The 113046-nt window shown below is 67.7% G+C and carries 108 protein-coding genes (2 of these 108 only partly in view); 55 read left to right on the forward strand and 53 right to left on the reverse strand.

The features are described 5' to 3' along the window. From E7V67_015985 to flgJ, 8 genes are all read left to right on the forward strand, one after another. A protein-coding gene (locus E7V67_015985) for a flagellar hook-length control protein FliK (protein WUR11212.1) crosses the window boundary here: on the forward strand, positions 1–900 show its 3' portion. Its footprint begins 318 nt before the window's first position; 900 of the gene's 1218 nt are visible here — the last part of the coding sequence; its start codon lies off the left edge, out of view; it ends in the stop codon at positions 898–900. A 7-nt stretch (positions 901–907) separates the two neighbouring features. After that, the gene (locus E7V67_015990; protein ID WUR11213.1) at positions 908–1423 is read left to right on the forward strand and encodes a flagellar basal body-associated FliL family protein; all 516 of its coding nucleotides are present in this window, start codon (positions 908–910) and stop codon (positions 1421–1423) included. Between the two features lie 126 nt (positions 1424–1549). After that, the gene (locus E7V67_015995; GenBank protein WUR16298.1) at positions 1550–2221 is read left to right on the forward strand and encodes a FliA/WhiG family RNA polymerase sigma factor; all 672 of its coding nucleotides are present in this window, start codon (positions 1550–1552) and stop codon (positions 2219–2221) included. Positions 2222–2251: 30 nt separating this feature from the next. Beyond that, positions 2252–3160, forward strand: coding sequence for a flagellar motor stator protein MotA (motA, locus tag E7V67_016000; GenBank protein WUR11214.1), 909 nt, complete (start codon positions 2252–2254; stop codon positions 3158–3160). After that, entirely contained in the window at positions 3144–4118 is a 975-nt protein-coding gene (locus tag E7V67_016005; protein WUR11215.1) for a flagellar motor protein MotB, read from the forward strand. Before motA ends, E7V67_016005 begins: the two co-directional genes overlap by 17 nt. 5 nt (positions 4119–4123) lie before the next feature. Beyond that, the gene (gene flgM, locus E7V67_016010) at positions 4124–4426 is read left to right on the forward strand and encodes a flagellar biosynthesis anti-sigma factor FlgM (protein ID WUR11216.1); all 303 of its coding nucleotides are present in this window, start codon (positions 4124–4126) and stop codon (positions 4424–4426) included. After that, positions 4427–4870: a flagellar export chaperone FlgN gene (gene flgN / locus E7V67_016015; GenBank protein ID WUR11217.1), complete on the forward strand. Its 444-nt coding sequence runs from the start codon at positions 4427–4429 to the stop codon at positions 4868–4870. After that, a complete protein-coding gene (gene flgJ, locus E7V67_016020) occupies positions 4857–5654 on the forward strand; it encodes a flagellar assembly peptidoglycan hydrolase FlgJ (GenBank protein WUR11218.1) in 798 nt (265 codons plus the stop codon). The genes flgN and flgJ overlap by 14 nt, the downstream gene beginning before the upstream one ends. A 117-nt stretch (positions 5655–5771) precedes the next feature. Here flgJ and E7V67_016025 read toward each other — a convergent pair whose 3' ends face one another. The 3 genes from E7V67_016025 to flgA all read right to left on the reverse strand — a co-directional run bounded on the left by E7V67_016025 (position 5772) and on the right by flgA (position 7971). Beyond that, on the reverse strand, positions 5772–6398 hold the full coding sequence (locus tag E7V67_016025; protein ID WUR11219.1) for a PEP-CTERM sorting domain-containing protein: 627 nt from the start codon (positions 6396–6398) through the stop codon (positions 5772–5774). A gap of 71 nt (positions 6399–6469) precedes the next feature. Beyond that, positions 6470–7096 (reverse strand): PEP-CTERM sorting domain-containing protein, encoded by a 627-nt coding sequence (locus tag E7V67_016030; protein ID WUR11220.1) that lies wholly within the window; start codon positions 7094–7096, stop codon positions 6470–6472. A 164-nt stretch (positions 7097–7260) separates the two neighbouring features. Next, positions 7261–7971, reverse strand: a complete 711-nt coding sequence (gene flgA, locus E7V67_016035) for a flagellar basal body P-ring formation chaperone FlgA (protein ID WUR11221.1) — start codon at positions 7969–7971, stop codon at positions 7261–7263. A 135-nt stretch (positions 7972–8106) separates the two neighbouring features. On the opposite strand from flgA, the gene flgB reads away from it, so the two are divergent. The 12 genes from flgB to E7V67_016095 all read left to right on the forward strand — a co-directional run bounded on the left by flgB (position 8107) and on the right by E7V67_016095 (position 18106). Continuing rightward, positions 8107–8469: a flagellar basal body rod protein FlgB gene (gene flgB / locus E7V67_016040; GenBank protein WUR11222.1), complete on the forward strand. Its 363-nt coding sequence runs from the start codon at positions 8107–8109 to the stop codon at positions 8467–8469. Between the two features lie 23 nt (positions 8470–8492). Continuing rightward, entirely contained in the window at positions 8493–8909 is a 417-nt protein-coding gene (flgC, locus tag E7V67_016045) for a flagellar basal body rod protein FlgC (protein ID WUR11223.1), read from the forward strand. Continuing rightward, positions 8909–9613 (forward strand): flagellar hook capping FlgD N-terminal domain-containing protein, encoded by a 705-nt coding sequence (locus E7V67_016050; protein ID WUR11224.1) that lies wholly within the window; start codon positions 8909–8911, stop codon positions 9611–9613. The genes flgC and E7V67_016050 overlap by 1 nt, the downstream gene beginning before the upstream one ends. Before the next feature lie 11 nt (positions 9614–9624). Continuing rightward, complete coding sequence (locus E7V67_016055; GenBank protein ID WUR11225.1) at positions 9625–10815, forward strand: flagellar hook-basal body complex protein; 1191 nt, start codon at positions 9625–9627, stop codon at positions 10813–10815. A 15-nt stretch (positions 10816–10830) separates the two neighbouring features. Beyond that, positions 10831–11559, forward strand: coding sequence for a flagellar basal-body rod protein FlgF (flgF, locus tag E7V67_016060; protein WUR11226.1), 729 nt, complete (start codon positions 10831–10833; stop codon positions 11557–11559). Between the two features lie 78 nt (positions 11560–11637). After that, positions 11638–12429 (forward strand): flagellar basal-body rod protein FlgG, encoded by a 792-nt coding sequence (flgG, locus tag E7V67_016065; GenBank protein WUR11227.1) that lies wholly within the window; start codon positions 11638–11640, stop codon positions 12427–12429. Between the two features lie 2 nt (positions 12430–12431). Continuing rightward, complete coding sequence (gene flgH / locus E7V67_016070) at positions 12432–13094, forward strand: flagellar basal body L-ring protein FlgH (protein WUR16299.1); 663 nt, start codon at positions 12432–12434, stop codon at positions 13092–13094. A 7-nt stretch (positions 13095–13101) separates the two neighbouring features. Continuing rightward, complete coding sequence (locus E7V67_016075; protein ID WUR11228.1) at positions 13102–14223, forward strand: flagellar basal body P-ring protein FlgI; 1122 nt, start codon at positions 13102–13104, stop codon at positions 14221–14223. Beyond that, positions 14223–14639 carry a rod-binding protein gene (locus E7V67_016080; protein WUR11229.1) on the forward strand — a complete coding sequence of 139 codons (417 nt, stop codon included), beginning with the start codon at positions 14223–14225 and terminating at the stop codon, positions 14637–14639. The genes E7V67_016075 and E7V67_016080 overlap by 1 nt, the downstream gene beginning before the upstream one ends. A 94-nt stretch (positions 14640–14733) precedes the next feature. Continuing rightward, positions 14734–16107 carry a flagellar hook-associated protein FlgK gene (gene flgK / locus E7V67_016085; GenBank protein ID WUR11230.1) on the forward strand — a complete coding sequence of 458 codons (1374 nt, stop codon included), beginning with the start codon at positions 14734–14736 and terminating at the stop codon, positions 16105–16107. 10 nt (positions 16108–16117) lie between these two features. Further along, a complete protein-coding gene (gene flgL / locus E7V67_016090; protein ID WUR11231.1) occupies positions 16118–17014 on the forward strand; it encodes a flagellar hook-associated protein FlgL in 897 nt (298 codons plus the stop codon). A gap of 51 nt (positions 17015–17065) precedes the next feature. Then, on the forward strand, positions 17066–18106 hold the full coding sequence (locus E7V67_016095; GenBank protein WUR11232.1) for a hypothetical protein: 1041 nt from the start codon (positions 17066–17068) through the stop codon (positions 18104–18106). A gap of 170 nt (positions 18107–18276) precedes the next feature. Here E7V67_016095 and E7V67_016100 read toward each other — a convergent pair whose 3' ends face one another. Together E7V67_016100 and E7V67_016105 are read right to left on the reverse strand one after the other, a co-directional pair. Beyond that, complete coding sequence (locus E7V67_016100) at positions 18277–20577, reverse strand: EAL domain-containing protein (protein WUR11233.1); 2301 nt, start codon at positions 20575–20577, stop codon at positions 18277–18279. A gap of 213 nt (positions 20578–20790) precedes the next feature. After that, on the reverse strand, positions 20791–21198 hold the full coding sequence (locus E7V67_016105) for a hypothetical protein (GenBank protein WUR11234.1): 408 nt from the start codon (positions 21196–21198) through the stop codon (positions 20791–20793). A 62-nt stretch (positions 21199–21260) separates the two neighbouring features. On the opposite strand from E7V67_016105, the gene E7V67_016110 reads away from it, so the two are divergent. Then, positions 21261–21446 (forward strand): DUF3460 family protein, encoded by a 186-nt coding sequence (locus tag E7V67_016110; GenBank protein ID WUR11235.1) that lies wholly within the window; start codon positions 21261–21263, stop codon positions 21444–21446. A 95-nt stretch (positions 21447–21541) separates the two neighbouring features. On the opposite strand, the gene E7V67_016115 is transcribed toward E7V67_016110, so the two are convergent. Continuing rightward, positions 21542–22177, reverse strand: coding sequence for a DUF882 domain-containing protein (locus E7V67_016115; protein WUR11236.1), 636 nt, complete (start codon positions 22175–22177; stop codon positions 21542–21544). A gap of 127 nt (positions 22178–22304) precedes the next feature. Beyond that, positions 22305–23126, reverse strand: a complete 822-nt coding sequence (locus E7V67_016120; GenBank protein ID WUR11237.1) for an EAL domain-containing protein — start codon at positions 23124–23126, stop codon at positions 22305–22307. 238 nt (positions 23127–23364) lie between these two features. Here E7V67_016120 and E7V67_016125 point away from each other — a divergent pair, with 238 nt between their 5' ends. Then, positions 23365–24054, forward strand: a complete 690-nt coding sequence (locus tag E7V67_016125) for a class II glutamine amidotransferase (protein WUR11238.1) — start codon at positions 23365–23367, stop codon at positions 24052–24054. Positions 24055–24060: 6 nt separating this feature from the next. Here E7V67_016125 and E7V67_016130 read toward each other — a convergent pair whose 3' ends face one another. Together E7V67_016130 and E7V67_016135 are read right to left on the reverse strand one after the other, a co-directional pair. Further along, the gene (locus tag E7V67_016130; protein WUR11239.1) at positions 24061–24417 is read right to left on the reverse strand and encodes a hypothetical protein; all 357 of its coding nucleotides are present in this window, start codon (positions 24415–24417) and stop codon (positions 24061–24063) included. A 10-nt stretch (positions 24418–24427) separates the two neighbouring features. After that, entirely contained in the window at positions 24428–27691 is a 3264-nt protein-coding gene (locus tag E7V67_016135; GenBank protein WUR11240.1) for a winged helix-turn-helix domain-containing protein, read from the reverse strand. 138 nt (positions 27692–27829) lie between these two features. Here E7V67_016135 and E7V67_016140 point away from each other — a divergent pair, with 138 nt between their 5' ends. Next, positions 27830–28588, forward strand: coding sequence for a hypothetical protein (locus E7V67_016140; protein ID WUR11241.1), 759 nt, complete (start codon positions 27830–27832; stop codon positions 28586–28588). A gap of 6 nt (positions 28589–28594) precedes the next feature. Here E7V67_016140 and E7V67_016145 read toward each other — a convergent pair whose 3' ends face one another. Then, entirely contained in the window at positions 28595–29029 is a 435-nt protein-coding gene (locus E7V67_016145; protein WUR11242.1) for a hypothetical protein, read from the reverse strand. A 302-nt stretch (positions 29030–29331) separates the two neighbouring features. On the opposite strand from E7V67_016145, the gene rodA reads away from it, so the two are divergent. Beyond that, entirely contained in the window at positions 29332–30444 is a 1113-nt protein-coding gene (rodA, locus tag E7V67_016150; protein WUR11243.1) for a rod shape-determining protein RodA, read from the forward strand. A 3-nt stretch (positions 30445–30447) separates the two neighbouring features. Here rodA and E7V67_016155 read toward each other — a convergent pair whose 3' ends face one another. Beyond that, entirely contained in the window at positions 30448–30975 is a 528-nt protein-coding gene (locus E7V67_016155; GenBank protein ID WUR11244.1) for a GNAT family N-acetyltransferase, read from the reverse strand. Between the two features lie 181 nt (positions 30976–31156). On the opposite strand from E7V67_016155, the gene E7V67_016160 reads away from it, so the two are divergent. Further along, positions 31157–32182: a sulfate ABC transporter substrate-binding protein gene (locus E7V67_016160; GenBank protein WUR11245.1), complete on the forward strand. Its 1026-nt coding sequence runs from the start codon at positions 31157–31159 to the stop codon at positions 32180–32182. 211 nt (positions 32183–32393) lie between these two features. Next, complete coding sequence (locus tag E7V67_016165; protein WUR11246.1) at positions 32394–33347, forward strand: serine hydrolase; 954 nt, start codon at positions 32394–32396, stop codon at positions 33345–33347. A 3-nt stretch (positions 33348–33350) separates the two neighbouring features. Here the strand turns inward: E7V67_016165 and E7V67_016170 are convergent, their stop codons facing one another. The 12 genes from E7V67_016170 to E7V67_016225 form a co-directional block, all read right to left on the reverse strand. Continuing rightward, on the reverse strand, positions 33351–34208 hold the full coding sequence (locus tag E7V67_016170; protein ID WUR11247.1) for a hypothetical protein: 858 nt from the start codon (positions 34206–34208) through the stop codon (positions 33351–33353). A 1-nt stretch (position 34209) separates the two neighbouring features. Further along, positions 34210–34512, reverse strand: a complete 303-nt coding sequence (locus tag E7V67_016175) for a hypothetical protein (protein WUR11248.1) — start codon at positions 34510–34512, stop codon at positions 34210–34212. A gap of 140 nt (positions 34513–34652) precedes the next feature. Beyond that, complete coding sequence (locus tag E7V67_016180) at positions 34653–36116, reverse strand: hypothetical protein (GenBank protein WUR11249.1); 1464 nt, start codon at positions 36114–36116, stop codon at positions 34653–34655. A gap of 509 nt (positions 36117–36625) precedes the next feature. Then, entirely contained in the window at positions 36626–36823 is a 198-nt protein-coding gene (locus E7V67_016185) for a helix-turn-helix transcriptional regulator (GenBank protein ID WUR11250.1), read from the reverse strand. Next, positions 36811–37107, reverse strand: coding sequence for a LuxR C-terminal-related transcriptional regulator (locus E7V67_016190; protein WUR11251.1), 297 nt, complete (start codon positions 37105–37107; stop codon positions 36811–36813). Before E7V67_016190 ends, E7V67_016185 begins: the two co-directional genes overlap by 13 nt. A 58-nt stretch (positions 37108–37165) precedes the next feature. Continuing rightward, entirely contained in the window at positions 37166–39043 is a 1878-nt protein-coding gene (locus E7V67_016195) for a S8 family serine peptidase (GenBank protein ID WUR11252.1), read from the reverse strand. An 80-nt stretch (positions 39044–39123) separates the two neighbouring features. Further along, complete coding sequence (locus E7V67_016200) at positions 39124–39354, reverse strand: hypothetical protein (protein WUR11253.1); 231 nt, start codon at positions 39352–39354, stop codon at positions 39124–39126. Between the two features lie 53 nt (positions 39355–39407). Continuing rightward, entirely contained in the window at positions 39408–40019 is a 612-nt protein-coding gene (locus tag E7V67_016205) for a hypothetical protein (GenBank protein ID WUR11254.1), read from the reverse strand. Between the two features lie 252 nt (positions 40020–40271). Continuing rightward, positions 40272–42284 carry an exodeoxyribonuclease V subunit alpha gene (recD, locus tag E7V67_016210; protein WUR11255.1) on the reverse strand — a complete coding sequence of 671 codons (2013 nt, stop codon included), beginning with the start codon at positions 42282–42284 and terminating at the stop codon, positions 40272–40274. Further along, a complete protein-coding gene (gene recB, locus E7V67_016215; protein ID WUR11256.1) occupies positions 42281–45973 on the reverse strand; it encodes an exodeoxyribonuclease V subunit beta in 3693 nt (1230 codons plus the stop codon). Before recB ends, recD begins: the two co-directional genes overlap by 4 nt. Next, complete coding sequence (recC, locus tag E7V67_016220) at positions 45970–49395, reverse strand: exodeoxyribonuclease V subunit gamma (GenBank protein ID WUR11257.1); 3426 nt, start codon at positions 49393–49395, stop codon at positions 45970–45972. Before recC ends, recB begins: the two co-directional genes overlap by 4 nt. 59 nt (positions 49396–49454) lie before the next feature. Then, on the reverse strand, positions 49455–52544 hold the full coding sequence (locus E7V67_016225; protein ID WUR11258.1) for a CHASE domain-containing protein: 3090 nt from the start codon (positions 52542–52544) through the stop codon (positions 49455–49457). Positions 52545–53173: 629 nt separating this feature from the next. Between E7V67_016225 and E7V67_016230 the strand changes: the two genes are divergently transcribed. The 5 genes from E7V67_016230 (at position 53174) to E7V67_016250 (ending at position 57524) form a co-directional block, all read left to right on the forward strand. After that, the gene (locus tag E7V67_016230) at positions 53174–53992 is read left to right on the forward strand and encodes a hypothetical protein (protein WUR11259.1); all 819 of its coding nucleotides are present in this window, start codon (positions 53174–53176) and stop codon (positions 53990–53992) included. Between the two features lie 751 nt (positions 53993–54743). Beyond that, positions 54744–55136, forward strand: a complete 393-nt coding sequence (locus E7V67_016235; GenBank protein ID WUR11260.1) for a hypothetical protein — start codon at positions 54744–54746, stop codon at positions 55134–55136. 236 nt (positions 55137–55372) lie between these two features. Further along, positions 55373–56527 carry an alpha/beta hydrolase gene (locus tag E7V67_016240; protein ID WUR11261.1) on the forward strand — a complete coding sequence of 385 codons (1155 nt, stop codon included), beginning with the start codon at positions 55373–55375 and terminating at the stop codon, positions 56525–56527. 481 nt (positions 56528–57008) lie between these two features. After that, on the forward strand, positions 57009–57182 hold the full coding sequence (locus E7V67_016245; GenBank protein WUR11262.1) for a hypothetical protein: 174 nt from the start codon (positions 57009–57011) through the stop codon (positions 57180–57182). Between the two features lie 42 nt (positions 57183–57224). Next, on the forward strand, positions 57225–57524 hold the full coding sequence (locus E7V67_016250) for a hypothetical protein (protein WUR11263.1): 300 nt from the start codon (positions 57225–57227) through the stop codon (positions 57522–57524). 161 nt (positions 57525–57685) lie between these two features. Here the strand turns inward: E7V67_016250 and E7V67_016255 are convergent, their stop codons facing one another. The 3 genes from E7V67_016255 to E7V67_016265 all read right to left on the reverse strand — a co-directional run bounded on the left by E7V67_016255 (position 57686) and on the right by E7V67_016265 (position 59084). Next, entirely contained in the window at positions 57686–57808 is a 123-nt protein-coding gene (locus tag E7V67_016255) for a hypothetical protein (protein WUR11264.1), read from the reverse strand. 1 nt (position 57809) lies between these two features. Beyond that, positions 57810–58127 (reverse strand): hypothetical protein, encoded by a 318-nt coding sequence (locus E7V67_016260; GenBank protein WUR11265.1) that lies wholly within the window; start codon positions 58125–58127, stop codon positions 57810–57812. Positions 58128–58274: 147 nt separating this feature from the next. Further along, positions 58275–59084, reverse strand: a complete 810-nt coding sequence (locus E7V67_016265) for an AraC family transcriptional regulator (GenBank protein ID WUR11266.1) — start codon at positions 59082–59084, stop codon at positions 58275–58277. A 94-nt stretch (positions 59085–59178) separates the two neighbouring features. On the opposite strand from E7V67_016265, the gene E7V67_016270 reads away from it, so the two are divergent. Next, positions 59179–59820, forward strand: coding sequence for a pyridoxamine 5'-phosphate oxidase family protein (locus tag E7V67_016270; GenBank protein WUR11267.1), 642 nt, complete (start codon positions 59179–59181; stop codon positions 59818–59820). 19 nt (positions 59821–59839) lie between these two features. Here the strand turns inward: E7V67_016270 and xth are convergent, their stop codons facing one another. Next, entirely contained in the window at positions 59840–60775 is a 936-nt protein-coding gene (gene xth, locus E7V67_016275; GenBank protein WUR11268.1) for an exodeoxyribonuclease III, read from the reverse strand. 212 nt (positions 60776–60987) lie between these two features. Here xth and E7V67_016280 point away from each other — a divergent pair, with 212 nt between their 5' ends. The 4 genes from E7V67_016280 to E7V67_016295 all read left to right on the forward strand — a co-directional run bounded on the left by E7V67_016280 (position 60988) and on the right by E7V67_016295 (position 70055). Next, positions 60988–61725, forward strand: a complete 738-nt coding sequence (locus E7V67_016280; GenBank protein ID WUR11269.1) for a PEP-CTERM sorting domain-containing protein — start codon at positions 60988–60990, stop codon at positions 61723–61725. Between the two features lie 57 nt (positions 61726–61782). After that, complete coding sequence (locus tag E7V67_016285) at positions 61783–63876, forward strand: prolyl oligopeptidase family serine peptidase (GenBank protein ID WUR11270.1); 2094 nt, start codon at positions 61783–61785, stop codon at positions 63874–63876. Positions 63877–64284: 408 nt separating this feature from the next. Beyond that, entirely contained in the window at positions 64285–69180 is a 4896-nt protein-coding gene (locus E7V67_016290) for a response regulator (GenBank protein WUR11271.1), read from the forward strand. Positions 69181–69191: 11 nt separating this feature from the next. Then, the gene (locus tag E7V67_016295) at positions 69192–70055 is read left to right on the forward strand and encodes a CheR family methyltransferase (GenBank protein WUR11272.1); all 864 of its coding nucleotides are present in this window, start codon (positions 69192–69194) and stop codon (positions 70053–70055) included. A gap of 137 nt (positions 70056–70192) precedes the next feature. Here the strand turns inward: E7V67_016295 and E7V67_016300 are convergent, their stop codons facing one another. Further along, entirely contained in the window at positions 70193–70903 is a 711-nt protein-coding gene (locus tag E7V67_016300; protein WUR11273.1) for a glutathione binding-like protein, read from the reverse strand. Positions 70904–71350: 447 nt separating this feature from the next. Here E7V67_016300 and E7V67_016305 point away from each other — a divergent pair, with 447 nt between their 5' ends. The 4 genes from E7V67_016305 (at position 71351) to E7V67_016320 (ending at position 76044) form a co-directional block, all read left to right on the forward strand. Next, positions 71351–73417: a Cache 3/Cache 2 fusion domain-containing protein gene (locus E7V67_016305; protein WUR11274.1), complete on the forward strand. Its 2067-nt coding sequence runs from the start codon at positions 71351–71353 to the stop codon at positions 73415–73417. A 78-nt stretch (positions 73418–73495) separates the two neighbouring features. Continuing rightward, entirely contained in the window at positions 73496–74188 is a 693-nt protein-coding gene (locus E7V67_016310; protein WUR11275.1) for a YceI family protein, read from the forward strand. 42 nt (positions 74189–74230) lie between these two features. Continuing rightward, positions 74231–74815 (forward strand): hydrolase, encoded by a 585-nt coding sequence (locus tag E7V67_016315; GenBank protein ID WUR11276.1) that lies wholly within the window; start codon positions 74231–74233, stop codon positions 74813–74815. 503 nt (positions 74816–75318) lie between these two features. Then, a complete protein-coding gene (locus E7V67_016320; protein WUR11277.1) occupies positions 75319–76044 on the forward strand; it encodes a hypothetical protein in 726 nt (241 codons plus the stop codon). 331 nt (positions 76045–76375) lie between these two features. Here E7V67_016320 and E7V67_016325 read toward each other — a convergent pair whose 3' ends face one another. Further along, entirely contained in the window at positions 76376–76576 is a 201-nt protein-coding gene (locus tag E7V67_016325; GenBank protein WUR11278.1) for a hypothetical protein, read from the reverse strand. A 210-nt stretch (positions 76577–76786) separates the two neighbouring features. On the opposite strand from E7V67_016325, the gene E7V67_016330 reads away from it, so the two are divergent. From E7V67_016330 to E7V67_016340, 3 genes are read left to right on the forward strand one after another with little or no spacing between them, the layout of a single operon-like run. After that, the gene (locus E7V67_016330) at positions 76787–76960 is read left to right on the forward strand and encodes a hypothetical protein (protein WUR11279.1); all 174 of its coding nucleotides are present in this window, start codon (positions 76787–76789) and stop codon (positions 76958–76960) included. Between the two features lie 43 nt (positions 76961–77003). Then, positions 77004–77606, forward strand: a complete 603-nt coding sequence (locus E7V67_016335) for a chromate transporter (GenBank protein ID WUR11280.1) — start codon at positions 77004–77006, stop codon at positions 77604–77606. Next, the gene (locus tag E7V67_016340; GenBank protein WUR11281.1) at positions 77603–78187 is read left to right on the forward strand and encodes a chromate transporter; all 585 of its coding nucleotides are present in this window, start codon (positions 77603–77605) and stop codon (positions 78185–78187) included. The genes E7V67_016335 and E7V67_016340 overlap by 4 nt, the downstream gene beginning before the upstream one ends. Before the next feature lie 29 nt (positions 78188–78216). Here E7V67_016340 and E7V67_016345 read toward each other — a convergent pair whose 3' ends face one another. From E7V67_016345 to ssuE, 8 genes are all read right to left on the reverse strand, one after another. Further along, positions 78217–78636, reverse strand: a complete 420-nt coding sequence (locus E7V67_016345) for a DoxX family protein (protein ID WUR11282.1) — start codon at positions 78634–78636, stop codon at positions 78217–78219. A 7-nt stretch (positions 78637–78643) separates the two neighbouring features. Then, complete coding sequence (locus tag E7V67_016350; GenBank protein ID WUR11283.1) at positions 78644–80422, reverse strand: amidohydrolase; 1779 nt, start codon at positions 80420–80422, stop codon at positions 78644–78646. Positions 80423–80502: 80 nt separating this feature from the next. Continuing rightward, complete coding sequence (locus tag E7V67_016355; protein ID WUR11284.1) at positions 80503–81078, reverse strand: YceI family protein; 576 nt, start codon at positions 81076–81078, stop codon at positions 80503–80505. Between the two features lie 325 nt (positions 81079–81403). Beyond that, entirely contained in the window at positions 81404–82192 is a 789-nt protein-coding gene (locus E7V67_016360) for an ATP-binding cassette domain-containing protein (protein WUR11285.1), read from the reverse strand. 16 nt (positions 82193–82208) lie between these two features. Next, the gene (ssuC, locus tag E7V67_016365) at positions 82209–82970 is read right to left on the reverse strand and encodes an aliphatic sulfonate ABC transporter permease SsuC (protein WUR11286.1); all 762 of its coding nucleotides are present in this window, start codon (positions 82968–82970) and stop codon (positions 82209–82211) included. 32 nt (positions 82971–83002) lie between these two features. After that, complete coding sequence (gene ssuD / locus E7V67_016370) at positions 83003–84160, reverse strand: FMNH2-dependent alkanesulfonate monooxygenase (protein ID WUR11287.1); 1158 nt, start codon at positions 84158–84160, stop codon at positions 83003–83005. An 8-nt stretch (positions 84161–84168) separates the two neighbouring features. Then, positions 84169–85131, reverse strand: coding sequence for a sulfonate ABC transporter substrate-binding protein (locus E7V67_016375; protein ID WUR11288.1), 963 nt, complete (start codon positions 85129–85131; stop codon positions 84169–84171). A gap of 29 nt (positions 85132–85160) precedes the next feature. Continuing rightward, positions 85161–85706, reverse strand: a complete 546-nt coding sequence (gene ssuE / locus E7V67_016380; GenBank protein ID WUR11289.1) for an NADPH-dependent FMN reductase — start codon at positions 85704–85706, stop codon at positions 85161–85163. 236 nt (positions 85707–85942) lie between these two features. Here ssuE and E7V67_016385 point away from each other — a divergent pair, with 236 nt between their 5' ends. The 6 genes from E7V67_016385 to E7V67_016410 all read left to right on the forward strand — a co-directional run bounded on the left by E7V67_016385 (position 85943) and on the right by E7V67_016410 (position 91224). After that, a complete protein-coding gene (locus E7V67_016385; GenBank protein ID WUR11290.1) occupies positions 85943–87139 on the forward strand; it encodes an acyl-CoA dehydrogenase family protein in 1197 nt (398 codons plus the stop codon). Then, entirely contained in the window at positions 87136–87915 is a 780-nt protein-coding gene (locus tag E7V67_016390) for an ATP-binding cassette domain-containing protein (GenBank protein ID WUR11291.1), read from the forward strand. The genes E7V67_016385 and E7V67_016390 overlap by 4 nt, the downstream gene beginning before the upstream one ends. Next, positions 87908–88582 carry a methionine ABC transporter permease gene (locus E7V67_016395; GenBank protein ID WUR11292.1) on the forward strand — a complete coding sequence of 225 codons (675 nt, stop codon included), beginning with the start codon at positions 87908–87910 and terminating at the stop codon, positions 88580–88582. Before E7V67_016390 ends, E7V67_016395 begins: the two co-directional genes overlap by 8 nt. A gap of 8 nt (positions 88583–88590) precedes the next feature. Further along, positions 88591–89409, forward strand: coding sequence for a MetQ/NlpA family ABC transporter substrate-binding protein (locus E7V67_016400; protein WUR11293.1), 819 nt, complete (start codon positions 88591–88593; stop codon positions 89407–89409). Next, on the forward strand, positions 89406–90794 hold the full coding sequence (locus tag E7V67_016405) for an LLM class flavin-dependent oxidoreductase (protein ID WUR11294.1): 1389 nt from the start codon (positions 89406–89408) through the stop codon (positions 90792–90794). Before E7V67_016400 ends, E7V67_016405 begins: the two co-directional genes overlap by 4 nt. Positions 90795–90954: 160 nt before the next feature. After that, entirely contained in the window at positions 90955–91224 is a 270-nt protein-coding gene (locus tag E7V67_016410) for a DUF2007 domain-containing protein (GenBank protein ID WUR11295.1), read from the forward strand. A gap of 14 nt (positions 91225–91238) precedes the next feature. On the opposite strand, the gene epsC is transcribed toward E7V67_016410, so the two are convergent. Beyond that, positions 91239–92171, reverse strand: a complete 933-nt coding sequence (gene epsC, locus E7V67_016415) for a serine O-acetyltransferase EpsC (protein ID WUR11296.1) — start codon at positions 92169–92171, stop codon at positions 91239–91241. A gap of 179 nt (positions 92172–92350) precedes the next feature. On the opposite strand from epsC, the gene E7V67_016420 reads away from it, so the two are divergent. After that, positions 92351–93535: a multidrug effflux MFS transporter gene (locus tag E7V67_016420; protein ID WUR11297.1), complete on the forward strand. Its 1185-nt coding sequence runs from the start codon at positions 92351–92353 to the stop codon at positions 93533–93535. Positions 93536–93544: 9 nt separating this feature from the next. On the opposite strand, the gene E7V67_016425 is transcribed toward E7V67_016420, so the two are convergent. From E7V67_016425 to E7V67_016450, 6 genes are all read right to left on the reverse strand, one after another. After that, positions 93545–93805 (reverse strand): hypothetical protein, encoded by a 261-nt coding sequence (locus E7V67_016425; GenBank protein WUR11298.1) that lies wholly within the window; start codon positions 93803–93805, stop codon positions 93545–93547. A 63-nt stretch (positions 93806–93868) separates the two neighbouring features. After that, complete coding sequence (locus E7V67_016430; GenBank protein WUR11299.1) at positions 93869–94489, reverse strand: metalloregulator ArsR/SmtB family transcription factor; 621 nt, start codon at positions 94487–94489, stop codon at positions 93869–93871. Positions 94490–94497: 8 nt separating this feature from the next. Continuing rightward, positions 94498–95727 (reverse strand): MFS transporter, encoded by a 1230-nt coding sequence (locus E7V67_016435; protein WUR11300.1) that lies wholly within the window; start codon positions 95725–95727, stop codon positions 94498–94500. A gap of 148 nt (positions 95728–95875) precedes the next feature. Beyond that, a complete protein-coding gene (gene trxC / locus E7V67_016440; protein ID WUR11301.1) occupies positions 95876–96316 on the reverse strand; it encodes a thioredoxin TrxC in 441 nt (146 codons plus the stop codon). Further along, positions 96313–96561 carry a hypothetical protein gene (locus E7V67_016445; GenBank protein ID WUR11302.1) on the reverse strand — a complete coding sequence of 83 codons (249 nt, stop codon included), beginning with the start codon at positions 96559–96561 and terminating at the stop codon, positions 96313–96315. Before E7V67_016445 ends, trxC begins: the two co-directional genes overlap by 4 nt. Positions 96562–96859: 298 nt before the next feature. After that, positions 96860–97462, reverse strand: coding sequence for a phasin family protein (locus E7V67_016450; protein WUR11303.1), 603 nt, complete (start codon positions 97460–97462; stop codon positions 96860–96862). A 233-nt stretch (positions 97463–97695) separates the two neighbouring features. Between E7V67_016450 and E7V67_016455 the strand changes: the two genes are divergently transcribed. Next, a complete protein-coding gene (locus E7V67_016455) occupies positions 97696–98040 on the forward strand; it encodes a FlxA-like family protein (protein WUR11304.1) in 345 nt (114 codons plus the stop codon). A gap of 18 nt (positions 98041–98058) precedes the next feature. Then, positions 98059–98898: a hypothetical protein gene (locus E7V67_016460; GenBank protein ID WUR11305.1), complete on the forward strand. Its 840-nt coding sequence runs from the start codon at positions 98059–98061 to the stop codon at positions 98896–98898. A 3-nt stretch (positions 98899–98901) separates the two neighbouring features. Here the strand turns inward: E7V67_016460 and E7V67_016465 are convergent, their stop codons facing one another. Genes E7V67_016465 through E7V67_016490 form a run of 6 tightly spaced genes read right to left on the reverse strand, consistent with a single transcriptional unit; the run spans position 98902 to position 106402 of the window. Beyond that, complete coding sequence (locus tag E7V67_016465) at positions 98902–99702, reverse strand: substrate-binding domain-containing protein (protein WUR11306.1); 801 nt, start codon at positions 99700–99702, stop codon at positions 98902–98904. Positions 99703–99722: 20 nt separating this feature from the next. Next, positions 99723–100379 carry an energy-coupling factor ABC transporter ATP-binding protein gene (locus E7V67_016470; protein ID WUR11307.1) on the reverse strand — a complete coding sequence of 219 codons (657 nt, stop codon included), beginning with the start codon at positions 100377–100379 and terminating at the stop codon, positions 99723–99725. After that, a complete protein-coding gene (locus E7V67_016475) occupies positions 100376–101083 on the reverse strand; it encodes an ABC transporter permease (protein WUR11308.1) in 708 nt (235 codons plus the stop codon). Before E7V67_016475 ends, E7V67_016470 begins: the two co-directional genes overlap by 4 nt. After that, the gene (locus tag E7V67_016480) at positions 101083–101925 is read right to left on the reverse strand and encodes a formate dehydrogenase accessory sulfurtransferase FdhD (GenBank protein WUR11309.1); all 843 of its coding nucleotides are present in this window, start codon (positions 101923–101925) and stop codon (positions 101083–101085) included. Before E7V67_016480 ends, E7V67_016475 begins: the two co-directional genes overlap by 1 nt. After that, positions 101922–104708: a formate dehydrogenase subunit alpha gene (gene fdhF, locus E7V67_016485; protein ID WUR11310.1), complete on the reverse strand. Its 2787-nt coding sequence runs from the start codon at positions 104706–104708 to the stop codon at positions 101922–101924. The genes E7V67_016480 and fdhF overlap by 4 nt, the downstream gene beginning before the upstream one ends. Further along, positions 104705–106402 (reverse strand): NAD(P)H-dependent oxidoreductase subunit E, encoded by a 1698-nt coding sequence (locus E7V67_016490; protein ID WUR16300.1) that lies wholly within the window; start codon positions 106400–106402, stop codon positions 104705–104707. The genes fdhF and E7V67_016490 overlap by 4 nt, the downstream gene beginning before the upstream one ends. 146 nt (positions 106403–106548) lie before the next feature. Between E7V67_016490 and E7V67_016495 the strand changes: the two genes are divergently transcribed. Together E7V67_016495 and E7V67_016500 are read left to right on the forward strand one after the other, a co-directional pair. Continuing rightward, entirely contained in the window at positions 106549–107625 is a 1077-nt protein-coding gene (locus tag E7V67_016495; protein WUR16301.1) for a substrate-binding domain-containing protein, read from the forward strand. A 10-nt stretch (positions 107626–107635) separates the two neighbouring features. Next, entirely contained in the window at positions 107636–108049 is a 414-nt protein-coding gene (locus tag E7V67_016500; GenBank protein ID WUR11311.1) for a hypothetical protein, read from the forward strand. A gap of 134 nt (positions 108050–108183) precedes the next feature. Here the strand turns inward: E7V67_016500 and uvrA are convergent, their stop codons facing one another. The 3 genes from uvrA to E7V67_016515 form a co-directional block, all read right to left on the reverse strand. Further along, the gene (gene uvrA, locus E7V67_016505) at positions 108184–110712 is read right to left on the reverse strand and encodes an excinuclease ABC subunit UvrA (protein WUR11312.1); all 2529 of its coding nucleotides are present in this window, start codon (positions 110710–110712) and stop codon (positions 108184–108186) included. Beyond that, entirely contained in the window at positions 110709–111425 is a 717-nt protein-coding gene (locus E7V67_016510; protein ID WUR11313.1) for an SOS response-associated peptidase family protein, read from the reverse strand. Before E7V67_016510 ends, uvrA begins: the two co-directional genes overlap by 4 nt. A 64-nt stretch (positions 111426–111489) precedes the next feature. Further along, positions 111490–112674 carry a CocE/NonD family hydrolase gene (locus E7V67_016515; GenBank protein WUR11314.1) on the reverse strand — a complete coding sequence of 395 codons (1185 nt, stop codon included), beginning with the start codon at positions 112672–112674 and terminating at the stop codon, positions 111490–111492. Positions 112675–112895: 221 nt separating this feature from the next. Here E7V67_016515 and E7V67_016520 point away from each other — a divergent pair, with 221 nt between their 5' ends. Then, positions 112896–113046, forward strand: partial view of a hypothetical protein gene (locus tag E7V67_016520; GenBank protein WUR11315.1) — the 5' end (the start) only. 188 nt of this gene lie beyond the right edge of the window; only the first 151 of its 339 coding nucleotides appear in the window; it begins with the start codon at positions 112896–112898; its stop codon lies off the right edge, out of view.

A 113046-nucleotide genomic window follows, 5' to 3' on the forward strand; every position in this document is an offset into this window, starting at 1 on the left:
GCGCGCCCGGACACGGCCACGACGCCGGTGACCGGCGCGCCAGCCGCCGGCACGGCCACCGCTGCCGTCAACGGCAACGGCCTGGCGGCGCTGGACGGCGCCGCCGGCCAGGTGCGCAACCTGTCGCTGCTGGCCGCCACGTCGGACCAGGCGCGCCAGGCAGCCGCCAATGCCATCACGGCCGCGGCGCTGCCGGGCAACCTGCGCACGCCGGCAACCGCCGCCGCGCCGGTCCAGGGCGAGGAGGCACCGGCGGCCGGCAACGGCCGCACCGCCCTGCCCGCGACCACGCCGGCCGCAACCGGCACCGGCACCGCCGCGGCAGCGCCGCTGACGGCCGTGGCGCAGGATGCCGGCCTGGCGTCGGACAGCAACGCCCGCCGCGACGACAGCGGCCAGAACCCGTCGTTCCGCAGCGTGATGTCGGCGGCGGCTCCGGCCGCGCCGGAGAGCGCCAACGCGACCGCCACGGTGAAACTGGCCGGCAATCCGGAGCAGTGGCAGCAGCCGCTGCGCGCCGCCCTGGGCGACCGCCTGCAGCTGCAACTGCAGCGCAACAACGAACACGCGGTGATCCGCCTGGAACCGCCGAACCTGGGCAGCATCGAGATCTCGATCCGCCACACGGCCGGCGCGCTGCAGGTGAATCTGTCGGCCAGCAACAGCGATGTGCTGCGCCAGTTGAACAACGTCAGCGACAACATGCGCCAGGATCTGTCGCAACGCCAGTTCAGCGACGTGGCGGTGACGGTGTCCTCGTCCGCCAATCGCGGCCTGGCCGACGGCGGCGGCGGTGGCCGCCAGGGCGAGCGCGAGCAGCAGGAACGCGGCCCGGGCCGTGCCCTGTCGGACGACGACACGCCCTCCTCCACCTTTGCCATGCTGACCGAGCGGGAGTAACGAGTAAATGAACAAGAAGATGATCATCGCCTTCGCCGCCGTGGCGCTGTTGTGCGCCGGCGGCGCGGGCGGGGCGGTATGGTATTTCGCGGCGCCGAAGGCCGATGCCGAGCATGCCGAGGAAGAAGTAAAGGACGGCAAGCACGCCAAGGGCGACAAGGCCAAGAAAAAGAAGAAGGACGAGAAATCGGACGAGGAAGCCGAGCCGCTGAAGTACCTGACGGTGGAGAAGGTCATCGTCATGCTGCGTCGTGGCGAGGGCGAGAACGTGTCGCACTACCTGTCGGCCGACCTGGTCGTGGCCACGCCCGTCAAGCAGGAAAAGGAAGCCAAGGAACACCTGCCGCTGCTGCGCAGCGTGGCGGTGCGCCAGCTGTCCGACCTGTCGGTGGACAAGGCGCGGGGCATGACGATCGACCAGTTTGCCGAAGAGCTGAACAAGGCCTACGAAGAGACGTACGAGAAGGAAGGCCGGGAACAGCCGTTCAAGGAAGTCATGATCGGCAAGCTGATCATCGAGTGATGCGGCTGGAACGAGAGTGAGGCAAGCATGGCGTTGGTAGCAACCGAAAACTATTCCGAAAGCTATGGCGCGAGCTATGGCGAAAGCTACGGCGAAGCATTCGCCGCAACCACCGCGGCCGCGGCAATGACCCCGGCCGATGAACAAAAGCACCTGCTGGCGTACGCGCCGCTGGTCAAGAAGATCGTGCGCCAGCTCAATTCCCAGGTGGCCGGCGCCATCGACCGCGAGGACATGGAGCAGATCGGCCTGATGGGCTTGCTGGAAGCGCTGCGCCGCTACGGCGAGCCCGATGCGGGCTTCGGCAGCTATGCCAGCCTGCGCATCCGCGGCGCCATCCTGGACGAACTGCGCCGGCAGGACTGGCGTCCGCGCGCCGTGCGCCAGCAGAGCCACAAGCTGCGCGACGCCGTGCGCGCGCTGACGCGCAAGCTGGGCCGCGAGCCGAGCGAACAGGAAGCCATCGCCGGCCTGGGCATCACGGCCGACGAATACATGGCCTACCAGCTCGACGAGAACGCCGAGGTACTGGCCAGCTTCGACGACCTGCTGCAGGAGCAAGGGTCGGAAATGGGCGCGGGCCACTCGCCCAGCCCGGAAGAGCAATTGATGGTACGGCGCAGCCTGGAGCAGGCCCTGAACGGCCTGAACGAGCGCGAGCAGCGCGTCGTGCAGATGTATTACGAGTTCGAGCTGAGCTACAAGGAAATCGCGGCCGTGCTGGACCTGACGGATGCCCGCGTATGCCAGCTCAACAAGGCTGCGCTGAACAAGATGAAAGCGGTGCTGCAGGCGTAAAGCCCGGCCCGGTAAAAAAGGAACTTCACCATGCAGCAGATCATTGGTTTTGTCATCATTTTCGGTAGTGTCTTCGGCGGCTTCGTGCTGATGGGCGGCACGTTCGCCGCCATCTGGCACCCGATCGAGGTGCTCGTCATCGCCGGCGCCGGCGCCGGCGCGCTGGTACTGGGCAACCCGGGCCACGTGCTGCACGAGCTGACCCACCAGCTGAAGAAGATCGTCGTGCGCAAGAAGTACGACTCCGAGTTCCAGCGCCAGCTGCTGCTGCTGATGTACGAGCTGCTGCAACTGGCGGCTGGCGGCCTGAAGGCCCTGGACGCCCACGTCGAGGCGCCCAAGGACAGCGCCATCTTCCAGCGCTATCCGCTGGTGCTGGAGGAGCCCAAGCTGCTGGCGTTTATCGTCGATAACTTCCGCCTGATGGCGATGGGCAAGATCAACGCGCACGAGCTGGAAGGCGTGCTGGAGCAGGAACTGGAGCTGATCCACGAAGAACTGACGCAGCCGGCCAAGTCGCTCAACAAGATTGGCGAAGCAATGCCGGGCTTCGGTATTCTGGCTGCCGTGCTGGGCATCGTCATCACGATGGGCACGGTGGGCGAAGGCGCCTCCTCCGGCGAGATCGCCGAGAAGGTCGGCGCCGCCATGGTCGGCACGTTCATCGGTATCTTCCTGTGCTACGGCCTGATCGACCCGATATGCAATATGCTCAAGCAGCTGGTGGGCGAGGAAGCGTCGACGATGGAAATCGTCAAGGTCGTGCTGGTGACGCACGTGGCCGGCAAGCCCGCCCTGCTGGCGATCGACGCGGGCCGCCGCCTGGTGCAGCTGAACACCAAGCCGAGTTTCGCCCAACTGGAAAGCTGGATCACCGCGATGGAAGGCGGCGACGACGGCGGCAGCAGCCGAGGAGGTGGCCGTGCAAAAGCCGCATGATAAACACCATGAGATGACGATCGTCAAGCGCGGCGGCGGCAAGCACGCGCATGACGAACACGGCGGCGCATGGAAGGTCGCGTTCGCGGACTTCTGCCTGGCCCTGATGTGCCTGTTCCTCGTGCTGTGGCTGATGGCCTCGCGCAACACGGAAAGCCTGCAGCAGATCCTGACCCAGTCGGACGGCAACAAGACCGACCAGGGCAAGGGCGTGATGCCGGAGCAGATCGGCGGTCCGCGCGGCAGCCTGATCGAGCGTTTCCCGATGCCGCGCACGGGCAATTCGGACACCGACGGCAAGGCCGAGAAAAGCACGGAGAACAGCCCGGAGGCGGCGCCATCGAAGGTCAGCTACGACACGCCCGACGACCTGGCAGTACTTGCCAAAGCGCTCAAGGAAATGAGCCAGGACGCGGGCCTGGCCAGCAACCTGCAATCGGTGGTCACGCCCTACGGTTTGCGCGTGATGCTGCACGATACTGATAAACAAGGCATGTTTGTGCGTGGCAGCGCCATCCCGACGGGCAAATTTACGACACTTATGCGCCAGATGGGCCCCCTTTTTGCACGCATGGAGAACCAAATGCTGATCGTTGGCCACACGGATTCGCTACAATATGCGGATACCAGCCACTCCGCATTTTCTAACTGGAACCTGTCGTCGAACCGCGCCATGTCCGCGCGGGCCCAGCTGCTCGCGGGCAGCATGCCGGCCGACAGCGTCCTGCAAGTCGTCGGCATGGCCGACCGGGCCCCGCTCGATACGAAGAATGCCGCCGCCGGCGTCAACCGCCGCATCGAACTGCTGATCCTGACCCGCGGCCAGGCCAGCGCGATCGCCGCGATGTTCGGCATGCCGGGCGATAAAGAAAGATTGGCGCCGGGCGTCGACACCGAACTGCCGGATGTCAACGTACTGAAACAGCTGCGCGACAAGCTGCAGTCCGGCGGGAGGTAACGGACATGGCAATTGAAACGAAGTCAAGAGGTCAACGTATGCGTATTTCTAGTGGAGCTCCCGGTACCGTCGCCGTCCAGACGGTTACCGACAGCGCGCCGGCCGAATCGGTCCGCGCGCCGGCCCAGGTTGCCCGGGAAACCCTGCAGTCGGCGGTGATGCAGCCGGCCCTGCAGGCGATGAAGGACATGCCGGACATCGACCACGAGAAAGTGGCGATGCTGCGCGACGCGCTGGCGAAGGGCGAACTGCCCTTCAATGCGAACAAGCTCGCGGGCCTGATCCAGCGTTTCCACGGAGAGCATTGAGTGAACGGCAAGACCGTCCCGGCGCTGTCGCGCCAGGAAGCGATGCAGCAGCTGTTGCAGGGCGTGGCAGACGACAAGGCCGGCTACGCCCGGCTGCTGGAACTGCTGGACGAGCAGTTCGATGCCGCCATCCGGCACCAGCGCGAGCGCCTCGGCAGCATTGCCGCGGCGATCGGCACGCTGGTGGACACCCTGGAATCGCGCCGTGCGCGCCGTGTCGAGCTGGCCACCGTGCTGGCCGGCCCGGCGCCGACGATGGCGGCGATCTTTGCCCTGCTGCGCCCGGAATCGCGGGCGCGCGTGCAGGAAGACTGGGCCGCGCTGGAGCAGATGGTGGGTGCGGCCAAGGCCGGCGGCAAGCGCAACGGCGACTTGCTGGCCGAACAATACACGATCATGCAGCGCGTGCTGCACGGCGAAGATCAACTCTATGAACCGGTCTGATTTCACGTTTGCGACAAAGCCCACCCAGGCGACCGCGGCTACCGCCTCGAACATGACGGCGGCCCGCCCCGCCCTGCCCGCCGGCTTCTCTGGCGGCAGCGGCGGCGCCGGCTTCTCCAGCACGTTCCGCCAGGTGCAGTCCGACGTGGCCGCCTTCATCGGCAACGGCGGCGGCGGCTTCGTCAATGACTCGTCCACGCCGCTGTCGGCCGACGGGGCGGCCTTGCGCGCGCGCCTGACCGCCAATGCCTTGGGCGGTGCCGACAGCAACGGCGCCATCGACGGCGCGGCGGAGGTGAACGGCCAGCACGGCATCGACGGCGACCTGCAGCAGCAGTTCCTGGCGTCGATCCGGCCGCATGCCGAGGAAGCGGCGCGCAAGCTGGGCGTCTCGCCCGATATCGTTGCCGCGCATGCCGCGCTGGAATCGGGCTGGGGCCAGCGTCCCCTGCGCAACGGCACGGCGGATACGCACAACCTGTTCGGCATCAAGGCCGGCGGTTCGTGGCAGGGCGACGTGGCGGCCAACATGACGACCGAATACGAGCACGGCGCGGCGGTGAAGAAAGTGGAGAAGTTCCGCAGCTATCCGGACCAGGCCAGCGCGTTCCGCGACTATGCCGGCATGCTGGCATCCAATCCGCGCTACCAGAAGGCCCTGAACACGGGCAGCGACGCGCATGCGTTCGCCCAGGGGCTGCAGCAAGGCGGCTACGCCACCGATCCCGCGTACGCGCAGAAGCTGGCCAAGCTGGCGGCGCGTGTCGCGCGGACGGAGTATTGACACCTGCGGCGCCGCAGTCTGGGGTCTGTCCCCATGGGGACTGACCCCGAAGTTTTGCAAACTCCGCCGACACCCTGGCAAACTTCGGGGTCAGTCCCGAAGGGACAGACCCCAGCGTTAGTTCTCCTCCCGCCGTCGCAGGAACAACACCCCCAACCCCGCCAGCACCATCCCCACCGCCCCCGGCTCCGGCACCGGCGCCAGCACCACGTCGCGCCCGAACAGCGCCAGCGACGAGAAATCCGGCGGCACGCCGGCGCGGTTGGTCCACCTCACTTCCCACGTACCGTCCAGCGTCTGCCCGGGCAGGATCGCCTGGTCGTCGAACAGCCAGGCCGCGCCCGGGCTGCCGGCGTGGATGGCGAACGCGAGATCGAGCGTGACGCCCGTCGTGGCGCTGGTATTGGTGACCGACCACACACCCGTCGTGCTGCTGGTTTCGCTGAAGGTGAAACGCAGCGGGCCCAGGTTGCGGAAATCCGCGCGGTGGTCGTACTTGTCGAGCAAGGTCCAGGCGCCGCTGCCGTAGGGATCGAACGCCGGCGCCAGGCCGCTGCGGTTGCCATCCGGGCCGGCATGCGGGTTCCAGCCCGAAACGAACACGAAGGCGTCGGCCGGGCTGCCGGCCAGCGTCGCGTCGGCACTGCTGGCGTCGGCCACGGCCGCGTGGGCGGTAGCGCTGAAATTGAAGAGCAGTAAAGTGGCGGTCACACCGGCCGCCAGGTGTCGCATGAATGGTTTCATCGTCGTTTCCTGTAGGTCTGTCGGTCGAGATTGGTCGGCGCTGCGAAAACCCGAGGGTCAGCCGCCGGCAGTCAGCTCTTGCCGCGGCGCCGTAACGCCAATAAACCCAGGCCCGCCATCAACATCGCGTACGCGCCCGGCTCCGGAATCGGCGTCAGCACGATGTCGCGGCCGAACATCGTCACGTTGGAAAACGCCGGCACGCTGCCGCCGCCGTTCAGCCACTGGATCTGCCAGGTGCCGTCCAGCGTCTCGCCGGGCAGGATCGTCTGGTCATCGAACAGCCAGGCGCCGGCCGCGTTGCCGGCGCCGATGGCCATGACCAGGTCCAGCGTGATGATCGTCGTGCTGCTGGTATTGGTGACGGTCCACAGACCTGTCGTCGCGGACGTTTCCGTCAGCGCGAAGTTGAGCTGGCCCGTGTTGTCGAAACCGTCCCAATGGTCGGCGCGGTCGAGCAATTGCCAGGCGCCGCTGCCGTGGGCGTCGAAGGCATTGCCGAATCCGCTGGTGTCGCCGTTCGGGCCGGAGTGGGGATTCCAGTCGTCGGCAAAAGCAAAGGCGTCCGCCGGCTGGTCATCCAGCGTGGCATCGGCCGCATCCGCGCCGCCGATCGCGGCATGGGCGCTGGCGGCCAGGACCAGGGAAGCTAAAGTGGCGGCCAGACCGGCCGTAAAGCGTTGTACGAGCGTTTTCATCGGTCACTCCTGTGGGTTGCTGGTTGAGAAATATCACGGGGCCTGAGCTCCGCCATCTCAACTTAGCAGTCCACGCGACCGTTACACGGCCAACCCGCGCACCCGTTGACTATCTTCCAAGTGTCTGATTTTTCGACAGAATTTCCGATTATCAAGGCTTGCCGTCAGTCCACCGGCTCGACCTGGCCCAGTTCCGTCACGCGGGCGCGGATCGTCACCCCGCTGGCGTTCTTGACACGGATCGTGGCGCCGCGCGCGCCCGTGTCGAGCGCCTCGCCACCCATGCTGACTTCGATCTGGTCGCGCTTGGCGACGATGCGCACCGGCTCGCCCCGCTTCACCAGGGTCGGTGCCACGAGCATATTGGCCCGGATCACGTCGCCGGCGCGGATCGTCCGGCGCGTCGCCAGCTCCTGCACGGCCGCAATGTCCGAGAACGCATCCGGCGTGCCGGTGATATCGTGGCGCTCCAGCAACACATCTTCCGCCGATACGGTTTTACCACTTGACAAGTCATTTGCTGCAACGACAACACGAGCCGAGATCTTCGCGCGCGTGACGAAATCGTATCGCCAGCCGCCGGCATCTGGACAGATTGCCACGAAGCGCATCCGCGCCGGGCTGCGCACATCGGCCGCCTCCACTCTGGGGGCCGCGTTGCAGGGCCCGATCGGCCTGGTATTCCGGACAACCTCGACGTCGAACTGCGGTTCGCTCCAGTTGGACAGTTCGGCATGCCGCTTTAATTCTTGTTGCGCCGCCTGTTGCACCTGGGCGACAAGCTTGTCCGGGGCCACAGGGGCGGACCACGAAACTTTAGTCGTTCCGATGAGCAACAGAGTGAGAAACCGGGGTAAAATTCGTTTGTTGAACATGGGCAATACCTTTAAACTGAAGTCAGGACGGGCGAAACGTTTGATGCAACATAACATTCGCCGCGCGCCAAGGCCGTAGCCATTTTACATGGGCTGTTCCGCCATGTAGGCGGCTCATTGAAGGGGAGAAACAGTATGGGAATCAATTTCAAGGAAGCGACCGGCGTGCACGCCGACGCACTGCACCTGCGCTCGGAGCGCACGCGCATCCTGGCGTCCAACATCGCCAACGAGAACACCCCGGGCTACCAGGCCCAGGACATGGACTTCTCGGCGTCGATGGCGCAACTGCAGGCCGGCAAGGAAGGCGGCCTGTCCCTGATGTCCGACAGCGACCCGCTGTACCGCGTGCCGTTCCACCCGACCACCGACGGCAACACCGTCGAGATCGGCGTCGAGCAGGCGGCGTTCTCGCAGAACGCGACCGACTTCCAGACCAGTCTCACCTTCATCAATATGAAGCTGAAAGGTCTGGCCAAGGCCATCAACGGCCAGTGACCAACCTTTAGCGGAGTTATACGATGAGCTTCAAGGACATCTCCCAGATCGCCGGCTCGGCCATGGCGGCGCAGACCGTGCGCCTCAATACCGTGGCGTCGAACCTGGCCAATGCCGATTCCGTGTCCGGCAACGAGAACGACACCTACCGCGCCCGCAAGCCCGTGTTCGCGGCCGTGATGAACGAAGGCCCGAACGCGGCCGCTGGCGGCAAGGTCCAGGTGCTGGACGTCGTCGAGAGCGCCGAGCCGCTGCGCAAGGTGTACGAGCCGGACAATCCCCTGGCCAACGCCGAGGGCATGGTGTTCTACCCCAACGTCAACCAGGTGGCCGAGATGACGGACATGATGTCCGCCTCGCGCGCCTTTGAAACCAATGTCGAAGTGCTGGGCCGCATCCGGACCATGCAGCAATCCCTCCTGAAACTGGGTGAAATGTAATGGAAACGAATCTGTTCACGAACGCGGCCGGCATCGGTGCCGGCACCGGCGCCAGCACCGGCGCACCCGCGGCCAATGCCGCCAGCGACAGCAAGGAAATGTTCACCAAGCTGCTGGTGGCGCAGATCCAGAACCAGGATCCGCTGGAGCCGTCCGACCCGTCGCAATTCGTCCAGCAGCTGACCCAGCTGTCGCAGACGGAAGCGATGCAGAACCTGGCATCGCTGACCAGTGCCAACGCCAGCGTGCTGCAAAGCATGCAAGTGCTGGCGATGGGCGGCCAGGTCGGCTCGGAAGTGATGGCCAACGTCGACAGCGTCAAGCTGGACGGCCACAAGGTCAACGGCGCCGTGACGCTGTCCAACAACAGCAGCAAAACCACGCTGGTGCTGACGGACGCGGGTGGCCAGGACCACGAACTGGCACTCGGCCCGTTGTCGCAAGGCAGCGTGCCATTCTCGATCGATCCGACGGCAATGGGTCTGCCGGCCGGTTCCTACAAGATGAAGGTCGTCACCAGCTCGGGCGAGCAACCACCGGTCGATATCGCCGGTCGCCTGAACAGCGTGCGCCTGGGCTCGAACGGCAGCATTGTGCTGAACATCGCCAACGTCGGCGAAGTGGCACCGAGCAACGTTACCGCTTTCAACGGTAAACCCCAAACCGCTGTCGCCGCTGCCGGCGCTGCCAACACCACTCTGTAAGGACCTCCGTCATGAGTTTCAATATCGCACTGTCCGGCATCCAGGCCATCAACGAGCAGCTCAACAGCATTTCCAACAACATCGCCAACGCGGGCACCTACGGCTACAAGGCCCAGCGCGCCAACTTCTCGTCGATGTACGCCGGCAGCCAGCCGACCGGTACCCAGATCGGCTCGACCACGCAGAACATCAGCCTGACGGGCGGCATCCTGAACACGGGCCGCGCGATGGACGCTTCCATCGACGGCCGCGGCTTCTTCATCAGCAAGACCTCGACGGGCCAGGAAGTCTACAGCCGCGTCGGCATCTTCACCAAGGGCGGCGACGACTTCCTGGTCGACAGCGCCGGCCGCCGTGTGCAGGGCAACCAGCTGACCCCGGGCGAAGCCAGCGAAGGCAAGTTCGGCGACATCAAGGTGCCGGCCGGCGACCTGGCCGCCAAGGCCACGACGGAAATCGACTTCGCCGCCAATATGTCGGCCGACTGGAAGGCGCCGGCGCTGCCGTTCGACGCGGCCGACCCGGCCACCTACAACATGACCAAGGTCACCGTGGCGTTCGACAGCCTGGGCAAGGCCCACACGGTCAGCCAGTACTTCCGTCGTGCCGACGACGCCACCCGCGACATCTCGGTCGTGACGATGGTGGATGGCGTCGCCCCGACCGGCGGCACCACGACCCTGCAGTTCGACACCAGCGGCAAGCTGATCAACAGCCCGCCGACGATGGACGTCTCGTTCGCCGACGCCACCGCGGCCGACGTCGAGATCACCGTGGACTACACCGGCACCACGTTCCAGGCCGGCGAAGCGACCACGTCGACCAATATCGCCGACGGCTACGCCACCGGCAAGTACATCGGCGTCGAACTGGGTTCCGACGGCAAGGTGATCGCCAAGTACTCGAACGGCGAAGCGCAGGCCGTGGCCCAGATCAAGCTGGCCACGTTCTCCAACGACGACGCCCTGACCCCGGTCAACGACACCAGCTGGACGGCCGGCGGCGACGTGGGCACGAAGAGCCTGAGCGACCCGGGTTCGGGTCCGGCCGGCAGCCTGGCCATCGCCACGCTGGAAGGCTCGAACGTGGACATCACGTCGGAACTGGTCGGCTTGATGGGTTCGCAGCGCAACTACCAGGCGAACTCGAAGGTCATCACGACCGAGAACCAGATGCTGCAATCGCTGATGCAGGCCCTGTAAGCGGAGCGAGCGTAAATGGATGCACTGATCTACACCGCGATGAGCGGCGCCGAGCGGGCCCTGCGGGGCCAGCAGGTGCACGCCAACAACCTGGCGAACGCCGACACGGCGGGCTTTCGCGCCAACCTGGAACTGGCCACGGCGCAAGCCGCCCAGGGCTATGGCTACGACGACCGCCACATGTCGCAGATGCAGGCCAACGCCATCTCGACCAAGCAGGGCACGCTGCGCCCGACCGGCCGCGAACTGGACGTGGCGATCTCCGGCCAGGGCATGTTCGCCGTGCAGGGCCCGACGGGCGAAGCCTACACCCGCGCCGGCAACATCACGCTGGACGCGGACGGCACGATGACCGTCAACGGCATGCAGCTGCTGGGCGAAGGCGGCCCCATCACCCTGCCGCAGAACGCCCGCATCGAGATCGGCCAGGACGGTACCGTGTCGATCCAGAGCCCGGGTGGCAAGGGCGAGATGCAGGTGATCGACAAACTCAAGCTCGTCAAGGCCGAAGGCTCCGAGCTGACCAAGAACGAGGCAGGCCTGATCGTCGCACGCGACGGTGCCACCCTGCCCACGGATAACACGGTGCAGGTGCGCGCCGGTCATCTGGAAGGGAGCAACGTGTCCGCCGTCGAAGAGATGGTGGCCACGATGAGCCTGACTCGCACCTTCGAAGTCCAGATGAAACTGTTCAAGGCCGCGGACGACATGACCCAGGCCGGCAACCGCCTGATCGGCGGCTGATGGCACTTCCGGCAACATTAAAGTTGCCGGAGAGAATGCCGTAACAGTCCCAAGCGCAACACACTACAGGAGTATCCGATGAATCCAGCAATGTGGATCAGCAAGACCGGCGTGCAGGCACAAGATGCCAAGCTGCAGGCCATCGCCAACAACCTCGCCAACGCCAACACGGTCGGCTTCAAGAAGGACCGCGTGGTCTTCGAAGACCTGTTCTACTCGGTCGAAGGCCAGCCGGGCGCGCAGCGCGCCGACAACAACACGCTGGCGCCGACCGGCGTGCAGCTGGGTAACGGTACCCATATCGTCGGCACGCAGAAAGTGTTCTCGACGGGTAACGCGCAGATCACCAGCAACCAGTTCGACGTGATGATCAGCGGCAACGGCTTCCTGCAAGTGCAGCGCCCGAACGGCGAGGCGGGCTACACCCGCGCCGGCCAGCTGGGCCTGGACGCCAACGGCGTGCTGATCAACGCCCAGGGCCTGCCCCTGGTGCCGCAGATCACCGTGCCGGCCAATGCCACCTCCGTCACGATCGCCGAGAACGGCACCGTGTCGGTGACGATGCCGGGCAATGCCGCGCCGCAGCAGGTGGGCCAGCTGACCCTGACCTCGTTCATCAACCCGGCCGGCCTGCAGGCGCTGGGCGAGAACCTGTTCCAGGAAACCGCCGCCTCCGGCGCGCCGACCGAAGGCCGCCCCGGCGACGCCCAGTTCGGCAAGCTGAAACAGGGCGCGTTGGAAGCCTCCAACGTCCAGGTGGTCGAGGAGATGGTCGACATGATCGCCGCCCAGCGCACCTATGAAATGAATACGAAGGTTCTGTCCGCAGCAGACAATATGCTGCAATATCTCGCACAGGCAGCACGATAATGATGAAAGCGCAACTGAGCGCAATGGCCGCGTTGTTGCTGGCCGGTTGCGCCACCATCCAGCCGGCCGCCGTCCGCCCCGGCCCCTTCGACGAACCGCCCGCCGTGGCCCGCTCCAGCGCGCCACGCGGCGTGTCCGGCGGCGTGTTCTCGGCCGACGCCGGCCTGTCGCTGACCTCGGACAGCCGCGCCTTCCGCGTCGGCGACCTGGTCACCGTCATCCTGCAGGAAACCACGCAGGCGTCGAAATCGGCCGGCACCAAGCTGGGCAAGGATTCCGGCGTGGGCGTGGCCGCCCCTTCCCTGCTGGGCAAGACGTTCCCGAAAGCGGGTGTCGAGCTGAACTCGAACCACTCGTTCCAGGGCGACGCCACCGCCACGCAGCAGAATGCCCTGTCCGGCGCGATCACCGTGATCGTGCAGGAAGTGATGCCGAACGGCCTGTTGAAGGTCGCCGGCGAAAAAGGCCTGACCCTGAACCACGGCGAGGAATTCGTGCGCCTGCGCGGCTACCTGCGCGCCGCCGACATCGACGCCAACAACCAGGTGTCCTCGCAACGCATCGCCAATGCCCGCATCGCCTATTCGGCGCAAGGCACCCTGGCCGATACTCAGCAGCCGGGCTGGCTGTCCCGCTTCTTCCTCGGCCCATTGATGCCGTTCTGAGGTGCAGATGAACCACCGTGCTGTCAAACAACTCGTCGCCGCCACCCTGGTCGGCTCCTCGCTGCTGCTGTCCGCCCTGCCCGCCCAGGCCGCCCAGGTGCTGCGCAACCTCGTCTCGATCGAAGGCGTGCGGGAAAACCCGCTGGTCGGCTACGGCATCGTCGTCGGCCTGAACGGCTCGGGCGACTCGACCCAGGTGAAGTTCGCCAGCCAGTCCGTCGTCAACATGCTGAAGCAGTTCGGCGTCAAGATGCCGGACGGCGCCGACGCGAAAAGCAAGAACGTGGCGGCCGTGATGGTGTCGGCCGTGTTCCCGCCCGGCTACCGCCGCGGCCAGCCGATCGACGTCACCGTCTCCTCGCTGGGCGATGCGAAAAGCCTGCGCGGCGGTTCGCTGCTGCTGACGCCGCTGCGCGCGGCCGACAACGAAACCTATGCGCTGGCGCAGGGCAACGTGGTCGTCGGTGGCCTGGCGGCGGCCGGCAAGAGCGGCTCCTCCGTCACCGTCAACACCCCGACCACGGGCCGCATCCCGAACGGCGCCATGATCGAGCGCGAGATCGCCACCGATTTCTCGACCAATTCGACCGTGCGCCTGTCGCTGAAGCGCCCGTCGTTCGAGACGGCCACCAATATCGTCGACTCGATCAACAAGAAGTTCGGCAACGTGGCCAGCACGGACGATGCCACCAGCATCGCCGTGATCGCGCCGGAAAACCCGACCCAGCGCGTGGCCTTCATGGCCAAGCTGGAAAGCCTGACCATCGAGCAGGGCCAGGAAAACCCGAAGGTCGTGTTCAACTCGCGCACCGGCACCGTCGTCATCGCCGAAGGCCTGCGTGTCAAGGCCGCGGCCGTCACGCACGGCTCGCTCAAGGTGGTCATCTCGGAAAGCTCGAAGGTCAGCCAGCCGGGCCCGCTGTCGGGCGGCCGCACCGCCGTCACGCCGAACTCCAACGTCAGCGTGGACCAGGGCTCGGGCCAGATGTTCAAGTGGCCGGCCGGCGCCAAGCTGCAGGCCATCATCGACGTCGTCAACAGCCTGGGCGCGACCCCGGACGACATCATGGCGATCCTGCAGGCCCTCGACCAGGCCGGCGCCATCGAAGGCGAACTGGTGGTGATCTGATGGATACCCGCCTGCACGCAGCAAGCCTGCCCGCCGCGCATGCGGCGGAGGACACGTCCGCGCCGGCCATCGCGCCGGCGGACGACGCGGCCTACCGCAAGAAAGCGGAACAGGCCGCCGTCAAGTTCGAGAGCTTCTTCATCGGCCACATGCTGAAACAGATGCGCAACTCGACCAAGGAGCTGTCGGCCGAGGACAGCGTCTACAAGAACTCGATCAACAGCGACATGCTGGACATGGCGGACGGCCTGGTGGCCGACCAGCTGGCCGGCCAACGCGCGTTCGGCGTCGCCGACGCCATCCTGCGCCAGCTGATGCCGGCGCCGGCCGCGCCCCGCGGCCCTGCCCTGACCACCTCCGACGTTACCCTTAAGACAACGCAAATTGTCGACGCGAAAAATAAGCCGCAGGCTTAATGTAACGCAGGGCGCGGTCGCCTTTAACAAGTAACGGTGCTGGCGGGGAACGAACTCCCCGGCCCGCACGGCCGATACCAGGAACCTTTCCGCCATGACCATTCTTAACAACGCACTGTCCGGCGCGTCCGCTGCCCAGGCTTCACTGAATGCCTCCAGCCAGAACATCGCCAACCTGCAGACCAAAGGCTACACCCGCCAGGGCGTGCTGCTGACGGCCATCACGGCCGGCATCGGCACCCAGGGCGCCGGCTCCGGCGTCAAGCTGAGCGCGATGATCCGCTTCTCGGACTCGTACAAGAGCCAGCAGCTGTGGCGTGCCAACGCCGAGCTGGGCCAGCGCACCCAGGTCCAGCCTTACCTGACCCAGCTGGAACAGGTGATGGGCGACGACCAGTCCAGCCTGTCCAACGGCGTCGACAACTTCTTCAAGGCACTGAACGCGGTCGGCGAGGACCCGATGTCCGGCCCGCTGCGCGGCCAGGTCGTCACGGCCGCCAATGCCATGGCGGAGAGCTTCAACAGCATCTATGCCGTCACGCGCAACCAGCAGATCTCGGTGCAGCAGCAGCGCGACTCGGTGCTGCCGAAGTTCAACACGCTGACGAAGAACATCGCCTCGCTGAACGAGCGCATCATCGCCGCCGGCGCCCAGGGCACCAATACGTCCGGCCTGATCGACGAGCGCGACGTCGCCATCGACCAGCTGTCGCAGCTGGCCGCGATCGAGGTGCTGGAACAGCCGGACGGCTCGCGCACCGTGTCGCTGAAGACGGGCCAGCCGCTGGTGGTCGGCAAGCTGGCCGGTTCGCTGGTGATCGACTCGACCAGCGGCAGCCCCGTGCTGCAGGCCTCGTTTGCCGGCACCAACTATGCGGTGGACGACAGCCGCATGGGTGGCCAGCTGGGCGGCCTGGGCAACTTCGAACGCAACACGCTGCTGCCGCTGCAAACGTCCATCAAGGAGATGGCCGAGCAGCTGGCCACGGCCGTCAACACGACCCTGGCCGGCGGCAGCGATCCGGCCGGCAACCCTGGCCAGCCCCTGTTCGCGCTGGGCGGCGGCGGCGCCGGCGGCATCCTGTCGGTGCCGAGCGGTTTCGCCGCGACGGACCTGGCATTCGCCGGGGCCGGCTTGCCACCCGGCGACAGCACCAACCTGCAGGCCCTGGTCGCGATCAAGCAGCAGGCCATCACGCTGACCTCGGTCGGCAGCGTGACGATCGGCGACGCCGACACGCAGATGGTGGGCAAGCTGGCCATCGACAGCCAGCAGAACCAGTCGCTGCTGAACACCGCGACGACGATCCGCCGCCAGGCCGAGGACGACTGGGCCTCCACCAGCGGCGTCAACCGGGACGAGGAAGCCATGAACCTCGTCGAGTTCCAGAATATGTACCAGGCCAATATGAAGGTACTGGCGGTGGCGAACCAGCTGTTCGATTCCACGCTGTCCATGTTCGGCTAAGGAGCACACCATGCGTATCGCAACCACCCAATACCAGGCCACGCTGGGCCGCTCGCTGGAGCTGAACCAGACGATGGCGTCGCGCATCTCGCAGCAGATGTCCACCGGCCGCACCATCCTCGTGCCGTCGGACGATCCCGTGACGAACGTGCGCATCTCGCGCCTGACGCGCGAGGAATCGATCGTCGGCCAGTACCGCGAGAACATCGCGTCGGTCAAGATCCGCCTGACCAAGAACGAAAGCTACATGTCGGGCATGGTCGGCGACCTGCACGCCGCGCACGACCTGCTGGTCTGGGCCGCCGACGGCAGCAACACGCCGGACGACCTGAAGTCGATGGTCGGCAGCCTGGAAGCGCTGCGCGACTCGATCCTGTACAACGCCAACACGCGTGACCAGGAAGGCAAGTACATCTTCGCCGGCACGGCGGTGACGACCAAGCCGATCGAGTTCGACGGCACCGCCTACAGCTTCGCCGGCAATACCGGCGAGCAGAAGGTGGTGGTCGGCAACGGTATCACGCAGACCGTCAACGTCGACGTGTCCGGCGTGGAAACGGTGCTGAACGACCTGAATACCGCCATCGAGGCGCTGCGCAACACGACCACGGACTCGTCGCACGATCCGCTCAAGAGTGTGCTCAGCAACACGATGGCCAGCGTGGAATCGGCGCAGGAAGCCCTGGCCGCGAAGATCGCCAAGTTCGGCGGCGCACAGAACGTGCTGACCACGCTGGACGGCAACCACGCCAACGTCAGCCTGTCCAACAAGACGGCGATGAGGGACCTCGGACAGCTCGATTACGGTGTCGCATCGACCGAGCTGGCGGGCTACAATATGGCTCTACAGGCCAGCTATCAGTCGTACTCCAAGATCAGCAATCTGTCGCTGTTCAACGTACTCTGAACAATATGATCCGCTTTCTAACAATGTAGTTATTCTCGTACTGTATACGCTATGCAAATCATACAGCGCTCCAGTTCCTCCGGCATCGCCACGGACTCCGCCGGCTCAGCATCCGCGCTGGACCAGGCCGGTGTGGCGAACGCGGGCGCTGCCCGGGACGCGGCGCCGCTCAACGGCGCCCCTGCTCCGGCCCCGCTGCGGCGCGGCCTGAGCAACTGGGACCAGCCCCTTCAGAACGACATCTCCACGGCCCAGCAGGCGGTGGACTTCCTCGAGCAGAGCGCGGCCCAGCTGCGCGCGCTGAAGAGCGACCTGTCGGCCAAGCTGGCGGCGCGCCAGATGCGCGACGGCCAGGTCGAGCAGCAGGTGCGCCAGTTCAGCGACTCCTGGCGCTCGCGCCGCGAGGCGACCGGGGGCTCGCTGGACGGCCGGCTCAATTTCACGAAAGGCGAGCCGGCCAGCCAGCGCTTCTCGGTGCGCGGCATGAACCTGGCCAACCTGCGCAACGGCGCGCGCGAGACGCTGGCCGTCTCGCTGGGCGGCGGCACGCAGGGTCTGCGCTCGGTGCACCTGTCGCCGGGGCTGTCGGACAACGAGATCGTCGGCCGCTTCGACCAGGCGCTGGCGCCGGCCGGCGTGCGCGTCTCGATGGGCCAGAACGGCGAACTGGTGTTCTCCACCGACGAAGCCAACTTCCCGGCCGTGCGCGACGCCTTTGCCGTGCAGGGCAGCGGCATCCGCTTCCCCACCGGCCAGCTGAACCGGCTGAAGGTGGAGGAGGAAGCGCCGCTCGTGATGCCGGAAAACTGGGGCACGGGCGATATCGAGCAGATGCGCGAGACGCTGCACCAGGTCATGCAGGCGCTGTCGCACGTGGAGGCGGCGCTGTCCAAGGTGCGCCAGGAGCTGGCCACGGCGCAGGCCCGCGCCGAAAGCAGCATGCCGGAAATCGAGACGGCCGGCGTGGAGGACATCGCCGACAAGTTCGCCACGATTGCCAAGGAGCCGGGCTACCAGTCGCTGCAGGCGCTGACGTCCGCGCTGGTGGGCATCAATCGCGAGCGGGTGGTGTCGCTGCTGACGCTGCGCTGACGTATCAGGCTTGGGGTCTGTCCCCGCATGGGGACTGACCCCGGTTTCTATCGTAGGCGGATGCGTGTCCGGAGATCTCTTCTGGCAACTCGTCGGCTGCGGAAAAAAACCGGGGTCAGTCCCTTTCAGGGACAGACCCCAAGCCCGCAAACGCCGGCTTGACTCATCCGTCACGGCGCGGCGGCACTCGCCACCGCCCCCGCCCCGGCCCGCGCCCCCGCATTCATCCCCACCCCGCCATCGGCCGTCAACGCCGGCCGCACCCCCGAGCGGGCCAGCGCCAGCAGTTGCCCGGCCGGCGCCGGCCGCGCGATGCCGTAGCCCTGCGCATAGTCGCATCCCGCCGCGCGCAGCAGCGCCAGCTGGGCGTCGTTCTCCACCCCTTCCGCCACCACTTCCAGGCCCAGCTTGTGCGCCAGCACGATGATGGCCTCGCACAGCGCCAGGTCGCCCGAATCCCCCGTCAGGCCGGCGACGAAGCTGCGGTCGATCTTCAGGTAGTCGATGTCGAACTGCTTCAGTTGCGCCAGCGCCGAATGGCCGGTGCCGAAATCGTCCAGCGCCACCTGCAGGCCCATCGCGCGCAGCTGGCGCAGCTGCTCCAGCGCGGCGCCATCGGCCTCGCCCAGCAGGTCTTCCGGCACGTCGACGACGATGCTGCGCGGCGGCAGCTGCAGGCTGTCCAGGTAGGCGCGCCAGCCGTGGTTGTCGCCGCGCAGCTCGGCCGGCGAGCGGTTGATGCTGATCTGGAACGGCCGGCCCAGCTCGCGCTGCCAGGCCAACACCTGGTCGGCCGCCTGCCGGAAGGCCCAGGCGCCGATGTCCTGCAGCACGCCGGCCGACTCGGCGCCGGCGATGAAGTCGCCCGGGTTGAGCAGGCCGCGCTCCGGATGGTGCCAGCGCAGCAGTGCTTCGGCGCGCTCGATGCCGCCGCTTTGCAGGTTGATGATGGGCTGGTAGTACAGCTCGAACTCCTGCTGCGCGGCGGCGCGGCGCAGTTCGCTGGCCAGGCGCAGCCGTTGCTGCGCGGCCGCCTGCATGTCCGGGGTGAAGTAGCTGTAGCGGTTGCGCCCGCCGTTCTTGGCCGCATACATCGCCTGGTCGGCATGGCGCAGCAGTTCCTCGGCATCGGCCGCGTCGGACGGGTACAGCGCGATGCCCACGCTGCCGGAAATCAGGCCCTGCTGGCCGGACAGGTCGAACGGCCGGTTCAGCACGGCGATGACGTCCTGCGCCACCCGTTCCGCATCCTGCATGGCCGCCAGCCCCGGCAGGATGGCGACGAACTCGTCGCCGCCGATGCGCGCCAGCGTGTCCGACGCGCGCATGCAGCCGCCGATGCGCCGCGTCGCCTCGATCAGCAGCGCGTCGCCCTGGGCGTGGCCGAAGGTGTCGTTGATCTGCTTGAACTGGTCCAGGTCGATGAACAGCAGCGCCAGGTAGCTGCCATCGCGGCGCGCCTTGCGCATCTCGTGGCGCAGGCGCTCCTGGAACATATTGCGGTTGGGCAGCCCGGTCAGCGCATCGAAGTTGGCCTGGTGCCAGGCCAGGTCGGCCGCCTCCTTGTGTTGCGTGATGTCGGACACCAGGGCCAGGGCGCCCAGGTAGCCGCCCTGCGCGTCCAGCAACGGGCTGGTGGCCAGGTGCGCCCACAGCTCGCTGCCGTCGCGCCGGATGAACTTGAACTCGCGCCGCTCCGGCATGCCCTGCTGGCGCCGGGCGATGTTGCGCTCCAGGATCGAGCGCCCTTCCGCGTCCATGAAGCTGACCAGCGGGCGGTCCAGCATGTCCTCGATGCGGTAGCCCAGCATGTCCGCCAGGCGCGGGTTGACGAAGGTGGTGCGCGCCGCCGCATCCAGTTCCCAGATGCCTTCGCGTGCCGACTGCACGATGCGGCGGAAGCGCTCCTCGCTTTTCTCCAGCGCGGCCAGCCGCCCTTCGGCGCTCTCCAGCGTGACGCGCAGGTGGACTCCGTCGCCGCTGGCGACCAGGGTCACGGGCACGCCGGCCTCGCCGCGCGTCGGCTGCAGTTGCAGTTGCTGGCGCAGCGGCTGGGCGCTGGTGCGCGCGCGTTCGATGAAGGCGTCGAAATCGGCCAGGAAGCGTTGCGCGATGAAACCGCGCAGCCGGTATCGCTGGGCGCTGGCGCGGTCGATGCCCAGCTGGCCGGCGCCGACCAGGTTGACCTGGAGGATCGTCGTGCCGGCATCGAGCAGCAGGCAGCCCACCGGGGCCAGCAGGTGCAGTTCGCCGAACAGCGCCGCCTCGCGCTCGGCCGGCAGGCCCGGGGTGCCGGGCGCGCCCGGCAGCGGGTCGGCGCCGATCGCCAGCAGCAGCGCCTCGCGCGAATGTTGTCCGAGCAGGTGGTCGAAGCCGGCGATGACGGGCAGGCTAGCCCCGGGCAGGCCGGCCCCGGCTTCGTTAGAGACAGGAAGAACCTCGTTTGCCGCCGCGCGATCCCTGTTATCCATAATTCCCTGGAATGACTTCGCTGGAAAATTGTATGGGTATCCGATGCGCACGCCGCTGTCGGGCGTGCGACCGGCCTATCCTGCACGATTGGCGTCGTCGAGCCAATCCCTGGCGCCATTCTCGCGCCACGGCGCGCGCCGTGGCGCCACGCTGGCGCACGGCGATCGGGGTCTTGAAAGGCGCCGCGCGGCGCCCATGTGGACAGCGTGAAGTCAGCGCAGGCGCTGGCGGCCGAAGTTGTGGCCGACTACCAGCGTGGTGCTGGCGATCAGGCTGGACAGGCCCATGATCAGCTGGATCAGCTTGTCGTCCGGCAGGATCCACAACGAGCCCTTGGGCGGCTCGACGCGGGCGACGGCGACGATCAGCGGCGCCACCCACTCGGCGTCGGCGCTAACATCGAGCACGATGGCATTGTCCACCGTCTGCATGAAGATGTCGCCGCCCTCGGCCAGCGTGAACTGCACGCCGTAGCCCGTCTCATGGGGCCGGATGTGCTCCTGCAGCGCCAGGTTGTATTCGGCGATCCACAACTCGACGTCGGCCGGGGTTTCCAGCCCCGTCCAGGGAACGGGCCGGAAGCGCGGACGCTCGGCGTCCTGATCATTGATGTCCTGCATGGGTTTGCTTGGAAAGAAGTGATTGACGGCAGCCCGGCAGTGTAACCGAAGGAGGAGCAATCATGAAGCTGACGCAATATGTCTCGGAATTCGAGCAGTTCCTGAACGGCTACAAGCACGACCACCCGAACGTGGAAGAAGACCAGCGCCGCGGCTGGCGGATCTGGTGGGACCACCGGCTGGACCTGGATGCGGTGGACCGGCAGAAGCAGGATTCGGTGCCGCCCAATCCGTACTACTACAGCTGAACGCAGTGGGGTCTGTCCCCGCAGGGGACTGACCCCGAAGTTAACGGTCCGCCAGCAAACTTCGGGGTCAGTCCCTGAAGGGACTGACCCCGACCTCAACCCTTCCAGGTACGCTTCAATCCCGTATCCGCATGGATCCACCCGCCGCGCGGCCCGCCGCGGTAGTAGAACCCCACCCCGCCCTGCCGGAAGCTCTTCACCAGGCCGCCCAGCACTTCCTCGTTCAGGTTGGCGATGCGGATGTCGGCCGCCTTGCCTTCCATGTGCAGCGACTGGCGCGCGGCCGGGATGCCCTGCTCGCGCAGGCGCTGGTTGGAGGCCGGCGTGCGGTAGCCGGACAGGATTTCGACCGGGCTCTCGATGCCGTAGCGCGCCACGAACGCCTGCGCGCCCCACAGCGTTTCCAATAGTTTCGGATCGATCCGCGCCGTTTCCTTGCCGTTCACGTCGCGCAGCAGGTGGCACAGCTGCTCGTAGGCCGAGTCGATCATTTCGCCGTCGCGCCAGTACAGCACGGAGGCTTTCTCGCCGCTCTGCGGCCGCGTCACGGTCAGGGTGCGCGGCTTGACCCAGAACTCCAGGTCCAGGGCCTGGGCGTCGAAGATGTCGGGCGGTGGCTGCAGGCCGTCCTGCGCCGCCCGGGCCGGGGCCAGGCCGACCAGGGGCGCGCCGATGAAGCTGGCGGCCGTCAGGCCCAGCGTATTGCGTAAGAATGTTCTGCGTGTTGCCATGATGTCTCAAAAAACGGGTTCTGCGCGCTTTGCAGCGGAATCGACCGACACTATAGCCGATCGCCGCCCGAACTTGAGAAATCACTTTAACTGTGTGGCCGGCCCCGCAACAGAATTTAAGCGGACCTTAAGCCGCGGCCCGCGCCACCACGCCCGGCAGCACGGCACGCGGCAGGTCCAGCGCATGCCCCTGCACCAGCGGCACCCACGATGCCAGCGCGGCGATACCATGCAGCGCCGTCAGCGCCTCCGGCCGCTCGGCATGGTGGAACAGCACCCGGCCGCCGGCGTCGCCGGCGACGTCGATCAGCCGCGCCAGCGCCTCCCAGTCGCGCGCCAACCGGGCATCGACGCGGACGATGGCCGGCCGCACACGCTCGACCAGCGCGATGCCCTCCTGCGCGCTGGCCACCGTGACGGCGAAGCGGAACCCGTTGCGGCGGTAATTGTCGGCCACGTAGTTCAGCAGCCAGGTCTGCTGCGGCACCGTGGCCGGCAATTGCAGCACGATGCGCGCCAGCGGCAGTTCGAGCGCATCCAGGATGCGGCGGAACGCGAAGCCGTGGTTGCTGCTGACGGCGCTCAGCAGGCGGCCGTGCACGTTCAGGTGCAGGTCGACGTGCGCGCTGTCCGCCTGCCGGAAGAAATTGATGGCGTGCAGCATGCGGCACAGCCGGTCCAGTTCGACGGATTCGTCGTCGCTGGCCGCGTGCTCCAGCAGGCGCCACAGCGACAAGCCTTCGTCTTCGGCCGAAACGCCCCGGGCCAGCCCCTCGCAGGCCGCGAGCGAGCCGCTGTCGAGGATGCGCACGGGCTGGAACACACTCGTCATGGTGCAGTTGAAGAAACGGCCATGGGCCCGCCCCGACGCGTCCAGCCACAGCGAGGACGACGCATCGGCCCGTTGAACGAGCCCGGCCAGATATTGATTCAGGATCGGATAACGCATTGCTGCCTTTCGCCAGGAGATGGAGTGAGCACAGCGTACGCTCCGCGCAGCCTGCGCAAAACGAATCGTTTCAACGTTTGTTATGCGCCGGACGAATAAAACGGCCCAGCCAGTTGCCGCACAACAACACCCTTGCTGCGCTACATAAGCATATTGGAAAAGATTCGTTCCCTCGGCAGTCGCGCGGGCGTATTGTTACCCTAGCTCAACAAAATCCTTAACGTGATTCGGTGTCGCCATGTGCCAGCTTCTCGGATTGAACAGCAGTCTACCCGCCGGGCTCGGCCCGTTCTTCGACGTGTTCGCCGAACGGGGCGGCCGCACCGACGAGCACAAGGACGGCTGGGGCATCGCCTTTCACAGCGGCAAGCGCTGCCGCTTGTTTACCGATCACCGCGCCGCCATCGACTCGCCGCTGGCGGCACGCATCCGCCGCCGTCCGCTGCGCGCCCGCAATATCCTGGCGCACATCCGCAAGGCCACGCAAGGCCGCATCGCGCTGGAGAACAGCCATCCGTTCGCGCGCCGGCTGTGGGACCAGACCTGGAGCTTCGCGCATAACGGCGACTTGAAGGGATTCGCGCCGCCGGCCGGCCTGTACCGCCCGCAAGGCGACACCGACAGCGAGGCCGCCTTCTGCCACCTGCTGTCGCGGCTGGCGCAGCGCTTCCCGCACGGCGCGCCGGCGCCGCAGCTGCTGCGCGCGGCGATGGCCGAGCTGGCGGCGGAGATCGCCGCCCACGGCACCTTCAACTTCCTCCTGTCCAACGGCGACACGCTGTTCGCGCACTGCTCGACCAACCTGCACTACCGGCTGGCGGCCGGCAAGGCGATCGTGGCCACCCAGCCGGTGGACGACACGTCCGGCTGGACCGCGTTCGCCCCGGGCGAACTGAAGGCGTTCGGCCAGGGCCTGCTGCGCGGCTGAGCCGGCTCAGCGCCGGATCGGGCTGTTGATGATCTGCGGATCGATCTGCACCGATCCCGTCGGGGTCGTCAGCGTGATGGCCACCTGGTAGGTCTTTTCCGTCGTGCTCTGCGAATCCGTGTCGGCCAGGATGATCAGCCGGCCGCCCGCCGCGATGCTCGAGACGAACGGCGCGCCCGCCGGCGTCACCTCCACGCTGCCGAACGTCACCCCGGCCGGCGCCTCGGTCAGCTCGTAGACGATGACCGATTTCGGATAGGTGCTGTTTATCACCGGATAGTCGTAGTACGCCTTGTACGTCGGCGTGGTCAGTTCGAACACGCGCACGGGCACGTTGAAGAAATGGGTGTTCACGATGGTCATGTAAGGCCTTTCATGGTGAGGTGAGGGAAATCGGTGCGGCCTGCAGCGCGCGCAGGTACGGCGAAGCCCGGTAGCCCATCCGGACCAGGCTGGACGCGGCGGCGCTTGCCCTGGCCGGCGTGCCCAGGCAATGCTGGCTCAGGACCCAGGCCGACAGCACGCGGTAGTCGCCGCTATCCTGTGCCACCGGGGCAAGCAGCGCATGGGCGCGCTCGCAGGCCTGGCGGGCCGCGGCCGCGTCGCCTTCGTCACGCTGCAGCGCGGCCAGGGTCAGCCAGCCGTCCACCAGGGCGTCCAGCAGCTTTTCGGTCGCCGGGGCGGTCTGGTGCAGCTGGTCGAGCCGGGCCAGCGCCGGCGTCAGCGCCTGCCGCGCTTCGCGCAGGCGGCCGGCGCGCCGCTGCAATGCGGCCTCGGCCACCCGGGTGGCCGCCGCCAGTCCCGCCAGGTGGACTTTCTGCGGCTCCAGCGCCGCCAGCGTGTCGAACTCGTGCGCGGCCAGCCGCAGTTGCGCCAGCGCCGTGCGCGTATCCGTCGCGACCCGCGCTTGGCCCAGCAGCAGCGCGGCGCGTTCGGCCTGCCAGTCGCGGTTGCTGGCGTCCTGCTCCACCAGCCGCCCAAACAGCTCGGCGGCCTGTGCCAGCGCCGTTGCCGCGGCCGCATCCCGTCCCAGCGCCAGCAACAGCTCGCCCTTCTGCCACAGGGCGACGGCATAACGATGGGTCCACAGGCCGTCGCCCGGCTTGGCGCGGTGCAGCGCCAGCAGCAGGGCTTCCTGTCGCTCGTACAGCGCGGCCGCCTGGGCCAGCTCGCCAAGGCGCTCACGCGCGGTGGCCAGCCAGGACAGGCTGTCGGCCAGGTCGGCCCGCAGTTGCGCATCGGCGGGCCGCACCGCCAGGGCCCTGCCCTTCAGGTCCACCGACAACGCGAACTCGCGCGCCGCCGCCGCAGCACGCCCCTGCTGCAGCGCCAGCGTGCCCAGCGTATTGGCCGCGTACGACTGCTCGATCCAGGCGCCCGGGTCGTGCGGTGCCAGCGCGGCCACGGTGTCGCTGACGTCGCGGTATTCCAGGAAGTACGGTGCCGCCTGGTCCAGCTCGTTGGCATCGAAGTGCAGCTGCCCCAGCAGGAAGGCGTTGGCGCCGTAGTTGACCAGCACGTCGCGCGCGCGCGGCTGTTCGCGCCGCTGCTGTTGCAAAATCGCACGCGCGCGCCGCAACGCGACGCGCGCGGCGGCCGGGTCGGCCCGCGCCAGCTTGACCTCGGCGATCAGCTGCAATGCCTTGGCGCGCTGGGTCAGTTCGACGGAACTGGCGTGGCCGTGTCCGGTGTCGGACAGGTAGGTCAGTGCGCGCGTGCTGACGCTGTCGAGCAGGTCGAGCCGGCCCAGCGGGCGCAGCCGGTCGACGAATTCGCCCAGCATGTAGGTCATCAGCGTTTCGGCTTCGCCGCGGTGCAGCTCGGCACGCTGGCGCGCCACCTGGGCCGCGATGCCGAGCCCGATCGCCAGCAACGCCAACAGCACCAGCGCACCGCCCACCAGCAGGCGCAGCCGCTCGCCGCGGCGCGCCCGGCCGAGCGAGGCCAGGACGAAGTCACGCTCCAGCGCCGGCAAGGTGAACTCGGTCGATTCCAGCAGCGCGGCGGCCTGGCGCGCCTGCAAGCCGGCCGGCAGCAGCAGGTCGGCCGGCCGGCCCGCCCCATGCCAGCGCGCCGCCTGGGCGCCGGTGCGGGTCAGTTCCTGCAGCGCCTGCCGATGGCGCTCGATCCACTCGAGCGCACGCGGCCAGCGCCGCAGCAGCGCCTCGTGGGCGATGCCGTAGGTGGCCGTGTCCGCCGCCAGGTCGGTGACGAACAGGCGCGCATCGACCAGCGCCTGCACCAGTGCCTGTTCGGCCCCGGGGCGCAACGTCGACCACGGCACGGCGCGCGCCGTCACGGCCAGTTGGTTGTCGGCGATACTGACGAGCTGGGCCAGCACGCGCGGCAGCGCCGCCGCTTCGGCCGGGCCCAGCGCACCCACGACCTGTTCCGCGCGCGCGCCGATGGCGCCCTCGATGCCGCCCAGCTCGCGGTAAACGGCGAACGTCAGCATGCCGTCCTGGTCGCGCCGCCGGTACAGCTCGTGCAAGCAGTATTCCAGCAGCGGCAGCATGTCGCCGCTGCCGGCCGCGTCGGAGCACAGTACGTCGTCGAGCCGGGCGCCGCTGGCCGCGTCCGTCTCGAAGCGCAGCCCGGCCGCCTGCGCGGGCAGGCGGATGATCTGGGCGATCTCGGCCGGTCCGGGCGGCGCCAGGTCGAAGTGGCCGCCCCGTGCCTTCAGCGCGCACAGCGGGGCGGAGGTCATCAGCTCCGGATAGAAATCGTTGCGGCAGGCCAGCACGACCAGCATCCGGCCGCTGCGCGCCAGCGCTTCCAGCGCCGCGACGAAGGCGGTGCGCTGCCATTCCCCGACGTGGCGGAAGATCGCTTCCAGGTGATCGACGAACAGGCACACGCCGGCTGCTGGCAGGCGTGCCTGCAGTTGCGCCGCCACCCCGGCCATGTCGTCGCGCAGCCGCGCGCCCAGGCTGGCCGCGCTGTCATTGGCAAACAGCCCGGCGCCATCGACTTCGGCGTCGAGCAGCACGCTGCCCAGGGCGTCGAACGGACCGACCGCGCCGAGGTCGGCGCAATCGAGCGTCAGTGTGTCCGCCAGCAGGATGCCGGGCGGCGGCGCCGTGCGCAGCCGGGCGATCAGGCCGGCCTGCACCAGCGAGCTCTTGCCCGAACCGGATGGCCCGAGCACGGCCACCAGCGCACAGCCGGCCTCGATCTGGCGGCGCACCACCTGGACCAGCTGTTCCGTCGCCTGGCGGCGGCCATGGAAGATGGCCGCGTCGTCCGGACCGAACGCGTCCAGCCCGCGGAACGGCGCGCCCGTCCAGCGCTGCGGCTGTGGCTCGACCTGCACGGCCGCAATAGCGCGGTAGCCGCGCTTGCGGATGGTTTCGATATAGCGGGGCGTGGTCGCGGAGTCGCCCAGCGCCTGGCGCAGCTGGGTCAGGATCTTGTGCAGCGGATTGTCGCCGGTCGGGGTACCGCCCCAGCAGGTATCCAGGATGGTGTCGGCGGACAGCACCTCGCCGGCATGCCGGCACAGCAGGGCCAGCACCTCCATCGCACGCGGCTCCAGCTGGCGCCGCTGACCGTCGCGATACAGGGAATTGCTTCCCGGCTCGACCCGCCAGTCGCCGAAGTCGAACCCCCGGTCCAGGAACCGCTCGCCGTTTCCCATGGAAAAACCCAATGTATTCAAACGCTTGACGCGCCCGAAGGTTTTCAGAAGGCAGCATGCCCGGCCCGGGGCTACAGTCCGTTCACACCTGCCGGAGCCACCGGAACTGGTGTCATCTTAACATCGTTCGGAGGCGCTATGAACTTCCCGTCACTCACTTTTTGCAACCCGTTCGAGCCGAACGACATCGCCCCGGAAGCGGTCCGCGAGCAGCTCGGCCGCATCCTGTCCAGCGCCCTGTTCGGCCGTGCCCACCGCAGCGCGGAACTGCTGGATTACCTCGTCAGCCGGCATCTCGACCGGCCCGACGAACCCATCAAGGAGCTGATGGTCGGCATCGACGTCTACCGCCGCGATGCCCGCACTTACCGGCCCGACGTGGACCCGATCGTGCGCATCCAGGCCGGCCGCCTGCGCCGGCGCCTGGACGATTACTATGCAGGCCACGGCCGCGGCGATCCCGTCCGCATCCGCGTGCCCCGGCGCGGCTACGTGCCCGAGCTCACGCGCCAGCACGCGGAGGCGCCCGGCCACGCCAGGGTGTTGCTGCTGCCGGTCGTGGCCGGCGACCAGGGCGAGGCGAGCATCTTTGCCGCCGGCCTGGCGGCGGAGCTGCGCCACCGGCTGCACCGCGACCTGGGCAACCGCCTGATCGACGGCAAGCCCGGCTTCGTCCTGCCCGACCACGGCGTGGCGCCAGCCTACGTGGTGGAAGGCAGCGTGCGCGCCGACGGCGTCGTGATGCGCACCCAGCTGGCGATGACGGCCGTGCGCGAAGGCAACATCGTCTGGAGCGAACAGGCCGACGTGGGCGCCGGCCCCGCCATCGCACGGCAGGAGCAGCTGGCGCAGCTGTGCTGCTCGGCCGTGCTGGCCCGGCTGGGTGTGCCGGGCTGAGCGGGCTCAAGCGCTGCCGCCAGCCGCGACGGCGTGCAGGTGCCATTGCCGGGCGGCGGCGGGGTCCAGCGCGCGCACCCGCACCGGATTGCCTTCGGCGGGCCGGCCATCCGCGTTGTCCAGCACCAGCTTCGGGTACAGCTTGTTGACGATCGCCCCGCCGGCGCGACACCAGTGCTGCGCCAGCCGGCCCGGCATCACCGTGGCCAGGCAGGTCCGCCCCGTGCCGCCGCTGACGCCGCACACCTCCACGCACAGGCCGGCGTCGGCGAGCGGGCGGATCAGGCCGTCCGTGCCGCACACCCAGCGCACCGTCGCGTCCCGCTCGTCGTACCGCTTCAGCTCCAGCGGCATCGCGGGCGCGACAGCGCGCACGCCGAGGCAGAACCGTTCGTCACTGGCCAGCATGATGAGATACGCCTGCATGGGCTGTCGGGACATGTGCGCTCCTGGGCCTGTCGGAGATGGAATCCGGCGCGCGCGATGCGCGTCTCGCTGCAACAACCATAATCCCGCCAGGCGGCGGCGCCAAGTAACAACAGGTAACGCCGAGGTAACATGCCACGGCATGCAGTTATGGCAACAGGCGCCGTATAATGTCGTCCGCCCGAACTCCCGTTGCGACCGATGCCCCCCGATCCCGCCACCGCCCGCTTCAAGCGCCGCCTGCTCTCCCTGGCCATCATTGCCGCCGCCGGCATGGCCCTGCTCGCCGGGCGCCTCGTCTGGTTGCAGGCGCTGCAGTGAATCCGCCGGGCCCATGGGCGCGGCTGCGCCCGATCGTGGCGGTGGACCTGCCGCTGCTGCTGTGCATCGCCCTGCTGCTGGCGACGGGCCTGCTGACCGTGTATTCGGCCGCCGCCGACTTTCCCGGCCGCTTCGCGGCCCAGCTGCGCAATGTCGGCATTGCGCTGGGCATCCTGTGGCTGGCCGCCAACGTGCCGCCGCGCCAGCTGATGCGCTACGCGCTGGCCATCTACGGGATCGGCGTGCTGATGTTGCTGGCGGTGCAGTTCGCCGGGGTCAACAAGAAGGGGGCGACGCGCTGGCTGTACGTGGGCTTCGAGTTCCAGCCTTCCGAGATCATGAAGATCGCCATGCCGCTGATGCTGGCGTGGTTCTTCCACCACTACCGCGGCGCGCCGCGCACGCAGACCTTTGCCGCGGCGGCCGTGCTGCTGGCCATACCGGTCGGCCTGATCATGAAGCAGCCCGACCTGGGCACCGCCCTGCTGGTGCTGGCGGCAGGATTCTATGTGATCGTGCTGGCGGGATTGTCGTGGCGAGCTCTGCTGGGACTAGCCATTGCCGGCATCATGGCGATTCCGCTGTCGTGGCCGTTACTGCACGACTACCAGCGCCACCGCGTGATGACCCTGCTGAATCCGGAAGCCGATCCGCTCGGCAAGGGATTCCAGATCAAGCAGGCCGGCATCGCCATCGGCGCCGGCGGCGTTTCCGGCCAGGGCTGGCTGGCGGGCACCCAGGGTCACCTGGGCTTCGTGCCGGAACGCTCGACCGACTTCATCTTTTCCGTGTTCGCCGAGGAATTTGGCCTGGCCGGCAATTGCGTGCTGCTGGTGCTGTATTTCCTGCTGATCCTGCGTGGGCTGCAGATCACGGCAGGCGCCGCGACACCGTTCTCGCGCCTGCTGGCCGGCGCCGTGACGATGATCCTGTTTACCTATGCCTTCATCAATATCGGCATGGTCAGCGGCCTCTTCCCTGTCGTGGGCGTGCCGCTGCCTTTCATCAGCTATGGCGGCACGGCCCTGATGACCCTGGGATTGGGCTGCGGCATGCTGATGGCGATCCGGCGCGAGGCGCTGGCCTTGCAGCGCGGCCGGCTGGGGTAAGGTTCAGGCCGAGCTGCAATTGCAGAAGCGCTTGCGCTGCGAGTCGGGCGCGCTGGCGTCCGCCACCAGCGGTTTCCAGAACAGCACCGTGTCGATGCCGTACGGCGCGCGCAGCAGGCCGTCGCGCCGATAGCCGCGGCCGGCGAAGAAGCCCTCCGCCGTGACCGTACTGTGCAGGAACACCGTCTTCATGCCCAACGCCAGCGCCTGCTGTTCGATGCGCGCCAGCATGGCCTTGCCGGCTCCCTGGCGCAGGGCCTCCGGTTCCAGGTAGCACAGCGCCAGCTTGCCGGCAGCGGTCAGCAAGGCGACGCCGACGATGGTTTCGCCGCGCACGGCCACCAGCGGATAATTGGTGGGCGACTCGAACCACGTCGTGACCATCTTCGGTGTCTTGTTGCCCAGCCAGGCGGCCAGGATGGCGGGATCGCCATGATGGTCGAGGCCGCAACACTCCTCGATGGAGCGACGCAGCACCGCGCAGGCGGCGGCGGCATCTTGCGGTACGGCTGGTCGAATGTCGAAACTCATGTGCTGAAAAATCCGGATGACTGCTGGCAGCGGGCCTGTGACAGCCGGACTATACACGAGTCGGCCTGATGCCGTGCTGACGCCACGCTTGTCGCGGCATCTAAGCATATTACGAAAATTTAGTATCTTTTCGGCGGGGAATTGCCGACCATTGATATCTGTTTTCCACCACGAGCACACCATGCCAAATAAGAAAATCGCATTTAGCGCCGGGCGCCGCCTGGTCCTGGCCGCACTGGCCGCCGCATCGCTGGGCCTGCCCGGTGCCGCGTCCGCCGCCGACGTGACCCTGCTGAACGTTTCCTACGACGTGGCGCGCGAGCTGTACCAGGACATCAATCCGGCGTTCGAGGCGCAGTTCCAGAAGAGCACCGGCAAGACCATCCAGATCAAGCAGTCGCACGGCGGCTCGTCCAAGCAGGCGCGCGCCGTCGCCGACGGCCTGGAGGCCTCGGTCGTGACGATGAACCAGGCCAACGATATCGACATGCTGGCCGACAAGGGCCTGGTGGCCAAGGACTGGGCCAAGAAATTCCCGCACAACGCGGCGCCAAGCTATTCGACGATGGTGTTCCTGGTGCGCAAGGGTAATCCGAAAGCCATCAAGGACTGGGCCGACCTGGCCAAGCCAGGCACCGCGGTCGTGATCCCGAATCCGAAGACGGCCGGCAACGGCCGCTATACCTACCTGGCCGCCTGGGGCTCCGTGCTGCAGGCGGGCGGCAGCGACGCCCAGGCGCGCGAGCTGGTCACGAAGATCTTCAAGAACGTGCCGATCCTGGACACGGGCGGCCGCGCCGCCACGACCACCTTCACGCAGCGCCAGATCGGCGACGTGCTGGTGACGTTCGAGAATGAGGTGCAGCTGGTGCGCAAGGAGTTCGGCCAGAACTTCGACATCGTCTACCCTGCCACCTCGATCCTGGCGGAATCGCCGGTGGCGGTGGTGGACAAGGTGGTCGACAAGCGCGGCGTGCGCAAGGAAGCGACGGCCTACCTGAACTTCCTGTACACGGAACAAGGCCAGGAAATCATCGCCAAGCACTTCCTGCGCCCGCGCTCGGCCGCGGTGGCGAAGAAATACGAGGCCACGTTCAAGCCCGTCAAGCTGTTCACGGTGGACGACGTGTTCGGTGGCTGGCGCGCGGCGCAGAAGCGCCATTTCGACGACGGCGGCGAGTTCGACAAGATCTACGCCAGCAAGTAGACAAGTCTTATAGGACGCTTAAAAGGAGGCTTCGGCCTCCTTTTTCGTTGGCTGAGGGAAAAAATCCCCGTCGCGCACTGCTGACACCGTCTGGACTGGGCCGCGCATCGATGCTATCTTCTGTACTTCAAGTAAGTTGCCGCATGGATAGATGTCGTCTCGACGCTGTCCACGTGCCGCCCTGCGCCCCGACTTCCCATCTCATGCCAAAATGATCAGAAAACTTGCCGTTGCCCTGCTGCTGTCGTGTTCCGTGGCTGCCGTCTTTGCCGCCGATGCGCCTGATGTCCGGCTGGGTTCGCAATCCGTGCTGGTCGTCGAAGACGGCACCGGCAAGGTGCTGGTGGAAAAGAACTCCACCGCCATCGTCCCGATCGCCTCGCTGACCAAGCTGATGACCGCCATGGTCGTGCTGGACGCCAAACTGGACATGGAAGAACAGATCAGCATCGACCAGCAGGACGTGGACGTGCTCAAGCACAGCACGTCGCGCGTGCCGGTTGGCGCCACCCTGTCGCGCGGCGCAGTACTGCAGCTGGCGCTGATGTCTTCCGACAACCGCGCCGCCGCCTCGCTGGCCCGCACCTTCCCGGGCGGCCCCGCCGCGTTCAAGGCCGCCGTGGACCGCAAGATCCGGGCGCTGGGCATGACGCAGACTCGCATCGCCGAGCCGACCGGCCTGTCGCCGGCCAACACGTCGACGGCCGCCGACCTGGTCAAGATGGCCACGGCGGCCGCGGCGTATCCGGACATCACCCGCATCACGACGGACACCCGCGAGGTCATCAACGTCAAGGGCCGCAGCGTCGAGTACCACAACACCAACCGCCTGGTCGGCGCCAAGGGCTGGGACATCGGCCTGTCCAAGACCGGCTACACGGAAGAAGCGGGCCGCTGCCTGATCATGCGCATCAAGGCCGCCGGCAAGAACGCGACGGTGGTGCTGCTGAACGCCCGCGCCAACTCGGCCCGCATCATGGACGCGCTCAATATCCGCCGCTACATCACGGGCGACCAGGGGCGCGCCGCCACCCGCGTGGCACGCGCGGCGCCGGCGTCGCTGATCAAGGCTTCGGCCGGGCGCATGAAGGCGGCCAAGGTCACCAACAATGGCCGCAAGAAGGCGGCACCGAGCAAGAAGCCGCGCCGCCGCCGCGCCGAGTAAGCGTCAGAACTTCACACCCAGGTAGATACCGGTGCGGTTCTTGCGTACCGGCTGGCCTTCCAGCGGATCGGAGCCGACCCGGCGCTCCGCGATCAGCGAGAAGCGCGCCGCGCCCGGCGGCGGCGGCGCCTTGAAGTCATAGAACAGGTATTCGGCCGTCAGCACGTGCTTGCGGTAGGTTTCCTTGATCCGGTTGCCGGACACGCTGGCGTCGCGCGAGACCTTGCCACTGTACGTGACGCGGGTGCGGCTGCTGAACTTCGGGAAGAAGTCGAAGCCCAGCTCGAGCAGCGCCCCTTTGCCGGAACCCGTCGGCACCAGCACCGGATCGTCCGTCTCGTCCGTTTTTGCGTAATAGATGCCCACGCGGGGCCGGATGAACAGGCCCCACTCCCCCGGCGTGTAGCCGACCCCGAACTTGAGCTTCTTGCTGACCAGTTCCGCCGTCGCGCGCGCATAAGCCCCTTCCGTGCCGGCGCCACGGTCGCGGTTCTTGCCCAGGCCCGCATCGAGCAGCCAGCTGTTGGTCGACTCGAACTGGTCGCCGATGGTGGCGCGCACGCCCAGCTCGATCGCCTTGCGGTCGGTGCTGGTGGTGTCGTCGTCCTCGATGCCCAGCGCGATGTACGGCTCGGCGATGGTGTCGCGGCCCGGCTCCATCGGCTTGAACGTATAGGTCAGCGCCAGCGCGATGGCGGCGGCCTCCTCCCCGTTATTGCGCGAGTAGCCCAGCCGCGCCGGCTTGTTGCTGGTGCCTGGGTCCTCGAATTCCGCGCTCTGGCGCAGGGTCAGCTGGGCCTGCGCGGCGGCGCAGCACAGCAGCAGTACGGCGGCCAGCGTGGTCTTCACGGTGCGTGCCATGTCATTCCCCCGCAAATGGCTGGCCGGTGGCGGCAGCCGTGGTCAGGTCGATCGCGCCGCCCACCGTCTTCAACGCTACCGTCTCGACGTACGAGATGGGACGGCTGTTCTGGTCGCCATGCCGGCGCGCCACCTTGGTCAACGGCACGTTCAACGCACGCTTCATGGAGTCGTCGAATCCCGACGTGAAATCGATCCGCACCGCCTCGACGGCGGCGGCGTCGTACGACGCCAGGTCCAGCGGCGAGATGAAATCAAGGCCCTGGACCACGTCGGTCTTGATCCGGTCGCGCAGTGTTGTCATGACACCCCCGATGGTATGTTGTAGTTTCGCTATTGTTGCGACAATCTTGATCGGAAGTCAAAAATGAATGGCGCCTGACGGTTGGGTGGTGCGAGTTTGCAACAACGTGCATCCGGGCCCAGCGGGACGGGCGCCAGTGCTCAGGCTGCCTCGCCCAGCCTGGCGTCGCGCGCGGCTAGCTCGACCGTGCTGCCCGGCAGCAGCGTTTCCTGGCCCAGCGCCGCGAGGTACCGCTCGCGCCGCTCGTCGCGCTGTTCCTGCGACAGATCCTTGCCATCGGCCCGGTACGGCTGGAGGGTATCCACCAGGTCGCGCACCAACTGCCGCTGCAGCGGGGTGTCGTGAGCGGATTTGAGCTTGCCCAGCAAGTATTCCTCCACGTGCTCCGACTGGCTCACCGACTGGCGCAGGCTCGCCCCCAGCAGGCGCCCGTCCCGGTAGCGCAGTTCGACGTCGCTGCTGGCGCTGTCCTCGATCGTGCTGTACCGATAGTTCTGCGACTCGGCCGCGTAGTCGAACGCCAGCGGCGCGCCCGGCGTCAGCGGCTCGTGGAACTGCGCCGACAGGCGCGACTGCTGCGACTGGGCGATCGAACGCGCGTCGCGCGACGCGCCGCCCACGCGGGTCTGCTGCGACACCTCGTACTCGAAGCCGGCGACCTCGGTGCGCCGCACCGGATTGTCCCAGCGCGGCGTTTGCGCCACCGTCGCGCTGAAGTCGGACAAGCCGGTCAGCATGGCGCGGTCCTGCGGCGCCAGCCAGGCACGCGTGGGCGCCGGCGTGGCGGGAGCGTCGGCGGCGGTGCGGGACAGGCCGGCGAACGCATCCTTGAACATCGTCATCAGGCCGGCATCGCCATGGCCACGCGCGGCGGCCTGGTCGAACTGGCGCAGGTAGCTTTCGATGGCGCGCTCCTGCTGCTGGCGACCGCCGGGCGGCATCGGCGTGTCGGTCTTCACCGCCAGGTTGACCTGGCCGGCGGGGCCGTCCAGCGCGACGCTGCGCTGCGCGTCGTCCAGGTGGAAGGCCAGCGACTGCGTGGCCGCCGGCACGGTCGGCAAGGTCACCTGGGCGTCCAGGTCGACCGACGCCAGTAGCCCGCTGCCCGGTTGCGCCAGCTTGCCCAACGCGATCCGGGGCGGCTGCGCCGACAGCCCGTCGATGGCTGCCTGGTAGCCCTCGGCCAGCGCCGCCACGGCGTCGCGTTCCTCGGCGCTCAACGCCGCGTCGGCTTTTACTTGCACCAGCAGCTCGTCGCCGCGGCTGGCCAAGGTCAGGCCGACCTTGGTGCCGGCGGCCGTCACGATGTCGAGGGTGAAACGGTTGTCGAGGTCTTTGGGCAGCACGTCGGCGCCGATCGTCACCGGCGCCCCGCTCTTCAGCGCGGCAAACATGGGTGCCGCGAGGTCCTGGAAGCGCAGGCCCGGCGGCGTCGGCGCGGTACTGGCATCCGCCGCCTGCGCGGCCAGACCGGCGGCGCTGAGGTTGACGACGGTGGAGGGTGCCGCGGCGCCGGCCAGTGCCGGTGTGGCGGGCTGGCGGGAGGCCGGAACCGCTGTACGCAGGGCGGCGGGCAGGCTGGGCAGGAATGAAATCGCGGTCATGCTGAATTAACGGCATGTTTTCCGGGAAGTTTAGTGTTGGTTAGTTTTACCCCGCAATTGGTAGTATGCCTGTCAGCTGGGCCCGTCATTTTGGGATTAAGAGTCGACTGCTACCGATCCTGTTTGCACAGGGTTTTGTGGGAAAGGTCGGCGTCTAGGCCGGCTCTTGCGTGCCGCAGGCCGACATTCCTGCCTAGCGATCGAGGCCGTAAAAGCGCGCGTCGGTGGCGCGGCAGCGGGTATGGCGTCCTTGGCCTGCGCGGGGAGGCCGACGGCACTGAGCGTGATGACAGGTGATGGCGCCGCGTTGCCGGGCGCCGCTGGGCGGTGGATTGGCGCCGTGCCGGCATTGCCGCGCGCCTGGGGACGGCAGGTTCGGCAGAAACTAGATGGGACGTCATGCTGACTTGTCGGGCGAAGAATATGCCCTTGAAAACCGACGACGCATGATGCGCGCCCGTGTCCCTCGCAAGCCAACGCGGGCGGAACGTCGCGGCGCGCGCCGGGCATCAAGGCGTGCCGTCACCACCCCGCAGCAGAATCGCCAACTGCATCGTATCGCGGATGCCCAGCTTGCGCAGGATGTTCTCGCGATGCTTGCGAACTGTCAGCGGACTGATTCCCAATTCTCGCGCCACCATCTTGCTGGTCTTGCCCTGTACGATCTGGCACGCGATGGTCTGTTCCCTCCTGCTCAAGCTGTCCAACGCGTGGTCGGGTGCGGCGGTCCCCGCGCCTCCCGTCTGCCGCCCTTTGCCAGCGCGCATCTCGTGAGTTCGATGCCGTTGCGCAGCCCCAGCTTCGCCAGCAGACTGGCGCGATGCTTTTTTACGGTGTACTCGCTGATGCCAAGCCGTCTGGCGATCGTCTTGCAAGAATTGCCTTCGGCCACTTGTTGCAGGACTTCGCGTTCACGCGGGGTCAAAGTGATGGCACGGTTCAGCTGAATGGGCCTTCTTGTCGCGGGTGGGTAAGCCATGATGGTGCCCATTTATCGTTGCGGTTGACCGACGGCGTGCCGCCTTCCCGACACGCCGCGCGTCGCGCTACTACATTCGCCGAGCCCCCGCCGGTTGCAGCGCGGCCAACCCGCTCACCAGCGCTGCGCGCACCAGTTCCTCCAGCTGCGCCTGCGAAACATGGTCGTTCGCTCCGCCGTTCCAGCCCGACATCGCATCGAACGCTGCGGCCGTCGCGGGCGCGCCGGCCGTCACCCGCGGCAGCCCGGCGCCGGCCTGCTGTCGTGGGATCGGCAACGGTGCGGCCGCCGCGGCGATCAACTGGAAGGCGCGGTCCACCCGGGCCGTGCCGCGCAGTGCGTTCGGGCCCATAAACTCAGGGTGGCTGCCCATCACTAGCGCGACCAGCCCCGTCACCGCGGGCGTTGCCATCGAGGTGCCGTCCCAGGCCGCATAGCCACCGCCCGGCACGCTGCTGATAACGGCCACTCCGGGCGCGCACACCCCCACCTGTGGACCACGGCATGAGAACGTGGCCGCGAACAATCCATTTGGCCCGGCGCTGCCCTGGGCACAGGTCTGGGCGTGGTAGGTGGTATCGGGAAAAGCGCCTGTCGCGCCGATGGCCGCGACGCACATGACACCGGGGACGCTGGCCGGAAATTGCACGGGACCGCTGGAGTTCCCGGCCGCGACGACGACGGCCACGCCCGCCTGGCGTGCCTCGTCGACCAGTTGTGCGATCGCCTCGGAAGTCTGATCCCCGCCGAGACTGCAATTGACGACATCGATCTGGTTGTCGATGCAGTAATGCAGCGCCGCAGCCAGGTTATTGAAGGCACCGCCCGGGAACAGCTTGAGCACATGTACCTCTGCGTCAGGCACAAACCCGCGGATGTGGCCGTCACGGCCGTTGCCCGTGATGACGCCAGCGCAGTGCGTGCCGTGCGACATCGTATCCGTGACCCAGGAACTGCTGTCGGGACGCTGGTCGCCGTCGAGGTTCGTATAGTCCTGACCGATCGTAACGTGCGTCAGCGCCGGATGTGTATTGTCGCAACCGCTGTCGATAATGGCCACTTTGATGCCGCGTCCGCGCGCCGCGCCTCGCGCCGCTTCCGTCAAGCCCATGAGACGCGCGCCCCAACCGGCAAAGCCGTCACTGCCTGCCGTCGGCGCGGCAAAGCCCGCTCCACTGAATTCAGGCAATCGCTGCAACTGCACGGGGTTGATATCGTCGACGCTGAGTACCGGGCGGTAGCGGAACCACTCCCAGCAGTCGGCAAAAGGCTTGACGTATATGGCTGCGATGTCGTTGACGTATCCCACCGGCACGGCAATGCTGGCCCTGCCCTGGGCATCGGTCATGCCCTGTGCCTCGGCGCCGCCATTGGTGTACAGAACAACGGCACAGTTCTGTTGCGGCGCCTCCCTCGTATCGCGCACTTGGAAGCGCAGCGTCGTGCTGGCCGGGATAACGTTTAGCGGACGCAAGCCTATCGTTGGCGACAGGCGTGGTCCCGTATCGGCCAAGTGACCCAGCAAGTGATCGCGCTCGACGATCAGACCTGGGTGGGCCAATGCCGACAGGGCGCCCACTGCACCCGGGCTCGTCCGCACGACGATGATATCGTGGCTCCCCGATGCCGGTCCATTACCCATCAACGCCAACCGGTTCGACTGGACGCGGCGCACGACGGTGACGTTGCGCATCGTGCGCAGTAGGTTATGTACCCGGTCCATGTCCGGCTGGCCCAGTGCGGGCAAGCCGGACAGGCCGGTCAGGGCCAGCGCGGGTCGCCGCCTCAGCGTGACAAGATACTGCACATGGCGTTCGCCGGTTGTCCCCCGGCCGTCATCGCTTACGGGGACGGTGGCTTCGGAGCGGCCGGCGCTCGCATCGGCGGCGTCAGCGCTTGCGGCCTCGCTACGACGCGGTTTTTGCTGGTCTTTCGGATTGTCAGACATGACGCTTCCTTTCTGGACGAAATAGGGGATCTGCGGCGCGCCATGCGCGCCAGCCGGCAATACAGACAGGGAAAAGTGGTCTACAGGTGCAGCGGCGGATTGCTGTCGACCATGTAGAAGGGCTGCAGCAGCGCACGCACGCGCGCGAGATCGGCTTCGGGCACGCTGACGATCACGGCCTGGGCGCCACGATCATTGCAGCGCCACTGCAAACCGCTGATGCCAAGAAGCCGTACCTGGATGTCGGCCCAGGCAGCCTCGAGATCGTGGCGTGCGTTGCGCTCGCGGGGTGTGATGGCGATGTCGGACATGGCACGGCTCCTTTGGTCGTGACAGCAAGCGCCCTCGCGGGCGCCTGACGCGCTTACTGCGCGGTGCCCTGGTTGCCCAGGAAGTGTTGCAGAACGCCGTTGGCGATCGCAGGGATTTGCGGGGCGATGGCGCCGGCGACAGTTCGCGCAATGGCGCCAAAGTCGATGCCCTGTGCCTGCAGTTGCTGTACCTGTGGCTGGGCGCTCAGTAGTCCCGTCAGCAGCACCGGCAGCGCTTGTGCCGCGCCGTTGGCGATGGTCCCAAGGATGCTGCCAAAATCGATGCCTTGCGGCGCGAGACCGGCGCCATTGCTACCCAGCTGTGGCCGGTTTTCCGCAACCGAGAACCCGCCAATTGGCGTGTAAAAGCTGAAGCTTTGCGGCGCCACGCCTGCACCGTTGCCCGCAACGCCCAGCTGCGGTTTGCTGTCCGACACGGAGAAGCCGCCTAATAGCGTGTTTACACTAAAGCTCTGGGGCGTCACTCCTGGGCGCGCGCCCTGCAACTGCGGGTGGGCGGACAGCAGCCCCATCAACAGGCCTGGCAGCAGCTGCACGGCATGCTGCGCGACCGCGCCGACGATGCCACCAATATCTACACCCTGTGGCGCGACGTTCGGACCGGCGGCGTATGCTTGAAAATTCTGGAATTGAGCGGTAGACATGGAGTTTCCCTTCGATGAATTTGACGGTTGAACCCGGGCCGAGCTCTCGCTGGCTAGGGGCCTGCAGCGATTGCGGCGGGCACGACAGAGGATGCGCTCAGGGCGGCGCACCGGATATGGCTCCGGTGTCGTATTGACAATGCATTACCAAACTCATGCATGAAGTCGCCTACCCACGGCAGGCGATCGAAAGGAAACCGGACAGCGACCAGCATGGTACCGGCGGCGGCAGGCACCTGGCTGCCAAGACCTCTACCGCAACAAGGCCTCGCGCAAGCCACTGGCGCGCTGCGTGCGCTCGGCAATGGCCTGGCCCAGCACGGCCGCGTTCGGCGACACCAGCGTGAAGAACTCGCGCGCCCGCGTGATGCCGGTGTAGACCAGCTCGCGCGCCAGCACGGCGTTCATCTCGCGCGGCAGCACCATCGCCGTGTGGGTGAATTCCGAGCCCTGCGATTTGTGCACCGTCATCGCGAACGCCGTCTCCACGTCGCGCAGGCGCGTGGCCAGCACGCTGCGGATCGCATCGCCGTCGGCGAACCACACGCGCAGCGAGCCGGGCCGCTGCGGGTCCGGCAGGGTCAGGCCGATGTCGCCGTTGTACACGCCGGTGGCGTAGTCGTTGCGCGTGACCATGACCGGCCGGCCGACGTACCACTCGCCACGGCGGCGAATCAGCCGGGCCGCGTCCAGGCGCGCCTCGATCGCTTCGTTCAGGCCGGCCACGCCCCACTCGCCCGCGCGCACGGCGCACAGCAGGCGGAACTGCTCGAAGCGGCGCAGCACCGCGCGCACCCAGCCCGTGTAGTCGCTGCCCCAGGCCTCCGGTCCTTCCTGCACCAGCGTCAGGTAATCGCGGTAGCCCTGCGGCGCGCCGGCGCGCCCCTCGACCGCCAGCGCCAGCGCGTCCGGCGGGGTAGCGCCTTCGATCCAGTGCACGCGGCCGCCGTGTTCGTCCGGCCCGGCGCGCAGCACGGCGCGGGCGGCGTCGCCGTCGCCCCGGTTGACGGCCAGCGCCAGCGCGCCGATCGGACCGCCGAAGCGGCGGCTCTGGCGCAGCATGACGATGCTTTGCGCCAGCGCGCCGCCGTCGCGCAGCGCGTAGTCTGCCGGGATGGTCTCGCCGGTGGCGGCCTGCACGTAGGCGACCGTGTCCTCGGCGTAGTTGCCGCTTTCCGCCTCGGCGCACAGGTCGCCCAGCACGGCGCCCGCCTCCACCGATGCCAATTGATCCTTGTCGCCCAACAGGATCAGGCGCGCGTGCGCCGGCAGCGCCGCCAGCAGGGACGCCATCATTTCCAGGTGCACCATCGAGGCTTCGTCGACGATCAGCACGTCCACGTCGAGCGGATTGCCGGCGTGGTAGGCGAAGCTGCGCGTGTCCGGCCGTGCGCCCAGCAGCGAGTGCAGGGTGCGGGCGGCGCCCATGCGCGCGGCCAGTTCGCGCAGCGGCAGCGTGTCGCCCAGCTTGTCCGCCAGCTCGTCCAGGGCCTGGTCGATCGACTGCTTCAGGCGCGCGGCCGCCTTGCCGGTGGGCGCCGCCAGCGCGATGCGCAGGCCGTGCGCCTGACCTGCGCCGGCCATGGCGAACAGCAGGGCCAGCAAGCGTGCCACCGTGTAGGTCTTGCCGGTGCCCGGACCGCCCGTGATGATGGCCAGCTCGCTGCGCAGCGCGATGGCGCAGGCGATCTTCTGCCAGTCCGGGCCCGCCGCATCGGCACGCGCATCGTCACGCGGCTCGAACAGCCGGTCCAGCCAGCGCCGCACGGCGGCCGCATCGACCGGGCGTTCGGTGCCGGCGCGGCGCAGCACGGAGGCCGCCACCATGGTCTCGTCGCGCCAGTAGCGGCGCAGGTACAGCCGTTCGCCGTCGAGCACCAGCGGCTGGTTGAAATCCAGGTCGCCCACCGGCCACACCTGTTCGCAGGCCTGCAGCAGGTTGCGCCAGTCGGCCGCCTTCTTCGGCAGCGGGCCGGCCACCGCGCGCAGCGCCGCCCACTCGCCATCGAGCCAGCCCAGTTGCGCCGACGGGTCGTGCGCCAGGTCGGCCAGCACCAGGCAGCTGTGGCCGCGCCCTTCCAGCTCGGACAGCAGCGCGCCGGCCACCAGCAGCGGCGCCGGTGCCTGGCCCAGCGTCGCGACGAAGCGGGCGAACGCGCCGGCCAGGCGGCGCAGCTTGCCCGCCTCGGTCAGTGCATCCAGCTGCGCCAGCGTGGCGGCGGATCGTGCCATCTCGGCCTGGGGATCGGTGGCGTTCTTCTTCATTGCTCGTCCATCGTGGTGTCGGGCGCGCCGGCGTGCAGCAGCGCGTCCAGGCCGTCCAGCAACGCTTCGTCCGGGCCGATCAGGTGGCAGCCGCGCGTCGCCGTATTGCCGACGCCGCGCAGGAACCAGAACACGGCGCCGCCCAGGTGCCGCGCCGGCTGGTACGCCTCGCCCAGCCGGCTGCGCAGCAGCCGGTGCAGCGCCAGCAGGTAGATCGCGCCCTGCACGTCGTAGCGGTGCTCGGCCATGCCGTGCGCCAGCGCCGCCGCGTGGTAGGCGCTGTCGCGGTTGCCCAGCGCATTCGATTTGTAGTCCAGCACCCAGTAGCGCCCTGCGTGCTCGAACACCAGGTCGGAAAAGCCCTTCAGCATGCCGTGCAGCGCGCGCTGCGGCAGCGGTGGGCGGGCCATGCCATCCAGCAGGTGGCGCCGGCACAGCGCGTCCAGCGCGCCGGTGGCCAGGCGCTCGCTGGGGAACCAGAACTCCATCTCCGGCAGCAGCATGCCAACGTCCTGCAGTGCCGCGCCCAGCGGCGGCAAGTGCGTGACGACCAGTTCGCGCAGCCAGGCGATCGTGTCCTCCAGCCGGTGGCCCCAGCCGGCGCGCTCGATGCGGCGGCCGATGCGGGCGTCGAAGCCGGCATCATGAATGCTGTCGAAGCCTTCCTGCGCCAGCCATTCCAGCTGCTCGTGCAGGAAGTTGCCGGGCACGGAACCGCGCGGGAAACGGTGCCATGGTGCTTCCTGCACCGCCGCGCCGCTCGCGGCCGGGTCGCCGTCCTCGCCCTCCAGCAGCGTCGCCTCCAGCGCGTCGCGCGGCACCGGCACCGGTACCTCGACCTGGACGCCACGCGTCAGCGACGTGAAGCTGCCGACCGACCAGTCGCGCTCGAACTGGGCGTCGAACGGCGCCGCCTCCAGCAGCGGTGGTTTGTGCTCGACGCGGTTCAGCAAGGTGACCCGCTCGGGCGCGCCGGCACTGGCGATGCCGATGGCGGCGCAGTCGCCGCGCAAATGCTGCCAGCGTTCCTGCAGCGCATCGGCCGGCAGCGGCGCGCCGCCGGTCAGCAGGTAGCCCAGCGCCGATTCGTGCAGCACGTTGGCGCCTTTGGCCTTGGCCGGCAGCGCGGCCACGCCCAGCCACAGGAAGTGGCGCGCCCGCGTCAGCGCCACGTACAAGAGGCGCAGCTCCTCCTCGATGCGGGCCGCTTCCACCGCCGCATGGGCGTCGTCGGACAGCGCCATGTCGATGCGGCGCACGCCATCGCCGTCGGTGTACTCGAAGAAGCTGCGGTTGCGCCGCTCGACCTTGCGCGCGGTGACGGCGAACGGCAGGTACACCAACGGGTACTCCAGGCCTTTCGACTTGTGCACGGTGACGACCTTGACCAGCTCGGCGTCCGACTCCAGCCGCAGCACCTGCTCGTCGCTGTTGTCGCCTTCGCCCTCGACCTGCTCGGCCATCCAGCGGATCAGGGCCTGCTCGCCATCGAGCTGGCGGCTGGCCGACTGCAGCAGTTCGGCCAGGTGCAACAGGTTGGTCAGCCGGCGTTCCCCGCCCGGCTGCGCCAGCAAGGCGGCCGGCAGCCCCAGTTCGTGGATGAAGCGGCGCAGCATGGCCAACACGCCCTGGCGCTGCCACACGGTATGCAGGGCCTTGAGCTGCTCGGTGCGCGCTTCCCACGCCAGCTCGTCGGCCGAGAAGCGTGCCAGCTCGGCCAGTGGCAGGTTGGCCGTGCGCGTGGCGAAGGCGGCGCGCGCCAGATTGCCGTCCAGTGGATTGGCCAGCGCGGTCAGCCAGCGCAGCACATCGCGCGCCTCGTCGCTGTCCAGCACCGAATCCTTGTCGGACAGGTAGACGCTGGGCACGCGCCGCCGCCGCAACGCGTCGCGGATCGCTTTCGCTTCCTTGCGGTCGCGCACCAGGATGGCGATGTCGGCCGGCTGCAGGCGGCGCAAGCCGTCCGGACCCTCGAAGCCCGTGCCGGGATGGTTCAGCAGCTCGACGATGTGCTCGGCGCAGTGGTGCGCGAAAAAATCGCGGTAGGCGTCGGCGCGCAGGTCCGGCGCATCCGCGCAGGCCACCGTCAGCGCCTGCAACTGGCCGTCCACGCCGACCAGGCGTTCCGGCCGCCCCTTCGCGTCGACCGGATCGAACGGCAGCGGATTGACGGCGCCGGAGCGGAAGCGGAACGCGCCCTTGTCGAAGCCCTTGTCGCCGGCCAGCCGCTCGGCGTGCAGGAAGATGCGGTTGACCGCTTCCACCACCTCGCGGGTGGACCGGTAGTTGGTGCCCAGCTGGTAGTGGCGGCCGGCGGTGGCGCGCCGCGCGGCCAGGTAGCTGTGGATGTCCGCGCCGCGGAAGCCGTAGATCGACTGCTTCGGGTCGCCGATCAGGAACAGGCCCAGGTTCGGCTCGTTGTCCGCCACGCGGTACAGCAGGTCGAAGATGCGGTACTGGCTGGGCGCCGTGTCCTGGAACTCGTCCACCAGCGCCACTGGGTACTGCTGGGTGATGCGTTCGCGCAGCGCCGCGCCGTTCCCGCCCTCCAGCGCGTGCTGCAGCCGCAGCAGCATGTCGGCAAAGCCGAACTGACGGTTGCGCCGCTTCAGTTCCCCCATCCGTGCCGCGATCACGGCGGCGGCGTGGCGGTACAAGCGGTGCGCCAGCGGCTCGATGCCGGCCAGGTCGTCCTTGAGCTGGCGCAATTCGGCAAATTCGGCCGGCACGTCACTGCCCTCGTAGGCCTCGGCGATGCCCTCCGGCGACAGGCGGTGCCAGCCCGCCGCCGCCATCTCCGGATCGACGCGGGCGGGGTCCGCCACCCATCCGCGCAGGCTGCCGAACCAGCCGGCCAGCCATTTCATCTGGATCTTGCGCCCGTTCAGCAGGCCGGCGTCCTTCTTTTCCTCCAGCCAGATCTCCATCCGCTCGATGCGCTCGATCCAGCCCGCCTTCAGCGCGCCAAGGCGCTCCTGCAGCTCGTGCAGCGCGCTGCCGATCAGGGTGCCCAGTGCGACCGGCTGGCCGTCGCCGTCGCGGTGCCACGAGCCGTCGGCGCGCTTCACCAGGTCGCGCAGGCTGGCCTTCAGGCGGCCCACATCCGGCCAGCATGCCAGCAGCGCGCCCAGCGCCGGTTCGCGCAGCGGATAGACCTGCTGGCGCCAGTAGTCGTGCGCCGCGTCCTCGAACAGGGCCGCCTCGTCACTGACCAGTTCCTCGTCGAACAGGCTGCCGCTGTCGAAGGCGTGCTCGCGCAGCATGCGCTGGCACCACGAGTCGATCGTGAAGATGGCCGCTTCGTCCATCGTCTCGGCCGCCAGCATCAGGCGGTGCGCGGCCTGCTGGCGCGCGCCGTGGTCGGGGTACGCATCGAGCAGCGCGTCGAGGTAGGGATCGCCGCCGTCGGCCTGGCCGCGGAAGTAGGCGGCGGCCTCCACCAGCCGCTCGCGCACGCGGTTGGACAGCTCGCGCGTGGCGGCGCGGGTGAACGTCATCACCAGGATGTCGGCCGGCAGCAGTGGCCGCAGGTAGCCATGCTCGCCGCCATGGCCCAGCACCAGGCGCACGTACAGCGCGGCGATGGTCCACGTCTTGCCCGTGCCGGCGCTGGCCTCGATCAGGCGCGAGCCGTGCAGCGGAAACGTCAGCGCGTCCAGCAGCGGCGTGCCTTGGATGTCGTCGCTCACGCGCCCTCTCCTTCGATCGGCTGCACGCCGACGTGCTCCTTCAGCCACGCCGCCAGCGGGCCATACAGTTCCTGCGCCACGCGCGCGTGCTCCGGCTGCGCCGCCAGCGCGGCGTAGTCCGGCCACAGGCGCGCCAGGGATTCGTCGGCGCCCTCGCCGTCAAGGTCGAAGCCGCCGTCGTAGGCGGCGCGCGCGTCGCCGCCGGTGACCAGGGCCAGCGCCGTACGGCACGCGACCGGCAGCGGGCCGTCCATGCCGTGGCGCCACCACGTCACCAGGCCGGCCAGCACGGTGCGCGCGCTGTCCTGCGCCAGCGGCGGCATCGTCACCACCGCATCGCGCGCCACCAGCAAGCCCGTGTACGCCGCGCCCTGCGCGCTCGCGGCCAGCTGGCGCAGCCACATGCCGATCAACTTGTCGCCGCGCGGCTGGCCGGTCTTGTCGAGCGCTTTCGACGACATCTGCAGCAGCCACACGGTCTGCTCGCCGTCGCTGCGCAGCTGGTCGATCCAGTCCTCCAGCACCACGCCGTCCAGCACCAGGCCGACCGGCAGCTTGTTGGCCGGATGCGGGTAGCGGGCGCGCAGCCGCAGCCAGGCCTGGCGCACCGGCAGCAGCGCCTGCACCAGCGTGTCGCGCACTTTATCGCCAATCAGGCCGATGGGCAGCACGCCCTCGCGCTGCAGGCGTTCGGCGCGCGCCAGCAGACTGGCCAGGGCTTTTTCCCCATCCTCCACATCGTCTTCGCCGGCGTCGTGCAGCAGTGCGTCTTCCAGCTGGTAGCGCTGCAGGCCATCGAGCCCGAACGGCTCCTCGTCCTCGCCCACCAGCGCCGATTCGGCAAACACCACCCCCAGGCGCTGGCGGAAGAAGAAGCGCACCGGCTGGCGCAGGAAGGCGGCCAGCATCGACAGCTTCAGCCGGAAGCGCTCATCGATCTCGAATGGCGCCAGCGCCAGGCCCTCGTCCGGACCGGCCTCGTTCGCGTCCTCGCCGGTGTTGTGGGCCGCGCGCCATTCGCCGGCATACGTCAGCAGCCCGCCCTGCTCGAAATAGCGCCGCGAGAACGGCTGCAGCGCGTGCTCGGTGGTGCGCTCCTGCAGGTCGGGCAGTTGCCAGCCGGCCTTCAGGTAGTCCATCAGCTGGCTCACCAGCACCGAGGGCGGCTGCTCGCTGTTGTCGCGCACGTTGCGACCGCACCAGCTGACATATAGCGTGTCGCGCGCCGCCAGCACCGCTTCCAGCATCAGGTAGCGGTCGTCGTCGCGGCGCGAGCGGTCGCCCGGGCGGCCCATGCCGGGCAACGCCAGCAGGTCGAAGTCGAGCCGGCTGGCGCGGCGCGGAAAGTCGCCGTCGTTCATGCCCAGGAGGCACACCACACGGAACGGCACCGCGCGCATCGGCATCAAGGTGCAGAAGGTGACGCCGCCGGAGACGAACTGGTGCTCCAGCGACGGTTCGTCCAGCGCGCCCAGCCAGGCTTCGCGCAGCACGGACAGCGGCACCGGTTCGTCGAAACCGGCGCCTTCGCAGGTTTCCAGCCAGGCGTTCAGCGTGTCGTTCAGCTGGTTCAGGGTCAGGCGGTCGGCTTCCTCGCGCGCATCGAAGAACGCGGCCAGCAGCGCGCGCGCCTGCTCGCCCCATTCGAGCGGCGTGCGCGGCTGCGCCAGCGCCGCGCGCCAGCCCAGCAACTGCTCGACCAGTTGCGCCAGCGAGCCGGCCAGCGCCGCGTCCAGGCCGCCCACTTCGCCATACGGCTCGATGTCGCCAAACGCCGCGCCGCTGCCGCTGGCATAGCCCAGCAGCATGCGGCGGATGCCGAAGATCCAGGCGTTCTGCTCGCCGGCCGGGCCCAGGCCCAGGCCCTCGCGGTGGCGCCGGTCCAGACCCCAGCGTACGCCGGCGCCCTCGATCCACTGGCCCAGGATCGGTAGGTCCTGCGCGGCCAGCCCGAAGCGCGCCGCCACGGCCGGCACGTCCAGCAGGTCGCGCACCTCGCTCTGGCGGCAGCGCTGCTGCGGCAGGCGCAGCAGCCATTCCAGCGCCACCAGCAGCGGGTTGACGCTGCGGTCGTTGACGTCGCCGATCTCGAACGGGATGTGGCGCGCGTCCAGCGCCGTGCGGCCGCGCCGGTACTGGCCGAACACGGCGTGGATGGCGGCCGTGAAGACGTCGATGTCCGGTACCATCACCACCACGTCGCGCGGGCGCAGGGTGGGATCGGCGGCGAACATCGTCAGCAGCTGGTCGTGCAGCACCTCCACCTCGCGCTGCACGCTGTGGGCGACGTGGAAGACGATCGAGCGGTCGTCCGGCTCGGGCGGCGGGAACGCGTGTTCCGCCAGCGGCAGCAGGTCGCGCACCGCGCCCTGCAACTGGCGCAGCAAGGTGTCGCCGTCGCCCTCGCTGAACAGGTCCACGCGCAGATGCTCGCCAGCGCCCGCGCTGCTCGATGCTTCGTCGAATTCGTCCAGCATGCGGATGTAGTCGCGCCCCTGCCGGCCCCAGCTCGCCAGCAGCGGGTGGCTGTGCGCGTGCAGCTCCTCCAGCGGCACGGCCGCCAAGTCCAGGCCATTCCTGGGCTGCTGGCGCCGGCGCGCCGCGCGCAGCAGGTCGCGGCCGTCGATGATGTCGCCCCAGTAGTAGCGGCAGGGATTGGGCACGGCCACGATCACCTGGGTGAAACGGGCCAGCGCCGCCAGCGCCTGCAAGGTCTGGTACGGCAGCGCCGACACGCCGAACAGCACCACGCGGCGCGGCAGCGGCGCCACCGGCCGCCCGCCCTGCTCCACCGCGCGCACGAACTCCGTGTGCACGCTGGCGCGGCCCAGCGCGCGCTCTTCTTCCGGCACGCTGGCGACGACGGCGCGCCACAAGGCGGCCTGCCAGCGCTGGCCTTCCGGCAGCGGGTGGGCCACGCCGCGCGGGCAGCGCATCTGGTCGCGCCCGGCGGCCCAGTCGGCCAGCCAGTCGGCCCGGTACACCTGGTACTGGTCGAACAGGTCGGCCAGGCGCTCGGCCAGTTGCAGCCGGCGTTCCGGGTCGCCGTCCGCCAGGAAGTGGCGCAGCGGCGCGAACGTGGCATCGGCCAGCAGTGCCGGCAGCAGGCGCATCAGGCGCCACGTCAAGGGGCCCTTGTCGAAGGCGGAAATGCGCGGCACCCGCTCGCGCCCCAGCATGGCACGGTAGGCCTGCCACAGGAAGCGCGCCGGCAGCGCCACGCGGGTGGCGGCGCACACGCCCATTTCCTCGGCCATGGCGATCTTCAGCCACTCGGCCACGCCGTTCGACTGCACCAGCAGGATGTCGGTTTCCAGCGGGTCGAGCGGGTGGCCGCGCAGCCATTGGAACACGGCGGCGCGCAGCTGCTCGAGCTGGTTGCCGTGCAGGATCAGGAGGCCGGGGGCGATGGGAGAGGTCATGCGGCTAAGGACTGCGTTTCAAGCCGCTATTATCGCTCAGTTGGCGGCCGCGCGCGGTCCTACTCGGCCGTGCCCTGCAAATACGCTTCCAGTTCCTCGCCCACGTACAGTTCCAGCTGGTCCAGCAGCGGGCGCATGTGCACGACGATGGCGCGCGCCTCCTCGATGCGGCCGCCCTTGCGCAGCCGCTCCAGCGCCAGGCACAGCTCGGCGAAGCTCTGCGCGCCGACCGCGCGCGCGGACGACTTGATGCGGTGGCCCAGCTCGGCAAGCCGCGTCAGGTCGCCCTGCGCCAGCGCCGCGTCCACCTCGTCCATGCCCTCGCGCGCCGATTCCAGGAACATCAGCGCGTACTTGCGCATCTTTTCCGGCTTGTTGCCGAAGGTCTGGCCCAGCGCCGTGACGTCGAACAGCGGCGCGGCGGCCGCCGCCGACGGCAGCTCGCCGGCCGACAGCGCCGACGCGCCAGGCGGCGCCACCGGTGCCACCGGTGCCGTCATGCTGCGCACGGCCGGCGGCCGGGCGTGGGCGGCACGCTGGCTCAACCACTTCGACAGCACGCCGAACAGCAGCGCCGGCGCGATCGGCTTGGTGACGAATTCGTCCATGCCGGCCGCCAGGCACCGGGCCTCGTCCTCGCGGCCGGCATTGGCCGTCATCGCGATCACCAGCGTGCCGGACAGGCGCGGATGGGCACGGATCTGGCGGGTCGCCTCGTAGCCGTCCATCACGGGCATCTGCACGTCCATCAGCACGCAGTCGAAGTGGCCCTTCTGCAGCAGGTCGATGGCTTCGCGCCCGTTGTTGGCGACGACCACCGTGGCGCCGGCATCCTCCAGCAGCTCCTGGCCGACCTGCTGGCTGAACACGTTGTCCTCCACCAGCAGGATGCTGGCGCCGCGGATCGCGGCCATCGATTCGTCCCCCAGCGCGGCCGGCGCCGGCGCGGCCAGCGCCGCGCCGCGTTCGAGGCGCGCCGTGAACCAGAACGTGCTGCCGACGCCGGGCGCGCTCTCGACGCCGACCGTGCCGCCCATCAGCTCGGCCAACTGCTTGCTGATCACCAGCCCCAGCCCGGTGCCGCCGTATTTGCGGGTAGTCGACGCGTCGGCCTGGTGGAACGACTGGAACAGCTTGGCCACCTGCTCGGCCGTCATGCCGATGCCACGGTCCTGCACCTCGAAGCGCACCAGGATTTCGCTGTCGCGGCTTTCCTCGGCACGGGCGCGGATGAAGATGCGGCCGTGTTCGGAGAACTTGATGGCGTTGCTGGTGAAGTTCAGCAGCACCTGTTCCAGGCGCAGCGGATCGCCGCGCAGCTGCGCCGGCAGGCCCGGCCAGGTCTCGAACACCAGTTCCAGGCCACGCCGGCTGGCCTCTTCACCGAGCTGGCTGGCGACATTGGCCAGCAGCGCATCGAGGCTGAAATCGAGCACTTCCAGCTCCAGCCGGCCCGCCTCGATCTTGGAGAAGTCCAGGATGTGGTTGATGATGCCCAGGAGGTGCTGGCCGGAGTGATAGATCTTCTGCAAGTAGTCGCGCTGGCGCGGGTCGGTGACGGATTTCAGCGCCAGGTGGGCCATGCCGATCACGCTGTTCATCGGCGTGCGGATCTCGTGACTCATGTTGGACAGGAAGGCGCTCTTGGCCTCGCTGGCGGCCTGCGCCTCTTCCTTCAGCCGGTGCAACTGGGTCACGTCGGTGGACAGCGCGATGACGGCGCGGCCGCTGTCGAGCTCGACCGGCGCCTTGACGGTCCACAGGTGGCGCACGGTGCCGTCGGCATCGGCGTACTGGCCCTCGCTGGAGCGCTTCATGCCATCGGCCAGCACCAGCCGGTCCTCCTGCCACGTCGCGTCGGCCTGCGCGGCCGGCATCAGCTCGCGGTCGGTACGGCCGACGATGGAATCGGCCGGCCGGCCCATCACCTGGGCCTGGCGCGCGTTCACGTACACGTAGCGCCGCTCCGCGTCCTTCATGTAGACGTGGGCGTCGACGGTATCGAGCACGCTGTCGAGCAGGCGGCGCTGTTCCTGCGCCTTGCGCCGCTGCGAGGTCAGCATGAACACATAGCTGTAGATCAGCATCGTGCCGATGAAGCCGGTGGCCAGCGCGATGCGCGGCAGCGCGCGGTCGAAGCCGCTGATGATGTCCGTCTTGCGGGCGTTGAACTGGGCTTTCCACAGGCTGCCGTTGAAATCGATGGGCAACACGACGACGAAGTAGTCGTCCAGGTCGCCGCGCAGGGCCGGCGGCGCCTCCAGCGAGCCGTTGTCGTTGTACAGCAGGCGGTCGTCTTCCTCGATGATGAGGCGGCGCTGGTCCGGCGGCGTGTTGCCGTCCGAGTAGAGAATCATGTGGATCTTGCGGTCGGCCATCTCGTCGATCGCGCCCTGCACCAGCGCCGCCACGGAAAAGCCGATACCTACCGAGCCCTGGTAGGCGGCGCGCCGGCTGGCCACGTCGTCGACGACCGCACCGCGTCGGTACACCGGCAGGCGCATGCCCAGGCCGATGTGCGGCAGCGGGCCCTGCACCCTGATGGGCTGGCCGGATGCGCTGATCTGCCCCGTATCGCGCGACAGGGCCATGGCGCGCTCGATGGCCGGGTTGGCGATGATGTCGACGCCGAACTTGTCCTGCAGGGTGGCCATCGGTTCCAGCCAGGTCAGCGGCGCGTAGCTGGCGCGCCGGCCCGGCGGGCGAATGTCGAAGCGGGGATAGCCGGCCGGGTCGAGGCTGGTGTCGGCGCGCACGGCGGCAACGAAGGCGTCGCGCTGTGCATCCGTCACGTACGGCGCGTAAGTAATGGCCTCGATGGCGGGAAAGTGCTGGGCCAGGCCGAGGCTGTTAACGTATTGCTGGAATTGCAGGCGCGACAGGTTGTCCGAGGTCTGGAACAGCGCCACCAGGCCGCGCACCACGTCGGAATAGGATTTCACCCGGGCCGAGATGCTGTACTGGGTGGCGCGGGTGGCGTTGTCGAAGCGCTGGCGACCATCCTCCTCGACGCTGCGCAGCGCGCCGGCATAGAACGACAGGCCGACCGCCGTCGCCAGCACCAGCCCGATGCCCCACTGCAGCGCGCGGCCCAGCGTCGTCGTCGTTCTCAGTTTGCCCGATTTACCCATCACCGCCGATCTGAACAAGTTGCACTACAGCAGGATACTCCGAAAGACCCCGGCAACCAAGATTCACCGTCGCACCGGGCCAGGTGCGGAACTTTTGCGCCACTGTCGGGTCGAATAGCACGATAATAGTGTTGCGGGAGGCGGACATGGCACAGATGCGCGCAATGCCACTGTGCAAATGAGAAGACGGTCGCGCCGTGCCGCAGCCGCCTACCGGCCGCTGCCAGGGTGTGGCGCTGGCCCTGACGGCAGCGGGCGTGGCGGGCACGATGGCGCTGCTGGCCCTTTGCCTGGCCGCCGCCGGACTCGGCACCGCGGCGGCCATCGGCGCCGCCGGCTTGGCGGCGGTGCTTGTGGTCGTTCTGGTCATCGTCTCCCTGTCCGTACTGACCGCCGTTGTCGGCTTCATCTGGCGAGCCCGGCATGGCGCTGTCGCATCGGCTTCGCCTCACGGTCCAATCGATGGGGGCCGCGCGGGCGAGCTTCGTATCGTGGCTTTTACCAGTATCCTATCCGTAAGCGGACGGTATTGGCCGTTCGGAAGGGCGTCGCCGCGGCGCGGGCGGGCTTCCGTGGCTGACTGAGTCGCGCGACAGATGGTCCGGCCAGCGTCGAAAGACCTGCGGGGCCCGTACGGACGCCGCAGTGTGCGTCGCTGTTTTCACGATTTTGATAAACCATTTCGAGGAGAAGCCAGCATGGCACGGCACGATCCGGGCGCGGGCGCGCCCAACGCGGACACAGCTGACTTCCTTGCAGGCCCGACCATCGGCAATGTGCTGGCGCTGACCTTGCATTCGAGCGCCTCCACGGCATCCGGCCAGGTGCTGGCGGTACCGGCGGTACAGACGCTGGCCAGGTACGGATTGGAGGGAGACCGCCATGCCGATCCCTGCTCACCCCGCCAGGTGCTGCTGGCGGGTGCGCCGGCCTACGCGCGGCACGGCCTGGCGCGGCACACGCTGCGCGAGAACGTGCTGCTGGACGTCGACACGACGGATCTCCCTTCCGGCGCCCTGCTGCGGCTGGGCGACATGGCCGTCGTCGGGCTGACGTTCCACTGCGAAGCGTGCCGCTACCTGGATTCCCGCCATCCCGGCATCGCTGGCGTCATCGGCAGGGACCGCGGCGTGCTGGCGAGGGTAGTGCGCGGCGGCGTAGTGCGAGTAGGCGACCCGGTCGTCCGGCTGGCAGCACGCGCCCTCGCGTGGTCCGATGACTGGCGCGAACGAGTGGTGCAGGTCCTGGCGCAGGTGCCGCTCGGCATGGTGGTCGAGTATCGACAACTGGCGCGGCTGGCCGGGGTGCAGGCGGTTTATTGCCGCGCGCTGCCGGCGTTGGCGCGCAGGCTGGGCATGGCCGAGCGAGCCGTCGCGCAAGGTGCGTCCGCCGGACTGCTGCGCTGGATGGGCGACACGCTGTTCGATAGCGCCGCCGACGCGCCGTGCGCGGGCACGGCAAGCTGACTCTGATCGCCCGGCGCTTTGCCGTCCTGCCCCAGGTCGCGCCGCGCTTTCTTCAGCCGAATGGACTTCTCGGCACTTCGTCCCATCAAGTCCGATAGCGCGGCGCCACCCGCCCCGTCAGGCGCGGTCGCGACGAAGACATTTCCAAGCTCAGGTAATTGGACAGGCATCGACCAGCGCTGCCGTCGCAATCGCGCTGAGCCATTCACTGGCCGGTGGCACGCCGCCCAGATCCCCACCAAATCCATCTCCCCATTTCGGCCCTCCTTGCGCAGGGTATATCCAGCCGACCAACGCGCGCAAAATAGATTCAGTCTCGTGGCATATCCGCTCGACCGATTACCGCCGGCACTGGATTGACGGCAGTTCGAGCCTGACTGATGACATGTCGCGCAGGCCGGGCTGAATTTCTATCCAACGCCGGATTGCCGTCTCAGCATGATTCGTTATCGCAGTCGATCAGCGGACGGCTTCTCTTGTAGTCTACGATTGGAGGCATCATGAGCGCTAGCACCGAAAGTACCGTTTCAGCATCAAGCGGTCCGCTATTGGTACTGGACGGAACTAGGGTCCGAACGGGTGAATTTGAATGTGGCAACGGTTCACCTACACCCAGGACGATACGAGGCGCCCTGGGATTCTCGCGGCAATAGCGGCGAAAAGTTCGAGTTCGTGATCCTTGCTCATGACGGCTCAGTGCTACTGAACGTGAGGCGAACGGTACAGCCGGGCAAGACGAGCGGCTGGGGCAATGATTTATCCACGCTGCGGGCCTGATCGTGGCGGCGCGCCCCGGCCACCCACTGGCATCCTGGCAGGCGCGGTATTGCTTTCGCCCGCCTGCTTTGGCCAGCAATCCAATGCCAAGGACGTCGATCTCCCAGCGGTCGGTTACAAGGCGGAGGTCAGGTCCGCCGTTTCGGCACCTGGCGCCCAGCTTTCGGCGGCCGAGGAAAGCTCGAGTGTGTCGCTCAAGCTCTCCAGTAAGCCCTATACAAGTGTTGCGCCCAGGATCGACCAGCCGGGATACGCCAGCTGGTTGACCTGGAGCCTGACCGCCGACGCGCCGCTGAAAAAAACCGAGGAGCGGCACGACCTGCTGCACCTGTGGACAAACAATAAAGTCGGAGACAAAATAATATAGTTCGACACTCAACAATAAATTTTGACACAAAAGGCCAAGGTGAACATGCTTGTAGACTTTCGCTTTCGGGAGAGGCCGCGTTTCGACAGTCGCATGTAAGCTGCATTCCGCTCACTTGCATAGCAAAAAAAGGATGTTTCGATTCATAAATGGCGCATCAAATATAAGCACTCAGTTATCGCTATCGGCGCGGTGAGCCGTTTTTGATCAGTCGCACTATAAATCGAGGGCCAAAGATGAAAATCAAAAATATGACGGAGTTTGGTATCGAAATTTCCGGGGGCTGCAAATTGACAGCTGCGATGGCGTTGGCAGGAGCACTGTCGGCTTTGTCAGGATGCGCGGGCAAGCATGTCATCCCCGACAAGAACTATGTAACGAGCAGTGACGGTGCCATTAAGGTGGCGTTCGACCAGGACGGAAATATCTACCCAAGAACAATCGATGTTGAAGATTGGACTGCACGCACTCACCCTTTTTATGAACCGGTTTTTGGCAGCGCGTTTCAGCTTGCTAAGCCGTACGTTCCGGCCGAGGGAAAATACGTTGAGCGCGGTCTACGTGCGGCGACATATGAGAAATTGGAACGAATGCTCAACACGTCCCTAAAAGACGATGGAACATTAATCATTCTGATTCACGGTTTTAACAACGATAATGAGGAAGCGAATGCGAATTTCTCGCTGATGAAGAGCTTCCTGGCACCATCGGTTCGCCAACGATCCGCAGTTCTAGAAGTATTCTGGGACGGATTGGAGGAACGTCGCGATTTCTACATCGCATCTCCTTTTAATTTCTGGCCCGATGCTCTTACCTATTCTAATTTGGCCGGCACGCACGGATTAAGAGAGTTGCTACGACGCGTGAAGAAAAACGTCGATGTTCGTGTCGTAACTCATTCGCGCGGGGTAGCAGTCATCATGGCTGCGTTGGCACAGCCCGTGTTTGGGGAAAGAATCGTTGGTGGGGATGACCCGCCGCTCAAGAATCCGCATATCAAATCGATGAAGATCGCATCGTTCGCACCTGCAATTGGCCCCGGCCACCTAGTAAGGGACATTAATGAACAACTAATCCATCACCCAGTTGATTTGTTTCTGGGATTCAATCGCGGCGATATTATTACCGGAAAACTTTTTCTAGTGCCAGCAAGTTTTTGGGGCACCACAACGCTGGGAAGCGACCTACCCTATGTGAAGCGAGTGATCGCCACTCCTCGGGACAATTTGAAAGTGCGCGCGTTTCAATTTCGCCACGGCGGACGACATGACTTCCCCAGTTATGCAGGCGGCGTCAATGTTCCTGTCATCCGATGCATGTATTCGCTAATGGGAATCGGTGAGCCAGCACCCTGCGATAAGAACGATGAGATCACGGCTACCACTGAGTAGACGAAGCCTGGTTGTTTCGGAGAACTGGCAGATTCTGTCAAACTTTGTTGCCGCGAATCGAGGACTTGCGTGACTTCGAATGGCTTTTCTGTCAAATTTTGTTCGCAACCGCAGCGTGTCGAGACTGGCAAGCCCTATAGGTGGGGTTGTGTCACACTTTATTGTTAGTGCACAGCACCAGGATGGCTGGGGAAACGCCACCTCGGTCGGCCTCAATACCGTCGGCTTTTTCACAGCGCAGTCGGCCAGGCATCGATCGGCGTCGGAGAAATACTGCGCAATGGGTCAAGCGGCCCGATTCGAAACGGAAAAAGCCCGACTGCCGGCAGGGGCCAGCGAAGCGGAATTGAGGAAGACAATCGAGGCGGAAGGCTGCCTTGTCGATAACATCCGAAAATATGCTCCACATTTACTCGAGGCCGTTCGCGCGGCAAATGGCTACCCCCAGGCTGGCGGCTTCCTATCGGGAGTTTAGGGGGCAATGGAATTCCAGAACGCCAAATACTATACACCCGACACGCTGGCGAAACAGGAGGAAGATCACCGGCCCTGGTCGGTAGGGCTGACCGCCGGCTGGAATCCGCAACGCGCCGAAAAACTGTTCCTGCTGCTGCGCGCCGAGCACAAGCGCAGCTACGAGGACGCGGAGGAATAGACGCGCTGCCCGGTTGGCGGCACCGGTCCCACCGTCGTCTGCGTGACCGGATCGTTCGCGCCGCCTACTTTCTCGAAGAGTAACGTCGTTTCGTTCGAGACCCGCTACCTGTTCGACAAGGTCGCCATTGCCGCGCACCTGAAGCCGAAGGAGAAGGCCAAGGTGCCGTGGAGCGCGATCATCCGCGAAGCGGCGATCACGCAAGCCGCGCCGCTGCGTGTCGGTTGGGCTGGCAAGGCAGTGGCGTCACCAGCACGACGAATTATGCCGACGGCCACAGCCCGCAAATCGCGGTCAACAACACCCCGCACCTGCTCGGCGCAATCGGTGCGGTGGCGCTGATCGTCGCGTTCGCCCTGGCGGTCGGCGTGCATACCGACATCCTGCGCGATCGCTATCCGGAAGCTGCAAACGGTCGTCGCCAAGGCCCGCTTGCTGCGCCAGCAGCTGGGTCGCTTGTCGCTCGACGGCAAGCACAAGTTGCTCAGCGCGGCATATCCCGCCTATGCGCGTGGCCCGGATGGCGTCGATGACGCGTGCGGCAGCGCGGCCGATACCGCGCTGCGCGATCCGGCCAGCGCCAGGATGACGCCGGAACTGACGATCGGCTTGGCCGAGTCGGACATTTCATTCAGCCTGACGCGCATCCAGTTGTTCGCGTGGTTCCTGTTCGCTGTCTCCGCCGGCATCTATTTCTGGTTCCTGCTGGGCGAACTGCCCGCCATCGACAATTCCATACTCGGGCTGCTGGGCATCAGTGCGGGCGTCGCCGGCGTCTCGTGGGCTGTCGATGCCAGCGACAAGAACGCAGCGAAGCAGCCCAACGCCGGCTTGTCGAAGGGCTTGTTGTCGGACATGACCCGCAGCGCCGATGACAAGGAGGAAATCCATCGCTTCCAGGCGATCGTGGTCAACATCCTGCTGCTGGCGATCGGCGCCGTTCACGTCGTGCGCAGTATCTCCTATCCCACCTTCGACCCTACCTGGCTGATTTTCCTGACCATCAGCGGCGCAACGTTCGCTCTTGGCAAGCAGATCAACGAGAAGAAAGTAGGGGTGCCAGCAAGTGCGCCTGGCGTACCATCGCCTCGATCAGCGGATGGACACTTCCGGGCCGGGTTGGCCCTGGAAGCGCTCCCGATACAGCGCCGGCGTCACGCCAAAGGTGCGGCGGAACAAGCCGATGAATGTGCTGGGGGTCGAATAACCCAGCGCCAGCGCGATACCGGTGACCGGCACCTCCTCGGCCAGCATTTCCAGCGCCCGCATCAGCCGTGCGCGCTGGCGCCACACGGTGAACGTAAAACCCGTCTCGCTGACGAAGCGGCGGCTCAGCGACCGGTCGCTGATGGCCGCCCACTTCGCCCATTGTTCAAGGCTCCGATCGTCGGCCGGATCCGCCAGCAAGGCCTGCGCGATGCGCAACAACCGGATGTCGCGCGGCAGCGGCAGGCCCAGCGGATCGGTCGGCAGGGTACCGATCTCGTCCAGGATAACGCCGGCCAACCGCTCGGCGGGCGCATCGAGCGGACCCAGCGGCCAGCCAGCCGCGCGCAAGGTTGCCTCGCGCAGCAGGCCGGACATGCGAATGGCGCACGGCGCCGCCGGCAACGCCGCGCAAGCGGGTTCAGCCACGTAGACGGCAAAGCCATGGAACGGCCCGTGCGAGCGGGCCCAGTGCACGCGGTGCGGCGGCACCCAGATGGCGTGCGTCGTCGGTACCACCCACACCCCCTCGTCCACGCCGATCGTCAGCAGGCCGCGCATCGAGCCGAACAGCTGGCCGCGGCAGTGCTGGTGCCGGCCGCTGCTGCGCTCCGTCTCCTGTTTCGCCGCCGCCACGATGAGCACCGGGCCGTCGGAGGTATTGATCAGGGCGGGGTCGAGGGTTTCGTGGGCCATTGGCGTCAAATCGATATAGGTTGGCTCCGCAATTGTACAGCCGCCAATATCGATGACTCTACACTCGGGCTTCCCGACATCGCTGGAGCCTTCCATGAACGACCTCGCCACCCTTGCCCGCCCCGATCTCGACGCACTGTACGACCCGCCCGCCGAGCGCATCCAGAAAGCCGTGCTGGACCGGCTGATCGACTTTCACCGCGACTATCTGCGCGTGGCGACGTTCTTCTGCCTGGCCACCGGCAGCGCACGAGGCCTGGATGCGTCGCCGCGCGGCGGCCCGCCGGGCTTCGTCCACGCACTGGACGACCACCACGTGGCCTTTGCCGACTGGCCCGGCAACAACCGTATCGAATCGCTGCGCAACCTGGAGCACGACGACCGGGTCGGCATGCTGTTCCTGTTCCCTGGCCTGGAAATTTTCATGCGCATCAACGGCCGCGCCCGCGCGACGACGGACGAGGCCCTGTTGGCGCGGCTGGCCGAAGGCGGCAAACGGCCGAAGACGGCCATCGTCGTCGCCATCGATGAGGTGCTATTTCATTGCGGCAAGGCGATCAACCGTGCCGGGCTATGGCGCCCCGAGCGCCACCTCGACCGGGAGGCGTTGCCGACCCCGGGCCGCATGGTCGAAGCGCTCAACGCGGCCGCGCAGGGCCGTGCCGCCGATGCCACGGCCGCCGCCCAGCTCGACTCGCACTACAGCCACGCGGTGCGCCACGACCTGTACGGCTGACCCGGACCTGCCCCGAAAACTAGGCGGCCGGCTCGCTTTTCGTCTTGCGCCTGGCCGGCGCGGCGGTTGGAGAGTCCACGGCCGGCTTTGCCGCCGTCTTGCGCGCAGCCGTCTTGCGCGCAGCCGTTGCCTTGACGGGCACTGCGTCCGGGGCGGCTGCCGCCTTGCCCTGCCCTGCCGCCGCCAGATCGAGTTCGATCCAGGTCGGCGCATGGTCGCTGGGCTTTTCGCGCCCGCGCACGTCGCGGTCCACGCCGGCCGCCTGCAGCGCCGGTGCCAGGGCAGGACTGAGCAGCAAATGGTCGATGCGCAGGCCGGCATCGCGGCCATAGGCATTGCGGAAGTAATCCCAGAAGGTGTAGATCTTTTCGCCCGGATGCAGGGTCCGCAGCGCGTCGGTCCAGCCCTGCGCGACCAGGCGGTGAAAAGCCTCCCGCGTTTCCGGACGGAACAGCGCATCGTCCACCCAGCGCTCCGGCTTGTAGACGTCGAGCTCGGTCGGCATCACGTTGAAGTCGCCCGCCATCACCACCTTCGCGCCCGTGGCCAGCAGTTGCTCGCCACGCCGGATCAGGCGCTCGAACCATTTCAGCTTGTAGTCGAACTTCGGTCCCGGCGCCGGGTTACCGTTCGGCAGATACAGGCAGGCGATCACGACGTCGTGCACGACCGCCTCGATGTAGCGGCTCTGCTCGTCCTCCGGGTCGCCCGGCAGGCCACGGCCGATCTCCTGCGGCATGGTGCCCTTGGCCAGGATGGCGACACCGTTCCAGCTTTTCTGGCCGTGCCAGATCGCCTCGTAACCGGCCGCGCGGATGGCTTCCAGCGGGAACTTTTCCTGCGGCGCCTTCAGCTCCTGCAGGCAGGCGACGTCCGGCTGTTTCTCTTCCAGCCACTGCAACAGGGCCGGCAGGCGGCTGCCGATGCCGTTGACGTTGAATGTAGCGATGCGCATGTGTTCTCCATGATGTGGCAGGCTGTGCCGACCGCTATTGTCACCTCGGCAGCACTGGCACTGCCGCACGAATGATGTAGGGGTGCCGCGCGATGTCGAAATTCTTTACACATCGATCCAGCTCAACCTGCAAGCTATTGATTTGCAATGGCTTGCCGGAGCAGGCACGTACTTTGCTTTTTCTCAAGTACATTTCTCTGGGGGAAGGCGCAATGAAAACAAACATCGCAAACATGCTGGGCTTGGCGACGCTCGCGGCAACGTTGCTGACGACACCCCTGGCCCACGCCATTCCGTTCAGTCTGACGATGCAGACCACCGGCTTCGGCTATATGTTCGGCAACGATGCGACGCCGCTGCCCGGTCCGCTCAACGTCAGCAATTTCCTGTCGGTGCGCAATCCCCAGCTGGACGACCCGGCGGCCGACATCCAGTCCATCATCCGCTTCGACACCAGCGCGCTGACGCCGTTGCTGACGTCGGGCCAACCGCTGGTCGTCAATTCGGCCCGCCTGCAGCTCGATTTCCTCGGCCAGGGCGGCGAGCCGACGACCACGCGGCTCAATGCCGGGCTGGGCGGCACGGACAGCTGGACGCAGGCCAGCTCGTCCACCGAGCTGTGGAACAACTATACCCAGGTGCTGGGCAATACGTTGTTCGTGGCGGGCACGCCGGAGGGGCTGGTGGACATCGAGCTGCCCGGCCTGTCCATCGACGACTTCGGCAACGACGAGCTGCTGTCCCTGCTGTTGTTTGCCGACGAGAACCTCGGCCCGGCGTTCAACGAACTGTTCTTCGGCGCCGGCGATACCCCGAGCGGTACCACCGGTGCCGCGCCGCGGCTGATCCTGGACATTTCCGTCGGCAATCCGGTGCCAGAGCCGGGCTCCCTGCTGCTGGTGGGCCTGGGCCTGGGTGCGTTCGCTGTCGTGCGGCGGCGCCGCGCCTGAAGCGGCAAGGCGGGCGGCGCTGGTGTAGAGTACGCCATCGTCCAGACAGGAGTTCCGATGCGTTCCACCACGTCCCCGCGGCACCGGCTTGCCGCCGCCCTCGATTCGACCGCCTCCGCCGGGGGCGCTGCCGCCCACGACACCGATCCTTATTTGTGGCTGGAGGACGTCGACGGCGCCGCCCAGCTGGCCTGGGTTGGCGAACGCAACACGGCGGCACTCGACGAGCTGCAGGCCGATCCGGGCTACCCGGCCCTGCGCGAGCGCCTGCAGACCATCCTGGACAGCAAGGAACGCATCCCGTACGTGCGCAAGCACGGCCAGTTCTTCTACAACTTCTGGCGCGACGCCGAGCACGTGCGCGGCCTGTGGCGGCGTACCACCTTGGAGCAGTACCGGACCGGCACGCCGCAATGGGAAACGGTGCTCGACCTGGATACGCTGGCGCAACAGGAAAACGAGAACTGGGTCTGGCAAGGCGTCTCTTCGCTTTACCCCGACGGCAACAAGTGCCTGATTTCGCTGTCGCGCGGAGGCGGCGACGCAGCGGTCGTGCGCGAGTTCGACGTTGCCGCGCGCGCTTTCGTCACGGACGGCTTCCACCTGCCGGAAGCGAAAAGTGCGGTGGCGTGGATCGATGCCGACACCGTCTTCGTCTCGACCGATTTCGGCCCCGGTTCGATGACGTCCTCCGGCTATCCCCGCATCGTCAAGGAATGGCGCCGCGGCACGCCGCTGGCGGCCGCGCGCACCCTGTTCGAGGCCGGCCCGGACGACCTCGGCGTGGGCGCCTACAAGGACTTCACGCCCGGCCACAGCCACCAGTTCATCTCGCGCCAGATCGACTTCTACAGCAGCGAGCTGTTCCTGCGCGACGGCGCCGCGCTGACCAGGATCGACAAGCCGGCCGACGCCAACGCCTACACGGTGCGCGACCAGCTGATCGTCGAGCTGCGCTCGGCCTGGACCGTGGCCGGCACGACCTACCCACAGGGCGCGCTGTTGGCCGCCGCACTGTCCGATTTCCTCGCTGGCGGACGCCGCTTCGAGGTGCTGTTCCAGCCCACCGCCACGTCCTCGCTGGACGGTGTCGCGGCAACCCGCTCCACCCTGCTGCTGAACGAGCTGGACAATGTGCGCAACCGGCTGGTCGAACTGCGCCACGTGGACGGTGCCTGGCAGCGCCGCGTGGTGGACACGCCGGCCTTCGGCACCCTGGAAGTCGCCCCGCTGGACGATATCGATTCCGACCAGTACTTCCTGACCGTCAACGACTTCCTCCATCCGACCACTCTCTACCTGGCCGAAGCCGGCAGTGACGAGCGCGTCGCCCTGCGTTCCCTGCCGGGCTTCTTCGACGCCGCCAGCCTGGTGGTCGAGCAGCACCACGCGACCTCGGCGGATGGCACCGCCGTGCCCTACTTTGTCGTGCGCGACCGCGCCACCCGGCTGGACGGCCGCAATCCGACGGTGCTGTACGGCTACGGCGGCTTCGAGGTGGCGCTGAAGCCCTTCTACAGCGGCGTCACGGGCGCGGCCTGGCTGAGCCAGGGCGGCATCTACGTGCTGGCCAATATCCGCGGCGGCGGCGAGTTCGGGCCGCGCTGGCACCAGGCCGCGCTGAAGGAGCAACGCCAGCGCGCCTTTGACGACTTTATCGCCGTGGCCGAGGACGTCATCGCGCGCAAGCTGACCAGCCCGCCCCACCTGGGCATCATGGGCGGCAGCAACGGCGGCCTGCTGGTCGGCGCGGCCATGACACAGCGGCCCGAGCTGTTCGGTGCCGTCGTCTGCCAGGTGCCGCTGCTGGACATGCGCCGCTACAGCAAGTTGCTGGCGGGCGCCTCGTGGATGGGCGAGTACGGCGATCCGGACGATCCGGCCCAATGGGACTTCCTCCGCCGCTACTCGCCCTACCACAACGTGCAGGCCGGCCGGCGCTACCCGCGCGTATTGTTCACCACGTCGACGCGGGACGACCGCGTCCACCCCGGCCATGCCCGCAAGATGGTGGCGCGCATGCAGGAACAGGGGCATGACGTGCTGTACTGGGAAAACACGGAGGGCGGCCATGCCGGTGCGGCCAACAACGACCAGCAGGCGCGCATGTGGGCGTTGACATACACGTTCTTGCGTCGGCAGCTGGCTTAACCCAACGGTGACAGTCACCAGGGGTCTCACCACAGCGCACCCAATCGTGCGCACAGGAAATTCCACTCTGCCGTATGCTAGGAAATTGTTTCCTATTTTTATGGCATTGTTGCTAAACTGGGTGCTTGCCTGACGGCGTTTCGCTTGACTGGTGCCCGCACAGGCGTATTGTCTGTCGGACAGCAAGCGGAGCGATCTGGCGCAATAAAGCGGTGTGTCGTGCATACTCCTAACGTTCTTGTCCTGAACGGCCATCCGGCACCCGTGCCGGCGCCTCGGCACAGGCTGGCTGGCGCTGCCCGCCGGCCTGCGCACGTCCGTCCTACCCATTCATCACCCAACACCGTCACTACCGCCGGCCGCGCGCGCCGGCCATCACCACATCTGTATAAATAGAGGGAAGCGTCAATGAACGACATGACCGAACTGCCCGAGGAACTGGACCTGAAGCTGATCCTGTCCACCTTGATGGCATTGAAAAAGGGCGATTTCTCCGCGCGCATGCCGTCCGACTGGACGGGCGTGTCCGGCAAGATCGCCGACACGCTGAACGACATCATCGAGACCAACGAGCGCATCGTGCGCAACGTCACGGAGGTCAGCCGTGTCGTGGGCCGCGAGGGCCGCCTGACGCAGCGTGCGCCCGTCACCAACGTGTCGGGCGGCTGGGCCACCATCATCAGCGCCGTCAACACGCTGATCGACGACCTGGTGCGCCCCACCACCGAGATGGCACGGGTCATCGGCGCGGTGGCGAAAGGCGACCTGTCGCAGACGATGGCGCTGGAAGTGGACGGTCATCCGCTGAAGGGCCAGTACCTGCGCGCCGCCACCACCGCGAACACGATGGTGGAACAGCTGCTGTCGTTCTCCTCCGAAGTGACGCGGGTGGCGCGCGAGGTCGGTACCGAGGGCAAGCTGGGCGGCCAGGCGCAGGTGAAGGGCGTGGCCGGTACCTGGAAGGACTTGACCGACTCGGTCAACTCCATGGCGGGCAACCTGACCTCGCAGGTGCGTAACATCGCCGAAGTGACGACGGCCGTGGCCAACGGCGACCTGTCGAAGAAGATCACGGTGGACGTGCGCGGCGAGATCCTGCAGCTGAAGGACACCATCAACGTCATGGTGGACCAGCTGCGCTCCTTCGCTTCCGAGGTGACGCGCGTGGCGCGCGAGGTGGGTACCGAGGGCAAGCTGGGCGGCCAGGCCTACGTGCCGGGCGTCGGCGGCACCTGGAAGGACTTGACCGACAACGTCAACTTCATGGCATCGAACCTGACCGGCCAGGTGCGCAACATCGCCGCGGTGACGACCGCCGTGGCGAACGGCGACCTGTCGAAGAAGATCACGGTGGACGTGAAGGGCGAAATCCTCGAGCTGAAGAACACCATCAACGTGATGGTGGACCAGCTGTCCTCGTTCGCCTCCGAAGTGACGCGGGTGGCGCGCGAGGTCGGTACCGAGGGCAAGCTGGGCGGCCAGGCGCAGGTGAAGGGCGTGGCCGGTACCTGGAAGGACTTGACCGACTCGGTCAACTCGATGGCGGGTAACCTGACGGGCCAGGTGAGGAACATCGCGGACGTGACGACCGCCGTGGCGAACGGCGACCTCTCGAAGAAGATCACGGTGGACGTGAAAGGCGAGATTCTCGAACTGAAGAACACCATCAACGTCATGGTCGACCAGCTGAACTCCTTCGCTTCCGAGGTGACCCGGGTGGCGCGCGAGGTGGGTACCGAAGGCAAGCTGGGTGGCCAGGCCAACGTGCCGGGTGTCGCGGGCACGTGGAAGGACTTGACGGAAAACGTCAACCAGCTGGCCGGCAACCTGACGGGCCAGGTGCGCAACATCGCGGAAGTGACGACCGCCGTGGCGAACGGCGACCTGTCGAAGAAGATCACGGTGGACGTGAAGGGCGAGATCCTGGAACTGAAGAACACCATCAACGTGATGGTCGACCAGCTGTCCTCGTTCGCGTCCGAGGTGACGCGGGTGGCCCGTGAAGTGGGTACCGAAGGCAAGCTGGGCGGCCAGGCCTACGTGCCAGGCGTGGGCGGCACCTGGAAGGACTTGACCGACAACGTCAACTTCATGGCGTCGAACCTGACGGGCCAGGTGCGCAACATCGCGGCGGTGACCACCGCCGTGGCGCGCGGCGACCTGTCGAAGAAGATCACGGTGGACGTGAAGGGCGAGATCCTCGAGCTGAAGGACACCATCAACGTGATGGTGGACCAACTCTCCTCGTTCGCATCGGAAGTGACGCGGGTGGCGCGCGAGGTCGGTACCGAAGGCAAGCTGGGCGGCCAGGCCAACGTGCCAGGGGTGGCAGGCACGTGGAAGGACTTGACGGAAAACGTCAACCAGCTGGCTGCCAACCTGACCAACCAGATGCGCGCGATCGGCGAGGTGGCGACGGCGGTGACGCGCGGCGACTTGTCCCGTTCGATCCAGGTGGAGGCGCGCGGCGAGGTGTCCTACCTGAAGGACAACATCAACGAGATGATCCGCAACCTGAAGGAAACCACGCAGAAGAACGCGCAGCAGGACTGGCTGAAGACCAACCTGGCGCGCTTCACGCGCCTGCTGCAGGGCCAGCGCGACCTGCAGGCGGTGACGAAGCTGATCCTGTCCGAGCTGGCGCCGCTGGTGTCGGCGCACCACGGCGTGTTCTACATGATGGACTCGCAGCTGGACGACGCGCGCCTGCGCATGATCGCCAGCTACGGCTACCGCTCCAGCCGCAAGCTGCCGACTTCCTTCCTGCCGGGCGAAGGCCTGGTCGGCCAGTGCGCGCTGGAGAAGGTGCGCATCTGGCTGACCGACGTGCCGCGCGACTACATCGTCGTCTCGTCCGGCCTGGGCGCGGCGCCGCCGACCAATATCGTCGTGCTGCCGATCCTGTTCGAGCAGCAGGTCAAGGCCGTCATCGAGATCGCCTCGCTGGATCGCTTTACCGAGACCCACCTGTCCTTCCTGGACCAGCTGATGGAATCGATCGGCGTGGTGCTGAACACGATCGAGGCGAACAGCCGCACCGAGTCGCTGCTGACGCAGTCGCAGTCGCTGGCGCAGGAACTGCAGCAGACCAACCAGGAGCTGGCCGAGAAGGCGCGCCTGCTGTCCGAGCAGAACATCGAGGTGGAACGCAAGAACCGCGAGGTGGAGCAGGCCAAGCTGGCGCTGGAGGAAAAGGCCACGCAGCTGGCGCTGTCGTCGAAATACAAGTCCGAGTTCCTGGCCAATATGTCGCACGAGCTGCGTACCCCGCTGAACTCCCTCCTGATCCTGGCGCAGCAGCTGGGCGACAACCCGGAAGGCAACCTGTCGGCCAAGCAGGTCGAGTTCGCGAAAACCATCCACGGCTCCGGTTCCGACCTGCTGACGCTGATCAACGACATTCTGGACCTGTCGAAGATCGAGTCCGGTACCGTCACGCTGGACGTGTCGGAATACCGCTTCGCCAACCTGCGCAACTACGTCGACCGCACCTTCCGCCACATGGCCGAGGCCAAGCACCTGGGCTTCACCGTGTCGCTGGCGGACAACCTGCCGGCCTCGCTGATGACGGACACCACGCGCCTGCAGCAGGTGCTGAAGAATCTGCTGTCGAATGCGTTCAAGTTCACGTCGCACGGCCAGGTCTCGCTGGAGATCGGGGTGGTCGGCGGCGGCTGGAGCCCGGACAACCCGAACCTGGCCAATGCCGACGCGGTGCTGGCCTTCTCCGTCAGCGACACCGGCGTCGGCATCGCGGCCGACAAGCTGCAGCTGATCTTCGAGGCGTTCCAGCAGGCCGACGGCTCCACCGCCCGCAAGTACGGCGGCACGGGCCTGGGACTGTCGATTTCGCGCGAGCTGGCGCGCCTGCTGGGCGGCGAGATCCGTGTCGAGTCGGTGGTCGGCAGCGGCTCCACGTTCACGCTGTTCCTGCCGTATAACCGTGCCGGCTTCGTCAACTACGAGCAGCCCCGCCCCGCCCCGCAGCGCCTGGCACCGCAACCGCCGAAGGTGGTGTACAGCCAGCCGGTGACGGACGTGGAGATCATCGAGCGGCGCCCGCCCTCGGAGCTGGACGCCGAACCCGAGACCTACAGCTCGACGATCGACGATCGCGGCCTGACCGCGCCGGGCGACCCGTCGGTGCTGATCATCGAGGACGACGAGCGCTTCGCCAAGATCGTGCTCGACTTCGCGCGCGAGAAGAACTTCAAGGGCATCGTGATCCACCAGGGCGACTCGGCGCTGTCGCTGGCGCGCGACTACCTGCCGTCGGCGATCCTGTTGGACCTGGACCTGCCGGACATCGACGGCTTCACGGTGCTGGACCGCCTGAAACGCGACCCCAGCACGCGCCACATCCCGGTGCACGTGATGTCGGCCTCGCGCGAGCGCGAACGGGCGCTGCGCTCGGGCGCCATCTCCTTCATGTCCAAGCCGGTCGACAAGGAAGCGCTGCAGGAGCAGTTCACGCGCATCCAGAAGTTCCTGATGGGCGGCAAGCGCAGCCTGCTGGTGGTGGACGACGAGGCGAGCCAACGCGACGCCATCGTGGCGCTGATCGGCGCGACCGACGTCGACATCCGCGCCGTCGGCACCGGCGAGGAAGCGCTGGCGGCGCTGCGCACCAGCCACTTCGACTGCATGGTGCTGGACCTGACGCTGCCCGACATCTCGGGGTTCGAGCTGCTCGACATCATCGGCAAGGACATCAAGCTGCGCGACCTGCCTGTCGTGATCAACACGGCGAAAGAGCTGAACAAGAAGGAAGTGGCGAAGCTCAAGCGCTATGCCAAGACCATCGTCATCAAGGACGCCCGCTCGCCGGAACGTCTGCTGGACGAGACCGCGCTGTTCCTGCACCGCTCCCAGGCCAACCTGCCGGAAGCGCAGCGGCGCATGCTGGAACAGGTGCACGCGGCCGATTCCGGCCTGGCCGGCCGCAAGGTACTGATCGTCGACGACGACCTGCGCAACATCTTCGCGCTGTCCTCGCTGCTGGAGCGCCAGCAGATGCAGGTGTCGTTCGCCGAGAACGGCCGCGACGGCATCGAGGTGCTGGAACGCGATCCGAGCATCGAGATCGTCCTGATGGACATCATGATGCCGGAGATGGACGGCTACGACACGATGCGGGCGATCCGCCGCATTCCGAAGTTCCGCTCGCTGCCGATCATCACCCTGACGGCGAAGGCGATGAAGGGCGACCGCGACAAGTGCATCGCGGCGGGCGCCTCCGACTACATCACCAAACCGGTGGACGTGGCTCAGCTGCTGTCGCTGATGCGCGTCTGGCTGCATTGAGCGGTGCCGCGATGAGCGCCGCCGTGGAGAGCGCCGTGCAACTGTCCTGGTCCGATTACGCGCCGGAGGTCGAGGAACTGGAGCTGGAGCTGCTGCTGGAGGCGCTGGTGCAGCGCTTCGGCTTCGATTTCCGCTCGCACGACCGGGCCACGCTGAAGCGCAAGCTGTTCGCGCTGCTGCAGCGGCGTGGCCTGCGCACGCTGTCGCAGCTGCAGGACCGGGTGTTGCACGACACGGCAACGTCGGCCGCGCTGCTGCGCGCGCTGGCGGTGCCGCCCGCCAGCCTGTTCGACGACCCGCTGGAAGCGATGCAGCTGCTGGCGGTGGCGGAACAATGCCTGCCCGGTGCGCCGCTGCCGAAAGTCTGGCTGGCCGATTGCGCCGGCGCGGAACAGGCCTGGACGGTCGCGGTGCTGCTGGCCGAACGGCAGCTGCTGTGGCGCACCGAGATCCATGCCACGGTGCCCAGCGACGCCCTGCTGGAGGAAGCGCTGGCGGCGTCGATCGCACCGGAACGGATGGCGGCGTGCCAGCGCCGTTACGAGCAGGCCGGCGGCTGCGGCCAGCTGGCGGACTATTTTCACATGGAGAATGGCGCGCTGGTACCGCTGCCGCAGCTGAAGAGCCGCATCACGTGGGCCCAGTACAACCTCGTCACGGACGCGTCGTTCAACGAATTCCAGCTGATCGTCTGCCGCCGCGCGCTGCCCGATTTCGGTCCGCTGCTGCGGCACCGCGTGCTGCAGCTGTTCCACGACAGCCTGGCCCTGCTGGGCGTGCTCGGCATCGACCGCGAACTGGACGCCAAGGAGCGGTTGGCCGGGCATTACCAGCAGGCGGTAGCGCGCGAGCCCTGGTATAAACGGGTCGGCTGAGCCGCCGAGCCCCAGGTGACAGGCCTCATCCGCGGGTTGCCGACTCGCAGGTGCGGCCTGTCGCCTTCACTACCAGTATCTAAGGGCAATATTTATTGCTTTTCAGCTATACACATAACCGAAACTCGGCTACAATCTCACCCTTTCCCCTGCCGCGATTGCCCGGTTTCCAGCATGTTGCGTGCGGCTTGCGCGAACCTGGCGGCCTCGTCGTCGTTGTTGGCCCGGTCCAGCACATCGGACGGCGGCAGCGTAATGCCGCGCTGCACGGCGGGCCGGTCGCCGATGGTGTTCAGCCAGCGCTGCAGGTTCGGCAAATCGTCGACGTCGACACCGGACCATTTGTGCGTCCGCACCCAGGCCCAGTTGGCGATATCGGCGATCGAATACTCGCCCGCCAGGTATTCGTTGTCGCGCAGCTGACCGTCCAGCACGCGGAACAGGCGCTTCGTCTCGCCCTGGTAGCGGTCGATCGCGGGCTGCAGCTTTTCCGGGAAATAGCGGTAGAACACATTGGCCTGACCCATCATCGGACCGATGCCGCCCATCTGGAACATCAGCCATTGCAGCACGCGCGAGCGGCCTTCCGGATCGGCCGGCAGCAGGCGCCCCGTTTTCTCGGCCAGGTAGATCAGGATGGCGCCCGATTCGAACACGGCGAAGTTGTCGTTGGCCCGATCGACGATGGCCGGAATCCGGCCGTTCGGATTGAAATTCAGGAACCACGGTTCCTTCTGCTCATTGGCGGACAGGTCGAGCACGTGCAGGGTGTATTGCAGCTCGAGTTCCTCCAATGCGATGGATATCTTGTGCCCGTTCGGTGTGGCGGCAGTATATAAGTCGATCATATTGACTCCGAAGAATTATACGAACGACAAATGATAACGCCATTTACGGGCAAGTGTCATTTCGATGCAACAGGATAATAAAAAGCGCCGGGCAAAAAAAAGACCGGCCGCAATCTGAGGAGGGGACCGGTCAAAACGCTTTCTATCATGAGAGCGCGGGGATATCACAAGGGGCCGGCCCGAACCGTCGCTGAAAAATGACGGCACCGGCCAATGAAACCGTGCCGGATTTGAGGAATCCGGCAACCTGCCGCTCAACAATTATTGCGCGGTACGGGTTACACTTTGCCAGTTTTCATTCTCGAGAGGCTTAGGACTTCATTAAGGAAAGAAAGAAAACGTTTCAAGACTGGCATCAATATCGCAAGCAGACGGCACGCAGAATGGATGCGGCGGCGCGCCCGGATGCCAATTACGTTTTGACGCTTCCGCAACCGAGGAATAATCATGAACAAACAATCAATCCATCCTTCCACCTGGAGCGTGGGTACCCGTATCACCCTGCTCACTTTCGGCCTGATCAGCGTGGTCCTGACGTGCCTGATCGTCGTCATCAGCGTCGGCACCAGCCGTCTGCTGGAAGAGCGCGCCACCGACAGCGTGCGGCAAGAACTCGACGGCGTGAAGAACATGGTGGAGCTGTTCAACACGGCCGTGACCGGCGAGGCGAGCAGCTTTGCCAAGGTCCTGTCCGCCCAGTTCGAGAACAAGTTCAGCCTTGATAGCGATACCACCGTCGAAGTCGGCGGCAAGCCGGCGCCTGTCCTGAAGGATGGGGATCGCGTGCTGAACAACGATTTCTCGATCCCCGACCGCTTTACCGACCAGAGCCGCGCCACCGCGACGATCTTTGCCGTCACCGGCGAGGACTTCATCCGCGTGTCGACGTCCGTCAAGAAGGAGGATGGCAGCCGCGCCGTCGGCACCACGCTCGATCGGGCCCACCCCGGCTACGCGCTGCTGCGCGCCGGCCAGAGCTATACCGGCCTGGCGACGCTGTTCGGCAAGCAGTTCATCACCCGCTACGACCCGGTGCGCGACGCGGCCGGCAAGGTGGTCGGCGTGCTGTACGTGGGGGTCGACGTGTCGCACGAGATCGCCACGCTGAAGCAGCGCATCAAGTCGATCAAGGTCGGCAAGACCGGCTACTTCTACGTGCTCAACGCGACCCCGGGCGCCAACCTGGGCAAGCTGATCGTGCACCCGAAACGCGAGGGCGACAGCATCCTGGAGTCGAAGGATGCCAACGGCAATGCCTTCATCCGCGAAATGCTCGAGAAGAAGGAAGGCGTGATCCGTTACCCCTGGGCGAATCCGGACGAAACGGTGCCGCGCGAGAAGATCGCCGTGTACGGCTACTTCAAGGACTGGAACTGGGTGCTGGCAGGCGGCGCCTATACGGAGGAAATCACGGCCGAGGCCACCGCGCTGCGCAACCGCTATGTGCTGCTGGGCTTTGCCGCCCTGCTGGTGTTCTCCGTGCTGCTGTACCTGGCGGTGCGCCGCTATATCACGCGGCCGCTGGCCGAGGTCGAGCAGGCCGCCAGCCAGATCGCCGCCGGCGACCTGACGGTGCGCATGGACGTGCGCGGGCAGGATGAGATCGCCCGCCTGACGCAGGCGATGAACGGCATCAGCCACCACCTGTCGGCCGTGGTCGGCAAGGTGCGCACGGGCGCCGAGCACATCGCCTCCGCCTCCAGCGAGATCGCCAGCGGCAACCAGGACCTGTGCGCGCGCACCGAACAGCAGGCCGGTGACCTGGAGCAGACCGCCAGTTCGATGGAGGAGCTGACCGCCACGGTGCGCCAGAACGCCGACAACGCGCGCCAGGCCAACCAGCTGGCGCAGAGCGCGTCCGACGTGGCGGCCCGCGGCGGCGCCGTGGTGGCCCAGGTGGTCGAGACGATGGGCTCGATCAATGCGTCGTCGCAGAAGGTCGTCGACATCATCGGCGTCATCGACGGCATCGCCTTCCAGACCAATATCCTGGCGCTGAACGCCGCCGTGGAAGCGGCCCGCGCGGGCGAACAGGGCCGCGGCTTCGCGGTGGTGGCGGGCGAGGTGCGCACGCTGGCGCAGCGCAGCGCCGCTGCCGCGCGCGAGATCAAGGAACTGATCGGCAATTCGGTCGGCCAGGTCGAGGCCGGCAGCCGCCTGGTCGAACAGGCCGGCACCACGATGGCCGAAGTCGTCAACAGCGTGCGCCGCGTCACGGACATCATGGCCGAGATCCGCAGCGCCAGCGAGGAGCAGACGGCCGGCATCGAGCAGGTCAACACGGCCATCACGCACATGGACCAGGTGACGCAGCAGAACGCGGCCCTGGTCGAGGAAGCGGCCGCGGCGGCCAGCGCCATGCAGGACGAAGCCGCCAGCCTGGCCCAGATGGTGCGCCAGTTCCGCCTGGAAGACGACGTGCGGGCAAAAAAAACCCGCATCGGGGATGCGGGCGGAAAATATCAAATCGGGAGAGATTTGAAAGAGCAGGCGCATCTTCTCACGGCAAAATGACGGCCGTGTGACGCGGCGGCCCGGCATGGCCGGGCTGCCGTAGCCGCCCCCGCCGGCGCGCTGCGCTACACTGGCGCCATGCCGATCCACCTTTCCAACCGCAAGCGCGCGGCGCTGGCCGCCGCCACCGCCATTCTGGTCCTGGCCGCCTGTCGCGCGCCCTCCCCCATTCCTGCCACGCCAGCGCCTCCGCCCGCGCCCGCGCCGACGGCCGTATTGCCCGACCACGGCGGCACCCTGGCCATCGATCCCGCCGCCTCCCTGATCGCGATCACCGTGCGCCGCGGCGGCCCGCTGGCCCGGCTGGGTCACGATCACGTGGTAGCGGCCCGCACCGTCGGCGGCAGCGTCGATCCCGTCCAGGGGCGCGCCACGCTGCGCTTCCGGCTCGACGAGCTCACCGTCGATGAATCCGCCTTGCGCAGCCAGGCCGGCCTCGACACGCAGCCTTCCGCCGATGCCATTGCGGGGACCCGCCGCAACATGCTGACGCGGGTGCTGGACGCGGAACGTTATCCCTGGGTCGCCGTGGCCATCGAACGCACTGGCGCCGCGGCGGTCAGCGCCGCCGTCACGCTGCATGGCGTGACGCGCCGCTACGACGTGCCGGTGCGGGTGGATCAGAGCGCGGCCGGCCTGAATGCCAGTGGCACGCTGAGCTTGCGCCAGACCGACTTCGGGCTGGTGCCGTTTGCCGTGCTGGGCGGTGCGCTGGCCGTACAGGACGAACTGGCGCTGCGTTTCGACATCGTCGCGCGGCGCGCCCGATAGGGCTGTACATCCATACAGTATTGGGCGTATAATCGTTTCATCATGCGATGCGATCCGCTTCATGGCCCCGGCGGCCGCCCTGACGACAAGCCTGACGGCCGCACGGCCATCCTGCTGCCTTCCGGGTTCGTGCTGGATCTGCTGGCGCCGGACGCGACGGGCCTGCCGATCACGGATATCGCACTGTGCCTGGCCTCGCAGCCGCGCTGGGGCGGCGCGGCGCGGCCATGGTACTCGGTGGCCGAGCATTGCGTGATGGTATCGAAGCTGGTGCCGCAGCGGCTGGCGTACGCGGCGCTGCTGCACGACTGCGAGGAGTTCCTGGGCGACTGGCCTTCGCCCGTGAAAGTGATGCTGGGGCGTGCCTACGTGAAGGAGCGCCTGCTGCCCGTGAAGCAGGCGCTGCGGCGGCGCTTCGGCTTCGACGACGACGATCCGGCGATCAAGCACGCAGACCTCGTCGGCATGGCGACAGAACTGCGCGACCTGCTGCCGCCGGCGTGGATCGAATGGGGGCACCTGCCGCCACCGCATGCGGAGCGCATCGTCCCGGTCGGACCGGAGCGGGCCTACACCCTGTTCCTGGAGCGCTACGAGCAATTGCGCCACCTGGCAACCGCGCCATGACACCCGTGCGATGACACCTGTGCCATGCCGCCGGGCGACAGGGGCGGCATCGGCGCGAACGAGACGCCCCGGTGCGTTGTATTATCGGTACGCCAGGATCCCGGCAAGCGCACTACGCCGCGTTGGCGGAGGGCGGGGCGCCGTTTTGGACTGTCCAGCTGGATGAGGAAACCTTGCTAACAGGCAGTTTACAAAGCCGTTTTTGGACTTATCCACTCCCGTTGTGGATAACGATGTGGAAAAGCGGGGCTTGACAGGCCGGAAACGCAGTACTGGTGCGGGTTTCAACAAATTGCCTGTTCAGGAGGCAAAATTTTTGGTGCGTAAAATCAGGCACTTACGGATGGGCTCGGGTATGTCCAGCGCGGCGAACCGTTGTGCCAGCAAATATTTTCGTTGGCGCGGCCGACCTGGACGTGGCAAGGGAATGCTTTGACAAAAATGCCGAGGAGGAATAGTGTCATAGCGGGGACGATCATGGGTTTCTTGCCGCGAGTAAAACGATGGACTCACAAGCCAACGATGCCAGCGAAGGCTGGATGATTGAAGACGAGGTGCCGGCGGCCGACGACGCAGCCGTGGCCGCGCCCGCGCCCTGGAAAGTGCTGATCGTCGATGACGACGTCGATGTCCATGTCGTCACCAAGTTCTCGCTCAGCAATGCCGTCTTCATGGGCCGGCGCCTGTCCTTCCTGCATGCCTACAGCGGTCACGAAGCCTTGCAGATGTTGCGCCAGCACGAAGACGTGGCGCTGGTGCTGCTGGACGTGATCATGGAGACGACGGACGCGGGCCTGCGCGTGGCGACCCGCATTCGTGACGAGCTGCACAATGCCCTCGTGCGCATCGTGCTGCGCACCGGCCAGCCGGGCCAGGCGCTGGAGCATGGCATCATCCTGGACTACGACATCAACGATTTCTGGTGCAAGACCGACCTGACCACGCGCAAACTGTTCACGACGGTGATTGCCTCGCTGCGGGGCTATCACAGCCTGTCCGAGGCGCAGCGCAGGGTCGAAACCGCCCAGGCGGAGCTGACCGCATTGCACCGGACCGCCAGCGACGCCCTGCAGGCACTCCGCGGCGGCGCCAGCTGGGCCGGCACTGTCGCTCTCGGCACGCCGCCGGTCAAGGTGGCGCTGACGGTGCAGCCCGGCACGGTGCCGGGCGGTTTCACGGCAGAGGGCCACATCGAAGGCCAGGACAGCGGGACGCGGCCGCCTGGCTGACCCGCGCCCGGACCATCGTCGGCGCTCCCCGCCGGGACCGCGTTCCACCCCGTCATTTGCAGCTAAGTCACGGATAGTAAAGCGTTTTTTGGAATATCCACACGACCTGGGGATAACTTTGTTGATAAGGCCCTCTTGACAAGGCAAAGCGCCCGTAACGACGCCATTTTCCTTAAACTGCCCGTTCAACAGGCAGAATCTGCCGTCAATAAAATCAGGCACTTACAGCCTCAGCTGCAGCAATTCAGCATCTCGCGCAAAAATTCCGGCACGTTTTCGACTTGACAATTTTTGTGCATAACCGCCGCGCGCACACTTGACACCAGCCGCGTTACGACACCTTGCGACGGCGCTCGGGTCCCGTCAGCACGCGCTGGATCACGTCAATCCCGATGCCATGGCCCTTCAGATATTCCAGTGCGCACATCGTGCCGACCTGCCCTTGCAGCAGGACGCCCTTGTCGACAATATCGCTGTGCAGCCGGTCCTTGCGCACGTGCAGGTGCGCGGTACGCGTATCGATCGCTTCCATGGCAGTCCTTGTCGCGAAAAATTGCAGAATGTATGAGATGGCTCAATACGCCGAGGCCTGACAAGAGTATTGGACATGAACCCCGAAAGTCAACCTGTCGCTGCCATCGGCGCCGCGCTGGGCCGGCGCCACGCCCTGTGTTAGCTGCCGCGCAGTACGGCACCCGGCTTCGCGCTAAGCTGCGCTCACCCAATCAGACAGGAGGACCCCATGACCAGTTCCACCCCGCCCCTGAATCCTGGTGACGAAGCGCCCCCGGGCACGCCCGGCACCGGTGAGGATATCTGCCCGGCCTGTGCCGGCAGCGGCAAACAGGCCGACGGCAAGCCCTGCCCCAACTGCGGCGGCAGCGGCACGATTACCGAAGGCATCGGCGGCGGCTGAGCCGTGGCGTGACAGGGCGCGGCCGGGCGCGGATAATGGCAGCATGCCGCCCGACCTTCCCCACCCCGCTACCGCCCTGCCTCCCTCCGCCAGCCCTGCCCGGCCCCGCTCGCGCAGCGAGCTGTTTGTCGCTTTCACGCTGCTGGCCCTGCAAGGGTTCGGTGGCGTGCTGCCCATCGTGCAGCGCGAGATGGTGGAACGGCGGCGCTGGATGACCCAGGAGGAATTCGTCGAGGAGTGGGCCGTGGCGCAGACGATGCCGGGGCCGAACGTCGTCAACCTCTCGCTCGTCATCGGCAGCCGCTGCTTCGGCCTGTCGGGCGCACTGGCGGCCCTGGCCGGCATGTTGCTGGTCCCATCCCTCGTCGTGCTGGCGCTGGCCACGGTGTACGGCCTGTTCGCCAGCGATCCCCGCGTGGCCGGCGCCTTGCGCGGCATGGCTGCCGTCACGGCGGGCATGGTCGTCGCCACCGGCGTGAAGCTGGCGGCCAGCTTGCGTCGCCATCCGCTGCCACTGGGCGTCACCGTCACGCTGGCGCTGCTCGCTATCGCAGCCCTGGCCGTGCTGCGCCTGCCGATGTTGCCGGTGCTGCTGGTGCTGGGCGGCACCGGTTGCGTGCTGACCTACAGGAAGCTCAAGCCATGAGCGCGGGCGCGCACATCGTGCTGACGTGGCACGACTGGCTCGACCTGTTCGCGCACTACCTCGTCCTATCCCTGATGTCGGTGGGCGGCGCCATCTCCACCACGGGCGAAATGCACCGCTACCTGGTCGAACAACACGGCTGGATGACACAGCAGCAATTCGCCGATGCCATCGCGATCGCCCAGGCCGCGCCGGGCCCGAACGTCCTGTTTGTCGCGCTGCTGGGCTGGACTGTCGGCCTGAACGCGGGCAGCCACATGGCGGCAGCCCTGGGCGTGCTGGTGACGATGATCGGCATCATGCTGCCCAGCAGCGTGCTGATGCTGCTGGCGAACGACTGGGGCCAGCGCAACCGCGAACTGCGCGCCGTGCGCGCGTTCAAGCAGGGCATGGCTCCGCTGGTCATCGGCATGCTGATCTCGACGGGCATCGTGCTGGCCGGCGCCAACGGCGACAGCGCCACCGAATGGCCGCTGTACCTGGTCTCCGCGCTGGCCGCGCTGGTCTTGTGGCGCACCCGCATACACCTGCTGTGGCTGTTGGCTGCGGGGGCGGCCGCGGGCGCTTTCGGGCTGGTTTAAGACCGGCGGTGCCTGCCACCAGGGCCTCATCAGCGCGGCGCGCGCCGCCGCCACCAGCCATCGACCGAAAACCGCCCCGGACCCGCCAGCGCGATGGTGCCGAACACGATGATCAGCAGCCAGCCGAACTGGCCCTGCTCAAGGCTCCAGTCCGGATGCACGAGGACCATCGACACCGCCAGCAGGAACAGCACCGGCAGGCTGGCCAGCCGGGTGCACAGGCCAACGGCCACCAGCACCGGGCAGACGATCTCGGCGAACAGCGCGCAGGTCAGCGTGATACCCGGTCCCAGCCCCAGCGGATCGTCGATATGGGCCAGCTCGCTGCGCCAGTGCAGCAGCTTCGGCAGTCCATGCACGGCCAGCAGCAAGGCCGCGCCCGTCAGGCGCGCATACAGCAGTCCCAGGTCGGGCGTGGCGGTGGCACTCAACAATTTCGAGGTACGCATGGCCGCCTCACCGGTTCTGGAAGCCGCCGTACGCCTTGACGGGGCTCCATGCGGGTTCCACCGGCGGCGCCGCCGGCGCCAGCGGGGCGAACGGGCCGGCGCCATATACGACCTTGCCATTGACGATCGTCAGCAGGCTTTCCAGCCTGCGGATGCCGTCGGCCGGCATCGTGAAATAGTCGCGCGGCAGCACCACCAGGTCGGCGTACTGGCCCGGCGCGACCGTGCCCTTGACGTCTTCCTCGCCGCTCATCCAGGCGCTGCCGCGCGTCATCAGGCGCAGCGCGTCGAAACGGCTGAGCGCATCGTCCGGCTGCCACATCCGCAGGCCGCCGGCCGTCTTGCCGGTGACTGCCCAGTACAGCGACGGCCATGGCCCGTAGCTGCTGACGCGCGTACCGTCGGTGCCCAGGCCGACCGGAATACCCATCTTCAGCATGGTGCGGATCGGCGGCATCTGGCGCGTTTGCGCACCATAGCGCTGCCAGTAGGCCTCGCCTTGATAGTACATGCGATTCTGCACGGCGATGCCGCCACCGAGGGCCTTGACGCGGGCCAGTTGCGCGTCGGTGATCGTCTCGGCATGGTCGAAGAACCAGCGCAGCCCGTTCAGCGGCAGCTCGCGGTTGACCTTTTCGATGACGGCCAGGTCGCGTTCGATCGATTCGCCATACGTCGCGTGGATGCGGAACGGCCAGCGGTTCTTCACCAGCAGGCGCAGCACGCCTTCCAGCTCGCCCTCCATCTGCGGCGGCATGTCCGGCCGCGGTTCGAGGAAGTTCTCGAAGTCGGCCGCGCTCCACACCAGGTTCTCGCCGCCGCCCTCGGTGTTGTAGCCGTTGGCATAGAACAGGTGGTCGTTGCGATCCGGTTTAGTCTGCGCCAGCCAGCGTTCGTAGTCTGCCAGCTCCTTGCCGGGTTGCTGGGCGAACAGGTAATAGGACGTGCGCACCGTCAGCTTGCCGTCCTTGGCCAGCTCCAGGCTGACCGCATAGTCGTCCGGATAGGCCTGGCCGCCGCCGCCCGCGTCGATCGCGCTGGTCACGCCCAGGCGGTTCAGTTCGCGGTAGTACTGCAAAGTGGAATTGGCTTGCTGCGCGCGCGCCAACGTGCCGGTCCTGGCCAGGGTGCTGTACAGGATCAGTGCGTTCGGCTTGGCCACCAGCAGGCCGGTCGGCTTGCCCTGCCCGTCCAGCTCGACCACGCCGTCCTTGTAGCGGGTGTTGGCATCGTAGCCCAGCGTCTCGATGCCCTTGCGGTTGAGGAAGCCCAGGCCGTACAGATAGAGGATGAATACCGGCTTGTCCGGCACCGCCTCGTTGATCTCGGCCAGGGTGGGCAGGCGCCGCTCCGCGAACTGGTATTCGTTCCAGCCGCCCACGACCTTGATCCATTGCCCATCCGGCGTGCGCGCGGCCTGCTCCTTCAGCATGCGCAGCGCTGCCTGCAGCGACGTCACCCCGTCCCAGCGCAGTTCCGCGTTGTAGTTCAGGCCCTCGCGGATGATGTGCAGGTGCGAGTCGTTCAGGCCCGGAATGACGGTGCGGCCGCCGGCGTCGATGACGCGGGTATTCTTGCTCTTGTGCTTGAGGACCTGCGCCGCGCTGCCCACGGCCGTGATCTTGCCGCCGTCGATGGCGACGGCCTGGGCGAAGTCGCCTTCCTTCACCATGGTGGCGATTTTCGCGTTCGTCACGATCAGGTCGGCGGCGTGAGCCAGTGTGGCCGCGCCGGACGCGGCCAGTCCCGCCGCCAGCATGGCAGCGTGTTGCATCAGTCGTTTCATGTTTTCCTCGGCTTTACTACAAAAAAAACGGGCCGACCGATGCAACCGCGGCGTCGCGGGTGCGACGCCGCGTCAGGAGCTTACTCCTTGATCGCTTCGATCGCGAAGGTCAGCTGCACGTCGTCGCTGACGTTCGGCGCGTACTTGCCCGCGTTGAATTCGCTGCGCTTGATGGTGGCGGTCGCGTTGGCGCCGCAGGCATCCTTCTTCGCCATCGGGTGCGGCTGGCACTTGAACGACGTGACCTGCAGGGTGACCGGCTTGGTCACGCCCTTGACCGTCAGGTTGCCGTCCACGGACGCCAGCGTGTCGCCGTTGAAGTTGAACTTGGTCGACTTGTAGGTGATGGTCGGGTACTTGGCCGTGTCGAAGAAGTCGGCGCCCTGGATATGGCTGTTGAACAGGTCCGAGCCGGTGCTGACCGATTTCGCATCGATGGTCACGTCGACGGAACCCGTCTTGGCGGCGCGGTCCAGCGTGATCTTGCCCTTGGTCTTGTCGAAGCGGCTTTCCTGCGTCGAGAAGCCCAGGTGGCTGTACGAGAAGCGCGCGAAGGTGTGCGAGTCGTCGATGACATAGGTTTCCGGCGCGGCGTGGGCGGCCACGGAAGCCATCAGGGCGGCGGCGGCGGCGCTCAAGGCGATCAATTTTTTCATCTAAAAACTCTCCAGTCTGAGGTTAACGAACCCAGGCATTATGCGCGGGGCACGGCGGAGAGTAAAACGGAAAATTTACCGTTTTATTATCGAAAAACTCGATAGTAAAACCCGCTGGCGAACGAGATGATGGTAGCGGATAGGGCATTGGCTGCCCATCTGCCAAAGGGATGCGGGCGGGGCTACCCGGGTGGGGAAGTTGGGGTCTGTCCCTTCGGGACTGACCCCGAAGTTGGTCTCGATCCGCCGCATTGCCAAACAACTTCGGGGTCAGTCCCCTGCGGGGACAGACCCCAATGACAAGTGCGCCCGAGGAACCGACGCATCAAGCATCCAGCAGCCGCGCCAGCAGCCGGCTCTCGACGGCGGCGAACTCGCGCGAGCCGCGCGCGCGCGGGCGCGGCAGGTCCACCGCCACGTCCAGCGTGATGCGGCCATCTTCGATCAGCAGCACGCGGTCGGCCAGCGCCACCGCCTCCTGTACGTCGTGCGTCACCAGCACGGCGGTGAAGCCGCGCTTGCGCCACAGCGCCTCGATCAGGCGCTGCATCTCGATCCGGGTCAGCGCGTCCAGCGCGCCGAGCGGCTCGTCCAGCAGCAGCAGCGACGGCTCGTGCACCAGGGCGCGTGCCAGCGCGACCCGCTGGCGCTGGCCGCCGGACAGCTCGGCAGGCCAGGCGTCGGCCCGGTCGGCCAGGCCGACGGCGGCCAGTGCCTGCGCCGCCGCATGCGGCCCGGCACCCTGCAGGCCCAGCGCGACGTTGTCCAGCACGGTCTTCCACGGCAGCAGGCGCGGCTCCTGGAACATCATGCGCACCGTCGTGCCGGCGCCCACGTCGACCTGGCCGCCATCGAGCGCATCGAGGCCGGCGATCGTGCGCAGCAAGGTACTCTTGCCGCAGCCGCTGCGGCCGACCACGGCGACGAACTCGCCCGGCGCCAGACGCAGGCCGATGGCGTCCAGCACGGTGCGTTCGCCATAGGCCTTGGTCAGGCCCTGCAGCGTGACCGCGGCGCCCTGCCGCCGCAGGGGCGCGGGGTCGGCGCGGCGCCAGACCGGCGCCGGGGCGGTGGCAAACAATTCGGTATCGATCGGTATCGTGGCATGCAGCATGCTCATCCCCTGTAGGTTAGCGATAGGCCGGGTTCCAGCGCAGCAGGCGGCGTTCCAGGCCGCGGGCGAACAGGTCGGCCAGCTTGCCCAGCAAGGCGTACAGCAGCACGCCCACCAGCACCACGTCGGTCTGCAGGAACTCACGTGCGTTCATCGTCATGTAGCCGATGCCCGCCTGCGCGGAGATCGTCTCGGCCACGATCAGCAGCACCCACACGAGGCCGAGCGAAAAGCGCACGCCGACCAGGATCGACGGCAACGCGGCCGGCAGGATCACGTCGCGGTACAGCGGCCAGCCGCGCAGGCCATAGCTGCGGGCCATCTCGATCAACTGCGCGTCGGCGGCGCGAATGCCGTGGAAGGTGTTCAGGTAGACCGGGAAGAACACGCCGACGGCGAGCAGGAACAGCTTGGCGCTTTCGTCGATGCCGAACCACAGGATCACCAGCGGGATCAGCGCCAGCGCCGGGATATTGCGGATCATCTGCAGGGTGGTGTCCAGCAGTGTCTCGGCGCGGCGAAAGCTGCCTGTCAGGAGCCCCAGCAGGAGGCCGGCGCCGGCGCCGACGCCGAAGCCGGACAACGCCCGCCACAGGCTGGTGCGCAGGTGCGTCCACAATTCGCCCGACACGGCCAGCGCCCAGAAGGCCTGCGCGACGGCCCAGGGTTCGGGCAGGATGCGGCTGGACAGCCAGCCGGTACGGGCCGACAGCTCCCACGCCAGCAGCAGCGCGACCGGCAGCAGCCAGGACGCGATGCCGGCGCGCAGCGCTGCCATTGGGCGCGGCGGGGCAAGCACGGCGCCGCCCATCATGCCGCCTTGCGCGGGGCCGAGGGCACGATGTCGGTCGCCATCACTTCGCCGAACGGCCCGGTGATCGACTGTTCGCCCGTGGCCTTGCCCTTGCCCAGCAGCGGGAACACCAGCTCGGCGAAGCGGTACGACTCCTCCAGGTGCGGGTAGCCGGAGAAGATGAAGGTCTCGATGCCCAGCGCCTGGTACTCGCGGATGCGTTCGGCCACCGTTTCGGCGTCGCCCACCAGCGCGGTGCCGGCCCCGCCGCGCACCAGCCCGACACCGGCCCACAGATTGGGCGACACTTCCAGCTTGTCGCGCCGGCCGCCGTGCAGCGCGGCCATGCGACGCTGGCCTTCCGAGTCCATCCGCGCGAACGTGGCCTGGGCCCTGGCGATGACGTCATCGTCCAGGTGCGAGATCAGTTCCTCGGCTGCGCGCCAGGCCGCCTCATTGGTCTCGCGCACGATCACGTGCAGCCGGATGCCGAACCTGACAGTGCGGCCGTGCGCGGCGGCACGCTGGCGGATGTCGGCGATCTTTTCCGCCACGGCGGCCGGCGGCTCGCCCCAGGTCAGGTAGACATCCATCTGCTCGGCCGCCAGCTCGTGCGCCGCCGCCGACGAGCCGCCGAAGTACAGCGGCGGATAGGGCTTCTGTACCGGCGGATACAGCGTTTTCGCCCCCTTCACCTTCAGGTGCTTCCCCTCGAAGTCGAAGCCGGCGTCGCCGCCCTCGCCCGACAGCGCGCCGCGCCAGATGCGGATGAACTCATCGGAGATCTGGTAGCGCTCGGCGTGGTCGGCGAACAGGCCGTCCGCTTCCAGCTCGGCCGGGTCGCCGCCCGTCACCACGTTGATCAGCAGGCGTCCGTTCGACAGCCGGTCGAACGTCGAAGCCATGCGCACCGCCAGGCCGGGGCTGGACAGGCCGGGCCGCACGGCGACCAGGAACTTCAGCCGCCTGGTGGCGTGGATCAGGGACGATGCCACTACCCAAGCGTCCTCGCACGAACGGCCGGTCGGCAACAGCACGCCGTCGTAGCCCAGCGTGTCGGCGGCCACGGCGACCTGCTTCAGGTAGTCGGCATCGACGGCGCGCGCGCCCTTCGAGGTGCCCAGGTAACGGCTGTCGCCGTGGGTGGGAATGAACCAGAACAAATTGAGTGACATGGCTGCTCCTAGCGGGCCGCCAGCACGGCGTCCCTGATGGCGATCGGCTTCGGGATCAGTTTCAGGTTGGCGAAGGCGTCGGCGATCTTCTGCTGCTCGCGCAGCACGTCGCTTCCCACCGGCTTGACGCCGAAGCTGTAGCGCGTGGTGGCCAGTTCGACCACCGGCAGCGGCAGTCCGGTCTGCGTGGCCAGCAACGCCGCCACCTCCTTCGGATTGGCGCGGCCCCACTCGTCCACTTTCGCCACCTCGTCGATGACGAGTTTCAGCAACTCGGGGTTCTGCTGTGCCCAGCCGCGCGCGGCCAGATAGAACTGGTGGTTGGCCACCAGCCCGGCGCCATCGGCCAGGATGCGCGCGCCCAGCTGCTTCTCGGCGGCCGCGAAGAACGGGTCCCAGATCACCCAGGCATCGACGGCGCCCCGCTCGAAGGCGGCGCGCGCGTCCGACGGCGGCAGGAAGACCGGCTGGATGTCCGCATAGGCGATGCCGGCCTGCTCCAGCGCGCGCAGCAGCAGGTAATGCACGTTCGAGCCCTTGTTCAGCGCGACCCGCTTGCCCTTCAGCTGCGCCACGCTTTTCAACGGCGAGTCCTTCGGCACCACGATCGCCTCGCTGCGCGGCGAAGGCGGTTCATAGCCGACGTACACCAGGTTCGCACCCGCGGCCTGGGCGAAGATCGGCGGCGCCTCGCCAACGGTGCCGAAATCGACACTGCCCACGTTCAGGCCCTCCAGCAGTTGCGGACCGGCCGGGAATTCGGTCCACTGCACGGCGATGCCCTTGCCGGCCAGGCGCTGCTCCAGGGTGCCGCGCCCCTTCAGCAGGGTGAGGGTGCCGTATTTCTGGTAGCCGATGCGGATGGTCTTCGGCGCCTGCGCCCGGGCCTGCGGCAAGGCGCCGGCAACGGCGCCCGCGAACAACAGGCCCAGGGTGCGCCGCCGTACGGCGCGATTGTCATGCATGCTCATTACTGCTCCACTATCGTTGTGTTATTCGTTCACGCCGCCTGGCGCGCCGGCTGCGCCGGCAGCAGGTCGGCCAGCGCGGCGACGCCGGCCGTCACGCGCGTCGCGATCTCGGGTGCCAGCGCCACGCCCTGCTCGCTCCACTGCACCTGGTGCGACGTCGCGTAGATACTGGTCAGCACCAGCCGCGCTTCCAGCGCCTGCAGCACGGGGCGCAGCGCATAGTCCAGCGCCAGCAGGTGCGACTGGCTGCCGCCGGTGGCGATGGGCAGCACCACCTTGCCGGCCAGGCCGTCCTGCGGCAGCAGGTCGAGGAAAGTCTTCAGCGCGCCGGAGAACGACGCCTTGTAGACGGGCGTGCCGATGACGATGGCGTCGGCCACCGCCACCTGGGCCAGCGCGGCGCGCAGCGCCGGGTTGTTCGTGTCCGCCTGCAGCAGCGCCTGGGCCGGCAGGTCGCGCACGTCCAGGCGGCTGGTCGCATGGCCCAGGGCCGCCAGACGTTCACCCAGGTGCTGCAACAGGCGGCCGGTGGTCGAAGGAACGGCGGGGCTGCCGCCGAGAAGAAGGATGCTCATCGTGGTGTCCTCTGTGTGCTGTGCACTGATCGAAACGATTGACAGGCGCTAGGCTAAGCCAGCAACTGGCAAAGCAGAAGGAATGGTTTCGCCGTTCGATATGTGATTTTCTCAGCATGATTTTTCGGCATATCGAAGCGCGCAATTGTTCGTGGACGCCGCCCGCGCGCGACCGCGATACTGGTCCGGCGGCGCTGCGACCCGGCGCCATGACTTTGACGAACCTCTCGATACCCATGAGCGCACTACCAGCCATTCCCCTGCCGGCCGCAGCGCCGGATCCCCTCGACATCGCCGCCGACCTGGCCCGGCAACTGCAAGCCACCGCGATCGAACGCGACCGCCAGGGCGGCCATGCCGCCGCCGAGCGCGAACTGATCCGGGCATCGGGCCTGCTGGCCCTGTCGATCCCGACGCAGCACGGCGGCCTCGGTGCAAGCTGGGACGTCACACTGCGCGCCGTGCGCACGCTGGCCCGCGCCGACAGCGCGCTGGCCCACGTGTTCGGCTTCCATCACCTGCAATTGGCCGGCATTACCCTGTACGGCAACGCGGCCCAGCAGCGCGACCTGCTGCGGCGCAGCGCCACCGAGCATCTCTTCTGGGGCAACGCCCTGAACCCGTTGGACAAGCGCACCGTCGCCGTCGCCAGCGACGACGGCTTCGTGCTGAACGGCGTGAAAAGCTTCGCTTCCGGTTCGCTGGGCTCGGACTGGCTGACGCTATCGGCCTGGCACGAACCCACGGCCAGCGCCCTGATCGGCGTCCTGCCGACGGCCAGCGCCGGCATAGCGGTGCGGGGAGACTGGGATGCGTTCGGCCAGAAACAGACCGACAGCGGCACCGTCACCTTCGACAACGTCCACCTGCCGGCGCGCCAAGTGCTGCAGGCGCCCGGCGTGGCGCCCACCGCCCAGGCCACCTTGCGTTCGCAGGTGGCACAGCTGATCATGACCAACCTGTACCTGGGCATCGCCGAAGGCGCGTTCGCCGCCGCGCGCGACTACCTGGCGGGCGAGGCCCGGCCTTGGTTCTCGTCCGGCGTGGCCGCCGCCACCGACGATCCCTTCGTGCAGCATCGCTTCGGCGAGCTGTGGACGCTGCTGCGCCCGGCCGAGGTGCTGGCCGATGACGCCGGCCGCGCGCTGGAGAAGTTGTTTGCGCGCGGTGCGCTCGTCACCGCGCAGGAACGGGGCGAGCTTGCGGTGGCCGGCGCCACGGCCAAGGTGCTGGCGCACCGCGCCGCCATCGAGATCGGCAGCCAGCTGTTCGAGCTGACCGGCGCGCGCTCGACCTCGGCCAAATATGGCTTCGACCGTTACTGGCGCAACGCGCGCGTGCATACCCTGCACGACCCGGTCGACTACAAATACCGCGACCTGGGCCGCCACGCGCTGACCGGCGCGCTGCCCGAACCGACCGCGTATTCATGATGACGACGGCTCCCCTGATCCGCCTGGCCGGCCTGCGCAAGTCGTTCGCGCAGCCCGGCGCCGCGCCGCTCGATGCGGTGCGCGACGTGTCGCTGACGATCGGCGCCGGCGAAATCTACGGCATCGCCGGCCGCAGCGGCGCCGGCAAGTCCACGCTGCTGCGCCTCGTCAACCTGCTGGAGCGGCCCGATGCCGGCACCGTCACCGTCGATGGCCAGGAGCTGACCGCGCTGTCGCGCCGCGAGCTGCGCGCGGCGCGGCAGAACATCGGCATGATTTTCCAGCAGTTCAACCTGCTGCAAAACGCCACGGTGAACGACAACGTCGCCTTCCCGCTGCGCATCCACGGCGGCCGCACGCGCGACGCCATCGCCCGGCGCGTGGCCGACTGCCTGGAACTGGTCGGCCTGGCCGCCAAGGGCCACAGCTATCCGGCCCAGCTGTCCGGCGGCCAGAAGCAGCGCGTGGCCATTGCCCGCGCCCTGGCCAGCGGCCCCGCTGTGCTGTTGTGCGACGAGCCGACGTCCGCGCTGGACGCCGAGACGACACGCCAGATCCTGCAGACGCTGGCCGACGTGCGCACACGGCTGGGCGTGACGATCGTCATCGTCAGCCACGAGCTGGACGTGCTGGCGGCGCTGTGCGACCGCGTCGCCATCTTCGACGGCGGCGTCGTGGCCGAAGAGCTGCGTCCGGGCCAGGACATCGCCACCACCGCGCTGGGGCGCGAGCTGCTGGCCCTGCTTCCAGCGCCCAGGGAGCGCCGCCATGCCTGAACATATCCTCGACCAATGGCTGCAACTGCTGCCCGAACTGTGGACCGCGCTGGGCCAGACCCTGACGATGCTGGGCATCGGCCTGGCCGCCGCCGTGCTGCTGGGCGGCCCGCTGGGCGTGCTGCTGTTCCTGGTCTCGCCCGGCCAGTCGTTGGCCAACCGCTGGCTGGCCGCGCCGCTGGGCTGGTTCGTCAACACGGTGCGCTCGCTGCCGTTCATCGTGCTATTGGTCGCGCTGGTGCCGCTGACACGCCTGATCGCCGGCACCTCGATCGGCCCGCTGGCGGCGGCCGTGCCGCTGTCCTGCGCCGCCATTCCGTACTTCGCCCGCCTGGTCGAACAGAACCTGCGCGAAGTGCCGCGCGGCGTCATCGAGGCGGCCCATGCGATGGGCGCCAGCGAATGGCAGATCGTGCTGCGTGTGCTGCTGGTGGAAGCGCGCTCCGGCCTGGTGCTGGCGCTGACGGTGCTGGCGATCAGCTTCCTGTCCTATTCCGCCGTGGCCGGCGTGGTGGGCGGCGGCGGCATCGGCGACCTCGCCATCCGCTACGGCTACTACCGCTTCGAGACGGACGTCATGCTGGCGACCGTCGTGCTGCTGGTGGCCATCGTCCAGCTGATCCAACTGACGGGCAACCGCGTCGCCCGCCATCTCGACAAACGTTAAGGAACATCATGCACCGCATTCTCCGCACCCTGCCCGCCCTGTTCACCGTCGCCTTCGCGCTGGACGCGCAGGCGAAAGACCCGAAGGAACTGGTGATCGGCACCAGTGCCGGCCCGTACGCCGACCAGATCAAGCTGGGCATCAAGCCGATCCTGGAACGCCAGGGCTACAAGGTCAAGCTGGTCGAGTTCAACGACTACGTGCAACCGAACTTCGCACTGGCCGAGGGTTCGCTGGACGCCAACGTGTTCCAGCACATCACCTACCTGACCAGGTTCGCCACCGAGCACAAGCTGGCGCTGGCGCCGCTGGTGACGATTCCCACGGCACCGATTGCCATCTACAGCAGGAAGCACAAGACGCTGACGGAGGCGAAGCAAGGCACCACGGTGGCGCTGCCGAACGATCCCACCAACCAGGCGCGCGCGCTGGTGCTGCTCGACAAACTGGGCTGGATCAAGCTGCGTGCCGGTGTCGATCCGATCCGCGCGTCGGAAAAGGACGTGGCGCAGAACCTCAAGCAGATCCGCCTGTTGCCGCTGGAAGCGGCACTGCTGCCGCGCTCCCTGCAGGATGCCGACTATGCCTTCGTCAACGGCAACTACGCGCTGGCATCCGGCCTGAAGCTCGCGGACGCGCTGATCCGGGAGCAGATCTCGCCGGCCTACGTCAACCTGGTGGCCGTGCGCGCCGCCGACAAGGACAAGCAGTTCGCCAAGGACATCGCGGCGGCCTACCGCTCGCGCGAATTCCTGCAGGTGACGAACCAGCACTTCCGCGAGTACGCCAAGACCGATTACCAGCTGGCGCTGGAGAACACCAAATGACACGACGCATCCGCTTCAATGCGTTCCAGATGAACGCGGCGGGCCACCAGTCGCCGGGATTGTGGACGCATCCGCGCGACACCAGCCACCGCTACACCGAAGCGGCCTACTGGACCGAGCTGGCGCAGCTGCTGGAAGCGGCCCGCTTCGACGCCATCTTCCTGGCCGACGTGCTGGGCGTATACGACGTCTACCAGGGCAGCGTGGACGCGGCGCTGCGCGGCGGCGTGCAGGTGCCGCTGAACGATCCGCTGGCGCTGGTGCCGCTGATGGCGGGCGTCACGCGCCACCTGGGCTTCGGCGTGACGGCCGCGCTGACCTACGAGCATCCGTACACGTTCGCGCGCCGCATGTCCACGCTGGACCACCTGACGGCGGGGCGGGTCGGCTGGAACATCGTCACGGGCTACCTGGACAGTGCGGCGCGCAACCTGGGCTTCGAACGGCAGCTGGGCCACGACGAACGCTACGACCTGGCCGAGGAATACCTGGAAGTGGTCTACAAGCTGTGGGAGCACAGCTGGGAAGACGGCGCCGTGCTGCGCGACCGCGCGGCGCGCGTCCATACCGATCCGGCCCGGGTGCATCCGATCCGGCACGCCGGCAAGTACTACGACGTGCCCGGCATCCACTTGTCCGAACCGTCGCCCCAGCGCACGCCGCTGCTGTACCAGGCCGGCGCGTCGGCGCGCGGCGCGGCGTTCGCGGGCAAGCATGCCGAGTGCACCTTTGTCAGTGGCCCGAGCGAGGACGTGGTGCGCAAGACCGTGCGCCAGTTGCGCGGCGCCGCCACGGCGGCCGGGCGCCGGCCGGCCGACCTGCTGGTGTACGCGCAGGCGCTGATCGTCACCGCCGCCACCGAAGCCGAGGCACGGGCGAAATACGAGGAATACCGCGGCCATGTCGACATCGAGGCCGCGCTGGCCTTGCTGTCCGGCTGGACCGGCGTGGACTTCAGCCGCTACCCGCTCGATGCGACCATCTGCTACATCGATTCGGACGCCGGCCGTTCGGCCCTGGCCTCGTTCAGCGCGGCCGATCCTGCGCGCGTGTGGACGGTGCGCGCCGCCGCCGAGTTCATCGGCCTGGGCGGGCGCGGCCCGGTCTTCGTCGGCGCGCCGGAACAGGTGGCGGACCAGCTGATCGCCTGGCAAGAGGAGACCGACGTGGACGGCTTCAACCTGGCCTTCGCGCTGCCGCTGGAATCGATGCGCGACGTGGCCGAGTACATCGTGCCGGAGCTGCAGCGGCGCGGCCGCTACCGGCGCGAATACGAGGAAGGCACGCTGCGGCACAAGCTGTTCCGCCAGGGCGACCGGCTGCCGGAATCGCATCCGGGGCGGCTGGTACGGATCGATGGGGTGGCGTTGCAGTCGGCCGCTTGAGAAAAAGCCGCGATGGCCGGGGTCTGTCCCTGCAAGGGACTGACCCCGAAGTTCGTCCGCGTTTCGTGGAAGGTGATGACAAACTTCAGGGTCAGTCCCCGTGCGGGGACAGACCCTGGCAACTGGTAGCATGGTGCATCGCCTGAAACGGAGCGCCCTCATGACCACCGACTACCAGCTCGTCGCCCGCCGCCTCGTGCCCACCGAGGCGCACCTCTTGTGCGGCTGCCTGCGCGCGGCCGGCATTGCCGCCGTCGTCGCCGACGACCAACATGTGCAGGTCAACTTCCTGCTCGCGCCCGCGCTGGGAGGCACCCGGGTGCTGGTGCCCGCGCCGGACCTGGCGGCGGCACGCGAGGTGCTGGCCGCCTTCGAGCGCGGCGAGTTCACGCTGCCGGAATCGACCGACGTGGGGCCGCCCGCCGAGTAAGGACAAGCGCGCGGTCAGTCGCGCTTGCAGTCGTTCGTCATCTGCGCCTGCGTCACGCTGCTGTTGGGCGGCACGCTTTGCGTCAGCCACACATTGCCGCCGATGGTCGAGCCGGCGCCGATCGTGATGCGGCCCAGGATCGTGGCGCCCGCGTAGATGACCACGTCGTCTTCCACGATCGGGTGGCGCGGCGTGCCCTTGATCAGCATGCCCGAGGCGTCCGCCGGGAAGCGCTTGGCGCCCAGCGTGACGTGCTGGTACAGGCGCACGCGCTCGCCCAGGATGGCCGTCTCGCCGATGACGACACCGGTGCCGTGGTCGATGAAGAAGCTGGCGCCGATCGTGGCCGCCGGATGGATGTCGATGCCGGTCAGCGAATGGCTGATGTCGCAGATCATGCGCGCGATGAACGGGGAACCCAGCTTGTGCAGCTGGTGCGCCAGCCGGTAGTGCAGGATGCCGATCGTGCCGGGGTAGCACAGCATGATTTCGGCGATCGAGGTGGCGGCCGGGTCGCCCGCATAGGCGGCCTGCACGTCCGACACGATCAGGGCGCGGATGTCCGGCAGGCTGGCGGCGAACTGCCGCGTGATCTCGTGGGCGCGCCGTGTCAGCGCATCTTCCGTCGCTTCCGCACCGTCGGCGAATTGCAGGCCGCGGCGCACCTGCTCCGTCAACCGGTTCAGGGTCGTGTTCAGCGTATCGCCGACGAAGTAGTCGATGCTCTCGTCCGTCAGGTTGGGACGGCCGTAGTGGGTCGGGAACAGCACGGCGAACAGGCCGTTGACGATGGTCGTCAGCGCCTCGCGCGACGGCAGTTCGCGGATGCGGCGCTGGTGGCGGATATTGTGCGTGGCCTCGCGCGACACGCGCAGGGCCGCGACGACCGCATCCAGGTCCCAGTGGGCCGGCTTGACGCCGGTACCGTCGAAGGTGTCGATAGTCATGATCTGGTTCGTGATAAAAAGTCAGCTTACTGAAACGGGCCGTGCATTCTAAAGAATAATTTCGCTGGTGGTTATGCGCTCAGCGCATAACGATATGCATCCGGCTCCTGCAAGGATGGCCGGGCTCGCGTAAAATGTCCGCCCCGGATTGCAACAACGTCCACAACGATACTCCTTCCATGCAAATCCTGCTTACCGTGCTCCTGGCCGGGCTGACGATGGTCGGTCCGCTGGCGATCGACACCTACCTGCCCTCCTTCCCCGCCATCGGCACCGAATTCGGCGCGACGCCGCTGGCCGTGCAACAGACGCTGTCGCTGTTCCTGTTCTGCTTCGCGTTCATGATGCTGTTCTACGGCACGTTGTCCGACACGTTCGGCCGCCGTCCCGTCATCCTCGTCTCATTGGTGCTGTACATCGCGGCCTGCGTGGGCGGCGCCGTGGCCGGCTCGCTGGGCTTCCTGCTGGTGTGCCGGGTACTGCAGGGCCTGGCCTCGGGCGCGGGTTCCGTCGTCGGCCGCGCCATCGTGCAGGACCGTTTTTCCGGCGCCGAGGCGCAGAAGATCCTGGGTCACATCATGATGGTGTTCGGGCTGGCGCCGGCGCTCGCACCGATCCTGGGCGGCTGGCTGCAGGTGACCTATGGCTGGCGTTCGATCTTCTGGTTCCTGGCCCTGTTCGGCGCCGTGATGACGTTCGCCGTGTGGCGCTGGCTGCCCGAGAGCCTGGCGCCGCGCGACCGCCACCCACTGCACTTCGCGACCATCGCCGGCAACTACCTGAAGGTCCTGCGCCATCGCCAGTTCCTGCTGCTGGCGGTCGCGCTGGGGGTGGCGTTCGGCGGCTTCGCGCTGTACATCGGCTCGGCCGCCTACTTCGTCATGCACATCCTGCACCTGCCGGAGACGGCATTTGCCTGGCTGTTCATTCCGTTGGTGGCGGGCATGGTGGTGGGTTCGGCGATCTCGGGCAAGGTGGCGCACCGCTACTCGCAGCAGGCGTTGATCTGGCTAGCGTATGCAGGGATGGCCGTGGCGGCGCTCGTCAACGTGGGCTATACCTACCTGTTCGCGGCGACGATCCCATGGGCCGTGCTGCCGCTGTTCTTCTATTCGCTGGCGCTGGCCGTGGCGATGCCGCCGCTGTCGTTGATCGCGCTGAACCACTTCCCCAACCACAGCGGGCTGGCCGCGTCGATGCAGTCGTTCATCCAGATGACGCTGTTCGCGCTGATCTCCGGCGTGGTGGCGCCGCTGCTGTTCGACAGCGCCTTCAAACTGGCGTGCGGCGTGCTGGGCTGCCTGGTCGTCAGCCTGCTTGCGTGGGTGCTGGCGCAGGCCGGCACGCACGCCAAGCCGAACTGAGCCGACTGATCAGGGCCACGGGGCCGGCGTGACGTCCAGGTACTGCGGGCCGCCGTCCTCGGGTTCCGGCGCCGCCTGCGGCTCCTGCTTGAGCTTTTGCGCCGGCGGCAGGCCCAGCCCGAGGATTTCCTTGCGACCCTCGACGAAGTCGGACGTGGACAGCGGATGCTCGCTGTCCGGCCAGTTGGCGATCGCCCAGTTCTGCAGTTCCTCGAAGCGGTGCCAGACCTCGGCCACGAACTTGCGGCGCACTTCTTCTTCCATTGCCATGCTAACCTCCCTTGTGTTTTTGACTACTGTACACGAGCGGCGCGAAACATGGCGCCAGCCGCGTCAGGCCGGCACGATGCGGTAGGCGCAGCGGCGCGCGCCGGCCAGCTGGTGTTCGGTGCGCTGCACGCTGCAATCGGGACCCAGCACGCGCTGGAACACCTCCAGCTCGGAGCGGCAGAACTGCTGGCAGGCGCGCGCCGCGGCGCAGATGGGACAATGGTTCTCGACCAGCAGCAGCGCGCCGTCCGGCGCCGTCGCCACCTCGGCCATATAGCCTTCGGCGTCGCGCACGTGGGCCAGCGCCGCCACGCGCTCCGGCAGCGCCGCCTCGACATCCACGGCGGCGCGGTAGGCGGCCTCGCTGGCCGCTTCACGCGCGACGATCAGCTGTTCCATCGCCGGCTCGCCGAACAGCGCCTTGACCTGGTCGATCAGTTGCACCGTCAGGTCGGCGTGGCGGTCCGGGAAACGGGCGTGGCCGGCGGCCGTCAGCAGCCAGTGGCGCGATGGCCGGCCCACCTTCTCGGCCACGTCCTCGTAGCTCACCAGCCCCTTTTCCTGCGCCGCCTCCAGGTGCCGGCGCGTGCCCATCGACGTCAGGTCGAGGATCTCGGCCAGCCGCTGTGCGGTATTCGGCCCGCGGGTCTTCAGCAGGAACAGGATCTGGTCGGCGGTATTCATCGGCTTGTTCAGGTAATGGCGTTGACAGGATGGGCGGCGGACGATGCGGCATGCCAGCGCCGCAGGCGCCAGCCGGCCCACAACGACAGCGCGGCACCGCTGCCCAGCACGAGCCGCGTATCGACCAGCACCAGCAGCGATCCGGCCAGGGCCGTCACGATGCTGGCCAGGCAGAACGTCGTCGACAACAGGCCCATGACTGCGCCCTGACCGTAAGCAGCGAAGCGCTCCGCGGCCCAGGGTTGCATCGTCGCATTGTAGAACGCATTCGGAATGCCGAACAGTACGATCGCCGCGATGCCCACCCACAGGGTGCCCAGCGCGACAGCGCCGACCGCCGCCGCGATGGCGCAGGCATACCAGGCGGCCTGGCGCAGCGGGTCGGCGGCGACGATCCGGCCGGCGAGAACCGCCGCCCCCGTCATCACGCCGCACAGTGCCGTGTTGACGATGGCGATCCGGGCGGTGTCGTAGCCGCCCACCTCGACCAGCCAGAGCGGGAAGAAATCGTAGAACGCCGTGATGCCGCAGCTGCAAGCGAGCTGGATGGCGAACAGCGTGCGCAACGGCCGATGGCACAGCAGGTGCAGCACGTTGTCGCGCCGCGCCACCTGCCACAGCGAGGCTTGCGTCGGTGCGACGGGCGCGCCATGCCGGCCCGGCGGCACGGCCAGCATCACCAGCACGCCGGCCAGCACCAGCGCGGCGATGGCGACGATGAACGGCACCGTGATGCCGAAGCCGACCGTGACGCCGGCCAGCAGCGGCCCCACCAGCCAGCCCAAGTGGAAGGCGCCGTTCAGCAGCGACAGCGCGCGCACCCGTTCCTGGCCGGCCAGGCGCTCGGCCAGCAAGGCGCGGGCGACGGAGCTGTTGCCTTCCATCAGGCCCGTGACGAAGCGCGCGACAATGAACAGCGGGTAGGACTCCAGCAGCAGCGCCAGGGCCGTGACGGCGTGGCCGGCGGCGGCGCCGAAGGCGGTGGCCAGCAATATGGGACGGCGCCCGTAGCGGTCCGATACCGGTCCCAGCAAGGTCGCGCCGATCAGCAGGCCGACCGGGTTCACGGTCAGCGCGATACCGAACAGCAGCTTGGGCGGCAGCCCGAGGAAGCTGTTCAGGTCGTTGACGGCCCCCGATGCGAACAGAGGCGGCAGGATCGGATACGGCAGCGAGGTGCCGACGGTCGAGAGCAAGGCCAGCAGGCAAGCCGCGGCGATCAGGATGGGCGTTTTCATGCGGCCAGTGTACGGCTGGCGCGGCAATTAGTAAACGTTTTTATTTACTTATCTCGCGACGCTGAATCCGCCAGTGGGTTTCTTCCGGCGCCACGGAACGGCACCCAGACTGCGGGGTCAGTCCCTTGCAGGGACAGACCCCGGCGCGCTAGCCCATCTGGCGCGCCACCCACGCCACGATGCTGTTGGCATCCATCGCCCCGGCCTGCCGTGCCACTTCGCGGCCGTTGCGGAACAGTGCCAGCGTGGGGATGCTGCGGATCGCGTAGCGCGCGCCGATGTCCGGGTTGGCTTCCGTGTCCACCTTGACCACGCGCACGCGCGGCTCCAGCCGCTTGGCGGCCTGCTCGTAGAATGGCGCCATGGTGCGGCACGGGCCGCACCACGGGGCCCAGAAGTCGACCAGCACCGGCAGGTCGCTGCGTTCGATGTGCTTCAGGAAGCGGGCACTGGCCAGGTCGGCCGGCTTGCCGGCGAACAGCGCGTGCTGGCATTTGCCGCAGGTGGGTTGCTCGCCCAGGCGCTGCGCCGGTACGCGGTTGACGCCGTCGCAGTGCGGACAGACGACGTGCAGTGATTCGGTACTCATTCCTTGTCCTGTCCCTTCTCGTTCTTGACGATGCCGCGCAGATTGGTCGCGGCCAGGCAGCAGTTTAATACGATCAGGGCCCAGGCATCGTCATGCCAGCCCCAGATCACCCACATGACATTGCTGACAAGGAAAACGATAAAGCCCGACAGGCGCCGCCGCGCGCTGCGCGAGCCCACCAGCCAGGCGGCCAGCAGCGACGCCGCCATGGCGGGCCATTGCAACAGCTCGATCAAATCTCCCATGCACACGCTCCTCTGCTCATCCGGGAGTCGAGTGTAGCGTCAGGCAGGAACACATGGCGCCAGCCAGCGTGCATGCATGCCGGGACAAGGCAAGGTGGGAGAAAAAGAAGAGAACAACGTAGAAAGAACGCGGACACCGGCCGCGCGCCCACGCGGCCGGCAGGCGGCTGGCGCCGCCCCGCTACGGATGCCCGCACGACCGCCCGCCGCGCCAGCATCCGCTGCATGCGACGGCGCTCAGCCCAGCACCGCCGCACGCGGCCCGCCACACACGGCGGACCCGTTCAACCTGCCGCCGTCAGCCCGGCTGGCCTTCCTTGCGGCTCGGCTGGCGCGTGGCCGCCTGGGCCGCCTGGGCCGTGTGCGCCGCGGCCTGGCTCATGTGCTCGGCCGCGTCGTGGCCATTGCCCATCGCGGCGCGGGCCTGGCGGGTGGCCGTGTCCATCATGCTGTCCAGCGGGTTGGCCAGCTGGCGCATCGTGTCCTGCTGACGGCGAACGGTGCGCTCGGTTTCCTCCGACGTCACGCGCGTCACTTCGTCGGTCAGCTCACGCGCGGCACGCGCCGTTTCCTCCGCGTGTTCGCCGGCCACCCGCACCAGCTTGGTCTGGCTGTCCGCCGCGATGCGCGACAGCTGCTGCTGGTAGGCGCGCAGCCGCTCCGCCGCCGGCTGGGCACGGGATGCGGTGACGTTGAATACTTCGGTCGGTTTGCCGGCGGTGACGATGGCCTGGCCGGTGGCGGCGCTGTCTTCCAGCATCGTCTGTGCCATCTGCAGGGTCAGCTCGTTGACCTGCTGCGCGGTCTGGAACAGCGAGCGGGACAGGTCGTTGAAGAAGGCGATTTGCGCCTGCACGTGATTCTTCGCCGCAGGCGTGATGCTTTGCGAGAATGGGAACATGGTTGCCTCTTAAGAATAGTTTTGGAAGTCCGCTGGCCAGAACCGCCATGCGGCGTGACAAGGCTACGTGGACTGACCATGACGAGCATGATCTCGATCAAACGTGTGACGCGACAGTGGGCTTGCATTTTCGGCCATTTTCGGCACTACCTTTACCTGGCTTTACATCCGCAACCGTGTCGACCGTTGCCGCCACGGTCGATAATTTCCCTGTCGATTACAGGTGATGAGGGATGGCCATGGTTTCAGCGGTATCGGGCACGACGTCGGCCGCCACGGTGGCAGGGATGACGAGCGCGGGCGACAGCACGATCGCCAGCCTGCAAAAGCAGCTGGTGGCAAGGCAGGAGGCGTTGGCCAAGGCGCAGGAGGATACGAGCGAGGCCGGGCGGAAGGAAGCCGAGCAGATCCGTCAGCAGGTGCAGGCACTGCAGCAGCGCATCGCGCAGCTGCAGGCGCAGGCGGCCGCGAAGGCGGCCGAGTCGGCGGCGCAGCAGGAACAGCGGCAAACGTCGTCGCAGGGCGCGGCGCGCGACGCCGCTGGCACCGTCGGCAGCCTGGTCGATACGTACGCCTGATGCGGCAGCGGTAGAATCATGGTCGTGCCCATGGTGCCGCGCGCACGCAAGGAGACGATGATGGACAACGAACATGACAACGCCGGCGAGTCCGCCCGGCCCGACGATCGTGAGAGCGTGGAACGGCGCTTGCTGCGCCTGGAGTTCGAACTGGACCGCTTGAAGTCCCGGCAAGCCGAGAGCAGCGCCGAATCCGACTATCGAGACGCCCGGCGGCAGGACTGGCGCGAGCGCACCATCGCGCGGCTGGCCAACGGCTGTATCGCACTGCTGACCGGCGTGCTGCTGCTGGCCGCCCTGTCGCTGTATTGGCGCTACCACCTGGAAAAGCTGCGCATCGACGCCGTGCCGCCGTCCGCAGGGCAAGCCGCCGTGCCTGCCGCACCTGCCACCCCCGGCGCGCCTCCCGCACCGGGCCCGCCTGCCCCACCTGCCGCGCCGGCAGCGCAACCCGGCGCCGCCGCGATGCCGACGACGCCGCGCGACATCATCGAACGCTACGTCGAGCGCCAGGCGGAGCCGGCGGCACGTGGCGGCGCCCAGCTGTCGCTATCCGTCAGCGGCGTGGTCGACCTGGTCCAGTCGCTCGGCAAGGCCGGCGTCATCGGCGCCGAGGCGGCCAGGGACCTGACGACCGAGCTGACGAAGCAAGGCGCCGAGGTGGCCGCCCATACCGTCAAGGCCCTGGTCGACAAATACCTGGGCCCCGCACCAGCTCCCGCGAAGGCGCCCGCCAAGGACGGCGGCGGCCCCACCCAACAGGTGCTGGTCAACGTCTATCCGGCCACGCCAGGCCAGAAGGCGACGACGCCGTCACGGCTGCCCAAGCCGCTGCCTCGCTGCGCGCCGGCGGCCTGATGTCTACTTGGCGGACGGGTAGAACAACTGCTGCCCGGCCGGCTTGAACGCGGCGATCTTCGCCTGGCCTTCGGGCGACGTGATCCATTCGATCAACTGCTTGGCACCCTTGTAGTTGATGCCGGGATGCCGGGCCGGGTTGACGGCGATGATGCCGTACGGGTTGAACATCTTCGGGTCGCCCTCGACCATGATGGCCAGGCCCGTCTTGGCCTGGTAGACGCCGTAGGTGGCGCGGTCGGTCAGCGTGTACGCTTGCAGTTCGGCGGCCATCGTCAGCACCTCGCCCATGCCCAGCCCGGCCGACACGTAGCGCGCCCCCGCCGGCTGCGCGCCGACCTGCTTCCAGTAGGCCTTTTCCATGATGTCGGTGCCGGAGTTGTCGCCGCGCGAGATGAACCTGGCGGGACCGGCGGCCATCTTGCGGAACGCGGCCAGCACGTCCTTGCCGCCCTTGATGCGGTCCGGATCGGAAACAGGGCCGACCACGATGAAATCGTTGTACATCACGTCGCGCCGGTCCACGCCCCAGCCTTCGGCCACGAACTTGTCCTCGGCGGCGCGCGCGTGCACCAGCGTGACGTCGACGTCGCCGTTCTTGGCCAGCTCCAGCGCCTTGCCGGTACCGACCGAGATCACCTGCACCTTGGTGCCCGTCTTGGCTTCGTAGAACGGCAGCAGGTAGGCCAGCAGGCCGGAATTTTCCGTGCTGGTCGTGGTGGACATGCGCAGCGTCTGCTGGGCGGAGGCGCTGCCGGCCAACGCGATGGCGACGGCAAGCAGGAATAACGAACGGCGCTTCATGGGAACTCCTTTTGTAAGATCTAGCGGTACTCGAGTTGGCCGTCGCGCAGCTTCAGGCGGCGCACGTCGGCCAGGTTGATCAGGTCGCGGTCGTGGCAGGCCATGACGACGCTGGTGCCGGCCTTGGTGAGCGTGGGGATCAGCGCGATCACCTGCTCGCGCGCCTCGCCGTCCAGGTTGGCGGTCGGTTCGTCCAGCAGCAAGAGGCGCGGTCGCAGCACGCGCGCGCGGGCCAGGGCCACGCGCTGCTTTTCGCCGCCGGACAGCGTGGCGGGATCGCTGCCGCGCAGGTGCGTCACGCCGGCCCAGGCCATCGCCTCCTCCACCCGCTCGCGCACCAGCGCGCGCGGCGCCCCGCGCGCCTCCAGCCCGTAGGCGATATTGGCCGGCACGCTGGTCGAGAACATCACGGGGTGCTGGTGCACGTAGACGATCGCATCGCGCAGCACGCGCGGATAGGGCCGCAAGGTCACGGGCGCGCCGGCGAACCGCACGTCCTCGGCCTCCACCGGCACCAGTCCCGCCAGCACGCGCAGCAGGGTGCTCTTGCCGGCCCCGTTCACGCCCGTCAGCACATAGGCGCTGGCTTCCTCGAGCGTGAAGTCGCGCAGGTCGAACAAGGTGTGCGCGCCGTGGCGCTTGCGCAGCCGCGCGGCCGTCAGCAACGCCACCGTCACGTGCGCCCCCGCGCCGCGTGGGCGTCGCCCTGCAGCAGCATCAGCGCGCCGTTCATCGCCAGCGCGATCGTCACCAGCACGATGCCCAGCGCGATGCCCTGGGCAAAATCGCCCTTGCTGGTTTCCAGCGCGATGGCCGTCGTGATCGTGCGCGTCTCGCCGGCGATGTTCCCGCCCACCATCATGGCACAGCCCACTTCCGAGATCACGCGGCCGAAGCCGCTGATGACGGCCGCCATCACGCCGAAGCGCACCTCGTACAGCAGGGTCGTCATCACGCGCCAGCGCGAGGCGCCGTGCGCGATGGCCGTCTCCGCCAGGCGCGGATCGGCCGCCTGCACGGCGGTCAGCGTGAACGCCAGCAGTACGGGCAAGGCGATGATCACCTGGCCGGCCACGATGCCGGGCTGCGCGAACAGCCATTGCAGGGGGCCGAGCGGGCCGTGGCGGGACAGCAGCAGGTACAGCAGCAAACCGATCAGCACCGTCGGCAGCGACAGCGCGGCCTGCGCCAGCCAGATCACCAAACGGCGCCCGGGAAACTGGTGCATTGCGATGACATAGCCGGCGCCGACCGCCATGGGCGTGGCGATGACGAGCCCCAGCATGCTGGTGCTGACGGAAATCCAGATGATCCGCCACAGCACGGGATCGCCCGTCAGCAGCAGCAGGAACGCATCGTGCACGGCGGCGGTCAACGCCATCAGGGCTCCAGCAGTTCCGGCTCGAACACGATGCGCTGCGGCGCCGCCAGCACCATGAAGTGCTTGCCGGAGCAGCGCGCCAGCAAGGTCATGCCGGTACGCTGCGCCACCGCATGGCCCATCTCCGTGGTGCCGGAGCGCGACAGCAGGAACGGGATGCCCATCTGCGCGCCCTTGATCACCATCTCTGAGGTCAGCCTGCCGGTCGTGTAGAACACCTTGTCGCCGCCCGCTTCGCCCTTCAGCCACATCAGGCCGGCGATGGCATCGACCGCGTTGTGCCGCCCCACGTCCTCGACGAAGTGCAGCAGCCGCCCCGTGTTGTCGAACAGGCCGCAGCCATGCACCGAGCCGGCCTGCTTGTACACGGAAGGCTGGGTGCGGATCGTCTCGACGATGCGGTAGATCACGCCCTGGCGCAGGCGCGCCCCGGGCGGCAGCGCGATGCTGTCCACCTCGTCCATCACGGTGCCGAACACGGAGCCCTGGCCGCAGCCGGTGGTGACGACGCGGCGCGCCGTGCGTTCCTCCAGGTCGGCCACGCCGGCGCGCGTGGTGACGGCGGCCGTGCCGCTGGCCCCGGCCTCGTCCCACGTCACCTGCACCGCCTCGATGTCGCTCAGCGCCAGCAGGCGCTGGTTGCGCAGGTAGCCCAGCACCAGCGCCTCCGGCGCCGCGCCCAGGGTCATCAGGGTGATCAGCTCGCGGCCGTCCAGGTAGACGGTCAGCGGGCGCTCGGCCGGGATGTGCAGTGCCGTGGCGCGTTCCTTCTCGTCGCGCGCGGCGACGGGGTGGACCAGCGGCAGGCGCGCGTCCGACAGGCGTGGCAGCGGGCCGTTCATGCCGGTTGCTCCAGCCGCTGCAGCATCTGGCCGCCGCCGTAGCTGCCCTGCGCCTCCACCGTACCGCCGGCCGTCAGGCGCACCGCACAGTACTTGAACTCCGGGATCTTGCCGTACGGGTCCAGCGCGGCGTTGGTCAGCCGGTTGATCGCCGCCTCGTAATAGCAGAACGGCACGAACACGGCGCCGCGCGGCGACGCCTCGTCCGCCCGCGCATACAGCGCCACGCTGCCGCGGCGCGAGGCCAGCGTGACGACACCGCCGGGCGCCACCCCCAGTTCGGCCAGGTCGAGCGGATGAATCAGCGCCACCGGGTCCGGCTCCAGCGCATCCAGTACCGTCGCGCGGCGCGTCATGCTGCCGGTGTGCCAGTGCTCCAGCTGGCGGCCCGTGATCAGCACCATCGGATACTCGGCATCGGGGCGTTCGTTGGCCGGAATGATGTCCGCCGGGACGAAGCGCGCCTTGCCGTCCGGGCGCGGGAACGTGTCCGTGAACACGACCGGCGTGCCGGGGTGCGCTTCTTCCGGACATGGATGCACGACCGCGCCATCGCGCTCCAGTCGCTGCCAGGTGATGCCGGCCATGCTGGGCATCAGGCGGCGCATCTCGTCGAACACTTGCGCCACGTGATCGTAATGCCAGTCCAGGCCGAGGCGGCGCGCCAGCTCGCAGATGATCCACAGATCCTGCCTCGCCTCGCCCGGCGGCTCGATGGCCTGGCGGCCCAGCTGCACCAGCCGGTCGGTATTGGTGAAGGTGCCGGTCTTTTCCGGGAATGCGCTGGCCGGCAGGATCACGTCGGCCAGGTAGGCCGTTTCGGTCAGGAAGATGTCCTGCACCACCAGCAGGTCGAGCGCGGCCAGCGCCTCGCGCGCGTGGTTCGCGTCCGGATCGGACATGGCCGGATTCTCGCCCATGATGTACATGCCCTTGACCGTGCCGGCCAGGATCGCCTCCATCACCTCCACCACCGTCAGGCCGGGCTGGTCGTCCAGCAGCGCGGCCGGCACGTTCCAGGCCTGGGCGAAGCGCTCGCGCACGCTCGCTTCCGTCACGCGCTGGTAGTCCGGATACATCATCGGGATCAGGCCGGCGTCGGAGGCGCCCTGCACGTTGTTCTGGCCGCGCAGCGGATGCAGCCCGGTGCCGGGGCGGCCGATCTGGCCCGTCAGCAGCGCCAGCGCGATCAGGCAGCGCGCGTTGTCGGTGCCGTGCACGTGCTGCGATACCCCCATGCCCCACAGGATCATCGAGCCCTTCGAGGTGGCATACAGCCGCGCCACGTAGCGGATCGTCTCCGCGTCGATGCCGCACAGCGGCGCCATTGCCTCCGGGCTGTACTGCGCCACGTTGGCGGCCAGCGCCTCGTAGCCGCTGGTGCGGCTGGCGATGAAGGCCTGGTCGGCCAGGCCTTCGGCCACGATCACGTGCATCATCGCGTTCAGCAGCGCCACATCGGTATCGGGCTTGAACTGCAAGGTGCGGTGGGCATGGCGCGCCAGCTCGGAGCGGCGCGGGTCGCACAGGATCAGCTTCGTGCCGTTTCGCACCGCGTTCTTGATCCAGGTCGCCGCCACCGGATGATTGACGGTGGGGTTGGCGCCGATGACGAGCACCACCTCGGCCTGCAGCACGTCCATCACGGGATTCGACACCGCGCCCGAGCCGATCCCTTCCAGCAGGGCCGCCACCGAGGAGGCGTGGCACAGCCGCGTGCAGTGGTCGACGTTGTTGCTGCCGAAGCCCGTGCGCACCAGTTTCTGGAACAGGTAGGCTTCCTCGTTGCTGCCCTTGGCCGAGCCGAAGCCGGCCAGTGCCTTGCGGCCGGACTGGTCGCGGATGCGCGCCAGGCCGCCGCCGGCCAATGCCAGCGCCTCTTCCCAGCTCGCTTCGCGGAACACTTCCAGCACCCGGGTCGGGTCCATCGCCATCGTGGCCGACTTCGGCGCGTCGGCACGCCGGATCAGCGGCCTGGTCAGCCGCTGCGGATGGTGCGCGTAATCGAAGCCGTAGCGGCCCTTGACGCACAGGCGGCCGTGGTTGGCCGGACCATCGCGCCCCTCCACCGAGACGATGCGGTTGCCCTGCACGTTGTAGGTCAGCTGGCAGCCCACGCCGCAGAACGGGCAGACAGACGCCACCTGGCGGTCCGGCACGGCCATCGCGGCGCCGCGCGCCGGCGCCAGCGCCCCGGTGGGACAGGCCTGCACGCATTCGCCGCAGGCCACGCAGGTGGAGGCGCCCATCGGATCGTCCATGTCGAACACGATTTTGGCGGCGTCGCCGCGCAGCGCCAGGCCGATCACGTCGTTGGCCTGCTCGTCGCGGCAGGCGCGCACGCAGCGGGTGCACTGGATGCAGGCATCCAGGTTGACGGTGATGGCGGCGTGGCTGGCGTCGCGGGCCGGCTGGGCGCGCGGCGCGAAGCGCGGCTTGCCCACCTGCAGGCGGGCGGCCCACTCGTCCACCTCGTTGTGGCGCGTGTACGTCGCCTCGGCCAGGTCGGACTGCAGCAGCTCCAGCACCATCTTCTGCGCCGCCCGGGCGCGCGGGCTGGCCGTCTCCACCTTCATGCCGGGCAGCGGCGCGCGGCAGCACGACGGTGCCAAGGTGCGTTCGCCCTCGACCTCGACCACGCAGGCGCGGCAGTTGCCGGCCGGCGCCAGGCCATCCTTGTAGCACAGGTGTGGCACGGCTATGCCCTCGCGCCGCGCCACGTCCAGCAGCGTCTCGCCGGGGCGCGCCTGCACGTCGCAACCGTTCAGTTGAAAGCCGATCATGCCAGCTCCTGCGGGAAGTAGCGGATCACGCAGTCGACCGGATTCGGCGCCGCCTGGCCCAGGCCGCAGATCGACGCGTCGCGCATCACCTGCCCCAGTTCGCCCAGCAGGGCCGTATCCCAGCGCGGCGCCTCGATCAGCTGCAGCGCCTTGGCGGTACCGACCCGGCACGGCGTGCACTGGCCGCACGACTCGTCGCGGAAGAAGCGCATGGTGTTGCGCGCGGCCGCCACGGCGCTGTCCTGTTGCGACAGCACGATGACGGCGGCCGAGCCGATGAAGCAGCCGTACGGCTGCAGGGTGTCGAAATCGAGCGGCACGTCGCCCAGTGCGGCGGGCAGGATGCCGCCCGAGGCGCCGCCCGGCAGGTAACCGTAGAACGTGTGGCCTTCCGCCATGCCGCCGCAGTATTCGGCGATCAGTTCGCGCACCGTGATGCCGGCCGGCGCCAGCTTGACGCCGGGCTCGCGCACCCGCCCCGACACCGAATAGGAACGCAGGCCCTTGCGACCATGCCGGCCCTGCCCGGCGAACCAGTCCGGCCCGCGCTGGACGATGTCGCGCACCCAGTACAGCGTCTCGAAATTGTGCTCCAGCGTGGGCCGGCCGAACAGGCCGACCTGGGCCACGTAGGGCGGGCGCAGGCGCGGCATGCCGCGCTTGCCCTCGATCGATTCGATCATCGCCGATTCCTCGCCGCAGATGTAGGCCCCGGCGCCGCGGCGCAGGTGGATCGCCGGCAGCTCGGGCACCGGCGCGGCCGCCTGCAGGCGTTCCAGTTCGGCCGCCAGCAGGGCGCGCGCGTCATGGTACTCGTCGCGCACATAGATATAGATGTCGCGGATGCCCACGGCCCATGCCGCCAGCAGCATGCCTTCGATGAAACGGTGCGGATCGCGCTCCAGGTAGACGCGGTCTTTGAACGTGCCCGGCTCGCCCTCGTCCAGGTTGACGGCCATCAGGCGCGGGCCCGCCTCGGCCTTGACGATGCGCCATTTGCGCCCGGCCGGGAAGCCGGCGCCGCCCAGGCCGCGCAGGCCGGCGTGCTCCAGGGCGGCGATCAAGGACTCGGCGCTGCGGGTGCCGGCCACGCAGTCGCGCAGCAGCGCGTAGCCGCCGCCGGCCACGTAGTCGTCGTATCCGACGTGGGCCGGCACCGGTGGCGTCGTCCCGGCTGCCGCGGCCGCGATGTCCCGGGTCGTGGCGACGGGCACGGCCCGTTGACCGACCAGCGCGGCCGGGGCCTGTTCGCAACGGCCGATGCAGGGCGCGGCGAGCACGCGCACGTTGGTCCCCAGCAGCGCGGGCAGCCTGTCCAGCAGCGCGCCGGCGCCGGCCATCTCGCACGACAGCCCGGCGCAGACGCGCACCGTCAACGCGGCCGGCGCCGCCTCGCCTGCGCGCACGATGTCGAAATGATGATAGAACGACGCCACCTCGTACACCTCCGCCTGCGCCATGCGCAGTTCCTGCGCCAGCGCGGCCAGGTGACGCGTGGCCAGGCAACCGTAGCAGTCCTGGATGCGGTGCAGGTGCTCGATCAGCAGGTCGCGCCGGCGCGGCGCATCGCCCAGCAAGGCCTGCACTTCGGCCAGCGCGTCCGGCTCGACGCGGCGCCCGCGCGGGGCCTGACGCTTGCGTTCGCGGCTCGCTCCCGCCTTGGCGGCGTCATGGCTTCCCTGGGCGACGGCGATGGGAATGGTCGGGTGGTTCACTGCTGGCGGTCTCCGCTAGTTGACATTGTCATATGCTGCACCTGAGCATATACGAGGCGGCTTCCGCCCATCAGGCGGAGCGTATCACGCATCGGCGCGGCGCTGAAATATGCTATTTTGTGCATATGTTCAGAGTGAAGATTCATCCCCAGTGGGAAATCAGCGTGCGCCCCGACAGTCCGCTCGACACGGCGGCGTTGCTGGCGCTGTTGAAGGAGATCCAGGACACCGGCTCGATCGCGCGCGCCGCGAAAGCCGTGCGCCTGTCCTACCGCTACGCCTGGGGCCTGCTGCGCGAAGCCGAGGGCCAGTTCGGCCAGGCCCTGCTGGCCACGGGGCGCGGCCGCGGCACCAGCTTGACGGCGCTGGCGCAAAAGCTCGTGTGGGCCGACCGCCGCATCGCCGCGCGCCTGTCGCCCATGCTGGAAAGCCTCGCTTCCGAGCTGGAAAACGAGTTGGGCAAGATGGTGGCGGACGAGCCGCGCGCGCTGCGCCTGGACGCCAGCCATGGCTTTGCCGTGGCGGCGCTGACCCAGCACCTGCAGGCGCTGCGCCTGCCCGTCGAGCTGCGCTACCGCAACAGCACGGACGCGCTGGCGGCGCTGGCGCGCGGCGAATGCGACCTGGCCGGCTTCCACGTGCCGGTCGGCCCGTTCCAGCAGCCGTTCCTGGCGAGCTGCCTGCGCTGGCTCGACCCTGCGAAACACTGCGTACTGCACCTGGCCGTGCGCGAGCAGGGCCTGTTCGTCGCGCCCGGCAATCCGCTCGGCATCCGCAGCGTGGCCGACCTGGCCGCACCGGGCGTGCGCTTCGTCAACCGCCAGACCGGCTCGGGCACCCGGCTGCTGCTGGAGATGCTGCTGGCCGAAGCCGGCATCGAGCCGACCGCGATCAATGGTTTCGGCAGCGCCGAGTTTACCCACAGCGCCGTGGCGGCCTACATCGCCAGCGGCATGGCGGACGTCGGGCTGGGCGTGCGCACGGCGGCCGAGCGCTTCGGCCTGGCGTTCATCCCGCTGCTGCGCGAACGCTATTTCCTGGCCCTGCCGTGTGCCGCCGCCGGGGAAGCGCCGCTGCGCGACCTGGTCGGCGTGGTGCGTGCACCGGCCTGCCATGCGCTGATCGACGCCCTGCCCGGCTACGACGCGACAGCCACCGGCACGATGCAGACGCTGGCCGAAGCGTTCGGCGTGGCGGCCTGAGGCAACGGCGATGCAGGCTACGGGACTGTTCCACCAGCTCACCGCCGCGCTGCAGGGCGGCGTGCTGCTGGCATTGCTGCTGCATGCGCTGGCACTGGTGCCGCAATGGCGGGCGCGCTATTTCAATCCGCGCTTCGTCAACGTCAGCGTGCTTGGCCTGCTGCTGGGGGTGGTGCACGGCTGCGCGCTGATGCTGGCACAAGGGGCGCTGGCGCCGGGCGACGCCGGCGTGACGGTGACCTGGTGCCTGACGGTGGCCATCGTGCTCAACGTGGTCGTCGCGGTCCAGAACCTGCTGGCCGTGCATGCGCTGGTGCACCTGCACCGGCGCAGCGCCGTGGTGGCACAGTGGCTGCGTCCTGCCTTGGGGCCGATGGTGTGGGTCAGTGCGGGGTTGGGGGTGGTGGCTTACTTCGCGTTGTAGGATGCGGCACGGGTCAGTCCCCGAAGGGGACTACAGTCGCTGGGTCAGGGTCTGTCCCCAACGGGGACTGACCCTGAAGTTTGTATGCTTCCCCCCAACTTCGGGGTCAGTCCCCTGCGGGGACAGACCCCAGTTCACGCTGCCGGGCCGCCCAGGAAGCGCCGCAGATACGGCGCGGTGCGGCTCGCCTTGCTGCGCGCCACCTGCGCCGGCGGGCCGGCCGCCACCACCGTGCCGCCCTCCTCGCCCGCGCCCGGGCCGATGTCGACGACCCAGTCGCTCGCCGCCACCACGCGCATATCGTGTTCGACCGCCACCACCGTGTTGCCGGCATCGACCAGCTTTTGCAGCTGGACGATGAGGCGCTCGACGTCCGCCGGGTGCAGGCCCGTGGTCGGTTCGTCCAGCACATACAAGGTGTCGCCGCGCGAGGCGCGCTGCAATTCGGTGGCCAGCTTGATGCGCTGCGCCTCGCCACCGGAGAGTTCCGTGGCCGGCTGGCCCAGGCGCAGGTAGCCCAGCCCTACCTCGCGCAGCACGTCCAGTGCGCGGTGCAGCGCCGGTTCGTCGGCGAAGAATTCCCAGGCCGCATCCACCGTCATGCCCAGCACCTCGGCGATATTGCGCTCGCGGTACGTCACCTCCAGCGTCTTGGCGTTGTAGCGCGCGCCGGCGCAGACCGGGCACGGCGCGTAGACGCTGGGCAGGAACAGCAGCTCCACCATGACGAAGCCCTCGCCCTCGCAGTTGTCGCAGCGCCCCTTGGCGACGTTGAACGAGAAGCGGCCGGCATCGTAGCGGCGTGCCTTCGCCGTTTTCGTGGCCGCGAACAGCTTGCGCACGTGGTCGAACAGGCCGGTGTAGGTGGCCAGGTTCGAGCGCGGCGTGCGGCCGATCGGCTTCTGGTCCACCCGCACCATGCGCCGCACCTGCTCGAGTCCCGCCACGATGCGGCCTTCCAGCGGCAGCTCGGCGGGCCGGTCCAGCTCGTCACCTTCCTCCGGTTCGGCCGCCACCTCGTGCCCCAGCGCGCGGCCGACCAGCTCCACCAGCACCTGGCTGACCAGGCTGGATTTGCCGGAGCCGGACACGCCCGTCACCGTCGTCAGCACCCCCAAAGGAAAGGCCGCGTCCAGCCCGTGCAGGTTGTTGCGCGTGATGCCGGCCAGCTTCAGCCAGCCGGCCGGCTCGCGCACCGTGCGCGCCGGCGGGGCCGCATCCGGAAACAGGTAGCGCCGCGTCTGCGAGGCCGCCACGTCGCGCAGGCCGTCCGGCGCGCCGCTGTACAGCACCGCGCCGCCGCCCTCGCCCGCCGCCGGGCCCACGTCCACGATCCAGTCGGCATGGCGGATCACGTCCAGTGCGTGCTCGACGACGAACAGCGAGTTGCCGGATGCCTTCAGCCGGTCCATCGCCCGCAGCAGCGCCACCGTGTCGGCCGGATGCAGGCCGGCCGACGGCTCGTCCAGCACGTAGACCACGCCGAACAGGTTCGAACGCACCTGGGTGGCCAGGCGCAGGCGCTGCAGTTCGCCCGGCGACAAGGTCGGCGTGCTGCGGTCCAGCGTCAGGTAGCCCAGGCCCAGGTCGAGCAGCACGTCCAGCCGGGCCAGCACGTCCTGGGCGATGCGCTGCGTGACGATCAGCTTCTCCGGATGCGCCGCGCGCTCCTTGGCGCTGACTTTCGCGCTGCCGTCCGCATACGGGCGCATCGTCTGCGCCAGGCGCGCCAGCGGCAGGCGCGAAATATCGGTGATGTCGTGGCCGGCGAAGGTGACCGAAAGCGACTCGGCGCGCAGCCGCTTGCCGCGGCAGACCGGGCACTCGTTGCTGACCATGTAGCGCGCCACGCGCTTCTTCATGGACGCGCTTTCCGTGTTGGCAAACGTCTGCAGCACGTACTTGCGCGCGCCGGTAAACGTGCCCTGGTAGCTGGGCGGGTCCTTGCGTCTCAAGGCCTGCCTGGTTTCCTGCGGCGTCAAGCCGGCGTAGACCGGCACCGTCGGCGTCTCTTCCGTGTACAGGATCCAGTCGCGGTCCTTCTTCGGCAGGTCGCGCCATGGCGTGTCGACGTCGTAGCCCAGGGTGACCAGGATGTCGCGCAGGTTCTGGCCATGCCAGGCCGGCGGCCAGGCCGCGACGGCGCGTTCGCGGATCGTCAGCGAGTCGTCCGGCACCATCGAGCGCTCCGTGACCTCGTACACCCGGCCCAGGCCATGGCATTCGGGGCAGGCGCCTTCCGGGGTATTCGGCGAGAACGATTCGGCATACAGCAGCTCCTGGCCGCTTGGGTAGTCGCCGGCGCGCGAGTACAGCATGCGCAGCGAGTTCGACAAGGTGGTCACGCTGCCCACCGACGAGCGCGTGGTGGGCGAACCGCGCTGCTGCTGCAGCGCCACGGCGGGCGGCAGGCCATCGATCTCGTCCACCTGCGGCACCGGCATCTGGTGGAACAGGCGGCGCGCATAGGGCGATACCGATTCCAGGTAGCGCCGCTGCGCCTCCGCATACAGCGTGCCGAACGCCAGCGACGACTTGCCGGAGCCGGATACGCCGGTGAAGACCACCAACGCATCGCGCGGGATGTCCAGGTCGACGTTTTTCAGGTTGTGTTCGCGCGCGCCGCGCACCCTGACCATGCCGGGCAACTGGCGGCCCTTCATGCGTCGTCGTCCGGCAGCAGCGAGGCTGGCCGTTCTTCCAGTGGCTCGGGCATTGGCTCGACCAGGTGGGCGCCATCGCGGCCGGCATAGTTGACCTCGGGGCTGACGCGGTACCACTCGAACATCTCGGGCCCCAGCGCCATCTGGCGTGCCAGCATCTCGGCCTGCTCCTTCGACAGGTCCGGGTCCAGCCAGGTGGCCGCATCGAGCGCGTTCAGCACCACGGGGCGGCGGTCGTGCACGTCCACCATGCCGCCCTCCGCATCGGCCGTGACCAGCACGAAGCCCGATTCCGCCTTGTGTTCCTTGAACGGGCCGAAATTGGCCAGCGCCAGCATGAAGATCGGCTCGCGGTCCTTGCGGTGGATGTGCCAGGGCTGGCGCTTGCCCTTCTCGCCCGTCCATTCGTACCAGCCGTTGGCCGGCACCACGGCGCGGCCCGTCTTGAGCAGCTTGCCCCAGTAGTTGTTGGTGAGCTTTTCCAGCCGGGCGTTGACGCAGACCGGCAGCTTCTCGGCGGCCCAGGCGGCCCGGTAACCCCAGTGCAGGTCGTCCACCGCCAGCCGGCCGTCTTCCATGTGGATGACGGGGCGGTAGGTGCCGGGGGCGGCGTTATAGGTCGGCGCGGCCTCGCTGCGATAGGCAGCGTCGGCCCAGCCGAAGGCGGCGACGTAACGCCGCGCGATGTCGTTTTGATCGAAGCGTCCGCACATGGCCCCCATCATAGCAGCAGGGCCGGCGCGCCATGCGCACCGCAGTGGCGAACGCCGGCGCGGCTTACTCGGTGCGGCCGGTGGCGCTGTTGTTGCCGGGGTCCGGCGTATCGCTCCAGACCACGTAGTCGTCCACCGTGTACAGCCGGCACGGCTGGCGGCTGGCGGACTGGCAGGCGGCCAGCGCGCGCTCGTTGACCGACTCGCCCTCTTCCGCCCAGCCCCAGGCGCCGCTGGACGAGACGGCGAACGCGCGCGGCGTCTGCTTCGACAGGAAGGCACGGTACTGCTGGCGGCCCCGCTCCGGCAGGAACGGCACGGCGGCGACGTCGTCCAGCGCGGCATAGTTGGTCGGCGCCTGCGGCACCGGCTCGGCCACCGCATAGACCTGCTCGGTCGGCATGCCGATGCGCTGCAGGAAGCGCTCCACTTCCGGCAACCAGATCGGCTGGCCGTCGCGGCTGCCCAGCATCGTGTGGGCGTCGTGCTTGAACGGACCGTAGGCGACCAGGTCGACCCGGCCGCCGTTGCCGTTGAAGGCCTCGTACAGGCGCGACACCAGTTGCGGGCCGAAATAGCTGTCGTTGGCGCCATACATCCACAAGGTTTCGATGCGATTCTTGCGGCCGTATTCGGCAAACGCGTTGACCAGCGCCTGCTGCCAGTCGCAGCTGCCGCCGTGCACCTTCAGGCCACCGGCGAAATTCATCACGCCGCGCACGCCGGGCAGCTCCTGCGTCGACAGCGCCACGCTGGCCAGGCCGCCGTACGACTGGCCGGCGATGACGATGCGTTCGCCGTCGATCCAGTTCAGGCTGCGCGCGTAGGCGATCACGTCGGCGATGTCGCCGGCTTGCTGGTAGCCGTTGGCCTTCATATTGCAACCATAATCCGTGTAGGTGCCGGTCGAGTGCGCAAAGCCGGTGCGCATCGGCACCATCACGGCGTAGCCGCGCTTGACGAATTGCGCCGCCATGTAGACGAAGCGGTCGCGCGACTGCGCCTTCGGATCGCCCGGCGACTTGCCGTGGTTGATGATCAGCAGCGGGAACGGCCCCGGGCCGGCCGGCTTGTACAGCGTCGTCTCCAGCTTCACGTCCAGCGCCGGGCCGGCCGGCACCATGATGATCTGTTCGTTCAAGCGGGTGTCGAGCGGCAGCGACTGCTGCGCGATGGCGGCGGGCACGAGTGCGCAGCTGAGGGCGGCGGCGATGGCGAACTGGCGGACGGTGGACGGGACGGCAAACATGATACGCTCGGGGTTATTTACTTACGGCAATAACCCGATTCTGGTATCAATATTCCCGCAGCGCAATCCCAAAAACTCAAGCGTGCCGGTTTGCTATCGGAAGAATGCGCGAACTGTTGCGTTAGCGCATCTGTATGCGGCTGCGGCGCGACAGCGACTCACGCCGCCGTCCGCGGCCAGGGTTTCTGAGGATAAACTACAGCGTCCATTCCGAACTCATCATGGCAATTTCTTCCCTGACCAGCGGCCTGGCCGGCTTGCAGGCCTATCAACAAGGGCTTGCGGTCGAGGGGCACAACACGGCGAACCTGGCAACGCAGGATTTCGTGCCGCAGTCGGCCAGCTTCAACGAAGCGCGGCCGGCCGGTACGG

It is taken from the genome of [Empedobacter] haloabium, assembly GCA_008011715.2.
Classification (GTDB): Bacteria; Pseudomonadota; Gammaproteobacteria; order Burkholderiales; family Burkholderiaceae_D; genus Rugamonas; species Rugamonas haloabia.

Excerpts from the sequence above, each read along its gene's own strand:
- E7V67_015990 (WUR11213.1), top strand. The coding sequence starts at position 908 with ATGAACAAGAAGATGATCATCGCCTTCGCCGCCGTGGCGCTGTTGTGC.
- E7V67_015995 (WUR16298.1), top strand. The coding sequence starts at position 1,550 with ATGACCCCGGCCGATGAACAAAAGCACCTGCTGGCGTACGCGCCGCTG.
- motA (WUR11214.1), top strand. The coding sequence starts at position 2,252 with ATGCAGCAGATCATTGGTTTTGTCATCATTTTCGGTAGTGTCTTCGGC.
- flgM (WUR11216.1), top strand. The coding sequence starts at position 4,124 with ATGGCAATTGAAACGAAGTCAAGAGGTCAACGTATGCGTATTTCTAGT.
- flgJ (WUR11218.1), top strand. The coding sequence starts at position 4,857 with ATGAACCGGTCTGATTTCACGTTTGCGACAAAGCCCACCCAGGCGACC.
- E7V67_016025 (WUR11219.1), bottom strand. The coding sequence starts at position 6,398 with ATGAAACCATTCATGCGACACCTGGCGGCCGGTGTGACCGCCACTTTA.
- E7V67_016030 (WUR11220.1), bottom strand. The coding sequence starts at position 7,096 with ATGAAAACGCTCGTACAACGCTTTACGGCCGGTCTGGCCGCCACTTTA.
- flgA (WUR11221.1), bottom strand. The coding sequence starts at position 7,971 with ATGTTCAACAAACGAATTTTACCCCGGTTTCTCACTCTGTTGCTCATC.
- flgB (WUR11222.1), top strand. The coding sequence starts at position 8,107 with ATGGGAATCAATTTCAAGGAAGCGACCGGCGTGCACGCCGACGCACTG.
- flgC (WUR11223.1), top strand. The coding sequence starts at position 8,493 with ATGAGCTTCAAGGACATCTCCCAGATCGCCGGCTCGGCCATGGCGGCG.
- E7V67_016050 (WUR11224.1), top strand. The coding sequence starts at position 8,909 with ATGGAAACGAATCTGTTCACGAACGCGGCCGGCATCGGTGCCGGCACC.
- E7V67_016055 (WUR11225.1), top strand. The coding sequence starts at position 9,625 with ATGAGTTTCAATATCGCACTGTCCGGCATCCAGGCCATCAACGAGCAG.
- flgF (WUR11226.1), top strand. The coding sequence starts at position 10,831 with ATGGATGCACTGATCTACACCGCGATGAGCGGCGCCGAGCGGGCCCTG.
- flgG (WUR11227.1), top strand. The coding sequence starts at position 11,638 with ATGAATCCAGCAATGTGGATCAGCAAGACCGGCGTGCAGGCACAAGAT.
- flgH (WUR16299.1), top strand. The coding sequence starts at position 12,432 with ATGAAAGCGCAACTGAGCGCAATGGCCGCGTTGTTGCTGGCCGGTTGC.
- E7V67_016075 (WUR11228.1), top strand. The coding sequence starts at position 13,102 with ATGAACCACCGTGCTGTCAAACAACTCGTCGCCGCCACCCTGGTCGGC.
- E7V67_016080 (WUR11229.1), top strand. The coding sequence starts at position 14,223 with ATGGATACCCGCCTGCACGCAGCAAGCCTGCCCGCCGCGCATGCGGCG.
- flgK (WUR11230.1), top strand. The coding sequence starts at position 14,734 with ATGACCATTCTTAACAACGCACTGTCCGGCGCGTCCGCTGCCCAGGCT.
- flgL (WUR11231.1), top strand. The coding sequence starts at position 16,118 with ATGCGTATCGCAACCACCCAATACCAGGCCACGCTGGGCCGCTCGCTG.
- E7V67_016095 (WUR11232.1), top strand. The coding sequence starts at position 17,066 with ATGCAAATCATACAGCGCTCCAGTTCCTCCGGCATCGCCACGGACTCC.
- E7V67_016100 (WUR11233.1), bottom strand. The coding sequence starts at position 20,577 with ATGGATAACAGGGATCGCGCGGCGGCAAACGAGGTTCTTCCTGTCTCT.
- E7V67_016105 (WUR11234.1), bottom strand. The coding sequence starts at position 21,198 with ATGCAGGACATCAATGATCAGGACGCCGAGCGTCCGCGCTTCCGGCCC.
- E7V67_016110 (WUR11235.1), top strand. The coding sequence starts at position 21,261 with ATGAAGCTGACGCAATATGTCTCGGAATTCGAGCAGTTCCTGAACGGC.
- E7V67_016115 (WUR11236.1), bottom strand. The coding sequence starts at position 22,177 with ATGGCAACACGCAGAACATTCTTACGCAATACGCTGGGCCTGACGGCC.
- E7V67_016120 (WUR11237.1), bottom strand. The coding sequence starts at position 23,126 with ATGCGTTATCCGATCCTGAATCAATATCTGGCCGGGCTCGTTCAACGG.
- E7V67_016125 (WUR11238.1), top strand. The coding sequence starts at position 23,365 with ATGTGCCAGCTTCTCGGATTGAACAGCAGTCTACCCGCCGGGCTCGGC.
- E7V67_016130 (WUR11239.1), bottom strand. The coding sequence starts at position 24,417 with ATGACCATCGTGAACACCCATTTCTTCAACGTGCCCGTGCGCGTGTTC.
- E7V67_016135 (WUR11240.1), bottom strand. The coding sequence starts at position 27,691 with ATGGGAAACGGCGAGCGGTTCCTGGACCGGGGGTTCGACTTCGGCGAC.
- E7V67_016140 (WUR11241.1), top strand. The coding sequence starts at position 27,830 with ATGAACTTCCCGTCACTCACTTTTTGCAACCCGTTCGAGCCGAACGAC.
- E7V67_016145 (WUR11242.1), bottom strand. The coding sequence starts at position 29,029 with ATGTCCCGACAGCCCATGCAGGCGTATCTCATCATGCTGGCCAGTGAC.
- E7V67_016155 (WUR11244.1), bottom strand. The coding sequence starts at position 30,975 with ATGAGTTTCGACATTCGACCAGCCGTACCGCAAGATGCCGCCGCCGCC.
- E7V67_016160 (WUR11245.1), top strand. The coding sequence starts at position 31,157 with ATGCCAAATAAGAAAATCGCATTTAGCGCCGGGCGCCGCCTGGTCCTG.
- E7V67_016165 (WUR11246.1), top strand. The coding sequence starts at position 32,394 with ATGATCAGAAAACTTGCCGTTGCCCTGCTGCTGTCGTGTTCCGTGGCT.
- E7V67_016170 (WUR11247.1), bottom strand. The coding sequence starts at position 34,208 with ATGGCACGCACCGTGAAGACCACGCTGGCCGCCGTACTGCTGCTGTGC.
- E7V67_016175 (WUR11248.1), bottom strand. The coding sequence starts at position 34,512 with ATGACAACACTGCGCGACCGGATCAAGACCGACGTGGTCCAGGGCCTT.
- E7V67_016180 (WUR11249.1), bottom strand. The coding sequence starts at position 36,116 with ATGACCGCGATTTCATTCCTGCCCAGCCTGCCCGCCGCCCTGCGTACA.
- E7V67_016190 (WUR11251.1), bottom strand. The coding sequence starts at position 37,107 with ATGGGCACCATCATGGCTTACCCACCCGCGACAAGAAGGCCCATTCAG.
- E7V67_016195 (WUR11252.1), bottom strand. The coding sequence starts at position 39,043 with ATGTCTGACAATCCGAAAGACCAGCAAAAACCGCGTCGTAGCGAGGCC.
- E7V67_016200 (WUR11253.1), bottom strand. The coding sequence starts at position 39,354 with ATGTCCGACATCGCCATCACACCCCGCGAGCGCAACGCACGCCACGAT.
- E7V67_016205 (WUR11254.1), bottom strand. The coding sequence starts at position 40,019 with ATGTCTACCGCTCAATTCCAGAATTTTCAAGCATACGCCGCCGGTCCG.
- recD (WUR11255.1), bottom strand. The coding sequence starts at position 42,284 with ATGAAGAAGAACGCCACCGATCCCCAGGCCGAGATGGCACGATCCGCC.
- recC (WUR11257.1), bottom strand. The coding sequence starts at position 49,395 with ATGACCTCTCCCATCGCCCCCGGCCTCCTGATCCTGCACGGCAACCAG.
- E7V67_016235 (WUR11260.1), top strand. The coding sequence starts at position 54,744 with ATGATTTATCCACGCTGCGGGCCTGATCGTGGCGGCGCGCCCCGGCCA.
- E7V67_016240 (WUR11261.1), top strand. The coding sequence starts at position 55,373 with ATGAAAATCAAAAATATGACGGAGTTTGGTATCGAAATTTCCGGGGGC.
- E7V67_016245 (WUR11262.1), top strand. The coding sequence starts at position 57,009 with ATGGAATTCCAGAACGCCAAATACTATACACCCGACACGCTGGCGAAA.
- E7V67_016255 (WUR11264.1), bottom strand. The coding sequence starts at position 57,808 with ATGTCCGACTCGGCCAAGCCGATCGTCAGTTCCGGCGTCATCCTGGCG.
- E7V67_016265 (WUR11266.1), bottom strand. The coding sequence starts at position 59,084 with ATGGCCCACGAAACCCTCGACCCCGCCCTGATCAATACCTCCGACGGC.
- E7V67_016270 (WUR11267.1), top strand. The coding sequence starts at position 59,179 with ATGAACGACCTCGCCACCCTTGCCCGCCCCGATCTCGACGCACTGTAC.
- xth (WUR11268.1), bottom strand. The coding sequence starts at position 60,775 with ATGCGCATCGCTACATTCAACGTCAACGGCATCGGCAGCCGCCTGCCG.
- E7V67_016280 (WUR11269.1), top strand. The coding sequence starts at position 60,988 with ATGAAAACAAACATCGCAAACATGCTGGGCTTGGCGACGCTCGCGGCA.
- E7V67_016285 (WUR11270.1), top strand. The coding sequence starts at position 61,783 with ATGCGTTCCACCACGTCCCCGCGGCACCGGCTTGCCGCCGCCCTCGAT.
- E7V67_016290 (WUR11271.1), top strand. The coding sequence starts at position 64,285 with ATGAACGACATGACCGAACTGCCCGAGGAACTGGACCTGAAGCTGATC.
- E7V67_016295 (WUR11272.1), top strand. The coding sequence starts at position 69,192 with ATGAGCGCCGCCGTGGAGAGCGCCGTGCAACTGTCCTGGTCCGATTAC.
- E7V67_016300 (WUR11273.1), bottom strand. The coding sequence starts at position 70,903 with ATGATCGACTTATATACTGCCGCCACACCGAACGGGCACAAGATATCC.
- E7V67_016305 (WUR11274.1), top strand. The coding sequence starts at position 71,351 with ATGAACAAACAATCAATCCATCCTTCCACCTGGAGCGTGGGTACCCGT.
- E7V67_016310 (WUR11275.1), top strand. The coding sequence starts at position 73,496 with ATGCCGATCCACCTTTCCAACCGCAAGCGCGCGGCGCTGGCCGCCGCC.
- E7V67_016315 (WUR11276.1), top strand. The coding sequence starts at position 74,231 with ATGCGATGCGATCCGCTTCATGGCCCCGGCGGCCGCCCTGACGACAAG.
- E7V67_016320 (WUR11277.1), top strand. The coding sequence starts at position 75,319 with ATGGACTCACAAGCCAACGATGCCAGCGAAGGCTGGATGATTGAAGAC.
- E7V67_016325 (WUR11278.1), bottom strand. The coding sequence starts at position 76,576 with ATGGAAGCGATCGATACGCGTACCGCGCACCTGCACGTGCGCAAGGAC.
- E7V67_016330 (WUR11279.1), top strand. The coding sequence starts at position 76,787 with ATGACCAGTTCCACCCCGCCCCTGAATCCTGGTGACGAAGCGCCCCCG.
- E7V67_016335 (WUR11280.1), top strand. The coding sequence starts at position 77,004 with ATGCCGCCCGACCTTCCCCACCCCGCTACCGCCCTGCCTCCCTCCGCC.
- E7V67_016340 (WUR11281.1), top strand. The coding sequence starts at position 77,603 with ATGAGCGCGGGCGCGCACATCGTGCTGACGTGGCACGACTGGCTCGAC.
- E7V67_016345 (WUR11282.1), bottom strand. The coding sequence starts at position 78,636 with ATGCGTACCTCGAAATTGTTGAGTGCCACCGCCACGCCCGACCTGGGA.
- E7V67_016350 (WUR11283.1), bottom strand. The coding sequence starts at position 80,422 with ATGAAACGACTGATGCAACACGCTGCCATGCTGGCGGCGGGACTGGCC.
- E7V67_016355 (WUR11284.1), bottom strand. The coding sequence starts at position 81,078 with ATGAAAAAATTGATCGCCTTGAGCGCCGCCGCCGCCGCCCTGATGGCT.
- E7V67_016360 (WUR11285.1), bottom strand. The coding sequence starts at position 82,192 with ATGCTGCATGCCACGATACCGATCGATACCGAATTGTTTGCCACCGCC.
- ssuC (WUR11286.1), bottom strand. The coding sequence starts at position 82,970 with ATGGCAGCGCTGCGCGCCGGCATCGCGTCCTGGCTGCTGCCGGTCGCG.
- ssuD (WUR11287.1), bottom strand. The coding sequence starts at position 84,160 with ATGTCACTCAATTTGTTCTGGTTCATTCCCACCCACGGCGACAGCCGT.
- E7V67_016375 (WUR11288.1), bottom strand. The coding sequence starts at position 85,131 with ATGAGCATGCATGACAATCGCGCCGTACGGCGGCGCACCCTGGGCCTG.
- ssuE (WUR11289.1), bottom strand. The coding sequence starts at position 85,706 with ATGAGCATCCTTCTTCTCGGCGGCAGCCCCGCCGTTCCTTCGACCACC.
- E7V67_016385 (WUR11290.1), top strand. The coding sequence starts at position 85,943 with ATGAGCGCACTACCAGCCATTCCCCTGCCGGCCGCAGCGCCGGATCCC.
- E7V67_016390 (WUR11291.1), top strand. The coding sequence starts at position 87,136 with ATGATGACGACGGCTCCCCTGATCCGCCTGGCCGGCCTGCGCAAGTCG.
- E7V67_016395 (WUR11292.1), top strand. The coding sequence starts at position 87,908 with ATGCCTGAACATATCCTCGACCAATGGCTGCAACTGCTGCCCGAACTG.
- E7V67_016400 (WUR11293.1), top strand. The coding sequence starts at position 88,591 with ATGCACCGCATTCTCCGCACCCTGCCCGCCCTGTTCACCGTCGCCTTC.
- E7V67_016405 (WUR11294.1), top strand. The coding sequence starts at position 89,406 with ATGACACGACGCATCCGCTTCAATGCGTTCCAGATGAACGCGGCGGGC.
- E7V67_016410 (WUR11295.1), top strand. The coding sequence starts at position 90,955 with ATGACCACCGACTACCAGCTCGTCGCCCGCCGCCTCGTGCCCACCGAG.
- epsC (WUR11296.1), bottom strand. The coding sequence starts at position 92,171 with ATGACTATCGACACCTTCGACGGTACCGGCGTCAAGCCGGCCCACTGG.
- E7V67_016420 (WUR11297.1), top strand. The coding sequence starts at position 92,351 with ATGCAAATCCTGCTTACCGTGCTCCTGGCCGGGCTGACGATGGTCGGT.
- E7V67_016425 (WUR11298.1), bottom strand. The coding sequence starts at position 93,805 with ATGGCAATGGAAGAAGAAGTGCGCCGCAAGTTCGTGGCCGAGGTCTGG.
- E7V67_016430 (WUR11299.1), bottom strand. The coding sequence starts at position 94,489 with ATGAATACCGCCGACCAGATCCTGTTCCTGCTGAAGACCCGCGGGCCG.
- E7V67_016435 (WUR11300.1), bottom strand. The coding sequence starts at position 95,727 with ATGAAAACGCCCATCCTGATCGCCGCGGCTTGCCTGCTGGCCTTGCTC.
- trxC (WUR11301.1), bottom strand. The coding sequence starts at position 96,316 with ATGAGTACCGAATCACTGCACGTCGTCTGTCCGCACTGCGACGGCGTC.
- E7V67_016445 (WUR11302.1), bottom strand. The coding sequence starts at position 96,561 with ATGGGAGATTTGATCGAGCTGTTGCAATGGCCCGCCATGGCGGCGTCG.
- E7V67_016450 (WUR11303.1), bottom strand. The coding sequence starts at position 97,462 with ATGTTCCCATTCTCGCAAAGCATCACGCCTGCGGCGAAGAATCACGTG.
- E7V67_016455 (WUR11304.1), top strand. The coding sequence starts at position 97,696 with ATGGCCATGGTTTCAGCGGTATCGGGCACGACGTCGGCCGCCACGGTG.
- E7V67_016460 (WUR11305.1), top strand. The coding sequence starts at position 98,059 with ATGGTCGTGCCCATGGTGCCGCGCGCACGCAAGGAGACGATGATGGAC.
- E7V67_016465 (WUR11306.1), bottom strand. The coding sequence starts at position 99,702 with ATGAAGCGCCGTTCGTTATTCCTGCTTGCCGTCGCCATCGCGTTGGCC.
- E7V67_016475 (WUR11308.1), bottom strand. The coding sequence starts at position 101,083 with ATGGCGTTGACCGCCGCCGTGCACGATGCGTTCCTGCTGCTGCTGACG.
- E7V67_016480 (WUR11309.1), bottom strand. The coding sequence starts at position 101,925 with ATGAACGGCCCGCTGCCACGCCTGTCGGACGCGCGCCTGCCGCTGGTC.
- fdhF (WUR11310.1), bottom strand. The coding sequence starts at position 104,708 with ATGATCGGCTTTCAACTGAACGGTTGCGACGTGCAGGCGCGCCCCGGC.
- E7V67_016495 (WUR16301.1), top strand. The coding sequence starts at position 106,549 with ATGTTCAGAGTGAAGATTCATCCCCAGTGGGAAATCAGCGTGCGCCCC.
- E7V67_016500 (WUR11311.1), top strand. The coding sequence starts at position 107,636 with ATGCAGGCTACGGGACTGTTCCACCAGCTCACCGCCGCGCTGCAGGGC.
- uvrA (WUR11312.1), bottom strand. The coding sequence starts at position 110,712 with ATGAAGGGCCGCCAGTTGCCCGGCATGGTCAGGGTGCGCGGCGCGCGC.
- E7V67_016510 (WUR11313.1), bottom strand. The coding sequence starts at position 111,425 with ATGTGCGGACGCTTCGATCAAAACGACATCGCGCGGCGTTACGTCGCC.
- E7V67_016515 (WUR11314.1), bottom strand. The coding sequence starts at position 112,674 with ATGTTTGCCGTCCCGTCCACCGTCCGCCAGTTCGCCATCGCCGCCGCC.